Here is a 115343-nt window from a genome sequence, read left to right as displayed (position 1 = left end):
ATAGAGCTAAAAAAAACCTATGATTATTTTATTGTAAAGAGAGTTATAGATATACTAGGGGCTCTAGTTGGAATTATATTATTATCACCAATTATGATATTAACAGTTATTGCTATAAAGTTTAATTCTAAAGGAAACATTGTTTTCGCCCAAGATAGAGTTGGACTAAATGGAAAGATGTTTAAAATGTATAAGTTCAGATCCATGGTCAGTAATGCTGAAGAACTTAAAAAAGAGCTGATGACTGAAAATGAAATGTCTGGACCTATGTTCAAGATTAAACGAGATCCAAGGGTTACTAGTGTTGGTAGGTTCATAAGGAAAACCAGTCTGGATGAACTACCGCAGTTATTTAATGTACTTAAAGGAAATATGTCATTAGTTGGTCCTAGACCTAATTTGCCGCAGGAGGTAAGTTGCTTTAGCATGTATCATAAACAAAAACTACTTGCTAAGCCAGGATTAACATGTTATTGGCAGGTAATGGGTATAAATAATATTGGGTTTGAAGAGTGGATGGATCTAGACATAAAATATATTTATGAAAGAAGTACCTGGGTTGACATAAAGCTTATAATAAAAACGTTTTTTGTATTGTTTGGCGATGAAAATGCTGCTTAGGAGATATTACATTGAAAAAAGCTTGTAAGATTATATGTTGTTAACAAATTAAAGACAAGAGACATATTATACATGTATAATATGTCTCTTGTCTTTAATTTGTTAAAAGTTTTAATATCATCTTATAAAAATATTATAGAAGTCAAAGGTGTAAAATAAGAGAAAAATAAAGTAATTTAGATTTTGTCTTGATATTATGGTGAATGATTGTATAATTATGGAGAATAAAGGTTATGGTTTATATAGGAAACCACAATATTAAGTATATAATAGTATTAATAAGTAAAAATTAACATTTAGTTAATTAATTGGAAGCAATGAAACATATTCTAACTTGGTCACTTTGGATATGATGAGCTAATAGTGAACCCACTCCATTTTTATAGAAGAATCTATGAAAATGGATTTTTTTATGTAATTATAAAGATTTATTTGCTTAAAATTAAATGTATTGCAAGGGGGAGATTACTTGTTAGCTAACAAGTTAAATTATGCTGAAAATGCTGAAAATGCTGATAAAGATTGTATAAAGATATATACACTAGGTAGTTTTGAAGTGAAATCAGCTGGAAACGTGCTTTCAAATGATTGCAAGCGGTCTCAACAGCTGTGGAATTTGTTTAAATATATTCTGACATATAGAAATAAAAGAATTGTACAAGAAAATTTTTCGGAAATTTTATGGAGTGATAAGGAATGTGCTAATCCTGTAAAGGCTTTGCAAAATCTTGTTTATAGACTAAGAATGCTCTTAGATTATAAAGGAGTAAATAAAGATGGAGAGTCAATTATAAATTATTCACAAGGCTGCTATAGCTGGAATAAGCAATCCAATTACTGGACAGATGTTGATGAGTTCGAGGATTTATATAAAAAGGCAAAAGTTGCTGAGAATAATGATGATTCCATTAATGCAATAGAGCTCTATCAAAAGGCATTAAAGCTGTATAAAGGAGATTATTTATCTGAAGACTCATATAATGAGTGGATAATGCCAGTTAGAAACTATTATCATCGAATATACATAGATATAATAGCTAAGTTAACAAAATTATTAAAGCATTATGGAAGGTCCAAGGATATTCTAAAAATATGTGAAGAGGCATTAATGATTCAACCATTTGAGGAAAGTCTGCACTTATTTTATATTGAAGCACTTATTGAAGTTGGTAATATGAAGCAAGCACAAAAACAATATGAATACGTAACTTCTATGCTATATGAGCAGATGGGAGTAAAACCATCAACTTCTTTGCGTAACTTATACCAGCAAATTAAATGTAATGATAATAAGGTTTTATTAGATTTTAGTTCTATTGAACAAATAATGACGGACAGGCGTGACTCTGATGGAGCTTTCTTTTGTGATGCAGATACTTTTATCTCTGTTTATAAGTTAGAATCCCGTAGAGCGGCGAGGACAGAAAAAGTTGTATTTATGGGAATGCTGACAATATCGAGGTCGAAGGATAGAAATCAGGATAACAGGATATTAACAAAAGAAATTGGACCACTGCTTGATATGTTAATACAAAATCTTCGTGAGGGCGATGTTGTGTCAGAATGGAGTAAGTCTCAAATACTTGTTCTACTTTCAGGAACAACTTTTGATCAAGCAAATAAGGCATTAGCACGCATTTTAAATAAATATGAAAAGGCTTATACTTCAAATGATATAAAAGTAGAAATATTATTGAAGTCAATTAATTGTGCTGACTGATAAAATCAAAGATTATTAAGTGCCCATTAAGGAATTAGAAAAAATAACGTTTTAGGACGTTATATTTTTTTGCGCTATTTTTATATTGTCTGTGACTGGGCTGTGACTTTTATAAGTTTCATTTATGAATAGACTTAGATTTAAATGAGAGTAAGGAAGGACTAAGTTGTGACTGTCAAATGTTACTATTAATTCATATTTAAGTGTTTAGCAGAAAGGAGATATCCACATGAATATATTAGTAACTGGTGGTGCGGGTTATATAGGCTCACACACTTGTGTGGCTTTGATTCAAAAAGGTCACACTGTCATTGTTGCCGATAATCTTTGCAACAGTAAGATTGAGACTATAGATAAAATAAAACAGATAACAAATAAAGAAGTAACTTTTTATCAGATAGATGTTACTGATGCGGTAGCAGTGGATACCATATTTTCCGATAACTCAATTGATGGAATTATTCACTTTGCTGGTCTTAAAGCAATAGGCGAATCTGTACAAAAACCTTTGGAATACTATTATATTAACTTAGTTTCTACCATGGTATTATCAAAGGCATGCTTAAAGTATGGTGTTAAAAAAATTGTATTTAGCTCATCGGCTACGGTATACGGTAATAATACAGTACCATTTGTTGAAAACATGAAACTTATGCCGTGTACTAACCCATATGGAGAGACCAAAGCTATGATTGAGAGGATTCTGACTGATATAGGAAAAGTAAATTCAGACTGGTCTGTTGCATTACTTCGTTATTTCAATCCTGTGGGAGCCCATGAGTGTGGATTAATTGGAGAAGAACCTAATGGTATACCTAACAATTTAATGCCTTATATCACTAAGGTAGCAAAAGGAGAACTTAATAAACTACGTATTTTCGGAAAAGACTATCCAACGGTTGATGGTACAGGTGTTAGAGATTATATTCATGTAATGGATCTTGCTGAGGGTCATGTGGCAGCACTTAATAATCTCACTGAAGGTGTGCATATTTATAACTTAGGTACTGGTCAAGGAACTTCAGTTCTACAACTTGTGAATGCTTTTGAAGAGGCGAATGATATTGAAGTACCCTATGAAATCGTAGAGAGGAGACCGGGTGATATTGCTGTCTGTTATGCGGGCACTTCTAAAGCTAAGACTGAGCTTGGTTGGACTGCTAAACGTGACATAGTAGATATGTGCAGGGATGCTTGGAGGTTTGAGAAGGGGTATGAAGACTAGAGGTAAGAAAAAAAAGATTTGTATGATTGTTCCTAACTCAATGGTCAAAGGCGGTATAGCATCAGTTGTAAATGGATATAGATGTTCGAGTTTAGTTGAAGATTACAATATAGTTTTTATTGAATCGTACATGGATGGTAGCAAATTTGAGAAATTGTTCAAAGGTATAAAGGGTTATATAAATTATTTTAAGGTTCTTATAACAGAAAAACCTAATATAATACATATACACTCAGCTTTTGGAGCAAGTTTTTATAGGAAGTTACCATTTATTTGGCTTAGTATAGCATTCAAAGTGCCTATAATTAATCATATCCACGGATCTGATTTTGATAATTTCTATATAAATAATAACTCTATATGCAAGAGGTTGATAACCGTAACTTATTGTAAGTGCGACAAAATAATTGTACTAGCAGATGAATGGAAAGAGAAATTAAAATTAATAGTTCCATCTGAAAAAATAGTTGTAATTGAAAATTACTGTGATGCTCCACAACCTGTTGTAAGAGAAAAATCAAACAAACGAGTGCTTTTTTTAGGGGTTATAGGAAAACATAAGGGTTGCTATGACATTCCTAAAGTTATTGAAAATGTAGTAGGTAAAGAACAAAATTGCCATTTTATAATTGCCGGAACTGGAGAGGTTGAAAGTATAAAAGAATTATTAAGACAAAAGAAAATAGAGAAATATGTTGAATTCCCAGGTTGGCTTCGGGGTGAGGATAAGGACAAGGCTTTAAGAGAAAGTGATGTTTTCTTTCTTCCTTCATATAATGAGTGCATGCCAATGTCGGTTTTGGAAGGAATGGGATACAGCCTTCCCATTGTATCAACCAATGTAGGTGGCATACCAAAACTCGTACATAATCTTGTTAATGGATTCTTGTGTGAGCCTGGTGATGTTGACGGATTTAGTGAAGCAATTATTAAGTTGTTGTCAGATGATAAACTGGCGCAGCAATATGGTAAAGCAAGTTATGCTCAGATTCAATCAAAGTACACTTTGGAGAAACATGTAGATGAGATTGAGAAACTATATAGCAATTTTGATATTGTAATTGATAGTAGAAAGGAGTTAGAACATGCGTAAATTCTTATCTCATATATATAAGATACAAGAATTTTCTAAAGGTGGCATAAATAAAATATTTATTGAACCATGCCTCAAAGCATCATTTTCAGAATGTGGTAAGGGAGTTAAAATTGGAAGATATTGCGATGTGCGATCACCTGAAAATATTTACCTGGGCAAAAAAGTTCAGATAGGACCGTATGCAACTTTATGGACTGCAAAGGCAAAAATAATAATGGGTAATAATATTATTTTCGGCCCTCATGTTTTTATAATAACTGGTGACCACAGATTTGATATTTTGGGAAGATATATGGTATCCATTAAAAATGAAGATAAGTTGGCCGAGAATGACCAAGACGTGATTATTCAAGATGATGTATGGATAGGGGCTAATGTCATTATTCTCAAAGGAGTTAGGGTTGGGGAAGGTAGCATAGTTGCTGCTGGTAGTGTAGTTAATAAAAATGTAGAACCATACAGCATTTATGCTGGCACGCCTGCTAAAAAGATTAGAAACAGATTTACGCAAGACGAAATTAAGAAACATAAATTTTTGATGGACAATTCCCTTAAAGCCATATAAAAATCTATAAATAAGGAGATGAGGCTATGAGCAGAGTAAATATAGGTGGAATATTGGTGGACAATGTAAAAATGCAAGAGGCTTGCATGATGGCTGCGGAATTTATTCAACAAAACAAAAAAAATAGATATCAAAATGGAGCTAAAATGATACAAGCGATTAATACTGATTTTATAGTAAAGGCTAATAAGGACAAAGAAGTTGCCTTAATATCAAATATCACTGATTTGGCATTGGCGGATGGTATGCCTGTGGTATGGGCTTCAAGGATTCTTAAGCAGCCGATTGCTGAAAGAGTAGGAGGACCTGATTTTTTTGAAAGCTTTAACAAAATAGCGAACACAAATAAATATAGTTATTATTTTTTAGGATCTACAGAAGAAACTGTAGAAAATTTAATTGCTGAACTTAATAGAAAATATCCGGATATCATTATTGCAGGGTATGAATGTCCGCCAATTAGCAAAATGAATGATGAACAAAAAAATTTAAATATATGTGAAAGAATTAACTATAAAAAACCTGATGTTGTGTGGGTAAGTTTTGGGTGCCCTAAACAGGAAACATGGATAGTGAAAAATAAAACAAATATTAATACATCTATCATCATGGGTATTGGTGCTGCTTTTCAGTTTTACTCGGGGAATCTAAAAAGAGCTCCTTTAATTATGCAGAAGATGGGGTTTGAATGGTTCTTCAGATTATTACAAGAGCCAAGAAGATTGTGGAAAAGATATTTAGTTCAAGGACCACTATTTATAAGTTATCTTTTAACTAATAAAGAAGTTATAAATTATTCTACTGAAAAAGATCATGAAAAAGTTGTGGGAGTATAGTAATGCAATACCTTAAATGCATAAACTTTATGAAAAATATATTTAAAATAAAAAACAAAGATATAAAGGTTGTTTTTAAAAATTTTGCTTCACTTTCTTTCTTACAGTTAGTAAATAGTGTACTTCCAATTGTTACTATGCCTTATCTTGTAAGAATACTTGGACCAGAAAAATATGGGCTAATTTATCTAGCACAGGCTGTTACGCAATATTTAGTTAATTTTACTGATTATGGATTCAATTTAACAGCTACAATGGATATATCCGTAAATAGAAACAATATGAATGAGATAAAAAAGATATTTAATGCCGTAATGTTTATAAAAACTATATTTATGTTATTAAGTTTTGTCATCTTATGCTCTCTAATTTTTTTGATACCTAGCATGAGAAGTGAGAGTGCTATTTATATTATTACTTTTGGAATGGTAGTAGGAAATGTTATGTTTCCTACTTGGTTTTTTCAGGGAATGGAAGATATGAATTATATTACAATAATTAATATTATAATAAAGGTTTCTTTTACTATAAGTGTATTTATTTTTGTAAAGAGCTCGGGAGATTATGTAGTTGTAGCGTTGTTATATACATTGGGATTTATTGTTTCAGGTGTTATGGCTTTGGTAGTTGTACATACAAAATACCGTATAAGCTTTCAAATTACTAAATATTCTGTAGTTATTGAGCAGTTGAAACAGGGGTGGCAGGTTTTTATATCTACCTTGCTTATCAGCTTTTACTCTAATTCTAGCATTATTATTTTGGGTATAGTGAGTAATAACACCTATGTAGGATATTTTACAGCAGGTGAAAAACTTATTAGAGCAATTCAAAGAATGATTTATCCTATTCAACAAGCTGTGTTCCCATTTTTAAGCAGGATCACAAGCAACGGTAAAGAGGATAGCATAAATTTTTTAAAAAAACTTACTTTAGTAGTGGGAACTTTCACATTGGTTATTTCTTTAAGTTTATTAATTTTTTCAGGCTTAATTACAAATATATTACTTGGATCAAGCTATGGTGGAGCAGTAGGTGTATTCAAAATTTTATGTTTTGTAATTTTCTTCAATGCTATAGGTAGTATTTTTGGAATGCAGACAATGCTTGCTTTTGATTATAAAAACGAATTCACAGTAATTATGTTCTTAGCAACTGTTACAAACATAATTTTATCTGTTGTTTTAGGTACGTATTACCATCATATTGGATGTGCGTGGGCAGTACTTATAACTGAAATTTTTATATGTATTAGTAGTTTTGTATTTATAAATTCAAGAGGGGTAAAGTTACTACCTAGACTTCACAGCAAAGTTGAAGTTGAAAATAGTTAGGAAGGGGCATCTATGAACAACATAGAAATAAAAAATAAAGATTGTGGTGTAAAAATTAACTTATTCGAAAAAATGTATATAATAACAATATTTCTTATGAGTACAAATGCTATTATACCTGCAATAAGAAGCCAAGGAGGAGTAGAATACGATACAGTAAATGGTGATATTTTTATGCAAATGATCTGGATCTGTATATATTTGATAACGGTTATCTTGATTATATTAAAATGGGAAAGAGTCAAGAATAAAATTTTTGGAAATAAGTGGATTGGGTTACTTATAATATTTGCATTCTTGTCTATAATTTGGTCTGCATCACCCGCAATGACCTTTCGGAGATGCATTGCTTTACTTTTCACTCAACTAATTGGCACCTATTTATATGCTGCGTATGGATTAGAAGGTATTCTTGATATGCTAAGATGGACGTTTGGATTAAGTATTTTTCTGTGTCTTATTTTCTCTATTTTCTTTCCTTTGTATGGAAGGCATTATGACGGTATATTTGATGGTGTATGGAAAGGAATATATACACATAAAAACTCTCTTGGTCAGTTCATGGTTTTTTCTACTACTGTATGGGTAATTTCAATCTTAGATTCATTGAAGACTAGTAAATTTAGAGTTTGTATATATTCAATTTTTACTTTATTATCTGTATTCCTTGTTTTAAAATCCGAATCTAAAACATCATTAGTATTAATACCTATTATTTTAAGTGTAATTCCGGTGTGTTTAATTATAAGAAGGAGTTTAAAACTTGTTATAGGAATTTCTATGACTTTAATACCTATTTCAGGATATATGTTTTATTTATACTTTAATAATATTCAAGATTTGATTGTAGATATGGGGAAGAATATGACTTTGTCCGGAAGAACATCAATATGGGAGATTGTAATTCAAGCCATAAAAATGAAACCATTGTTTGGGTATGGGTATGGCGCATTTTGGCAGGGATTTAAAGGCCCTTCTGAGTTTATTTGTAATACTATGGGTTTGAATGTACCAAGTGCTCACAACGGATATTTAAATCTCACGTTGGAACTTGGATGTATAGGTTTATTTATATTTATAATATCACTAATAACAAATCTAGTACAAATGCTTATAATTCAAAGATTTTATAACAATTATATAGTTATGTTTCCATTAATATGTTTAATGTTTATTGTCTTTTTCAACATAACTGAAAGTAGCATTACAATGCAAAATACTATTTATTGGATTATATATTCTATTGTTTGTACATCTAGTGATTGTGAGTTTAAAGATATGGATATTAGTATAAGAGATTTAATTTGGATAGGAGGTACAGAGAGTGTTGCAAAAACATAAAATATCATTTATTGTTATTGGAAAAAATCAAGAGAGAACTATCGTAAGTTGCATTCAGAGTATTTTAAGTACTACTTCTAATCTTAAGATTAAAAGCTATGAAATAATTTATGTTGATTCTATGTCTAGCGATAGATCAATTGAAGTAATAAAAGATAACTTTAAAGACAAAGTCTCTATTTATAGGCTTTATGTTTATATGAATGCGGCTATTGGGAGAAACATAGGTGCAAGTAAGTCTAGCGGAGATGTTTTATTTTTTATTGATGGAGATATGGAAATAGAAGCAGCATTTTTGCCTAAGGTATACAGTGAATCTGAGGGCTTGAAGTATGATTTTGTTTCAGGAGATCTGAGGGAACATTTATATGATCAGCATTGGATAAAAACAGGGGAACGTAAAAGTAGGTACAATGTAAACAAAAAAGTATACCAAAGTTCCGTAGGTGGTGTTTTTCTGATTAAAAGAGAATTATTCGATAAAGTTCAAGGATTCAGGAATTATATGCGTATAAATGAAGATATTGATTTTGCATTGAGATTATCAGAACATGGTGTGTTTTTATTAAGAATACCAGTAACAATAGCATTACATAAAACCTTTGAATTTAATAAAATGTCTAACGTATTTAAAAGGCTTATGAAGGGGGATTTACTATATTCAGGTTTATTATTAAGAGAACATTTTCTTAATAAATATTTTTATAGAGAGTTTATAGACCGAGAAAAGTTTACTTTACTATTACTGATAACAGTAGGGCTCAGCTTTTTAGTTAATATAGGCTTCATTTTGATCTATCCTATAGCTATATTAGTTAAACAAATTAAAACATCTTCAAATAATTATTTGGGAATTTTGGTAGGTAAATTTTTAGATAGTATTGTTTTTATTACAGGGATATTTTTCTTTTTTAAGAAACCAATACAGGAATCTCATATAAAATATGAGAAAATGGTATAAATTGTTAATATAATTATTAACAAACATTTTAAGGAAATGAAATACTTTTAGAAAGGATACTTTTTATGGGAGCGAAGAAATATTTAGATATCGTTTTGAAAAATTTAGTTATGGTCTTAATTTTGGCATTCATTTGCACAGCCATTACGGCCTATGTAAATTTATATTTAACTACACCTGTTTATCAGGCAAGTGCAACTATCTATGTTATGAAAGTTGTTGATACAAAAAATGCCGAACCATTACAATACAATGATATTCTGTTAATAAAACAACTTATTAAGGATTACAGTGCCTTACTTACAAGCAGGATGATGATGAGTTCAGTAGGTGAATCCTTGAAATTAAAAGATAGTGAAATAAACGAATTATCAAAAAATATTTCAGTTTCTCAGGTAACGGATACTAATCTAATAAAACTACTAGTTAGCGCTAAGGATCCTACAAGAGCTAAAGATATAGCTGATAAACTATCGAATCTATTTGTTACAAATGTTTCGCAGATCTCAAGTATAAAGAATATAAGTGTAACAATAATTGATAAACCTTATATTCCTACAGCTTCTGTTAATTCCAAAAGTCTGCTTAATATAATACTATCTTTTCTATTAAGTACTTGCGTAGCTATAGGTAGTATATTTATTAAAGAATTTTTTGATACGAGAATAAAAATTACAGAGGATATTGAGAAATATCTCAAATTTAAAGTTATTGGGGTAATCCCGGATGAAAATTTAAAATAGGGGGTAGAGAAAACTATATGAAATCAAAAGGAATTAAGGATTATGATCTACTTAATATGCCTGTAAAAGAGGCATATAATGCATTGAGAGAGAACGTAAGGGCCTATAATAAGGAAGAAGATATAAAGACCATAACAGTTTTAAGTTGCAAACCTAGGGAAGGTAAAACAACAATGGCAATAAATTTATCAATTTCTCTCGCAAGAATTAACCTAAAGGTACTATTAATAGATGCGAATTTAAGAAACCCAGTTTCTGTAAGCCATTTTCATAATAATAATAATGATATAGGACTAACCGATTATCTTACAGAAAATGTTTCAACTGAGGATATAATATATAAATCTACAATTGAAAATCTATATTGTATTTCAGCAGGAACAAAGTATCCAAATCCCTCCGAACAGTTAACTTCAATAAAGTTAACTGAATTGTTGAATGTTGTTAGAAAAAGGTTCGACTTTGTAATAATTGATACACCTCCACTTGGAAGTGCAATTGATGGAATTACAATAGCGGCGCAGACAGATGGTTCTATACTAATGATAAAATCAGGAAATGTACAAATACAAACATTACGGGAGGTAAGAACTCAGTTACTCAATTTTAAAATCAGAGTGCTTGGAACTGTTTTAAATAGAGTGGATAAAAGAGAGTTTAAAAGGCATTACAGTGACTATAGTTATTTTAATAATAAAAAGAACTTCAAAAGGAATTTAGCGGAGAGTAAGAAATCTAATAAAGTAAAATTACATGGTTAAATAAAACACCATTCTCATCAAGAGAATGGTTATTTTTTTAGTCTTTGTGACGAAATTTAAAAATAAGAATTGGGTTAATATGATTGAAACCCATTATAGCAAAACTGAGGATGGAATAGGATTTATTTCAAATAGTATCTTTCTACCCAAAAGAGACCTCGATTCAAGAAAAAGTGAAATATGTTAACAATAGTATGTTCAAAAATTAAGGTTTAGACCAACATTGTTTTGGAAGATTGTGGAGTATAATTTAAAAAGTTATTCTTTTCTATGTTTTGCATCAATTGTGACTGAGCAATGACTGAGTTAAGTTAGAAAAAATAAAACCAGATGAAATATATAATCTAGGTGCGCAGAGCCATGTTCAGGTATATTTTGATGTTCCTGAATATACTGCAGATACAGATGGTATGGGAACTCTTAGGATGTTAGATGCAATAAAAGAAAGTGGAATAAACTGCAAATTTTATCAAGCATCAACATCAGAGCTTTTCGGTGGAATTTCAGGAACCGCTCCACAAAGTGAAAAAACCAAGTTGCGAATCAATTTCTGCCTCTAGTGTTTCCTGAAGAACGTCTCTAAACATACCCTTCATAGCTCATAAAACCTCATCTGGGCTTGTGAACTTCTGCTCGTTGATATAATCTCTTAAAATTTCTTTTGAAATGTTTGACATAAAAATACTCCTCCTTACAATCTTTGATAATCACTTATCTCAATTATTGCCAAGAAAGAGTATATTTTATTCTGTTTACACAAAATTATTTACAGGCCCAAGACTTGTAATTGTTTGAGTAAATTCTATGAATATACTGTGTCTTATTTCTTTGGCTTTATGTCTTCATAAATATAATTATGAAGCTGATCTACAGTAGTTTTCATATCAGCTACTAAATACCATACTCCATCTATCGTTTCATCATGAGAGTAGTCTTCCCTTGGAAATCTTTCTTGATCCAAGGTCTTAATATTTGAAGAAAACATTTTTGAGCCAAGTTTTATTATATCTAGACTATTCATGCTTGTCTCAGTCAAAGGTAAAAGTTTAGAAACAACAGATGGAAACTTCGTTGCCCCTAGCGACTGAATATTTGCGAAAATACCAGACAATATAGTTCTTTGCCTTTCAGTTCTCACAAAATCACCACCATCAGTATAACGTATTCGCGTATATGCAACAGACTGCATTCCGTTTAAAGTCTGTGATCCCGAATTTGAAATTCTCGATATTGATTTATTCTCAATAGTAGCAGTTTCACTCATATAGCTGTTTATTAAACTAACTTCATTCCCTTTAACATCTACAGTTACTCCACCAATAGCATCTATGATTTTCTCAAGATTGAAAAAATCAACAGTCGCATAATCTCTAATGTTTAAATCAAAATTCTCATTAAGAGTTCTTATTGCAAGCTCTGGACCACCATAAGCGTATGCATGGTTAATCTTTGTTTCACCATGACCTTTTACTTTTACATATGTGTCTCTCATAATAGAGGAAATTTTAATTTTTTTGTTCTTCTCATCTATAGAAAGTATCATTATAGAATCCGACCTAGCTGGTTCATTCTTATTTCTTCTATCTACACCGAATAAAGCAATGTTTGTTACTTTGATTTCCTCTTTTTTTTCTTGAATTTTTTTAGGATTAACACCTAAATCACTATCTGTTTTCGATATTGTTTTAGTTTCTATTTTGCTAAGTTGATAAAGTGTGGAACCAAATGCAGTCCCAGCAACCAATACAATTATAGAAAACAAACTTAAAATAAATTTCTTCCAAGGTTTCATTTTTTTCTTACTGTTCATGTTTTTTACCTTCCCATCATAAGTAATATTCATGCTACTAAATTATAATAATCTATGTATTTTGGTTCATCTTACATTCAGTAATTTTTTAGGCTCTCTATAACAAGCGAATGGCCACCTCCTATTAAGTTAGTATAATAGTATAACATAGTACAAGCTAAGTCCACTATTCATCAATGGGTATTGATATAAGCAAGCTCGTCACTGCGCTCCTCACAAAGCCGCCCGGGGGATGTAAACTTTTAGCAAACAGAAAAAAATGATGACTGAAAATGAAATGTTCGGACCTGGACATAAAATATATTTATGAAAAAGATTATTAAATAGCGGAACATAAGCAAGGCAAGAAACATATTATACATGTATAATATGTCTCTTGCCTTTTTTTTAATAGTTAACAAATATAGAAAATTAAGGAGATTTTATGATAAAAAATATTCCTTATAAATTTAGAAAAACTAATTTCCTGAAATTTATTATAGTAAAAGTAATAATAAGCATTATTATAATACTAGGTCTAATTATGTTATTTCCTCATTTTGTTAGAAGTACTTATGTAGTAACCATTGCAAATAAACGAATAGTAAGACGTGATAATACCGAAACATATTTAATTTATACACAAATGGAGGACGGTAGTTTAAAAGTATTTAAAAATACTAATAGTTTATTAGAATTTAAAATTAATTCTGAGGATGTGTACTGGGGACTCACAGTTAATAGAAAATATGAAATTATAACATATGGCTTTAACTTACCTTTAATATCATCTTATAAAAATATTATAAAAGTTTATGGGATAAAAACAGTTCAAAAATAGCCATTCTAATCAAGAGGATGGCTATTTTTGATATTTATTATAAGATGTATAGCTTTTTAACAAAATAATAAGTGTTAAAAAGAAGATGTTTTTAAATTAATAACAAAATTGTGTTCGTAAAATATCAAACTTGTTTTTTAAAAGTAGGAACGTTGATAATTATATTATCAACGTAAATGTATACTATTATAAATATAACAGGAAAACATAAAGTTCATTTAATACTTTTCGTATCTGGTGGAGCAGATGCAGCAGCACAAATTAAAACCGTTGAAGTACAGCATATGAAAAAGCTACAATAATATAGAATTACTAAATAGTAATTAAAAGAAAATTAAATGTAGGAGTGATAAAATGGGAATCAAGAGAGTGGTTATTTTTTAGGGTACATCTGAGTCAGATTTAAAAGAGAATAAGTAGACTTGAAAAGTTGCGAGATGGGAAAAGAATAGAAGAAAAAAATTACGACATTTTCTAATATCTAAAAAGTAGTGTAAATAAAAAGTCAATATGATATAATAAAACAATCTGGTAATGTGAACTTTACGTGAATGATTATCGTATAGACAAGTCGACCCGGAGGGTGTGACCTCTAAAGATGTTGGTGTATGCTAGAAATTTATTTCGGATGTTAAAATACAAATGATAAGTTTATAGTAATTAAGTTATAGCTTTGTTACTGAAAGGAAATAATTTATGAAACAGAAATCATTATTAGTAAATGTAGTATACAACTTTATATATACAGGATTAAATTTATTATTTCCACTAATAACAGCGCCGTATGTTTCAAGAATATTGGGTGCGTCAAATTTGGGGAAAGTTAATTTTGCGGCGGTTATTGTTAATTGGTTTGTTTTATTTGCTATTTTCGGTACAAGTACATATGGGGTTCGGGAAGTTGCGAAAGTACGTGATAATAAAGAGAAGCTTAACAAACTATTTTCAGAAATTGTTTTAATTAATGGAGCATTGTCATTGATTGTTGCTGTTGTCTATTATGTTTTTATTTTTAATGTTCCTCAATTTAGTTCTGAAATATCGCTATTTGTAATTATGTCATTAAGCATCATTTTAAATATGTTTGATATTGATTGGTTTTATCAAGGTATTGAAGAGTATCGGTATATTACAATAAGAAGTGCTTTTTTTAAGATAATTTCTTTAATATGTATTTTTATATTTATTAATAAAGCGGAACACTATATTATATATGGACTAATCAGTGTATTAGCGACCGGCTTAAGTTGGATTTTAAATTATATTTATAGTAGAAAATTTGTGAAACTCAATTTTAGAAACATCAATCCTTTAAGGCATATTAAGACTCTAAGCATTTTTTTTATGCATACATTTGTAGTTAGCATTTACACAAATATAGACCAAGCTCTTTTAGGGTTTTTAGTTAATACAAAATCAGTGGCCTTTATGAATAGAAGTAAAACCGTTGTTGGTATGGCTATTTCTGTATCTACGGCAATATCAAATGTGACTTTACCACGTGCTTCATATTACTTGAGAAATGATAAAAAGAAATTTAGGCAGCTTTTGAGCGAGGTTCCTAACTTTATTTCGTGGATAACTATACCGATTTCATTTGCATGTATATGCTTAGCACCTAATATTATGTACATACTTGGAGGTAAGGAGTTTTTGCAGGCAACGTTTCTATTGCAGGTTTTATCACTTACGATAATATTTTCACCTTTATCTTCATTTCTACAAAATCAGGTTCTTATTGCTTCAGGAAAAGAAAAGATTGGGTTACATTGTGCTATTATAACGAGCTTTTTGAGTTTGATTTTTAACAGTATATTAATCCCTAAAATTGGTTTTTTAGGGGCCGGTATTACTCAAGTAATTGCGGAAATAAGCGCTGTAAGTATGAGATACTATGTAGCTAAAAAGAAATTAGATTATAAAGAAATTAAATTTATAAATAAATCTTCGATTAGCTATGTTTTTTCAGCATTTATGATGAGTGCCATAGTTATTTATATTTGCAGTTCAATTGATAATCTAATCATTTCGTTTGCAGTTAGTGCAATAGTTGGTGCTATGGTTTATTTTATAGTACTTTTATTGATGAAGGAGAAAGTAATGATGTTTGTTATTGGGAAAGTTAAGCAGAAGTTTGTAAGATAGCTATTGATGAATAGCAGAAAAGAAATATAGAGTAATTGAAATAAGAGATGGTATAACATTAAAGTGACTCCCAAAGTAAATAATATTTTGGGGGTTACTTTTCTTCATTAACTTTATCCTCATTACCTTTAATATCAGGCATTATAGGTCTATTCTTCCCTGCGGCTTTCATTAGGCTAAGTAATAGAATATATACAATGGGTATTATAATTATAAATTTTATCATAAGAACTACATCCTTTCTTATTTAATATAGTATTCCTTTTGAATTATATCCAAATAAGTTTATATTAAACAAAAGCTACCTAGTTGCATTACTATGCAACTAGGTAGCCAGGAGAAGTTTTTAGATATATATTACCTTGCAATTTCAATTATATCTTTAGTTACTAAGTCGATCCATACACTATAGTTTTGACTTCCACGACTAGGATGACATGACACCCAGTTTATTTGATATCAGTTTATTTGAATGTCTGTGATATGCAAATATTCCTTTAGAATGTGTAGTCTTCTTCCATTGGGTATTATCATCAAATCCGTTTACTTTGCAATATTCGGAAAGTAAATCTACCCCTTTTTTTATGGATATCTTTTTTGTGAATAGTCCTTTAAAATACATTTTAGACTTCCTCCCTTTATTTTACACTCAATATATTATTACAGTTTTATTTAATAAAGTTTCAAAAAAAACATAAAAAAAACCAATCTGCTTAAACAGATCGGGTGGGTTGCACCATAAACTCCATACGCTCCAGGTGCCCAGATAAAGAACGCATTTCTTCGTTTCCCATAATATACTTATACATATATATATTCTCTATAATTATAAATAATACCTTTTAATTTATGAAGTTATCGTATTCTAATTATTGACAAAATAAGACATTAAAATAGGAAGTCAGTTAAAAACTTACATTACTTTGTAGAAAAACAAAATATAGCGCCTCATAAGAGGCGCTATATTACTAACTAAGCTACATCAACTATGCTAGTATCTGTAGTAACTATTTTAGCATCTTTCTTGCCAGTTAAGTTACCATTTGCTGATGCGAAAATGTTGTTTGTTATGACTAAGTCCATTAGAGCGTTAACCTCAGCTTTTGTTACAGTTGGTAGTCCTGACTCATCCGCTTTGATATCATCCACTGTTAAAGTGAAATACTTACCTTCTATAGATGTTAAAAATCTCAAAACTAAATTATGCATATTACTTGTCCCCCTTTAAATTAATAAACTTTAAAATTTTGATTTTGTTATTTAGATCTTAAGCTGCAAACTATTCCGTTACTAGGCTGTACTGATCTTGTCTGTCAAGGCCGAATAGTGGATAAGTTTTGATGTTAGAGATAGCTTGTCCTATTGCAAATATGTCCTCGTCTGTTGCAGTAACTTTTAAGTTACCCATTGTCTTTGTTACAAATTTGTCTTTGCCATTAACATCAATTCCTACCTTCATTGTAAGTTTTAATGCACTGGCTACCTTTGTGGATACAACTGCCATATTAAATCACTCCTTTTAATTTGTGTTCACTGAATATATATGTTGCTGCAAAAGTTTGTGCGCGAGTTTTTAATATATATCTACATAAGTGCTTTTAATTTTTTTAGTGCTTTTTTCTTGATCCTTGCAAAGTAGTAGTAGCTTTTTTCGCTATCACAAGCAATTTCTCCGAGTGATTGTCCTAAAATATAATACCTTTCTAATATTCTGCGTTCAAAGGGTTCAAGGGTTTCTAAAGAGATATACAGTTTTTCTACTTCTGCATAGGCTATTACCTCATCCTCTAAGGTGAATTCATAATTACTTGATAGATCAAAATCTAACATATCGTTATTTGGAACTTCACGAAAATGTTTTATTTCTCCTTTTAATAAGGCTTTGTAGTTGGTTCTTATAGAGTTTATGCAGTAGGCATTGAAAGTGTTGCTACCTAGTTTATACAATGCTATAGCTTTTATCACGGAAAGGTAGCCATGTTGAATTAAATCCTCAGTAGTATAGCCAGGAATATGGTATCTTGCTGACTCTTTGAATATAAGATAGTTAAATTTTTCTATTATATTCTCCATAGCAAACTTATCTTTAGATTTTGCCTTTTCAACTAGAGTTTCCATAAAATACACCGCCTTACAATTTTTTATAAAGTTAATATTTAAAAATAACAAACTAGAGAGGTAGACCTAATAGCTTTTTTTCTAGGAGGTCAAAGTCATAAGTTCGTTGTTCATAGTCACAAAAACCATTGGGTTTAAAACTTTTGATTGGCACAATCGTCTTTTTATTAGCCCACTGTATTTGATAGGCTATTACCTGTTGAACTGTCTTTATTCCATTTTTTATCCAACTATTTAATATTTTAGAAATATAGTTAATAGTTTTAACCTGATGACTTACAGCCTCATCTATTGCCATAATTATGACATTGTTACTTACGTGTTTTGTAAATTCTAATATTTTTTTATATACCAAAGGTGTGATAGCATGTACATTTTCTTCAAATACTTTAATTACACCTTTTAAACCATCAGAGCTATCTGCAAAATTATTTTCAGGTTTAAGAACTACTGCTACTTCTTCTTTATTTTTTAATTTTTGTTTTTTATTCATTACTTTTTCTTTATTACTTCTTATTCTATTACTAGTGACGGGCTTGCAAGGGGCTTGTAAATTATTTGTAGAAGGGCTATGGAGCTCGTAATCATTAGATTCCTCTATCACAATGTTTTGAAAAATACTAGTTACATCTAATTGATCAAATTCGCATTTCTTATATAAAATTTTAAGGAATTCTTTGTTTTTTACCCTGGCGATTTCGCGGTTAACACATTTGATACTATTTATATTGTTAGGTACATTGTATTTCATCCAATTTATCACCATGATTTCCTTTGTAGCTGGGCAATATAAAATTTTATTACTTTCACAAAATTTATGAAGAAGCTTTTCTACGGTTTCTTTGTTGAGACCTGTTTCTATTTCTATTATTCTACTACTTAGTTCGTAAATTCCGCACTGAGTAGTTTTTGGATTTGATATAAGGTATACATAGAAAAGTTTTTCATCAGGAGTTAGCTCAAGAATAAAGCTATCACTCCAGAATTCTGTAAAAAGCTGTCTGTATTTTGCCATTATATTTATTCCCCCTTAATATCAATGAAACTAACGTTCCATTGTCTTGAAAACAACTTGGTGGTTAAAAATATTCACTGCATTTACAGTGAAGGTTTATTTTGTATAAACAATGCATATAATTAATCTTATCTAAAGTATTATACATATAAATTACTTATATGGTTTATTTATACACAACATATTAAATTTAGTTTAATGTTTTAAAAGTAACTTGTCAATAGAAATATTAGATTTATTTATTTTAGCGCAACATAATCGCAATTGATTTATTTTAAATAAATCAATTGCGATTATGTTGAGAAGTAGAGCTACAAAGTAAGGCATGATAAAATTATATTTACATAAATTGATAATTATAATACAATAATATTAATTGAATTAGTAACATAAATTGTATTATTGACCAAATTATAATACTTATCTATCAGGGGGGCGGACTAGTTGAAAAAAACATTAATAACGATATCTCTAATGCTATTGTTTATAAATATTCCTGCGATTGCAAATGCAGCATCGAACACAATAGCACCAACAGTAGTAAATAATGCTGAGAAAGGTACAACCATTAGTCATGCTAACGTAAGCTTCAATTCAAACGGAGGTTCAGCTAGAACAAGTCTGTCAGTTGAATACAATGGAAAAGCCATTACGCCAGCAGTTCCTACAAAAACTGGCTACACATTTGGAGGCTGGTATAAAGATAATACTACCTTTGCAAATCTGTTTAATTTTACGAATACAGCAATAACTGAAAACGTAACACTATTTGCAAAATGGAAAATAAATAGCTATGTTGTTACATTTAATAACAAGGGTGGAAGTGCAGTAACAAGTAAGATAACAAATTATAACAGTCTAATTACAGTTCCGGTTACACCAACAAAAGCGGGTTATACCTTTGGTGGTTGGTACAAGGATGCTAGATGTCTTAATGTATGGGGTTTTGCAACTAATAAAGTAACATCGAATATAACACTATATTCGAAGTGGATAGTTACAGCTCCAGCTGTTCCAACAGGAATTACTGCGAAAACGAATGGATTTAATAGTATTAAGGTTAGTTTTAAAGGGGTAAATGGAGCAAGTGGTTATGAGATTTACAGTGCAGCATTGAGTAAAGGAACATACACTTTATTAACAAGGGGCACAGCAACGAGTTATAATAATAATGGTCTTACAACAAGCAAGGCTTATTACTATAAAGTTAGAGCATATAGGGTGGTTGGTAGTGTTAAAGTGTATGGTGGTTATTCAAATACAGTTAGCTCGAGACCATTATTAGTGGCGCCTTTAAATGTAATGGCTAGTAGAATTAATACTAAATCAATTAAAGTTACCTGGGGCACCTCGCCGGGAGCAAATGGTTATGAAGTATATAGAGCTACTTCAAGTTCAGGAACTTATAGTTTAGTATCAAAAACAACAAGTTCATATTTTGTAAATTCGGGGTTAATAACAGGGAAAGCATATTACTATAAAGTGAGGTCATACCGAACTGTTGGGAAAATAAGAGCATATAGTGGGTTTATGATAGCTGTTTCTAAAATAAACACAACAATTGTTTATGTTAATTTAGTACAACCCAATCCGGTATATGGAAAGTATGCTGGGTTAAAAGTAGAAATAAAAGATGAGAGTAATAATCGCTTTTTAATTAGAAAACCTAATGGGACTCAAATTTGGGTGGCCTGTAAAAAAGTTTCTGTACCAACAAACCCAGCTACTAATAAGAAATACATGAGTAAAAATCAACTTGAAATTTATGCAAATACTACAAGTAATTTCGTTAGTAATACAAATTATTTTACTTGGGTGGATCTAAATAGGCAAAGAGTTAATATCTTTACTGGAAGCGCGGGGCATTGGGTTTTAGTGAAGTCATATTCCTGTGCATCGGGTAACAATAAAACACCATCAAAGAGAGGATTGTTCACAATTCAAGATAAAGGATATTCTTTTGTTGCAGGATCTCGAACAATAGTAAAATATTGGACAAGGTATAGTGGAAATTACATGCTACATTCAATAATTTTAACTAACTCTGGGAGAGTAGTTGATGGAACGATAGGTAAAAGAGTTTCTCATGGATGCATTCGTATGCCGGTGGATATGGCGAAATGGGTCTATGACAAAATGCCTAGAGGCTCATTAATATGGGTCAATTAACAAAAGTAAGTATAATTAGCTAAGGATTATAGATAACATTGGGGGATAACAAATATGAAAAAAAAGATAGCTTTTATAGTAATGATATTACTATTATTAAGTTCGCAGATAGTATTAGCAGCTAGTGGGGTAGTAAACACATCTGCGTTACGTGTAAGGCAGAGGGCATCGGTTTCGTCTTCTGTTCTAGGATCACTTTCAAGGAATGAGAAGGTAAACACACTTGGAAAAGTAGGCAATTTTTATAAAGTAAGTTATAAGGGCAAAACGGGTTATGTAGACAGTCATTACATTAAATTAGTGAATAGTACACAAATAGTAACGAGTGTGAAAATTCCAGTGTTAATGTACCATAATTTGACTATAGCCAGTAAAAGCTCAAATCCACTAATAATACCACAAAAGACGTTTAGGGCACATATGAGCTACCTGAAAAAAAATGGCTACAATACAATCTCAATGGATCAGTTAAATAATTATTTAAAAAATAAAGCATCACTACCTTCAAAGCCAGTAGTAATAACATTCGATGATGGTTATGTAAGTAATTATACATTAGCCTATCCAATATTAAAAGCAAATAAACAGAAGGCAACTGTATTTATGATAGCAGCCTATATAGACACAAATAAACGATTTTTAACTTCTAAGCAGATAAAAGCTATGGATGCAAATGGTATTAGGATAGAGAATCATACTAATAAGCATGAAAAATTAGCAACTTTAACTTATGCAAATCAATTAACAACGATAACTAAAACAAAGCAAGTGTTAGAGAAACTATTGGGAAGAAAAGTAAACTATATAGCGTACCCATATGGTTCATATAATTCTAACACAATAAAAGCTGCAAAGGTTGCAGGTTGTACTCTGGGATTAAGTACAGAAGCAGGTTTAACTTCGAGAGCAGACAATGTATATTCAGTTAACAGAATATTTGTAAATGTATCAGATACAACATCTACCCTAGCAAGAAAATTAAAATAAGAAAATAATCATAAATAAAGATTTCTGTATTCAGTAATCTTTTTTTTTTACGATTATTATAATAGATAGTGAATATAATATTTAATCTCAAATTTAATGAAATTAAATTAATATAAATTAATATAAATAATAAGGGGGCGAATATGGTGAGAAATAGATTTAGAATATTTACAGTGGCATTGCTGGCTTGTGTTTTTATTTTAGCACGTAATGTACACGCTTTTACAAGTTCGGATTATTATAGCAATCAGAATATTAATGTTGGCCTGGAGAGTATGGCGAGTAGAACTCAATTAAATATAACTTTTAATGGTGATTATACATTAAATGGAGTTATTTACGAAAGTGGTACAAGTTATATTTTAAAAGTTAGTGGAGCAAAAATAGATTTAAATGGAGTTTTGTATGATAATATAAGTTTTATTCCAAAAAATGCTTCGAATACTATAAAGATAGTTTCTAGTTATTCTAGAAGTTATTTGGGAGTAATGACTTTTAAAACCATTCCCAGTAATAAAATTTCAAAGATTTCAAATATCCTACCAATTTATACATTGGTGATACCTGTCAATACCGTATATATAGAAGATTATTTAAAAGGTGTAGTAGGCCTAGAAATGTCCGATTATTTTCCTATCGAAGCACTTAAAGCTCAAGCGGTAGCCGCTAGAAACTATGCTTTGGCTAATGTAAGCAAGCATATAAACAAAACAGGATATAGTATTTGCGATACAATTGATTGCCAAGTTTATGGAGGTTATGAAAAACCGTTAATATATGTGAATTTAAATGTAAATGCAGCTGTAGATTCTACTAAAGGCAAGGTATTGCTAAGTGGAGGTAACCTTATTACGGCCTTTTATTCCGCAAGTGATGGAGGATATACAGAGGATTCTGGAAATGTATGGACTAATTCATTAAGTTATTTAAAAGCAAAACAGGATAGTTATGATGGTTACGATGTAAATTATCTATGGAAAAAAACATTTACTAATGAGGAAATAAATAGTTTATTCAAAATGAGTTTAAAAGTTCAACCAACCGACACCTTTGTAAAAATAGATACTAATACAATTACAAAATTCGATAGTGGAAGGATTAAAAACATTAGCTTGATTTTTAAAAATTCAGTAGGAACTCAATATATCTTGAATTACAGTAAAGAGGCTGCAAGAACTTTTTTAAATTTAAAAAGTGCCCTTTATAATGTGGTATATTATCCTGCTACGTCTACGACCACTGAAACTTATAGCTTTGATGGCAAAGGTATTGGTCATGGGGTAGGTATGAGTCAAATTGGGGCAAGAAACAGGGCTACTGCAGGACAAAGTTTTGAGGATATTCTCAAATTTTATTACGATGGCACAACGTTATTAAATGTTGTTATAACTAACAGCACAGTTACATTTAATAGCCAAGGTGGAAGTGTAGCAAGTAGTAAAATTACGAATAATTATAGTGCGATAACAGCTCCGGCTGCACCAACAAAGACAGGTTATACATTTGGTGGTTGGTACAAAGAAGCTGGATGTTTAAATGCATGGAACTTTACAACTGATAAAGTGACTACAAATACAATATTATATGCAAAATGGACAATAAATAAATACTTTGTTACATTGAACAGTCAAGGTGGAAACGTGATAAGTAATATAAACGTAAATTATAACAGTGCAATAATAACTCCGGCTGCACCAACAAAGACAGGCTATACATTTGGTGGTTGGTACAAGGAAACTGGATGTTTAAACTTATGGAACTTTACAACTGATAAAGTGACTACAAATACAACACTATATGCAAAATGGACAATAAATAAATATACAGTTACATTAAATAGTCAAGGTGGAAACCTGATAAGTAATATAAGTGCAAATTATAACAGTGTAATAATAGCTCCAGGTGCACCAACAAAGACCGGTTATACATTTAGTGGTTGGTACAAAGAAGTCGGATATTTAAATGCATGGAACTTTGCAACTGATAAAGTTATTGCAAATACAACACTACATGCAAAGTGGATAACTGCTGCAACTCAACTACCAACAAATTTAAAAGCTATAGCATCTTCATACAATAATATTAATGTTAGTTGGAGCTCTGTAACTGGAGTAAGTGGGTATGAAGTTTACAGATCAACATCCAGTTCAGGAACATACACATTAATATCAACGACTGCGCAAGCGAGTTATAACAACACTGCACTTGCAACGAATACTACGTATTACTATAAAGTAAAGGCATATAAATTGGTTGTGGCTACCAAAGTGTACAGTGGATTTTCATCTGTGGTGAATGCAAAACCAATACTAACTACACCGATAAGTTACAAAGTAACATCATATTCATATAATAGTACTAATACTAGTTGGGGAATAGTAAATGGAGCAAGTGCATATGAAGTTTATAGAGCAACAGCTAGTGCAGGCCCATACACTTTAATATCAACTACTTCGCAAGCAAGTTATAACTATACTGGACTTACAACAAATAGCACATATTACTATAAAGTTAGAGCATATAGGATGGTTGGTACTGTTAAAGTATATAGTGGATATTCTACTACAATAAGCTTAAAATCAATACCTTCTATGCCTGGATCACTAAAAGCAATATCATCATCATATAATAGTATTAATATTAGTTGGAGTGCAGTAAATGGAGCAACTGGATATGAAGTTTATAGATCAATAGCCAGTAATGGAGCTTATACTTTAGTGACTACGACTACCAGTACGAGCTATAATAATACTGGACTTACAACAAATATGACCTATTACTATAAAGTTAGAGCATACAGGATGGTTGGTACTGTTAAAGTTTACAGTTATTTTTTAACTATTGTAAATTCAAAACCAATTCCATCTGTCCCTATAAGTGTTAAAGCTACTCGAATTAGTTCTAAAAGTATTCAGCTTGCTTGGAGCAGCGTATCCGGAGCAAATGGGTATGAGGTGTATAGAGCTGATTCAAGCTCTGGAACTTATAGCTTATTAACGAAACCTACAAGTTTAAATTATACAAATTCAGGTCTAATAACAGGAAAGACATATTACTATAAAATGAGAACATACAGAATTGTTGGAACATTAAGGGTATATAGCAATTGGAGCGTTTTGGTATATGTAAAACCATAAATTGTAAAAATATATTTTGTGCTTATTGCATATTTAAGGTGAAAAAGTGTGAAATGAATGCTTTTGGGGGGATAAAATTGAAGAATATTAAGATTCTAGAAGGATTTAAGCGAGGTTTATTAAAAACAAAGGTTGTTATATTGACCGCTATTATGTGTTTTGCATTGGTAGCTGTAGTAAGTATGGACAGTGTCAATAATAATAGAAGTACAAGTAGAATGGATAAAAATATACAAGTATTTGGTAGTGTATACAAAACACAGTATGGAGTAACAACGGCTAGTAGTTTAAATGTAAGAAGTGGGGCAGGAGCAAAATATTCTTCGGTGGCAAACATGAAAAAAGGAACTAAGGTTATTATGATCGGAAAGATAAATAATTTTTACAAAATAACTTATGGTGGTAAAACAAGATATATAAGTGCTCAGTACGTTAAAATAACAGCTAAGCCATCAACTATTGTTGTGGCACCAAAACCTAAATTATTAATAGAAAAGATAAAGAACAAGGGAAATGCTAAGCAAGCTATAGTTGTAACTACTAGCGGTTATAGTAGCATAAATGCTACTATAACTACATTTGAAAATGCCAATGGGAAGTGGAGACAAGTTGCCTCTTTTATTGGTAGCGTAGGATATAAAGGTTTTATATATAATAAAGTTGAAGGTGATGGGCATTCTCCGATAGGTATTTTTTCATTGGGTACGGCATTTGGTAGATATTCAAATCCAGGTACTTCAATGACCTATAGGAAAAGCACTACTAATGATTTTTGGGTAGATGATATTAAATCACCATTGTACAATACATGGCAAAAGGGACCTGTGAATGGCAGATGGAAGTCTGCGGAGAAAATGTATATACCTCCATATAATTATGGCTTTGTAATAAATTATAACACTGCCAAGAGAGTGCCAAGGAAAGGTTCTGGTATATTCTTTCACGTATGGACAGGGGCAGGACATGGAACAGCAGGATGTACTGCAACGGCTCAGGCTAATGTAATAAATATTTTAAAATGGTTAAAGCCATCTAAAAGTCCAATAATTATTGAAGGACCTATGTCTGAAGTGCTAAAGATGTAAATAGACTTTACATTTAAGTTTTAAAAAAAATCTACCTTAACTTATAAGTTAAGGTAGATTTTTTAGTGAATGCTAGTACCTTTCTATTGGGATGCGACTTTTATATTATAATTGTGTTAAACTTTTGTTGAAGTTGGGTTTGCTTTTTAACTAGATATAAAAAAGAATAGGAAAAGAACCATTTTTTTACTAAATTAAGAATAAAAAACTTCAAGTAACTCGGTTTAAGTCGATAGGCGCATAATGACGAACCATTGATAGACAAGGCTTTAATGACATTATATTTTATTGAAAACTTTAAAGTAATTAAGAAATTGATGTATTTTAAAGTATAGGAATATTAAAGGAGTAAATTGGAGAATTTATAAATTGACATTAAATTGGCAAGGTTATATAATTAAATAAGTGAATTTTGTAGAAATTGGGAGAAATTTAATTAACAAACTATTTACAATTTAGTGAGAGTTAGAATATTTTAGAAACATGTAATGGCTAAATAAATATATAGGAATGGTGACAATCAAAAATGGGGATATTTAAAAGCGTTATTAGAGCTTTGTATATGAATATTGATAGGTATTTTTTGAGAAAAAAACATGTATTTATAGATAAAAGTGTTAGATATAATAGAAAAAGCGAATTTATGGGTAATAATAAAGTTTATAGAATGGCTGTCCTAGAAAATGTAGTAGTTGGAGAAGGAACTTATATTGCAGAAAAATCAGTTATTAATAATACAAAAATAGGGAGATATTGCTCTATTGGGCCAGACATACGAATTGTATGTGGAAGACATCCAACGGACAAATTTGTGTCTACACATCCAACTTTTTTTTCGGCTAGTGAACAAGCAGGATTTACATTTAGTAAACAAAACATATATGATGAATTTAAATATGTAGATAATGATAATCGGTTCTATGTAGATATTGGAAATGATGTATGGGTAGGTTACGGAGTGAAAATATTGGATGGTATAAGAATTGGTGACGGAGCTGTAATTGCAGCTGGAGCACTTGTAGTTAGGGATGTTGAACCATATACAATTGTGGGAGGTGTTCCAGCAAAAATAATTAAAAAAAGGCATACTCAGAAGCAAATTAATTTCTTAATGGAGTTCAAGTGGTGGAATAAAGATTTTGAATGGATAGAAAAAAATGCATATCTCTTTAATGATATAGAAAAGTTTTGTAAAGTAAATTCAAATAATGAATTTGAACAATAAAATTTGGTATTAGATTTAAATAATTTAGATGAGCGAGGTTATGTGGAAATGAATGAAAAGAGAATGTTAGCGAAATATAATAAACTTGTTAATTTTGGAAATGAAACGCTAGGTATGTTAAGATATAAAATTATTAAAAAGAAAGAATATAAATTAATTACACTAAATGAGAAGTATCATAATATACATAAAGGAGAGCGCTGTTTTGTACTTGGTAATGGGCCTTCATTAAACGATCAGGATTTAGCTTTGTTGGAGAATGAATATGTAATTACTGTTAATCAAGCTGTTAGAAATACTAATTTTAAAAATATAAAAACTAATTACCATTTTTGGGCAGATCCTGTTTTTTTTAATCTTTCACCTGATAAACCAGAAGATATGGAATTGCTTGAAGTATTTAAGAGTTTAAATACAGAAGACAATATTCCTAAATGCTTTTTACCGGTACAAGCTAAGGAGTTTGTACGAAAATTTGAGTTAGATAAATATATGGATATTAATTATTATAACTCCAAGTTGTATTTTCATGATGAGTATAATAAAGATATAGATTTCACAAAATTTATTCCTAGGTTCCAAACTGTTGTACAATGGGGCATTGCTTTTGCTATTTATATGGGGTTTTCTGAAATATATTTACTAGGGTGCGATTCTACGGGGATAATTACTGGTATAAATACAGCATTAGGTAAAGATAGTACTGATACATATGGATATAAGGTTTCTCAAAATGAAATTGAGAGGCTTAAGAGTGTGCGTAAAACATCTGAAATTGAAACGGAATTTGCTGGTTGGACAGGGATTTTTCATTTGTATAAAGTATTTAATGAATATTGCAAAAAAAGAAACATTAAGCTTGTTAATTGTTCCGGTAAAACGATTATTGATTCTATACCAAGAGAAAATTATGAAGCTGTAATTGCTCATAGAGTAACAAAGTCCGAATAAGCTATAAGATATATAGCAATGCCTTATGATATACAGGAATGCAACAAAGTAGATTAATAAACAACTAGTTAATGAGAAATAATCATAAATAAATATGAGGGAGGCGTAAGAGATTAAATTTTCATTTATATCAAATGGATACACGAATATAAGAAATACAATTAAAAATGCTTCAGCTCCTGTCAAAGCATCAATTTTCTTTATGATAGGAAGTACATTACAACAATCAATAAGTATAATTACTACACCAATATTTACAAGAATATTATCACAAAATGATTATGGAATTACAAATGTATATTTGTCGTGGTATGGAATATTAAGCGTAATTATAACATTATCTCTTACTGCTGGCGTATATTATAATGCTATGCTAGATTTTAAAGATGAGATTGATGAGTTTACTTCATCAATGTTAATTTTAACAACACTATCAACATGTATATTTTTTACTATATATATAATATTTCAATCACGGATAACAAGGTTACTGAATTTACCTACTGTTTTAATATACATTATGTTTTTAGCTATATTGCTTAACTCAGCTATGGGATTTTGGATGGCGCAACAAAGGTTTAATTATAAATATAAACTATCTGTAACGATAAGTGTATTTATAACTATATTTGGAGCAGTTTTTTCATACTTAATTGTTACAAATATGGCCGGGGATAAGGCTGTAGGTAAGATTATAGGCGGTTTTATTTTTACAGCAATTGTAAGCGTGATAATGTATATAAGTATAATACTAAAAGGGAAAACTGCATTTAATTATAAATATTGGAAATATGCGTTGTCTTTTAATCTTCCTTTAATACCACATTACTTATCTAATATTGTTTTAGCACAATCAGATAAGATATTAATTTCAAAAATGGTTGGTAATGCTGAAGCTGGTTTGTATGGAGTAGCATATTCAGCGGCGTCGGTGATTACTATAGTTTGGACGTCTATAAATGCGTCATGGATTCCTTGGACGTTTAAAAAAATGAGAGATAAACAATATGAAGATATAAAAAGGCTAACAAATTATATAGTTATATTCTGCCAGATAGCATGTGTTGGTTTTGTTTCTTTAGCACCAGAAATAATTAGAATTCTCGCAGCTCCGAGTTATTATGAAGCAATATGGGTTGTACCACCTGTAGTACTAGGGGTGTATTTTACTTTTCTATATACTCTTTTTGCAAATATAGAGTTTTATTATAAGAAGACAAAACTTATTATGGTCGCTAGTATAATCGCTGCAGTAGCTAATGTTATATTGAATATTATATTTATACCCATATTCGGGTATATTGCAGCGGCGTATACTACGTTAATTTCTTATATTATATTTAGTTTCATGCATTACTTTTTTATGATTAGGATTACTAATAAGAAAATATATGATATAAGGTTTATTTTTCTGAGTTCACTTATATTAATTTTAGCATCTTTTGGAATAATGTGTTTATATGATTACTTTATTATTAGGTATATCATAATCGTAATTGTATTAGTAATTATGATTATAAAAAGAAAAGATATTTTAACCACAATTAAACAAATAAAGGAATAAAGGAGCCCATTCTACAATGATGCTATTAATACAATGATCAAGTGGGCAACTAAAAATAAATAAATGGAGGGATTACAAATGAAAACAACAGTTTTATTGACAGGGAGAGGAAATAGTACATTACGTGATAAGAATATTTTGGATGTATTAGGAAAGCCTATTTTGTATTATCCAGCAAAAGCAGGTCACGTTTCTAAGGAAGTAACGGATTGGTATTGTAGCAGTGATGATGAGAAAATTTTAAATGCTGCACTGGAAATGGGATATAAGTCAATCGTAAGACCCGCTGAATTAGCTTTACCTACATCCCAACATGTGGATAGTATTTTACATGCTCTTGGAATTATGAAACAAGAGAATAATTTACCTGATATATTAGTTGTTTTACTTGCAAATAACGTAACTGTTAAATCTGAATGGGTTACGGAGTGTGTTAAAATGATGAAAAATGACATGACTGTGTCTGCAGTAGTACCCGTTTACCAAGATAACGATCACCATCCGCTTAGAGCCAAAAGTTTAAATAACGATGGGACTTTATCTATGTATGAGAAAAATATAACTGGGGAGATATCTACCAATAGACAGGATCTGCCTATATGTTATTTCTTGTCACATAATTTTTGGGTGCTGAATGTTAAAACATTACTATCTGATGGAACTGGTCAAGCGCCTTGGAGCTTTATGGGAAATAAAATATTGCCATATGAGATCGCCGAGTCTATAGATATTCATAGCAGAATTGATTTACACTTAGCCAAAGAATGGATAATGGAGAATTATACGGATTAGCAAAAGAGGCTGTTCTTAACCAATAAAAGGATTAACGATGTCAGTCTGAGTATTGGAATTAGCTTGTTTTAAAAAATGAATACAGTCGGAAATGCGGACCACTAAAATTTTAATTTTAGTAGTTCTTTGACTTGGTGTAATATTCGATAGGTATAAAGAGTAATTCTTTATACCTATCGTCAATTTAAGTTCAAATTCTATAGGATACTTTAAAAAAACACACCATTACAAATTTACAAAAGCACAAGATAATAGTATAACATCTTTGTGTTATAAGCATTTTATAGGGGGATTACTATAATGATTACTGACAAAAAAATAAGTTGGATTGATATTTCAAAAGGTATTGCAATGCTATTAGTTATATTAGGGCATACAGGTGTTCCTGTAAAAATTAACAACTATATTTACTCATTTCATATGCCATTGTTTTTCTTTTTATCTGGTTACTTATTTAAAATAAACAAGTACCATAGTTTTATAAAATTTCTCATTGCTAAAATAAAAAGCTTAGTGGTACCCTATTTCGCATTTGCAATTTTTGATTATATAATTAATATTTTCACTAACAATTATCATGCTCCAGCAAATTTTTTCAACGCATTAAAATTGATTTCTTATGGAAATATAAATTATATGCCCACTGCACTTTGGTTCTTGCCGTGTTTATTTGTAGTTGAAATTGCTTTCTATCTAATATCAAAATTTATTAAGAAACCTCAGTTAATAATACTTATATTAATAATATTTTCAATAGTAGGTTATAGAAGTCAATACGATACAACCCGCTTATATTGGGGAGCCGATATAGCGCTTACTGGTATTGTTTTTTATGGAGCTGGTTTTTTAATAAAGTGTTCTAATATCTCAGTTGATAAACTTAAACACCTATCAAAAACAGACATTGTGATGGCATTTTTTATTATTAGTTTAGTCGCAAGTCATAAATTAGTTCCAAGAGTAGATATGTTGGGGAATGCTTATAGAAACTATTATTATTTCTACTGTGCAGCCTTTGCGGGTATCACAACTGTTTGTTTAGCTTCTCAAATAATGCAAAAATCATTTGTTTTATCATATATTGGAAGAAATACTCTTATAATTCTCGCCTTGCAAATTCAAGTAATACAATGTTTATCTAAACTTTTGGTATTTTTTCATAATGAGCAACTTCCGCCATTGGTACATACTGGTATATTTACTATTATTACCTTGATTACCCTTATACCCGCAATATATGTTATAACTAATTTTTTACCTTTTATGTTGGGTAGAAAGTATAAGATAAAACTTAATACTCTAAACAAAGATTTATTATAAACAATCCTTATTCCGATTTTTCAAAGTCAAAATAAAAAGACTAAAGATGTAAACAGGAAATACGGAATTAGTATAGATTTAAGCTTTAAAAAATCTACCTTAATTTCTAGTTAAGGTAGATTTTTGTTTAGTGAATGTTATCTGTATAAAGTAAAACTTTTGATAAGAACTTATTATTGTTGTAGGTGATTCTAGATACATGGATACTATTGCCAACTCTTTCATTAAGAATATCATAAGTTTTACTATTAAGACTTTCATTTGAGTAGATACTAAACGTTACATTTTTATTGTATACGCTGGATTCTAAATATATAGGATAAAAATAGGTATTTTTAAACCTATAATCCAGAAGTCCGTAGGCAACTGTAGCATCAAGGCCAGCACCTATATAGCTAGATTTTAATGAATGCTGGTACCTTTCCACAGAATTTAGATTAGTTCTAAGCACTGCATTATAGAGTGTAGTAGAAACTTGGCACACCCCACCACCTATGCCGTCTACAACTTTGTTACCTATAATTTCCTTTGCTGTTTTAAATCCTCTGTCAATAGTTCTAGCACCTACAATGTCATTAAAGCTGAAAACTTCACCTGGCATAAGTGTTTTTCCATTAATTGCAGCGGCAGCAACTCTAATGTTTTCAGAACGGTTCAGATTGGAATATCTAAAATTAGTAGTAACGCTAGATATCCTCGTATTTACACCTAGTAAGTCGCTTGTTTTAATTTTAGGGTCTATTTTCTTTAATTCAGAAATGATTACTAAATCTTTTTCATTATCTATATTATTAATTTTACTTTTTATAGCTTGTACTATACTTTCAGAATCAACACTGAGACCATATTTATCTTTAGTTACTACAAGGTTACCTGAATTATTTTTAATAATAGCGGCATTTGTTATCTTTTTACTATTTTCTTTAACAATATTTTCAATCACACTATCTATAATTGAAAAATTATATGTATAAGTGAGTTTCAGTTTATTTTCATCAGGGGATGTTATAGCAAAATATTTTTTTATTACATTGTTATTTCTGCCAAGATTATAAGCAGTATTAATGGTAGTATCGTAATTATATTTCATATCAAGTTTAGAGATAATAATAGTATATTGTTTGTCACTTATTTTTATAATGATGTTTTTTTAGCAATAACATCACTATGGTTTTTAACCAAAGCCTTCTTGGCTTCCTCCTTTGTTTTTCCACCTATATTTATATCGTTAGCCCACACTTCTGGGTATATTTTAGGTTCATATTTTGATATGGCGTTATGCATAATAACGCTTTGTAACACAACTAGTGAACCGAGTATCCTGACTATAAGTAATACTGATTTTCTTCTATTATTCTTCTTCTTCTTATTATTATTTTTGTTAATAGTGTTTAAAGCCATGATGATCGCACCTCTTTTTATAGTAATAAATATATTCCACATATAATAGTAGAACTTTTAAATATATTTTACAACAGTTTGGATATAGATTAAATTTAATATTTAATGCATGAAACTACATTATCTACTGGGGTGATGTTGAATTATTATTCGAATTTAGGAATGGTTAAATTAAAGGAATATGAATAATAAACCAATAGGTAGAGAGTGCACATTATAAAATTAATATTAGGACATGCTGTTTTCATCTATCTATAGTATATCTCATTATTATAAAAAAAATGTTACAAAATAGTTACACTTAATACTAAGTATTTGCTTTACAAGTAATGATTGGGCAGGGATAGAGTAGCTAAAGTAGAAGCAGACAGATTAGCTAACCTAGAAGCAGATAGATCAGCTAAAATAAAATCAGATAGACTTGCAAAAATACAAGCTGATAAAATTGCCGCAGCAAATGGCTTAAATCAAACAAAATCCAGGTAAAGCTAGCAGCTTATTTAACCCCTGCAGTTAATGTCAGAAGTGTACTTAGTAGAGATTATTCTAATAACTGCGTTTATTTTTCAAGTGAAGCAATGAGAAGAATAGGAATAGCGGTTCCAATATGGACATGCAATACAAGGCAGTATTTAGGTTATTTAAGTTCACACGGATGGTCATCTAATTATAATATCAAAAAGCTTACACGAGGAAGTATTTGCTTTACAGTTTCAGGTGGATCTGGATACTCAACTCATACTTTTGCATTTATGGGATGGGTTAATAGTGGAAGCTATACTTTGGCATATGTTGCAGATAATCAAGGGAACACTGTTCATGTACGAAACATGGGGCAAACTGCCTCCACAGATGCTTTTGCTTTCTTTATGAATAAATAATTAATGAATAAAAAAATAATATGTTTATATAAAGGCTCTGTGTTTTTGTCAGAGCTTTTTTCGTGTAGGTGTAATATTTGACTAATACATAACTATTATCCAAAAGTAATTAAAATTTAAGTACAACTAGTTTTACGATATCATGGAAAAAGAAAACTTTTTGTAAATGTTATGATGTGATATACTATGAAATATAGTGAGGAAGAATTAAATTACATAATGAGTCGAATTTTAGTTATAGAAAGTATGTTGAATAAGATGAACAGTTTTATTTCAAGTATAACAATAAAGTTTAAATTTAATTTTAAATTATTGGTGGCAGAAGGTCATACTAATTTGAATATTACTAAAGAGGGGGAGGATGTAAATGCAGGAATTGGATAGGGAATTAAGGACTACACAGGTGAAAATTGTAGGGCAGTATGAGAAAAATGCAGGATATGTAAGAATTAAAAGATTAACTGATATTGTAGGAGCTTTATGTGGAATTTTATTATTAAGTCCTGTAATGATTCTTGTTGGTATTTGCATTAAGTTAGACTCAAGTGGACCTGTCTTTTTTGGACATAAAAGGTTAGGTAAGTACGGCCAATTTATAAAAGTTTATAAATTTAGAACCATGCTGCCAAATGCAGAAGAATTGCTTAAGCAATTAACACCAAAACAAAAGATAGAGTTTGATGAAAGTTTTAAACTTGAAAATGACCCAAGAGTAACTAAACTTGGACATTTTTTAAGAAAATCAAGCCTAGATGAACTACCTCAATTATTAAATATTTTAAAGGGTAATATGTCTATTGTTGGACCTAGACCAATAATAGAAAGAGAAATTGAGAATTATGGAATATATGGGGACAAGCTATTAAGTGTAAAACCAGGCCTTACAGGGAATTGGCAAGCAAGTGGTAGAAGTGATACAACCTATGATGAAAGAGTGCGACTAGATATGGAGTATATAGATAATAGGAGTATTTGCATGGATTTGAAGATTATTTTGAAGACTTTTGGAGCTGTGATTAGGAAACAAGGGGCTAGATAGGAGAGGATGCTAAAATGTTATGTGCTTTAATTATGGCAGGTGGAAAAGGAACTAGGTTCTGGCCCTTATCTACGGAGGAAAAACCAAAACAGTTTTTGAATCTTGTTGGTGAAGATACGATGATTCAAATGAGTGTGAAAAGATTAGAAAAACTTATCCCGATAGAAAGAATATTTATAGTAACAGGTATGCAGTATACGGACTTAGTTAAAGAACAGTTACCTAACTTGTCACAAAGAAACATCATAATAGAACCAGTAGGGAAGAATACAGCACCATGCATAGCGCTTTCTGCTTTTTATATTAACAAAATATATGATGATGCTACAATAGTCGTATTACCATCAGATCATATTATAAAACATGAGGCAAATTTCTTGGAAGTATTAAATTGTGCTGATGATTTTGTGGATAAAAATATTGAGGCAATAGTTACAATAGGTATGAAACCGGATAGGCCTGAAACAGGTTATGGATATATAAATTACGGCTATAAGCAATGCGAAATAAATAGATGTGAAATACGTCAAGTTAAAAATTTTGTTGAAAAACCAGACTTAGATACGGCAAAAGAGTATTTAAAAGATGGAAATTACCTTTGGAATGGTGGGATGTTTATTTGGAAGGCTGCCAATATCTTAAGACTTACAAGGAAACATCTGTTAAATACTTTTGAAGTTCTAAGTGAAATAGCAGCCACCTGTGATGAAGATTATAATAGAGTATTAGAAGAAAAGTATAATAATGTTGAAAGTATATCAGTAGATTTTGGAATTATGGAGAAGGCAAAAGACATATACGTTATTCAGGGAGATTTTGGATGGGATGATGTGGGTAGCTGGGAAGCTGTTGAGAGGTATAGGGAGAAAGACAACAATAATAATGTTTGTGTGGGGAACGTACGTAAATTTGATTGCAGTAATAACATGATTATTAGTAATGGTAAAACTATAGTTATCTCAGGGCTTGAGGATATATTTGTGGTTGAAAGTGATGATATGATATTTGTTGGGAAGAAAGAAGATATGGAAAATATAAGATCATTTAAGTCGAAAATTTAAATGTATTTTACAGTTATAAATAAGCAAAAGAGGAGAATGATTATGAAGGTATTAATAACAGGAGCTAATGGTCAGCTTGGAAGAGAACTAGCTAATCAATATAAAGAGAAAAAAGGCGTTGATTTAATACTTACGGATGTATCTGATTTAGATATAACAAATGTAAATCAAGTAAATAGTTTTGTAAATGAAAACAAACCAGATGTGATTATCAACTGTGCTGCACTTACAGCTGTTGATAAATGTGAGACTGAAATAGATTTGGCGTATAAGATAAATACAATAGGACCTAAAAACTTAGCAGCGGCAGCAAATCAAATTGGTGCAGAAATTGTTCAAGTTTCAACAGACTATGTTTTTGATGGCAGTGTTAATAAATCATTAACAGAATTTGACGTCGTGGCTCCACAAACTATTTATGGTAAAACAAAGCTTGAGGGAGAAATATTAGTTCAAAATCTTAATTCTAAACATTACATAGTTAGAACGGCATGGCTTTATGGTGACGGAAATAATTTTGTAAAAACTATGATTAAATTAAGTGAAACTAATAAAACCTTAAAGGTAGTTAATGACCAAAGAGGAACACCTACAAGTGCAGTTGATTTAGCTAGAGTTATAGTAAAACTTGTAGAAGATAAGAATTATGGACTTTTTCATTGTACATGTAAAGGGGAATGTACTTGGTATGAATTTACTAAAGAAATATTTAGACTTAAGGGTATAGATACAGTAGTTTTACCATGCACAACCGATGAATTTCCAAGACCGGCAAAAAGACCAGAATATTCAGTTCTTAGAAATTCTATGCTGGAATTAACTACCGGGGATATAACTAGAACTTGGCAAGAAGCAATTAATGAATATTTAAAGTAAATGGGTCAGGGGGACTACCGGCGATATATTTCGGTAGTTTTTGACGTTGAAGCTAGGTGAAATGCATTATGTTATATAAATGAAAAATTTGTAGTTTTTTATTAATAAAATATCTTATTTTGGTAATAATTATATGAATATATATATTATAATACAAAAATATATATTAATTAACGGAAACTATCTTTTTGGCCTATATTATTTAAAAATACTTTGTATATATGTATAAAAATGTTTGAACTTTTATTTTAAAGATGATATTATATGATAGGATATCATATAATGGAAATGGTAATTACATAATTGGGGTGTAAGTAGTTTAAAATAGTTAGTTTTTAAAATTGATTAGGGGGAAAAGTAAATGGAGCAATTAAACATAGAAAATATTGAAATAGTATCTAATGATATATTAACAGAAAAATCAACGTATAAAGTTCGGAAAAGGTGTTTTGATTTTATAAGTTCATTAATTGCTATTGTAATATTTTCACCATTGTTTTTGATCCTTGGAATTATGGTAAAGCTAGATTCACCAGGACCAGTTTTCTTTGGACATACAAGACTAGGTAAAAGGGGTAAGAAGATAAAAGTTTATAAATTTAGAACTATGGTAACTAATGCAGAAGATATATTGAAAAATATGACAGAGGATATGAAACGAGAATTCGAGGAAAACTTTAAATTTGAGAATGATGCGAGAATAACAAAGTTAGGTAAGTTCTTAAGAAAGTCAAGTTTAGATGAGCTTCCGCAGCTTTTAAATATTTTAATCGGAAATATGTCTGTAGTTGGACCTAGACCAATTGTAGAAAAAGAAATTGAGAAATATGGAATATATGGAGACAAGCTATTAACTATTAAACCAGGTTTAACAGGCAATTGGCAAGCTGGTGGCAGAAGTGATACTACCTACGACGAAAGGGTACAATTAGACATGCAATACATAGATAAAAGAAATTTTTGGATGGATATAAAAATTATTTTTAAAACGGTTTTTGTAGTATTTAAAAAAGAAGGAGCAATGTAAAACACTATTGTTTAATTAAAATACGGAAAGAAAAAGAGGGACAGCATATGGACTTATCAATAGTCATAGTGAGTTATAATACGGTGGACCTATTAAGAGATTGTTTAACTTCTGTAATTAAAAATACTGAAAACATAGAATATGAAATATGGGTAGTGGATAATCAATCAAAAGATAAGAGCGCTGAGATGGTAGAAAATGAATTTCCGAAGGTAAGGCTCATACGCAATAGCATTAATGGTGGGTTCTCACAGGCAAATAATTTAGCTATAAGACAATGCAAGGAAAGTAAATATGTTTTAATTTTAAACCCTGATACTATTGTACCAGAAGGCACATTAGAGCAGTGTGTTTATTTTATGGAGAAGAATAAAGAGATTGGATGTCTTGGATGTAAAGTTGTGAAAATAGATGGTACTTTAGACAAAGCATGTAAAAGGGGATTTCCGTCTCCGTGGAACTCTTTCTGCTATCTTACAAAGCTAGACAAGCTATTTCCTAATAATAAAAAATTCGGAGGGTATAATGCTACTTTTATACACGAGGATGAGGAAAGCGAAGTTGATGCTTTAGTTGGTGCGTTTATGATGCTTCCGAAGGAAACAATCGAAAAAGTTGGACTTCTTGATGAAACCTTTTTTATGTATGGAGAGGATATTGATTGGTGTTATAGGGTAAAACAAGCAGGTTGGAAAAATTATTATTACCCTAAGGTAAGTATTGTACATTATAAAGGGGAAAGTAGTAAAAAACAAAGCACAAAAATGATAGGCGTATTTCATAAAGCAATGTTTATATTTTATAACAAACATTACAAAAACCAATATAATATTTTTATTAATTTATTGACTTATTTGGGAATCTACTCAAAATGGGGTTTAAGTTTAACAATAAACACTTTTAAAAAGGGAAAAAGAGTATTTTAGGATTTTAATAATAGAAATAATAATAATTCAGGAGGAACAAATATGAAAGGAATTATATTAGCTGGAGGATCTGGAACTAGGCTTCACCCAGTAACAAAAGCTGTATCTAAGCAAATATTACCAATATATGATAAACCGATGATATACTACCCGCTATCAGTACTAATGTTAACAGGAATTAAGGATATACTACTTATATCAACACCTAGAGACATAAGTACTTTTGAATGTTTATTCGGGGATGGAAGTCAATTAGGACTTAATATACAATATGCTGTTCAAGAGGAACCAAGAGGACTTGCTGACGCCTTTATAATCGGAGAAGAATTTATTGGTGATGATAGAGTAGCGTTAGTACTTGGAGATAATATTTTTCACGGATATGGATTTAGTGAAAGACTTGCAAGAGCTGCATCAAGAGAAGTAGGTTCAACTATATTTGGATATCATGTTAGTAATCCAACAGAATTTGGTGTAGTAGAATTTGATGAAAATAACAATGTTGTATCTATAGAAGAGAAACCTAAAAACCCTAAATCAAATTATGCAGTTCCAGGGCTTTATTTTTATGATAATGATGTAGTGGAAATTGCTAAAAATGTTAAACCATCTGATAGAGGCGAAATAGAAATTACTGCAGTAAATAATGAATACTTAAGACGTGGAAAACTAAAGGTTGAACTGTTTGGACGTGGAATGGCATGGCTTGATACAGGTACTCATAGAGGATTGCTTGATGCTGCCAATTTTGTTGAGGCTATTCAAACAAGACAAGGATTATATGTTGCTTGTTTAGAAGAGATTGCTTATAGAAAAGGGTTTATAAACAGGGAGCAATTAATAAAACTTGCAGAACCATTAGTTAAAGTGGAATATGGAAAATATTTATTGAGTATAGCTGACGAATCTAAGGAAACTAATAAATAAATTAATTGTTATTTTGGAGGTAAAATTATGAAAACTTATTTAGTGACAGGTGGAGCAGGATTTATTGGGTCTAATTTTGTTATATATATGTTAGGTAAATATTCAGATATAAAGATAGTTAATTTCGATAAATTAACTTATGCAGGAAATCTTGAGAACTTAAAGGCTATAGAAAATAATAAAAACCACATTTTTGTGCAAGGTGATATATGCGATAAAGAGGTTGTAGAAAACTTATTCAAAGTATATGACATTGATTATGTAGTGAATTTTGCTGCAGAGTCACATGTTGATAGAAGCATAAAAGAACCTGAAATATTTGCAAAAACTAATGTATTAGGTACAGTTAATCTTTTAAATGTAGCAAAAAATGCTTGGGAAACAGAGACTGGATTTAAAGCTGGAGTGAAGTATTTACAAGTTTCTACAGATGAAGTATATGGTTCACTTGGCGAAACAGGATATTTCGTTGAAGAGACTCCACTAGATTCTCATAGTCCTTATTCATCAAGTAAGGCTGGAGCAGATTTAATGGTTAAAGCTTATGCTGACACTTTTAAAATGCCAGTAAATATTACAAGATGTTCAAATAACTATGGTCCATTCCAATTTCCAGAAAAATTAATACCATTACTTATAAATAACTGTTTAAATCACAAAGACTTACCAGTATATGGTGATGGCTTGAACATAAGAGATTGGCTTTATGTTGAAGATCATTGTAAAGCTATTGATATGGTTATAAATAATGGTAGATTAGGTGAAGTTTATAACGTTGGTGGACATAATGAAAGAACAAATATGCAAATAGTTAAAACTGTTATTGAGTATTTACATGAAAGTGTTGATAAAGAAATATCAGAAACCTTAATTAAATATGTAGAAGATAGAAAAGGGCATGACAAGAGATATGGTATAGATCCAGTTAAAATTAAAGAAGAATTAGGATGGTATCCTGAAACAACTTTTGAAGTGGGGATTAAGAAAACAATCCAATGGAATTTAGATAATAAAGATTGGATGAATAATGTAACTTCAGGACAATATCAAAAATACTACGATAAAATGTATGAAGGAAAGTAGGGATTATTAATGGCATTTACATTTACTAAAACAGGAATAAAAGATCTATATGTTATAGAACCAAAGGTCTTTGGTGATAACCGCGGATACTTTATGGAAACTTATAATTATGAGGAATTTAAAGCAGCAGGCCTTGATATGCTGTTTGTACAAGACAATCAATCAATGTCTACTAAAGGAGTGCTTAGAGGGCTTCATTTTCAAACTAAACACACTCAAGGTAAACTTGTTCGAGTAATAAGAGGCGCAGTTTTTGATGTTGCTGTTGATTTGAGAAAGGGGTCAGAAACTTATGGTAAGTGGTACGGAGTACTCTTAACTGAACAAAACAAAAAACAATTTTATGTGCCAGAAGGTTTTGCACATGGATTTTTAGTTACATCTGATGAAGCAGAGTTTGTATATAAATGTACTGATTTTTATCATCCAGAGTTTGATTGTGGATTGTTATGGAATGATCCAGAAATCAATATAGAATGGCCAACAGATGGAATAGATGAAATACTTCTATCTGAAAAAGATAAAGTTCAAAAGAAACTTAGTGAATTAGAAATACCATTTATATAATATATAAATGGTATTTCCATTGAGAATAAAGGGTTCATAGAGAATTATAAGTAGCATATATTATTAGTTTGAAAGGTGATGATTTTTTGAAAAAAGCATTAATAACAGGAATAACGGGACAAGACGGATCTTATTTAACGGAATTATTATTAGAAAAAGGGTATGAAGTTCACGGCATAATTAGAAGAGCTAGTTCTTTTAATACAAAGAGGATAGATTATTTATTTAATGACCCTGAAATAGGGAATAAAAGTCTTTTTCTTCATCATGGAGATTTAACGGATTCAAGTAATTTAAATAGATTAATAGAAAAAATTAGGCCGGATGAAATATATAATTTAGGTGCTCAAAGTCACGTGCAAGTTTCCTTTGATGTTCCTGAATATACTGCAGATACAGATGGTATGGGAACTCTTAGAATACTAGATGCTATAAAAGAAAGCGGATTAAAATGCAAATTTTATCAAGCATCAACTTCGGAGCTATTTGGTGGATTACCTGGCACTGCACCACAAAGTGAAAAAACGCCATTTTACCCTAAGAGTCCCTATGGAGTAGCAAAATTATACTCTTATTGGATTACTATAAACTACAGAGAATCGTATGATTTATTTGCATGTAATGGGATACTATTTAATCATGAATCCCCAAGACGTGGAGAAACTTTTGTTACAAGAAAAGTAACAAGAGCAGTAGCTAGCATTATAGCAGGAAAACAAGAAAAATTGTCGCTTGGTAATATGGATGCAAAAAGAGACTGGGGATATGCTGGAGATTACGTTGAAGCTATGTGGTTATTATTACAACAAGATGAGCCTCGTGATTATGTTATAGCAACAAATGAAACTCATACTGTTAGAGAGTTTGTAGAATTATCATTTAAAGAAGTTGGGATAGATATAGAGTGGGAAGGTACTGGATCTGAGGAAAAGGGATACAATAAATTAACTAGGAAACTTCTAGTGGATATAAATCCTAGATATTTTAGACCGGCAGAAGTTGAACTACTTTGGGGAGATTCGACTAAGGCTGAAACAGAGCTTGGATGGGAAAGAAAAGTTAGTTTTAAACAGTTAGTTAAAATGATGGTCGATTCTGATATGAGAGAGATAGCTGGTATTGGTTCAGATGAATTTATACATCAAGAAGAAGTAGCTACAACTAATTAGAAGAAGAAATGTTAAGTAAAGGAGTGAACATATGAATAAGGGTGGTAAAATTTACGTAGCCGGTCATAGAGGACTAGTTGGATCAGCTATAGTTAGGAATCTTAGGGAAAAAGGATATACAAATATAATAGGAAAAACTCATAAGGAATTAGATTTAATGAATCAAGCGGATGTTAGAAGTTTTTTTGAAATAGAAAAACCAGAGTATGTCTTTTTAGCAGCAGCTAAAGTTGGTGGAATATATGCTAATAGTACAACTCCAGCGGACTTTATATATGAAAATATGGAGATGCAAAATAATGTTATTAAGGCATCACATGATTTTAAAGTTACAAAGCTTTTGTTTTTAGGAAGTTCTTGTATATATCCTAAAAATTGTCCTCAACCAATTAAAGAAGAATATTTACTCTCAGGTTATTTAGAACCAACAAATGAAGGTTATGCAATAGCTAAAATTGCAGGACTTAAGATGTGTCAGTTTTTCAAAAAACAGTATGGGGATAATTTTATAAGCTGTATGCCAACTAATCTTTATGGACCTAATGATAATTTTGACTTAAATAATTCACATGTTATGCCTGCACTTATTAGGAAATTTCATGAGGCTAAAATTAATAATGAATCAGTTGTTGAAGTTTGGGGTTCGGGTAAGCCACTAAGAGAGTTTTTGTATGTAGATGATATGGCTGATGCCTGCGTGTTTCTAATGGAAAATTATGATGGTGAAGAACATGTTAATGTCGGTACTGGTAAAGAACTTACTATACGACAATTGGCAGAGATGATTAAGGAAGTTGTTGGATTTACTGGGGAGCTTAAGTTTAATAGTGAAAAGCCAGATGGAACTATGAGGAAACTACTAGATGTAAGTAAGCTTGAAGATACTGGATGGAAATATAAAGTTGAAATGGAAGATGGGATAAAGATAGCATATAAATGGTATTGTGAAAATTTATAATATTATTTGTATAGGTTAAAGTGTAAAAATCCTATATAGGATTTTGCATTTTAATATAAAGGTGGGATGAAGTTTGATAAAGATAAGTGTAATAATTGTGACTTTAAATTGTAAACAGTACATTCAAAAGTGTTTAGATAGCATTATTAGTTTAAAGAGTAAAGCAAATATTGAGTTGATTGTAGTTGATGGTGTGTCAACCGATGGAACAATTGATATTTTGGAGAGAAATACTTCCATTGATAAATTAGTTATAGAAAAAGATAAAGGCATTTATGACGCTATGAACAAAGGAATACAACAAGTTAGTGGAGATTATTTCATTTTTATAGGTGCCGATGATGAAATGTTAGAGTTACCAATAAAAGAACTAGAACTAGCACACAAAGAAAACTATATGCTGGTGGCTGGTGCAGTTCAACTTAATGACTATATTTTTAAAAGCTTTTATTCATGGAGAATACATATATCTAATACGGTTCACCATCAGAGTCTATTTTACAGTAATAATTTGAATGTTAAATTTAATACTGAGTATAGAGTGTTTGCTGATTTCGATTTGAATCAAAGGTATTATAAAGATGGTGTTAAAATTAAATTTATAGATAATGTAATATCTAAGTATAACGAAGATGGTATATCAAGTAGTGGGAAATATGATATGGAATTTATAAATATTGTTCGTAGGAATTTTGGATTTAATTGGTCAGTTTTGGCAAAAGCGTATCAGAAATATCAAACATACAAATTTAGAAGGTAACTACATATGCGGAGGAAAGGAGGTTCTATATGGAATTTGTTAACACTTTTTTATCATTGATTTTTAGCAATATGAGTACATATATAATTATATTATTATTAGTATTTTTAGTGTATGGACTAATACTTAAAAAACATATATATTCCCTTTTTGATCCATTTACAATTATGATTTTCTCGAATGTAATTAGTACTTCAGTAGTTATATTTATGAAGTATTTTAATTTATGTAGTAATTATCAATTTGCAGGTTATGTTCTAACTGAGAGTGCCTTATTATTTGGGTTAATTACTTTTAAACCCATAAAATTAGGAGTTAGTGAAACTATAGAAATAGAATTTAAGTTGATCGAAAAGTATTTTGATGAGAATTTTTATAAGATGTTTTTTATTATTATATCTTTTTCTTTTATTATCCTTTATATAATTTTTTACTATAAATATGGTATTCCACTATTTCAGAGGGGTTCAAGATTGGATAATATAAAAAATGCAGGTTATGTAAGTTCGTTAAGTACAGGTATTAAAATATTTATAACGATAATGATTATACGTAATATTTCACGGTTTAAATTGGAAACAATGCGATTCAATTTGTTTAATATTATGATGGCGATAGTTTTAGTACTTACTATTTTTTTAAGTGGTTCAAGGTCCTCTATAATTGGAATTATACAATTTGCTACATTATATTTTATTTTTTCGAGCAAAAAGAGCTTTAACCTGAGTACCTGGAGACGTATTAATAAAGTACTGTTAATATTGGCAGTAGTTGCGGTTGTTACAGCTATGGTCCTTACTACTGTAAGAATAAATATAGACTACGCAGGTCAAGTTGATAAACCTAGTCTTCTAAGGTATGTAACGATAAGAATAATATCTTTTGGAGATGTGTATATTTATAATTATTTACCACATGTTAAATATGCTGGAGGAACTGTAGCGAATGGATTGTTATTAATATTTTCTCCGATTATTTTGATTATTAAAAGCTTTCTTGGGATATTTGGATTGCACATCATAAACAATTTCCCGCAGCCGATTGGGTTAACAATGTATCAAGTTGTTAATAAAACTCTGGTTATTGGCGGTCCTAATTCTAGACATAATGTTTTCGGAATATTCTATTTTGGAATGTTCGGAGGTGTTGTACTGTCATATATTATTGGTTTAACAATTAGTCTGTGCAGAAATCACCTATTTAGAAAGTTGAAGTATACATACTCTAATTTATTATTATATACTACACTTTCATATATAACGATAAATATGATCTCAGATATTAGTTTGGCGATGGCATATTTAAAGTATGCTTTTTTAGTAGCAATAATTTTTGGTACTGTAACATATCTTGTATTGAGAATTATTGAAGTAGTAAAAAAAGGCGTAAATTCATCGGTGCATTAGAATATGATTAGGGAAGAGGAACGATTTTATGGGAGATACTGTAAGCGTAATTATTATAAATTGGAATAATAAATCGTATATAGAAAAATGTATAAATTCAATTATTCAGCAGACATTTAAAAATATTGAATTGATTTTTATAGATAATAACTCAAAAGATAACTCATATGAATATTTTTGTGAAAAATATCCAAAACAAAACTTTATCAAAATTAAAAATGATAATAATCTGGGTTATTCAGGGGCTGCTAATCAAGGTATTGACATTGCAAATGGAGAATATGTAATGATAATTAATCCTGATATAGTTATGGAACCTGATTTTGTTGATAAACTTTATGAATATACAATAAGTGATGAGAGTATTGCGGCAGTGTCAGGAAAGTTGTTGAAGTACGATTTTACAAATGATAAAAAATTAAATTATATAGACAGTGCTGGAATAGTAATGTTCCGGAGTAGAAGATGCATAGATCGGGGACAAAACGAAGAAGATTTGGGTCAATATGATAGTACAGAACAAGTTTTTGGAGTTTGTGGTGCGGCACCATTTTATAGAAAATCAGCATTAGAGAAAGTTAAGATAGAAAAAGAATATTTTGATGAGGACTTTTTTGCTTATAAGGAAGATATAGATTTGTCATGGAGATTTAATTTAGCAGGGTTAAAGTGCATGTATTACCCAGAAGCTGTAGCTTATCATGGGAGAGGGTTAGGTTCATCTCATGGTGGGGTGTTTGGGTTTATTAAACATAGAAAAACGCAATCTAAGTTTTTAAGAGGGATTTCCTATAGAAATGATATGCTGATGTTATATAAAAATGAGACAGAGTTGTCTTATAAAAGAGATAAGTGGAAAATATTAAAAAGAAAGTTTTTATTTATATGTTACATGACCATTTTTGAACAATTTAATTACAAATTTTTATTACAGGCTATGAAATTAAAGAATAAAATGTTATATAAAAAAAGAATATTTGAGAGCGAAGGTCATGATATTAATGATATAAGCCAAATTATTAAATGATTTATAGTAATAGGTATACTAATAGTATGCCTATTACTATTTTTGACTCGATTAATTTGTGGAATAAGTATACAATATAACATTTATAGTGCAAAACTTGGTAAAATTGGTATAATAGTATTAATTAGAATACGGGCAACGCTAAAATTGTTAATTTATTATTAGATTTACAAAAGAATATAATACTTACCTTCAGCTATTTAATTTTATAACGATAATATAGAAGCGGAGTAAAGAAATGTAAAAGAAATTTGGCGATTATGAGTTATTTTAATTACAATAAATTAAAGGAGGTAGATTTTTGAATAAAAAACGAGAATTATTTAAATCAAAGAAAATGAAACTTGTAACTGTATTTATACTTATTACCATGGTTGTTGCCGTGATTATATCATATAGTCAATATCAAAGTGATAAAAGAGAACAGGTGGTTATTGCACAGCAGAAAATAGGCAACGAAAAGATCGAGAAGAAAAAACAAGAAGAATTGAATAATCAGGCTGAACTGAAGAAGTTAGAAAAAGAGAAGGCATCAAAAGAACAAGATGCGCTAGCAAAGCAGAAGAAAATAGAAGGACAGAAAGTTCTAGAAAATGAGAAAAAACTAGCTGAACAAAAAAAAATTGACGATGAAAAAGCCGAAAAAGAAGATAATAATGAAAAAGTAATAAACCAAAATACTGAGTTAACTAAAGAAAAAGCAATTGCATTAGTTAGTAAGATTATAATAAGTGATAACCAAAAAATAAAGGTAGGGTATGATCATACTCAAAAGAGAGATGGTAAGAATTACTATGTTCTTAGAGCGTACGATGATATGGCTGATCACATAAGTACTCTAGCGTGGTATTATGTTGATGTTACCACTGGAGAAGCATTCGAATGGAATCTGATGGAAGATACATTAGTACCAATAAATTAAATTGAATTTAACGTTTAATCAAATCTTAGTTTGAATTATTTTATAAGGAAGAGGTGTAATAAAGTTGAAACAAAATATTCAAAAAATGTTATTGTTTATAACTATGATTTTGATAGTATTGTATACATATAAAATCAGTACAGTAAATGCAGCTACCATTTTACCACCACAAATGAAAATTGATACACCTAGTATGTCTCAAGTAATTAGTGGGACAAGTTTTGATATAAGAGGGTGGTCATTGAATGCCACTGGTGTTAAAGAAATAAAAATATATATAGATAGTGTCTATACTGGTAATGCTACTTCTGGATTAGACAGGAGTGATGTAAATGTTGCATTCCCAGGTTATATTAATGGAAATAAAAGTGGTTTTACATATCACGTTGATATTAATAAGATAATGGCGGGATCCCGTAATATAAAAATTTATAGTTATGGTAATAATGGTACTAGTCAAATGATTAGTATAAATGTAACAATTAAAAAGAAACCTCCTATTATGAGTATAGAGTCACCAACAAATAATGAAATCATAAGAGGTTATAATTTCAATGTTTCAGGTTGGAGTTTAAATCCATCTGGTATAGTTACAGTTGCAATTTATATTGACAATAAATTTCTTAAGAATGCAAGTTATGGTAGTGTTAGAGGAGATGTAAATACTGCATACCCTGGGTATCCAAATGGGACTCTAGGCGGATATAATAGTAATGTAGATGTAAAGGAAATAGCACCAGGTATACATAAACTTTCAGTTGTATCGATTGGTCGAGATGGAAGTAAGATACAAAATGACAAAGCTATAATTATCAATAAAAAGCAACCTAAATTAAATATAGATACTCCTATTAATAATTTTACAACTACTAAAAAGGATATATATATTAGCGGATGGGCGTTAAATGACTCAGGTATTAAAGAAATACAGTATTACTTAAATGGTAAATTGGTCGGATTATCTACTACAGGGCTTCAAAGAAACGATGTTAATGCTGCATTTCCTGGATATTTAAATGGAATAAACAGTGGATTTAATTTTACATTTAATGCATTAAAATATGTACCTATAGGAAGAAATAATGCGACACTTAAAATTGTAGCTATTGGTAAAGATAGTACTACATCAACGGTAAATAGAAATTTAATTTTAAACAAATTACCTGAAATATTATCTATAGACACGCCTTCTAATAATGCCACCATTAAAAGTAATATTAATATAAGTGGTTGGGCTTTAAATGCTTCAGGTGTGACTGCTGTAAATGTATATTTAGATAATGTTCTTAGAGGCAAAGCGTCATATGGAATTTCCAGACCTGATGTAAATGCAGCGTTCCAAGGATACACAGATGGAGATAAATCAGGGCTAAACTTCAATCTTGATATATCAAAAACTACACCAGGTAATCATTCTATAAAAGTAGAGATGGTAGGAAATGATGGGAGAATAATTAGTAAAATAATCGCTATAAAAATATATGGTATTGTTGAATATCACAGTTACAATAGTACTTTAGATAAAATGGTTAGCATCCAACTTACTGCTAAAGCAGTTTATCAAAACACAAAAACTTGGACATGGGATCCAGCAAGTGCCAGTATGATAAGGGAATATGTTGATCCAACAAATATTACTAATGACGCTTACAGAAAGTATGAGTTTTTAGAGTTGAGTTACAATAATGGTTCTTCAGTTGTTGACTTAAACAATGTTTTGAAGGGAAAAGGAATATTGGACAATTTGGGACAAACGTTTATAGCTTCAGCAAAAGCTAATAATATTAATCCGATTTATCTAATATCACATGCTATATTAGAAACGGGAAATGGAACTTCAGCTTTAGCAAAAGGTATATTAGTAACTTCTGTTGATGGGAAAGCTGTTACTCCCAAAATAGTATATAACCTATTTGGAATTGGTGCATATGATTCAAATGCAAATAAGTACGGCTCAGAATATGCTTATAAGCAAGGATGGTTTAGTATAGCCCAAGCTATAAACGGAGGAGCTTATTTTATATCAAGTGGGTATATAAATAATGCAAATACAAATCAAGACACTTTATATAAAATGAGATGGAATCCTGCAAGTCCTGGAACACATCAGTATGCTACAGATATTAGGTGGGCATATAATCAAATATTGAATATAAAAATTTTAATAGAGAAGTGCCCAAATACTATATTGTATTTTGACATACCAATTTTAAAATAGAGAAATTATATCAGAGAAAAATACCATTGTTAAAGATTTATTAACGATGGTATTTTGAATTTTAACTTATGGATTTTACTTTATTAGATTAATGGTTTAGAGTTTATTTTTGGAATACTATGTAAAAATATAAATAATAATGATATAATAAATGATTATTATATGGTATAAATTAGTCGATTTAGTTTTTTAGATTTATAAATTTTTTTATTATATAATAGTAGTACTAAAAAAATTATCAAGCTAGGAAATAAAAAAATATATAGGGGCGTGAAGTATGGTTAAAATTAAATTTAAAATAGTATTAAGTATATTATTTCTATTATTATTTGTAAATATTACTGCCGTTTATGCAGAAGGTGGCAGGACTACACCATATAGGGCATGGACAAATCACCAGTTTTCATTACAGGAATATGACTTTCAAACACCAAAAAAAGTTCAACTTCAATTGTTGGAATTTTATAAAGGTACTCAAGCTAATTCAATAGTGGCCAATGAAAACATGTTTAACGAAGTTCCTGCTTATGATGAAGAATGGCTTATTATGAAATTTAAGATGAAGTATGTTTCTGGTCCTGAAGTAGAATTAACTGCTTCTGATATAATATCGAGTGGGTCAACCTTTTATACAAATTATGGGACGAATATTTCGCCTTTAGCGATAGCCGCATTTTCATCTAATTTAGAAGGGCTGGGTGAATATGATGTTTCATTTTATCCTGGAGGAGAATCAGTAGTATGGTATGGTATATTGGTCAAAAAAACTGTAGGATATCCTTTAATTAGAATTGGAACTGGATTTAACAGTTCTAATTACGAAAGTATATATTCATGGTTCTCAACAGATCCTAAAATGAACTACATAGTAACATTTAATTCAAACGGAGGCTCAGCAGTAGCAAGCAAGTCAGTTGAATATAATACTAAATCGATTAAACCATTAAATCCAACTAAATCAGGATACACTTTTGGAGGGTGGTATAAATCAAATACCTTTACAAATCTATTTGACTTTGCAAATACCCAAATAACTGACAATATAACACTTTATGCAAAATGGGTACCGGCAACACCTACTTCAGTTAAATCTGTAGCGACTTCGTACAATAGTATAAAGCTTACATGGCAAGCGGTTGCAGGAGCAAGAGGGTATGATGTATATAGAGCAAGCTCAAGTACAGGAATTTACTCATTGGTCTCAACTACAACTTCTATAAGCTATAGCAATGCCAGCCTTATAACTGGAAACACTTACTATTATAAAGTAAGGGCATACACAACAATCGGAACAACAAAAGTATACAGCAATTGTTCTGCTGCGACAAGTTCAAAAACAACACTATCAGCACCAACATCAGTAAAAGCATCATCATCCTCATATAATAGCAATAATGTTAGTTGGAATGCAGTAACTGGAACGAGTAAATACGAGATTTACAGAGCGGGATCAAGTGCGGGAATATATAAATTAATATCAACTACTACCGCAACAAGCTATAAGAACACTGGTCTTGTAACAAATAGTAATTATTACTATAAGGTTAGAGGATATAGGATGGTTGGTAATGTTAAAGTATGCAGTGTGCTCTCAGCTGTCGTAAGTGCAAAACCAATACCAGCTACACCGACAAATTTTAAAGCTGCACGAATAAATTCTGCTAGCATTAAACTTTCATGGAATACAGTAACTGGGGCAAGTGGGTATGAAATATATAAAGCCACTTCTAAATTAGGAGCCTATAACTTATTAACAGGAACGACAAATTTTTATTATACAAATTCTCATCTAACAAGATCGAAAACTTATTACTATAAAATGAGGTCATACAGGACTGTTGGAAAAATAAGAGTATATGGTAAGTGGACATCGATAGTATATGCAAAATTATAGTAAAAAAATGAAATTAAATATATGACTGTATTAAAAATACCATCGTTAAATATTATTTAATGATGGTATTTTAGATTGTGACGTTTTAGAAATTATTGCTAGAATAACCTTAGATAAAATATCTTTGGAATACTATGTAAAAATCATATTATAAATGATATAATAAATCGTTATTATATGGGATAAATTAGTCAAGGGGGATTTTTTATGAAAAGGTTTATTTGTATTTTTATAAGTTTAGCATTACTTAGCTCTATGCCCGTTTCTATATCTGCTAAGGAATTAAATCCAAAACAAAATTCAGGAAAGGTACAGACTATTCAAAAGCTTAATAGCTTAAGCAAAGGTAAGTTGAAATTAAACGAAAAAGGTGGACAAGTATTTATATCAGGAAATCTTGCCAATAAACAGATTACAGGTGAGAAATCAGCAAGAAAGTTTTTGGAAGAAAACAAGCCTTTATTTGGAATCGATAATGTAACAGATGACTTGAAGGCTGTTGAAGTAAAAAAAGATGATATTGGACATACATATGTAAAATTTGCACAAGTTATTAAGGGAATTAAAGTGAAGGGCAATTTGATAAATGTAAACTTTGATAAAAGTGGAACTATAGTAAGTGTTAACGGTAAATTCGAAAAAAACAAGAGTGTGACAACCCTTGGGAATAGGGATGTTTCTGAAAGTGATGCTGTTGAAATAGCTAAAAAACAGTATACTTATAAAATCTTAAGAAATACTCCAAAAGTAGATAAGTTAATATTAACTAAAGATAAAAAAAATTATGAAGTATTTAAAGTTAATATATCTTATACAGACCCTACAATAGGAAATTATGATGTTTTTGTTGAGGTACATTCAGGAAAAGTAATTAAGACTGAAAATAATATAAGATTTGATGGAGCAATAAGTGGTTCGGGTATTGATGTTCTTGGAAAAAATAAAAATTTGAATTTATATAAATATGGGACTTCATATCAAATGATGGATTTAACCAAATCAGCAACAAGCAGCATAGATACTTATACGTTAAATCATGGAACGTACCCGTCTGGACCCCTGGTTTCAAATATTAGTGATTTTTTTAATACTGTAGACTATAAAGCTTCTGTCAGTGCACATTATAATGCCGGTAAAGTAACTGACTTCTATAAAAATTTATTTAATAGAAACAGCTTGGATGGCAATGGTATGGCTATTAAATCTTATACTCACTATGGCAATAGCTACAATAATGCTTTCTGGGATGGATATGAAATGATATATGGAGACGGTGATGGATACAACTTTACCTATCTTAGTGGCGATTTAGATGTTGTTGGGCATGAAATGACTCATGGAGTAATAAGTAATACTGCAAATCTTCAATATCATAATCAATCAGGTGCTCTAAATGAATCAATGGCGGATGTATTTGGAGTATTTATTTCCACCTATGACAAATACAATGTTGCTTCTGGAGGGAATTGGGCATTTAACACAGCAGACTGGGTAATAGGTGATGATATATATACGCCATATACTCCAGGAGATGCACTAAGAAGTCTATCAAACCCTACACTATATGATCAACCGGATAATATGAGTAATTATGAAAATTCTTCTGACAATGATTCTGGTGATTGGGGTGGTGTTCACACAAATTCTGGTATTCCCAATAAAGCTGCATATCTTACGGTTAAGAATATAGGTGTAGAAAAGACTGCTAAAATATATTACAGGGCTTTAGTTACCTATATGAATGAAAATACAGATTTTGAACAAGCAAAAGTTGGTCTTGAACAAGCAGCTACTGATTTATATGGAGCGAATTCTGTTGAAGTGACAGCTGTAAATAATTCATTTTATTCAGTTGGAGTGGGGGAAGCGCCAGTAAATGATCTATATGAACCAAACGATACTATGGAAACATCATATCCAATAAATTTAGGAACAAGATATCAGTCATATATATCGTCCAATACAGATGTAGATTATTATAAGCTGAATGTTAATAAAACAGGGGATATGTGTATAGCACTTTCAGACTTACCATTCGATTATGACTTAGATTTATACAATCCATCTGGTCAAGTAATTGGAAGTTCAGCTTCAGGTAGTACCTCATCTGAATTCATAAATTTTAATGCAGGTGAAATAGGAAATTATTATATAAAGGTATATCCTTATTCTGGATTTAGTACAACACAAAAATATTCTTTAATTGTAACAAAACCATTAACTGGAGTAACAGGAGTAAGCTTAGACAAAACTACGGCAAATTTAAAAGTAGGAGAAGTAGTTAATCTCATATCAACAGTAAATCCAACTGATGCAACAAATAAAAATGTAATATGGTCAAGTGGCGATGCTTCAGTTGCAACTGTTAATAATGCAGGGAAAGTAACCGCAGTAAGAAATGGAACAACAACATTAACTGTAACTACAGCTGATGGAGGATATACAGCTACTTGTGATGTAACTGTACAGAGTGTGCAAGTAACTGGAATAAGCTTAAATAGATCAGATGCTGAATTAAAAACAAGTGAATCAATAACTCTTGTAGCAACTATAAATCCAACAGTTGCAACGAATAAAAATGTAACATGGTTAAGTAGTAATGATTCCATTGCAACTGTTAATAGTATAGGTAAAGTAACTGCAGTAGGAAAAGGAACAGCAACTATAACGGTAAGAACTGTAGATGGAGGATACACTGATAGTTGCAGCGTATCTGTAACACAATCAGTAACAGGAGTAATTTTAGATAAAACAACAGCGGGATTAAAAGTAGGGGAATCAACGAGTCTTAGAGCAACAGTAAGACCTGCGGATGCATTCAATAATAACGCAACATGGTCAAGTACTAATTCATCAGTTGCTTCAGTCGATGGTGCAGGGAAAGTTACAGCATTAGGAATTGGAACAGCAACAATAAAAATAACGACAGCTGATGGAGGGTATACATCAAGCTGTAATATTATAGTATTTCAAGCGCCAGCAGTACCTATAGGGTTACAGGCAATATCAGCAGGCTATAACAATATAAAGATAAGCTGGGGTGCAGTAACTGGGGCTAGTGGATATGAGATATACAGATCGACTTCAAGCAGTGGAACCTACAGTAAAGTAGGGGAAATAGCTTCTTTGAATTATATAAATAGTAGCTTGATTACAGGTACAAATTATTATTATAAAGTGAGGGCCTATAAAACAGTATGGGCAACTAAGTATTATGGAAATTATTCATCAATAATTAGTGCAAAACCAGTTTTACCAGTACCTGCAAGTGCTGTAGCTGTATCAGCAGGTTATAACAGTATAAAAATAAGCTGGGGTGTAGTAAGCGGATCCAGTGGCAATGAAATATACAGATCGACTTCAAACAGTGGAACATATAGCAAAGTAGGGGAGGTTACAGCCTCAACGTATATAGATACAGGACTTACAATAGCTACAACTTATTACTACAAAGTTAGATCATACAGAGCAGTTGGAACAACAAGAATATATGGAGGTTATTCTTCTATAGTAAGTGCGAAACCTATACCATTAGCACCGATTTCGGTTAATGCTGTTTCTGCATCTTACAACAGCAACAAGATAACTTGGGGAGCAGTAAGCGGTGCATCTGCTTATCAAGTATATAGAGCAATATCAAGTACGGGAATATACAGTTTAATAAACACAACAACATCCTTGTCATATACAAATACAGGATTATCAACAGGAAAAACTTACTACTATAAAATAATGGTTTATAGAACAATTGGAACTACAAAAGTATATAGTTTATATAGTACGGTTGTATCATCGAAACCAGTTCCCGCAACGCCAGCAAGTCCAAAAGCAGTTTCATCATCTTATAACAGTATAAAGGTAAACTGGGGTATTGTAAGGGAAGCAAGTGGATACGAAGTTTACAGATCTACATCAAGTGCAGGAACATACGGTTTAGTAAATTCAACGAATACACTTGCGTTTAGTAATGCAGGACTTAAAACAGGAATAGCTTATTTCTATAAAATAAGATCTTTTAAAATAGTAGGGAGCACAAAGGTACTTGGCAACTGCAGCGCAGTAGTATCAGCAAAACCAATACCATCAGTACCAACAAACGCTTATGCAATATCAACATCATATAACGCTATTAAGATAAGCTGGGTTGCTTCTGGTGGAGCTAACGGATATGAGGTTTACAAATCAACATCAAGTACTGGTGCATACTCGCTTGTAACATCTACTACGGCAACAAGTTACATTAATACTGGACTTGCAACAAATACTAATTATTATTATAGAATTAGATCATATAATACAAATGGAACTTCTAAACTTTACGGTGGTTTTTCATCAACAGTAAGTTCAAAACCTATACCTGCTATACCGACTTCTGTGAAAGCAGTGTCAAGTTCTTATAACAGCAACAATATCTCATGGATTAAAATCAGTGGAGCTAGTGGTTATGAAGTTTATACAGCATCATCAAGTGCAGGGCCTTATAGAGTATTAGGCACAACATCTGCATTATCATATAATAATACAGGTCTTACAACAGGAAGGACGTATTATTATAAGGTAAGAGCATATACTACAGTAGGAAATACTAGAGTATATAGTAGCTATAGTGCAGTTGTATTATCAAAAGTTGTTCTCTCAGTGCCTGCATCCGTGAAAGCCATTCTTTCCTCTTATAATAGTATTAAGACTTCATGGAGTGCAGTAAGTGGTGCTAGTGGATATATGATTTATAGGTCAACATCAAGTGCAGGTGCCTATAATTTACTATCAACCACTACATCTACAAGTTATAATAATACAGGACTAACCACTAATAAAACGTATTACTATAAAGTCATAGCATATAGAACTGTTGGAACTACTAAATTATATAGTGGTTATTCTATGGCAGTAAGTGCTGTGTCTAGAGCGCAATATACTCCAAATTACTCAGTATTGTCATTGTCTGAAACAAATGCATATACATCTGTTGTTATATTTTATATTACAAATTATGGACCAACACCGCTTAAAATATATAGCGCAGGAAGCAATCTTTTGGATAATGATTCTACGGTTTTTAATAGAAACTTACAGATGGTAGATTCTACAACTGCTAAAGATATAACTTCTATTGAATTTCCGACTGGCAGTTCAGGGTGGGTTTGCTTTAGAGTTAAAGGCAATCCTACTTGGTATGATGCAAAGTCAAGAATTAACTATGAATTTACTTATGATAATGTTTGGTATAATGGCAGTGCAAGTTATTATTATGGACCTTGGTACTCAAAAAAATAACATTGAATTGTGAAAGTATGTGAAGAAAGCTACTAAAATAGATATTTTGGTAGCTTTTTTCGCGGGTATATTTCACACATAGATATTTAAAAAGATTTTTTTCGCTTTTCATAAAAACATTATGCGTTTTTAGGATAATTATAGTAAAATATTAAATAAAATAGTATAATTGCTTGTAGGTATTTTATATTTAAGGGGAGATATGACATGAAAAAGATTTTAATTGGGTTATCTATACTTTTAATTATAGTGGGAATTTATGGTATTGGAGTAGGTGCTATTCGCGAAAATAAGAATGAAAAAGAACTAATTGTTTTAGCACAACAGCGTAGAGAGAAAAGTAGCGCAGATGATGTTAAAATTTTAAAATTAAATTTTTATGAGAACCTTTCTGAAAGCAAGGATATAAATGCTTTGATAATAGGGGACAGTATAAGCCAAAGTGCTGGTTCATCTAATAATGACAAAAGATGGTCTAACTTAGTAATAAACGATGTTAAAGATAAATATAAATCCACTATGACAACTGATTTAATTACTGGTGGTAGTACAACAGGAATACGAGCTTGGGTTGAACTTAACAGTGCTAAATTGACTAAAAAATATGATGTAGCATTTATGTGTTTTGGACAAAAAGATCAGTATAGCATGACCCCAAAGCAGTTCGGAGTATTTTATGAGTCGATTATAATTAAACTTAAAAAAATTAATCCTAGTATAGAAATAATACCAATTATAGAAAGCTCATTTAGGGAGCGCAATAGTTATTCAGATATTATAACAGAACTTTCAAAACAATATAACCTTCAACAGGCTGATACAATGCTTTCATTTAATAGTTCAGTGGATAAATATGAGAGTCTATCGAAAGATTTAGAACTACCAAATGATAAAGGATACAAATTGTATGCAGAGACAATTTTAAAGGTTATTAATTCTAATGTTGAATCTAAGAAAAAAACAAATATTAAATACAATGTGTTATACGATAATACTAATAAATTAAACAACTTTGTTTTTGATAATTCTCCAGATTTAAATAATGGATTTATTTTGGAAGGAATATTATCTTCAAGTAAAGCTCTTGACAGTTTAACATTTAATACAACTAAGGAAGTTGCCATTATTCATTACTTAAGCCAAGTAAATGGTGGTAAATTCAAAGTATATATTGACGGTAAGTTTGCACGTGAGATAGATACTAAGTCGACGTCTGAGGGTAGTAATTCAAGTTTAATATCTGACAATTTAGATGGAGAACATAAGATTATGATTAGAACATCAGCTATAAATAAAAGAGAAACAGTAAAAATTGTAGGATTAGCTACAAATTAACATTGTTTAACTCATAATAGTAGTGTATTGTAGTTTAAGTACTAAAATTAATTAAATTATTTAGTTAGATAGTGCATAAGATGAAAAGAAATGATAAAATATGATGGGGATACAGATAGGATAGAAGTGAGATAATATTTTAGCTTTAAGCTATTCGATATGGAAAGGGGAAAAATATGACTAAAAATAGGAATAAAAATAAACCATTGAAAAAGATTGTTATAAGTCTATTTGTTGCTGCGCTACTAATTTTTGGAGGAGCTTTTGCTTTTACATTTTGGCAGCTGAGTAAAATAAACACTGTGAAAATTTCAGATACAAATGAGGATTTGGGTATTAGTGATAAAGCAACTACGGAAGCAGAAGATTCTAGTGGTATTACAAACATTGCATTCTTTGGAATTGATGCAAGAAACACAGAGGAACCTAGTCGTTCGGATTCTATAATAATACTTTCCGTAGATACAAAAGATAAGAAAATAAAAATGTCTTCTATTATGAGAGATACCTACGTAACTATAAAAGGGCATGGTAAAACAAAAATTAATAGTGCATATGCTTACGGTGGTCCGCAACTTGCAATAAGAACTCTAAATGAAAATTTTAATTTAAATGTTAGAAATTACGTAACAGTTGATTTTTTTAACCTTGAAAAAATAATAAATAGTATTGGTGGAGTAACTGTTGATGTTGATCAGAATGAGGTTGATAAAATTAATGGTTATATGCAAGAAACCGCTAAAATCGAGAAAAAATTAGTGACTACAGTTAAGCGTTCGGGATCTCAGACTTTAAATGGAATGCAAGCTGTTGCATATACAAGAATACGTTATTTAAAAGGTGATGATTTTAAGAGAACAGAGAGGCAAAGAACAGTGCTCACAAGTATGCTCACAAAGATTCAGTCTACAGGGGCAACTAAGTTCCCATCTGTTGTATCAGAGCTTCTACCGCTTACAGAGACAAGCATGGGTAGTATGGACATAGTTAAGCTTGGAACAAAAGTAATAGCATCAAAATCAACCACCTTAGAGCAGGGAAGATTCCCAGCAGATGGTGACTGGTCAGCACAAACAATATCTGGCGCATCAGTTTTGGTTGCTGACATGGAGGCAACTATAGATAAACTTCATAAATTTATTTATCAAGATATAAAACCTGAGAATAAATAACAAATGATTTAGTGCAAGGAAACTACTGGAATATATTCCAGTAGTTTTTGTACGTTAATAGGAAATTGTAAAAGCTTAAGCATGAATCTGTTTTGTATAAAACTCCAGGTATTATTAGTTCAAACAAAATATAACACATATGGATTTATTATCTTTATAGCGTATTGTAAATATATTAACTTCTTGATATAATTAGTATACTGTTCTAGCAATTGGTGCATTTTAGGGGAATATAAATACTTAGTTAAGATTTGGAGGTGGAAACATATGGTTGAAATATTAAAACTTCTTGTTGCAATTATTAATGAATTACATGATTTTCTTACTAGTTTTTTTGATAGCTTTGGTGTGACATTTACAGACAAAGAGCTTCATTTTATTATAATAGGTATTATTGGTATGGTTATTTATTTAGTAGTTAACTCTGTATTCAAGGCCTTAGCAAAATATAGTATTTCGTTATTATCTTTTATATATACAGCAACTGTGCTTTTAGTTATTGTTTTCGGAATTGAGATAATGCAAAAAATTACAAACCGTGGGCACATGGAATTTGCGGATATAATTGCAGGGTTATGGGGATTTACTGCATTTTTCGCTACTTATCTTGTCCTTTATGGTTTGTTTACTATTATTAAAAAAGGTATTAAGAAATTATATGCAAAGGACATTGAAAATGATATAGATTAATACTAAAAATATATAGGAAGGTGATTTTATGGCAACCTTTGGTGAACGTTTTAAGCAATTAAGACTCCAAAGAGGCTTAACTCAAGATAAACTTGCGAGTAGCTTTAGCCTAAATAAAAGTTCAATATCTAGATATGAAAAAGATAGTCAAGTTCCAGAAAATCCAGCACTTCAAGGATTTGCAGATCTCTTTGAAGTTTCCATGGACTATTTATTAGGCAGATCTGATGTACGTAATGTTGGACCTGAAAATCAATACGAGCCTATTTTAACTCAGAAGAATGAAAGAGACATTGGTAAATTACTAAATAAAACATTAGAGATGATTAAATCTCAAGATGCAATTATGCTAGATGGGGATATATTAGATGAAGAAGATCTAGAAATTTTAGCAAAATCTATAAAAGCAGGGCTCGAATATGCTAAAATTTCAAATAAGAAGAAATATACGCCAAAGAAATATAGAAATAGTAAATAACAATTTGGGGGTGTTTTATTTGGATTATGTACGCGATATAGCACAACATATGATGAAAAAATATAAAACAAATGATCCGTTTGAATTAGCAGAGTATCTAAACATAAAAATTATGTATGAGGACTTAGGAAAACATATTAATGGATTTTATCAGTCATGTCCTAAGGTTAAAATTATTCATATTAATAATAAACTTGGAAGTGAAGCTAGGAGAATAGTTTGTGCTCATGAACTTGGACATGCTGTGCTACACAGTAAGGTGAATATAATATTTGTTCAAAAACATACATTTTGCGATAAGGGTAAATTTGAACGCCAAGCTATTATCTTTGCAGCAGAACTACTTATACCTAATGGATTATTGCTAGAACATCCGGATTATAGCATTGACCAAATTGCAGCACTTCATAATATATCATTAGAACTACTTAAGCATAAATATAATATATGAGGTCATTTTAAAAAAAATGGAAAAATGAAAAAATACACATAATTAGTTATTAATTTGCATATTATCAGTAAAGCAATCAGTTTTGTGATATGATGTAGAGTATGAAATGTTTTAATATACAAGGAGGAATTTTTAATGGAACCAGACCCCGCGCCCAATAATATTATGGTGCAATTTATAATAATTGCGATTTTGACACTGGTGAATGCTTTTTTTGCATCAGCACAGATGGCTATAATATCACTAAATAAAAATAAAATTAAACATCTTGCCGAAGAGGGCAATAAAAAAGCTATGCTACTTGTGAAGCTCATTGGAGAGCCAACAAAATTTTTATCGACTATTCAAATAGGAATTACACTTACTGGTTTTTTCTCTATTGCAATTGCAACTTCGGGAATATCAGATGATTTTGCAGCTTACTTAAACAATTTGAATGTACCTTATAGCTCACAAATTGCTTTCGCTAGCATAATAATTGGATTATCGTATATTACACTTGTGTTTGGTGAATTATTTCCAAAGCGAATAGCAATACAAAACTCACAAGCGGTTGCAATGTTTAGCGTAAGACCGATTCTCTATATATCTAAAATGGTTGTTCCTTTTGCAATGGTGTTATCAGCTTCCACTAATCTTTTAGTTAAGATTACTGGTCTTAATAATAAGAAAATAGTTGAGAAACTATCAAAAGAGGAAATAAAATCAATTATACAAATAGGTCAAGAACGCGGCGCTCTAAATGAGACTGCGAAAAAAATGATAAATAATATTATCGAGTTTGATGATAAATCAGCTAGAGAAATTATGACTCCAAGAACTGAAGTGTTTTTAATTGATATAAATGATCCTACTTCTGAATTCTTAGATGAGTTATTAGAAGAAAAATATTCAAGAGTGCCAGTATTTGACGGTGATGTTGATAATATTGTAGGAATACTTCACATGAAAGATTTTATATCAGAGGCGCGTTTACATGGCTTTGAAAATGTAGAGATTAAGAATATATTACAATCACCTTATCTTGTTTATCAAAGTAAAAATATAGATGTATTGTTTAAAGAGTTAAAAAGATCTAAAAATCATATGGCTGTGCTTATAGACGAATATGGTGGATTTTCAGGTGTAGTTACTATTAAAGACCTCATAGAAGAAGTTATGGGGAATATTGAAGATGAATATGATGATGACGAACCTGAAATAAGGAAAGTTGATAATAATACTTATATAGTTGACGGATTACTTTCAATAGATGAATTAAATGATCATTTAGATTTAAACTTAGTATCAGAGCAATATAACACAATAGGAGGGTTTTTAATTAGTCTTTTGGGACGTATTCCAAAGAAAAATGAAAACAAAACTATAGAATATGGGAATGTAATATTTAAAATAGAGGAAGTTAAAGAAAGAAGAATAGCAAAAATCAGAATTTGTATTTAATAGATTTTTCCCGTAGAGGATAAAACAAAAGTATATATTACTACAGATGCGTTCGCTGCGCTAAGTAATTCTAAAATTTATTTTATTTCCAGTTGCTAAAGAACCCAAACTCGCTAACGCTCAGACATGGGTTCTTTTTAACGCATCTGGAAATAAAATAAATTAAGAATTACTAAGGCTTGCTCAAACGCATATTACGTAATATATACTTTTGTTAGCATCCTATAAGAATATTCTATTATTATATAGTTGGAGACTGTATGGGAAAATGATTTATTGCTATAGAGTTGGATGCGATATTGGAAAGTGATTAGCATCATGTTGGATACTAAGAAAAAGGCACTCAGAAGAGTGCTTTTTTAGGTTGGGAATTACAAAAATTGATGTATGATTATTTGGTATTATAAATAATTGATAAATATGGTATTATATATAATAGCAATAGGTGTGGGTAATTAATGTGAGAGTAAAAGGATAAGTAATTTTGATTATAAAAGAAAGTAGTGAATAATTATACTATTGGGGGATGGCTTTAATGAAAAAAACACAGTTTAGTTATTTTTTATGTTTTACTTTTACTTTTTTATTGTTGTTTATAAATATCGAGGTATTTGCAGGCACAATAATTCGGGTAAATAAGGTGAGCATAAATAAAACTACAGATATTTTAATAGTAGGACAAGCAGATACTATAAGGGCAACGATGACACCATCCAATGCAACGAATAGAGCAGTAAAATGGACGTCATCTAATGCTGCGATAGCTAAAATAGATATTTGGGGCAAAGTAACATCATTAAAAGCAGGAACTGTAACTATCACAGGAGTAACAGTTGATAAAAGATTAAAGGTTTCTTGTAGAATCACTATTAAGCCTAAGCCAGTAATTCGGGTAAATAAAGTGAGCATAAATAAAACTACAGATATTTTAATAGTAGGACAGGCATATACTATAAGGGCAACTATGACACCAGCCAATGCAACGAATAGAGCAGTAAAATGGACGTCATCTAATACTGCAATAGCTAAAATAGATATTTGGGGCAAAGTAACATCATTAAAAGCAGGAACTGTAACTATCACAGGAATAACTAGTGATAAAGGATTAAAGATTTCTTGTAGAATCACTGTCAAACCAATTTTATCAGCACCTAATTATAAGTTACTATTCAATCTTAATGATACTCTTAATTTCCAATCAATCACATTTTTTAATCAATATTTATATTGCGGATTTGATATTGGGAATGGAAAAGGGAAAATATCTAAATATAGTATGTCAGGTAAAAAAATATCAGAAACGAAATCTATGGCAGTAGGACATTCTGCTGACCTTGCGTATAGAGCAAAAACTGGAAATATATATATTGCTAATGGTGGCGGAAATTCAAAGACACATGTTTATGTTGTTAAATATGAAAGCAGCCAAATATTAAGTAATTTGAATTTTGAAAAATTAGGGACATCTGCTTTAATTGCGATAGATAATGTTCACGACTATTTAATATTGCATACTGTTTTAAGTAGTGGGGATAGTGGAAGTCCTAAATTTACTATTATAAATTTGGCTAACATGAAGGTTATAAATACTTTTAATGTGCCTAATCAGGGTGTTCCACAAGGTCTCGAAGTACATGGTAATCAGATTTATTTATATACAAATAATAAAATTACGACGTTTGATTACAATGGTAAAAAAATTTCTACTCGGTATATTAGTAATACAGGTGAAAGTGAAGGAATAGCAATGACCTTGGATAATAATTTTCAGCGTTTAGTCATAGGGTATACTGGTGAAAATAGAATTTACAGATTTAATTAAGTTAGAAAACAAGTAGAATTAGCTATTGGATAAAGGATTTGATTATAGGATAGAGAAAATTATGTATAGCATTATATCTGAATAACAATATATATATATTTAGTATTATAAATATTAGATAAATATGGTATGCTATATAATAGCAATAGGTATGGATAACACTAGACATAAAACCTATGTGTTGAGTTGGAAGGGGCTATTAAAAGTGACTATTTTTATTAATATTGTTATTGTGTTTTTACTTGTGTTTATGAATGCTTTTTTCGTTGCTACAGAGTTTGCAATGGTTAAGGTTAGGAGATCAAGGCTGGAAACATTAGTAGCAGAGGGAACTAGTAGTGCTAAAAATACTTTAAAGGTCGCTAAAAATTTGAATTCATATTTATCTGCGTGTCAGCTAGGAATAACTCTAGCATCACTAGGTCTTGGATGGATAGGAGAGCCTGCGGTTGCAGATATGTTAAAACCGATATTTCATTTATTTAATCTTCAAGAAAGTCTCGTACATTCAATTTCATTTATACTAGGATTTTCACTTATAACGGCATTCCACATTGTACTGGGAGAATTAGTTCCTAAGTCCCTAGCTATTATAAGCGCTGAAAAGATAGCAATGTACACTGCATTACCACTCATAGTGTTTTATAACGTAACATTCCCTATAATGTGGGCGTTTAATCATAGTACTAGTTTAGTATTAAAAGCCTTTGGTGTGTCCCTTGTAGATGAGCATGAAGCAGCTCATACCGATGAGGAAATAAAGTTATTAGTTGAAGAAAGTTATAATCATGGGTTAATAGATCAAACTGAATTAACTTTTATAGATAATATATTTGATTTTTCAGAGAAAACAGTAAAAGAAATAATGATACCTCGAACTGATATGGCCTGTATTTACCTAGAGGATTCTTTTGATGATATTATAGCATTTACTTTAGATGAGCAGCTTACAAGGTACCCAGTATGCAAAGATAATAAAGATAATGTTATTGGGTTCATACATATTAAAGATTTATACAAGCAGAAAATTCAAGGTACTAGTCAAAAAATAGAAGATATTATTCGCGAGATTAAATTTGTTCCAGAGTCTCTTTCCATAGGTGAATTACTAAAAATATTTAAAATAGACAAAGTTCAAATGGCTATAATTATTGATGAATATGGTGGAACGTTTGGTCTTGTAACTATTGAGGATATATTAGAAGAAATTGTTGGTGAAATCCAGGATGAGTTTGATGAAGAAGCTAATGAGATTATTAAAAATGAAGATGGCACTTACCTCGTAGAAGGGAAAGTCCTTATTGAAGATGCTATTGAACTTTTAGATATAGAAATGGAAGTTGAAAACATTGATACTATAGGTGGATGGATTTATTCACAATTGGATTCATACCCAAAAGTTAATGATATTATTGTATATGAGAATTATGAATTTATAGTTTTGGAATGTGATAGTAAAAGAATAAGTAAGGTGTTAATTAGGAAAGTAGTGCAACAATAGTATTAACATGTTTGCTTTGGTCTAATATTAATAAATGCTCTACCTAAAATAGGTAGAGCATTTATTTTGCCAATTTTCTTTATAGGTTGAACGTTAAAGGATATTTAGATTTAATTAAAAGAGAGTTATTTATTTTTAATTAAATCAGCGGACACGATATAGCGGTCAGGAGCATTTCCAATAAAATTAAATGGGTAGCAGGTGGTAAGCGTTAGGACCGCGTTCTTGGTAGGTACAATAACCGTTTTATCATCTTTATGGACGATTCGTGTGCCATTCACCTTATATGTGAATATACCAGCTGATGTTTGAACAATCAATTGATCACCTATCTTCAAATTCCCCATTTTACTGAAGACGGTATCACGGTGTCCAGATAAAACACAATTATCTTTTTCGCCAGGAAGTACGCTTTGAGTAAAGTGCCCAACACCCTTCTTAAGATCATTCACTCCAGTCCCTTGGATAAGTGGCAGTTTCAGTTTTAATGCTGGAATCGTTAAACTTCCAATATTGTCACCATCCACAGGATATACAGGGTAAAGTGGTTTATTAGGCGAAGTTTCAGGGGCAGAATAGTGAGTGGGTGTGGCTTTCACAATGTTATTAGACTGTGACCATATATTAAATGTTGCCCAAAAAATAAATCCTATCCCAAAGACCATAAATGTCGCAGACAGAACAGTAACCAACGAAACCTTGTCCCACGATAGTTTTACTTTATTCATAATTCTTTCTTAGTCTCCAACCTAAGGCTCCCATAATCGTTAAAATAGCGCCAATAAGGAGTAAATCATACAAATGTGTGGAGGTATTCGGAAGCTGACCGCCTGTAACCGTATGTGTGATAATTACTGGTTTTACTACTCCTTTACCATTGATCGTAGACTTAACACTCTTTACAACTGAAGGAATTACTTTTATTGGTTGTGAGTTTGGTTCGTCAAATAAGCTCATAATATTAAAAGAATTTGATGAAGTCAAAATTGGTAAATCAATATTTACCTTGCCATTAATATTACTGTTATTTAATTCGAAATTTATACCCATTGTATATATACCTGTTGGAATAACTTCACTTGCACTCGCGCCAAAGGCTTTACTTAGTTTTGCCATATCTGCAGCAAATTCTATGTTTCCTTTCGTACTTGTAACATATCCATTTTCATCTATTGTATAAGTAATATCAATTCCTTTATTTCCAAGAAGATTTACATCCTTAAGCTTGTCCATCATTTGGTTAAACTTATCTAAAAATTCTTGTGATTCAAGTGTAGTAAACATCTGATTCATATCAACTTTCGCAGCATTAATTTCATCGGTTGATGATCCACTACTTATCATTTCTGTAATTATCAAATCTCTTATAAGACCTTGAAGCTCTTTATCTTTAGAGGTTAAATTAACTACTTTGATTATAATGTCTTTAAATTGAGCATCATCAATTTTAACTTTATACACATTTTTAATATTAGAAACCAAGGTATAGTTTAAGTGTAATTTTGATGAGTATTTTTCAAAGATAGTTAAAATCAATTGTTGTAGTTCTTTGTTTTCATTCATAATTTTTCCGAAATCTATATTGCCTAACTGGGATTGCATTTCTGGCATCTTTTTTATCTGCTCAAAATCCACCAGCATATATTTATTCATATATTCAGGTGGCAACATCATTTCGAATAGTTGAGGAGATTTTACAATTCCTTTAACTATAGGGGTTTTACCTGTAAGGTTTATATCACTCCATAACTCTCCACTATAAGGACTCCCCCCTATATTTGCTGACATTTTAACATATTGCCTTGAAACAGTTCCATCACTATTTCCAGATGATTTAGAACTGTAACTTATTTGTAAGTTGTTTAAAAGTTCACTTATAAAGGAAAAGTCTTGTTGATCTTGCTCCGAAAGTCCTTCAGCTATAAAAGTAAGATTTAATTTACCATTACTTTCGACTGATGTTGCCATATTTGTCTTCAAAATGGCATCTGTAAGTGTTTTTGTTTGCGCATTTACTACAGAAGTTGGTAATACAAAAACCAACATAGATATAGCAACTATAAAGGAAAAACCCCTTAATTTTAATTTTGACATGCCATCTACCCCCAAATGATATTTTTTTACATTTTATTAAACTATATCATATTGTAAATAAATTGTAAACAACATAAATCTGGTAAAATTGGAATTACAGTCTAGTTTCTAGTTAGGAGTTAATTATTACATTTATAAATAGAAATGTAGATAATGTACTATGATGTAAAAAAAGGAATTAATGTTAAAGATTTAAAACCTACTACCGATAATCACTATGATAAAGCAAATTTAAAACAGCTTAAATAGTTTAGATAGTATTGAATTTACATGGAGGGGGGCAAATTAAATGGGTAAATTAACAAATTGTAAAGCGTGTAAGAAAGAAATATCAAGGGGTGCTAAGAGATGCCCAAGTTGTAGTCATGACCAAAGGAATTTCTTTATGCGGTATAAAATAATAACTGGAGTTACAGTCTTGTTAGTGATTGCATTCATTAAAAATGGAGGGGATTTTACAACTCCACCAGTGGTAACTAATGATAAAGTTATAGAATCGGCACCAGTTATATCATCAACTAAAACTGTGTCGCCAAAAATAAAGACATATTCAGATGGTACATATTTAGTAAACAAAGATATGGGAAGTGGTTTATATAGGGTAACATTAAACAATTCTGCATTGAAAATGGGATATGTAGAAAGAGCAAAAGATGCAACTATGGAAGCAAATAGTATTATTGCAAATATTATTTTAACTGGAAATGGGTATGTTGAAATTGCTAAAACTGATGTAGCGGTTAAATTGAAAGGAGTTACAATTGAACCTATAAAAATTAAAGAATTGAAGCCTTCAATTAAAACAGAAGCAGCTGATGGAATATACTTAGTAGGTTATGACTTAGCTATAGGGGTATATAAGGTAGCTCTAACAGATACTACAACAAAAATGGGGTATGTAGAACGGTCAAGAAGTGTCTCTATGGGCGTGGAGGATACTATTGCAAATGAAATTGTAAAAGGTCCAGGCTATGTAAAAATTATAAAAGGCGATTTTGCAGTTAGACTACAAGGCGTAAAAATAACTATACAAAAATAAATTTTAGATATAGATAAAGTTCACTCTAACAGTATTGTAAATTACAGGCTAATTATTATCAAGTGTATTTTTTATAAATATTATAAAAATAAATGCACTAATTAGTGCATAAATATTGAATAGTAGCATATAATATAGTACAATGACATTATAAAGATTGGAGTTAATATAATGAGTGAACACTATAACCAGAATTATACCAAAGAAGAATGTGATGTTATTTTGCAAAAAATTAAAAGCTGTGTCAATCATAATAAATTTACAATTGAGCAAAACAGAAACAGGTGTGAAAATATTAAGTTTATTCAGGATTATAATTTAAATAATTCTAAACAAAAGGAAATATTACTAAGCATTGAAACGACAGACTTTTGCCATTCGTTAAAAAATACTAATATTGGTTATGAGTACGAAGTGCTTTATGTTTTTTGTCCACGAAGGACTGTTTTTGATGCATTTGGCGAAGAAGAATACGTGGATATCTATATAAAATTCAACATTATTGAATATGTAGAAAATAATCTAATAGTCACGATCTCATTTCATAAAAGGAACAAGCCGATTGATTATGTTTTTAGGTAGACGATTGGAACTTTGAAAGGAGGATTATATTATGGATAACAAAAATGTATTTTGTGAATACTGCAGAAAAGATGTGGGTTATACTCAGAAAGAAGAATATATGAGTGCAGAGCTAAAAGGAGAAACTTATTCTTATTCTGGGAAAACAGCAACTTGTGATGAATGCTCTAATGAAATATATGTTAGTGAGGTTAACGACTACAATCTGATACAACTTTATAATGAGTTTAGGAAACAGCATGATATTATTTCTTTAGAAAAAATACTAGAAATTCCTCGAAGATATAGCATTGGTAAGAGACCTTTATCGTTACTAATGGGGTGGGGTGAGCAAACATTTACTCGCTATTGTGATGGAGATATGCCAACAAAGCAATATTCAGAGATTTTGAAAAAAATCTATGAAGACCCTAATTTTTACTTGTCAATTTTGGAAGTAAATAAGGGAAAGTTAAAATCACAATCTGCTTATGAAAAAAGTAGGGTTGCTACATTATCGATTTTGAAAATAGATGAGATTTCGGAAACTTCAAAGATTGATATTACTATTAATTATCTTTTGTGTAAGTGTGACGATATTACACCATTGGCTTTGCAAAAATTGTTATATTACGTTCAGGGATTTTATTATGCTTTTATGAATCGTTTTATATTTGAAGAAAACTGTGAAGCTTGGGTTCATGGCCCTGTTTACAAAAATGTGTATATTAAGTACAGGGAATATTGTTTCGACCGAATAGAATGTGACGATTTAACAGATGATATTACTCTTTCTGGTTCAGAAAAAACTATAATTGACAGTGTAATAAAAAATTTAAGCGGTTATAGCGGTAAAACATTAGAGGCTTTTACTCATTTAGAAACACCTTGGTTAGTAACTAGGGGTGATTTACCCACATCGGTAAATACAGATAGAGAGATTGATAGGGAGTTAATTGGCAGCTATTTCACAGATGTTAAACACAAATACAATATGTTAAATCCATCGGATATTGCAGCATACAGTAAAGTGATGTTTGAACAAATATCATTGTAAGAAAATAATAAATGATCTACCTTTAATTAGGTAGATCATTTATTTCTTCAATCTTCTCTATAAGTTGAACGTTAAAGGTCTCTATACTATCAATTTCACTTTCGTCGGTTGCATCTGGGTGATACCAACTTTTAGATTCAAAATAAGTTTGTATATCTTCAGTATTAAAAATCAAGCCATGCCTTGCATAAATTTCATTTCTAGCGAGTATTAGTTGTTGTTTTGTTAAATTAACTAAATCTGATTCTTCTAATTTAACTGTGCTACTACTTGGCAAAATAAAGTCAGCATCTACATCATTGGGTACTTCCTCTTGCTGTGGAGGAATGGCTGGACTCTCAGGGGCATTATCATCGTCTGATGTTACTTCTTGATCGGGAATAATAACTGGTGCCTCGAGAGCTTCATCATTAGGTTTTACTACCACATCTTCGTCAGGAATAATAGAAGGAGTCTCAGGAACCTGATCATTATCTTTAACTACAACTTCTTGCTGCGGAGTAGGGTCTGGACTCACAGGGGCCTTATTAGTATCTTTTGCTACTACTTCCTGTTCAGGAGCAATAACAGGAGTCTCAGGGACCTTATCAGTATCTTTCACTATTACTTCTTGTTGAGAGGTAACAACTCGACTTTCAGGGACCTTATCAGTATCCTTCACTACAACTTCTTGCTGCGGAGTAATAACTGGACTCTCGGGGGCTTTATCATCATCTTCTACTACTACGTCCTGTTTGGAAATAGTATCTGTACTCATAACGAATTGATCTTTAGTATTTATTTCTTCTTCTTCTTTTTCTTCCATAGGAGTAACATCTGCAATCGCAACATCCGTTCTTTCTAAATTTTTATAATAACCGCTAATTGGAGAGTAATCTTTGATTTTATTATTATCTAATTCTAAACTATTTAAGTTAGCTAATTCTTTTAAAGGTTCTATGTTAGTTATCTTATTATTAACCAAAGCTAAATCAGTTAATTTAGTAAGCCCTATTAGAGGTTCTATGTTTGTTATTTGATTATTGCTTAAATTTAACAAAGTCAAATTAGTCAGATTTTCTATCCCTGAAAGATTTGTGATATGTTTTCCTATAGTATTTTGAAGGCTTGATATTTTATCAACATCATCCTTTATGATAGCACCAGTAGGGCATTGTATTATATCTCTTACCATTTGTTCTAAATTCTTATCTGGAAATGTAATAATTGTACTTTCCGTAATTTGGACGCATATTGATTCTTCATTCGTTGATGCATTTTCTAAAGTACTACATCCTACAAGACTAAGACTAAATAATGAAATAATTAAAATATTTACCCAATTTAATTTATTGTATGAGATGTTTCTCATGTTCATAATCTCCTCATTTGCACTAATATATATCTGAAAGTTCTATATGTATACTCTCAGCGTTACTTCTTGATTTATTACCTTTTATCATATTCTCCTGAGTTACAATGCCTGATGGAAGCGTAATTATAAACTTGCTTCCTTTTCCATATTCGCTTTGTGCATATATACCACCACCATGCAACTTTACAAGCGACTTAACTAAACTTAAGCCAATGCCTGTCCCTTCTGTGTTTCTTGACAATGATTTGTCTACCTGTTTAAATCTATCAAATATAGTATTCAAGTTATCTTTTTCAATACCAATGCCATTGTCTTTGACAGATATCTCAACATATTCGTTTTTATCATTAACGGTTACCAATATTTCATCGCCGACATTGGAGAATTTTATCGCGTTTGATATAAGATTTAATACTACTCTTTGTATTATTTCTGGGTCACAAGCAATGATTTTTTCTTCAACATCAGTATCAAAAATAATATCTAAGCCTTTAATATCAGTAAAATTAGTTATAGACATCACTATTTCTTCTACAATGGCAACTATATTATTATTTGATAGGTGCAATTGAAAAAAGCCCGCTTGAATTTTTGATGAATCAACTATATTGTTAATAAGTTTAGACAACCTATATGAATTTAGTTTCATAGAATCAAGGTATTTAATAATTGTTTGACGCCTGTCATCGAGTGATCCGTTATAGCAATACATTTGAAATAATTGTATAGCTGCATAAATTACATTCAATGGCGTTTTAAGTTCATGAGAAACATTTGCAATAAACTCTTCATGTGAAATAAGTAATTTTTGTAATTGGTTGTTAGTTTCATTTTCCTTTTTTATTTCTCTATACATGAAATTCCATATATGATTAATAAACATAAGGTTAACTAATGTAAGTAGAATACCTAGGAAAAGTATTATATATTTATGAGTTTTTTGAGAATTTAAAACGCTGTTACGTGATCTATTTACCTCAATATTAATTTCGTTTATTAGTATATTGTCGGTTTTTTTAAATTTTTCAATTAGATCGTTGCCTTGACGTAAATTCAATTTTGCCTGAGATGGGTTGCCGCTTTCTACCAATTCGATTTGCTCAATAAAGAAAGTTTGAATAGATTGCATCTGCAGGCTAAGTTGATTAGTAGTATCTACTCCTAATTTGGTATCTTTCAAGTTGCCTATGGCATTGTAATATCCTTTTAGTTGTTTGTTTCCTAAATAGTATGGGTCCAAATAACTTTTGTCTTCCGATATAACATAAGATAAAACAGCTGCCTCTTGGTTAATTAATGATGATAAAATTTCTGTTGAGAATGTTTTTGCAGGAAGTATTTTTTTGATAATGAAATTAGATTCGTTACATACTTTATTCATACTATAAATACTAAATAATATTATAACTAATGATAAAAAAGCAATTGAAAAATACCCAATTACCATAGTTTGTCTACTTTTATTTTTACTATTACTTTCACTCAAAATTATTATCATCTCATCTCAAAATAAGTTTACTGCGATTGTAATCTCTTACAATATTTTACCATAATATGTAGTATTATGGTATAGTTTTATTTCCCCATAACATGACATTATTTTTTTACTATTCTTTTTTTAATCTATTTCAAAAAAATTTGTTTACAAAAATAATTAAATAGAGTAAAATGATAACAGGTCTCAAGTGAATATCAATATTACATAGAAATAATGTATACATAAGATATTTTTTTACATAGCGGTTGATAATGAAAATCAATATTAATATAAATTTTAGGGGAGTGGGAATATGGAGAATCAAATACCATTAATTGATGTTGAAATGAAAGTTAAGGTTAAGGTTACAGAAATAGCATTAGAAAGTAAGGTACGCAGAAGAATTATGGATATGGGTATAGTTAAAGGGACCACGCTTGTAGTAACAGGTAAAGCGCCAATGGGAGATCCTATAGAACTTCAAGTTAGAGGGTATACTTTAAGCCTTAGAAAAAGTGAAGCAAAAGACATAATCGTGCAATACTTTAGTTCTGAATTGATATAGCTTTGATTTTATATAAAAAAAATATGGAGGTAGAAATTATGGATATGCCATTAAATTTTGTTGGAATAGGTAAGTTTGCAAAAATTAATAGTGTGCAAGGTGGCGAAAATATGTGCAAGAAGATCATGGAAATGGGCATAAGTACTGGTGCTGTAATAAAAATGATGAAGAATGATAGCGGTGCTTTAATTGTCAAGGTTGGAGAAACTAGGTTGGTACTTGGTCGAAGTATGGCACAAAAAGTTATGGTTCGAGAAATTTAAAAAAATATATAGGGGGGGATATACATGAGTAAGGATTTAGTAATAGCTTTAGCTGGTAATCCGAATTGTGGAAAAACTAGTTTGTTTAACTCATTAACTGGTTCAAAGCAACATGTGGGCAATTGGCCAGGTGTTACAGTTGAAAAAAAAGAAGGGCATTTTAAGTTTGAGGGTAGAAATGTAATTGTTGTAGATTTACCAGGAACTTATAGCCTTGGAGCATATTCAGAGGATGAAGTTGTAGCTCGTGACTTTATATTAAAAAGCAAGCCAGATGTAGTTATTAACGTAATTGATTCTAGCAACATAGAAAGAAACTTATATTTAAGTATGCAAATTTTAGAAACTGGTGCAAAGATGGTTTTAGCACTTAATATGATGGATGAAGCAAGAAACAAAAACATTGAGATAAATGTTGCTAAAATATCAAAAGCCTTAAACATACCTGTAATTCCAACTGTAGCTACTAAGAATGAGGGTATACAGGACCTTATAAAAGCAGCTATAAAAGTAGGAGACTCAGAGCAACATAATTTCTTTAGAATAAATTATGGTAAAGACATAGAAAAAGAAATTGGAATACTTACAGAAACTTTTTCACAAATTGCGGTAACAACAGAATATCCAGCACAATGGGCATCACTTAAGCTTTTAGAAGGCGATGAATACATAAAGAAGTATATTGATGAAGAAGAAAGCTTTGAGAAGATAAATGCTGTACTAGAAAAAAGCACAGAACATTTAATAACTAAAATAGGATACGAACCAGATGCATTTATAATAGATAAAAGATATGAACTTATAAGTAAAATAGTAGAAGATAGTGTCAAAAAAGAAGTATCAAACGTAGAGAGTACTTCTGATAAAATAGATAAATGGACCACTCATAAGTATCTAGGAATACCAATATTTGCAGTAATAATGTTTCTTATGTATCAACTAGCAATGACTTTTGGAAATGGATTTTTAGGAGGGCTTGTGGATAGTGGATTTGTTGCTCTTGGAGGATTTGTTGGCAGTATTTTAGCTAACATGGGTACACCATTGCTCCTACAATCGTTTATAACTGATGGAATAATAGGCGGGCTTGGATCGGTATTTGTGTTCACTCCTATGATTTTTACTATGTATTTCCTTATAGCTATACTTGAAGATAGTGGATATATGGCAAGAGCAGCTTATATAATGGACAAGTTTATGAATTCAATAGGGCTTCATGGTAAAACTGCAGTATCCCTTATAATATCTAGTGGCTGCAACGTGGCAGGAATAATGTCTACAAGGACACTTGATAGTAGAAAAGATAGAATGATAGCTATACTTATAAATCCTTTTGTATCATGTAGTGCAAGGCTTCCGGTGTATGCGTTATTTGCAGGTGCTTTCTTTACAGGCAGAAAGATTTGGCTGTTTGATGCTGGCGGAGTTATAGTATTTGGTCTATACGTTCTAGGAATTGCGGTTGCAATATTAATGGGTAAATTTTTAAGTGCGAAAGTATTTAAAGGAGAAGAATCTTATTTTGTAATGGAACTTCCACCTTATCGTGTGCCTACAGCTAAAAGTGTATTTATACATATGTGGGAAAAATCATCTCATTTCTTAAAGAAGATGAGTACTATTATATTAGGATTAGTTATACTTGTTTGGATCCTTTCAAACTTACCAATGGGAGTAGAACCTGGAACTCGCGAAAGTTTAATTGGATCAGTTGGTTCAGTTATTGCACCAATATTTAACCTAGCAGGTTTTGGAACTTGGCAAGCAGGAGTGTCACTTATAACAGGTCTTGCGGCTAAAGAGGCAGTAGTTAGTACTTTGGGGACTGTTTATGCAGCATCAAATGATGTATCGCTTACAGCGGCTATTCAACAAGCATTTACACCTCTAACATCACTTGCGTTTATGGTAATGACATTATTATATTGTCCATGTGCTGCGACTATCGGAGCAATAAAAAGAGAAACAAACTCAACAAAATGGGCGATTACAGCAGTAGTATATACATGCGTTATAGGATGGGTAGGCGGAGTTTTAGTTTACCAAATAGGAAAACTTTTAGGATTTAGTTAAGATCAAGATACATTAGAAGAGATAATAATAAGAAAATATTTTTTTAATGTTTTGGTGAGATTGAATGTCAATATCAAAAATAATAAAATATATAACGGGAGGTGGTCCTATGTGTATATTACTCATAGGTGGAGATAATCTTGGTAATATTACTCAAAAATTAATGAAGAGTGGTTTTAATGACATTGAGCATATAAGTGGTAGGAAAAAAGACGCTAAAAACTTTAGAATACCTAGAAATATAGATTTAGTAATGGTTTTGGTGGATTTTGTAGGTCATCAGCTAACAAAAGTTGTTAAAGAAGAATCACGGAGAACAAATGTTAAGGTTGTATATTCTAAACGTTCATGGATACACATGGAGCAGAAAATACAGGAATGCGCAAAAGAACTTGCACTTGCAGCTAATTAGATAAATAGATAGAGATAGGAGGGCATATTATGTTAATGAAAGTTTTGAAAAGATTAGCTCAAGGTGATAGATATTCAAATAAGATAATGGCCAAGGAACTAGGAATAGATGAAGGTATGGTTGAGCAAATGCTAGTGCAACTTCAGAGAATGGGATACATTGAAAAGGAAGATATGTCATCCTGCTCTGGTGGGTGTGATTGCGGTAGTACTAAAAAGGCGAGCTGTTGTAATAGCTCAAATATAGAAATAGTAATGTGGAAAATTACAAGTAAGGGAAAGGAAACTGCATTAAAGGTAACATAATGGAGAAACCAGAATAATATATATGGTGAATATTATTTTGGAGGTACTTATGTATTACGACCGCTGTAAAGAATGTCAAAATTATGACAAGTGCAAGTATATGATGAACATGCCAATGATGAACATGCCAATGATGAACATGCCTATGATGAATATGCCTATGGAAAATATGATGCCTATGGAAAATATGATGCCAATGGAGAATATGATGCCAATGATGGATATGCCTATGGATAATATGATGCCTAATATGGATATGTCAATGAAGGATATGCCAATGATGAACATGCCAATGTGGAATATGCCTATGGGTAACATGAACATGATGAATATGCCTATGGGCAATATGGATATGATGAATATGCCAATGTGTAACATGAACATGATGAACATGCCTATGGACAATATGAATATGATGAATATGCCTATGGATAACATGAACATGATGGATATGTCTATGGCAAATATGCCAATGATGAACATGCCTATGATGCCAATGATGAATATGGAAATGTGCAAGGAAGAAGATTTAGAAAAAATGCATCCTAAAATTTACTTTTCAATACACCCTATGGTAGAACAGCATTGTGATATGATGGAGTCTAAACACGGGAAAATGCATTGCCCTACTAAAGATGAAATGGATCGTATGTGTAAAGAAATATGTGACAAGCACGAGGAACATCATAAACACGATGATGACGACGATGATTGCATGGATAATGATATGAGACAAAGAAGACGATACGGCAGAAGACGTGGAATTCAGGACATAGCAAGAATTTTAATTATAGGAAATTTAATTGGACGACGAAGAAGACACCGTAGAGAACATTGGGGATACTAGGATCTTAATAAACTTTTGCTAAAGACATAGATGGGCTACTGGAAATATGTATATTTCCAGTGGCTTTTTTTGAGTTATGGAGGGACCGTGATACATAGGTTCAATATGTCGAAATTTAAGGTAATATGTTATAATGACTATTAAAGTACAAAGTATTTATTTTAGGAGGAATTATATGGAAACTAAAAAGGAGCCAGTATATCTAAATAATATAGCTCTACTAAGAACATTTGCAATTTTAATAGTTGTCTTAGGACATAGTATGATTGTTTATCAATACAGCTGGGGGATTTATACGCCATTTGTTAAATCTAGTTTTTTTAATAGTATAAAAACTTATATTGACACTTTTCAAATGCCGTTATTTATTTTTATCTCAGGATATATGTATTATTATTGCAAGAAGGAGTGCGGCAAATATAATATATTTAGTGTATTTACATTGGATAAAGTAAAAAGGCTATTGATTCCATATATTTGTGTTGCATTCATATATGTATTACCAATTAGAATGATGACTGATTATAGCGGTTATAGAGGTTATAATATACTAGAGATAATCTATAAATACATTATACCTGGGGTAGATGTAGGTCATCTATGGTACTTACTTGCCATATTTGAAATATTTATAGTTTTTTATTTGTTTGAATCTATAATCAACAAGATAGGGTTGCCCGCTAGTTTTATTATAATAGCAGGTGCAAATATAATTAGTTATAAATTTACAGATATATTTCAAATTTCAAGTTCAATACATTATTTTATGTTTTTTTATTTGGGTTACATAGTTAGAAAATACGAGAATACTTTTGTTAAGGGATTTAAGGGGAAAAATAACACTGTTTTAATTGTGGGCACATTTGTTTTGCAGTTCTTATTTTTAATAGTATCTATTAAAATTTCTAATATCAATTTAATCCATACTCTACTAAAAAATTCAATATATTTAATGTGTTGTATTTCGGTTACTATTTTTTATTTCTTAGTCCTTTCTTCGATAAGTGCTAAGTATAAAGGCCTTAATAGCAACAAAGTTTTAAAGTATTTAGATAAAGAAAGTTTTTCGATTTATCTTTTTCATTCTCCGATAATCTACATAGTGCTAAAATATATTTCAGATAAAAATGTTTCTCCTTTTTTAGTGGTTCCAGCAATGTTTATTATTATTTTGTGTGGTTCACTAGGGATTTCATATGTAATTAAAAAAACGAAAATATTAAAGTTTGTAATAGGTAGTTCAAATACTAAAAAAAGTGTCGTAGTAGCAAAGAACTCCCACTTCTAAAGAAGTGGGAGTTCTTTCATGAACAAACATCTGAAAGTTCTACTCGAATACTTTGAGCTGAATTTTTAACTTTTTTTGTATATAGAGTATCTTCGGTAGTAACTTTTTTAGATGGAATGATAAACGTAAACTTGCTTCCTTTTCCATATTCACTTTCAACATATATACTACCACCATGTAATTCTACAATAGACTTAACTAAACTCAGTCCAATACCTGTACCTTCTGCATTTCTTGATATTGATTTATTTACCTGTTTAAATCTATCAAATATCATATTTAAGTATTTTTGCTCGATGCCAATTCCATTGTCTGCCACTGAGATTTCAATAAATTTACCTTTATCTTTAATCGCTACAAAGATCTCATCACCTTTATCCGTAAATTTTATTGAATTTGATATAAGATTTAATAGGACTCTTTCCAGCTTTTCGGGATCACAAGCGATAGTTTTTTCTTCTATATCTGTATCAAAAATAATATTCAGACCTTTACTATCAGTAAAGTCAGTTACAGACATTACTATGTCTTCTACAAGTGCTACTATATTATTATTTGATAAATACAGATTGAAGAATCCTGCCTCAATCTTTGATAAATCAACTATGTTATTAATCATTTTAGATAGCCTATAAGAGTTTTGTTTTATAGATTCTATATATTTAACTATTGAATCCTTCTTGTCGTCCAGGGAGCCACTAGTGCAGTATTTATTAAATAGCTGGGCAGTTGCAAATATAACATTAAGTGGAGTTTTAAGTTCATGAGATATGTTAACAAGAAACTCTCCCTGTAATTTTAATGCATTTTCCATAGATAGATTAGATTTTATTTCAGCGGTAACATCTATAATCAAGATTAATATTTCTTGGATTTCACCACTAGATTCAAGAACAGGTTCGAAGATAATATTCCAATATATATCTTGTCCATTTAGTAAATACTTTCTTTTATTCAAATATTGAGTTTTTCTCTCTTTTATTAAATCGTTAATACACTGAAAATATTCATTTGTTTCCGGACCTCCAAATAAAGATTTAAATGTAGTAGCTTTTATATCTTCAATTGATATGAAATTTGGACTTACAAATTTAAGGATGTTAAATGCCTTTTTATTAGCGCCAATAATATTTAATTTTGGGCATGACAATCTAATAACAGGCAAATCAAATGTATCTATTACTCTGTTCAAGAGCTTATATTGTTTTGTGATAACTTCTTCGTTCCTAGAATAGTTCTTAATTAGCTTATTATGGTTCTTAATAAGCTTGTCCTGTATTATTATATTATTGTTTTTATTAACGTTTTGTGTAACGCTTTGAGTAACGTCGATAGCAACATGGTATATATATTTCATTTTTTTATTTTCAAAAATGGGTGTTTGAGTAGAGTCCCAATAGGTTATACCTCTTTGAGAATGGTTGAATTCAAAGGCTTTTACAGAACTTGATTTTTCAGTTTCTAAAAGTGTGTTACCAATGATTTCAGCCTTGCTTCCAGGATACCCTGGCATAAATTCACTAATAGATTTGCCTATACTATTTTTAGCAATAGTAAAAGGAGCATATGCGAAATCAAGGTACTTTTGGTTTGTTTTAAGTAATATTAAATCCGGTAAACTATAAATAGCAGCTCCTGATTTGTTATCAATAAATACTTGTTTAACGAAATTGAGCTTGTCATCAAGTCTAGAATTTGCTATTTCACTGAAAGTATATTTTGTTTCATTCGTTTTTGTGTTGAGAAAAATAGATATAGTAACTTCTCTTGGTTCAAGAGACTTCGCAAATATATACCCGCTGTATTCACTATCTATCTTATCCAAAGAAATTTGTGAGTTAATTCTTATAATTTCCTCCATATTCGAAAGTGACTGACCTAATAAATCCTCCATAACATATCCTGTAAAATCAAGAAACTCTTTATTGATCTCGGTAATAATGTTATCACACGAATAAAAGCATGGTTCTGTTATTTTGTTGTTATGAGTAGTGTCCACTGTATTACCCCCGTTCTTAGTTGTCAACCTATATTTTACATATTACCATATTTTATACTGAATTACTATATTTATATTGTATCCATACGTTTTAAGGGTATTATGTACTTTTTACTATAACTTTACTATATAAGTTTATTTTACTTATAATTTATTAAATAACCTTTGCTAAAATAAATATTGGAATATTATTACAAAAGTGGTATAATAATAATAATTTCACATACTCAACAATTTATAGGATAACGGGGGGTAAAATTGTATGAAGCAGTATAAACAGGATGAAGAATCTATGGGCGTAAAAGGTAAAATATTTCCCTTGCGTGGGAAGTGGCTTGCGGTATGTAGCGTATTACTTGTACTTGTAATAATAGGAACAGGCAGTTATTTTATTACAGAGAAGAAATTAAGTGCAGTGGAAAGCACGACAGTGGTGGAAGCAAGTCCTTTAAAAAAAGCAGTAGTTAATAAAGCAGTAGTTAATTCAGCCGTTGTGATAAAACAATATGATTCTAGCAAAAAAATCAGTAAGGAAGAGTTGGCAGTTTATAATAAAATGCATAAAATGATTAATACTAAAATTGTTGCCGAAGATGGTAAGATATGGGGAGAAGTAGCTATAACACCAGAAAAGTGCCAGGCTTTAATTAAGGATATTACTAAAAGTGGTTATTCAGATAAAGATACATTGATCCAATTTCTAGCACGTTGGAAGGATAATAATTTTAGTAGTGGAGTTGACGAGCACAATTATTTATGGGATGGACTTGATGGGACAATAGGTAAAGCAGAATCCTTAAGGCCATAGGGATGATGGCTATTATTAATAATAGCTTAAATGAATAACCTTATAAAAGTCTTTTCCAAATAGGAAAACAAAAGTTTTAGGCACATATATGAATACTAATTTTTCATCATTTATTACTCTGGCGGTTACAACTACGGACCATTTCTGCGCAGGACCATGCTCTGAAACATCTGTATTAACGCCTTTATCAGCATAAGGAGTAAAATGCGAAGCGTTGATTGGGACCCAATAGAATACACGATAATGAGGCCAGTTATCATTTCCTATAATATAGTCAAAACGAGGAACTCCTCGATTCTCATTTAAAATGTAGTTATCTATTGATACATCCGCCTTAGCAACCTTAGGGATGTTAATTACATTTATAAAACTATTAAATAAGAATACTAAAAGGGATACTATAATAATTCGTAATGATACTTTTTTATAATTCATAAGAACATCTCCATAATTTCTCAAATTTACTATAGTTTTAGTATGTGAGAAACATGGATTTTATATTCACAAACAATAAAAAAGCGTGATATATTTAAATATATCACGCTTTTTATATGAAAATAGAATTATTATGCTCTACAATGTATCTTTTAATCTATTAGATTTATAGATTTTAAGTAGTCTTCAGCAACTTTTCTAGATTGTTCACCATTATCTACTTTATAGTTTAATTTACGCATAGTATCATCGTTAATTTTTCCATCTAAAAGTTCCAAAATACCTTTTAACTCAGGATATTTCTTCAATGTAGATTGGTTTACTATAGGAACTGCATAATATGGTGGGAAAAATTGTTTATCATCTTTTAAAAGTTTTAAATCGAATTTTTGAATTAATCCATCAGTGGAGAATGCATCTAAAATTTGTGTTTCATTTTTTTGGATGGATGTATATCTAAGACCACCATCTATACCTTTCATGCTTTTAAACTTCATATTATAAGCTTTTTGAAGTCCCAAATAACCGTCTGGTCTATTTGCAAAATCCATAGTAAATCCAGCAGTTGCTTCTGAACTAATCTTTGCTAAATCAGAAATATTTTCCAATTTATTCTTTTTAGCAAAATCTTTTTTTACTGCAATTACATAAGTATTATTGAAACCTATTGGGTTTAATATATCTATTCCGAATTTTGAGGCAAACTCTTTTTTAGATACATCATATACTTTAGTTGGGTCAGTCATTGTAGGTTTCTTAAGTATATTAACAAGACATGTTCCAGTGTATTCCACATATAAATCCACATCTTTTGATTTTAAAGCAGTAAATACTACGTTAGTTCCACCTAAATTTAATTTTCTTTCAACTTTATAATCTGTTTTAGCCTCTATTAAAGAAGACATCATATCTCCAAGTATTATTGATTCGTTAAAGTTCTTAGAACCTACGACTATTTTGTTTTTATTACCAATAAAACTTGTAATTAATGTGGACATTATAATCAACAGAACTAGTCCTGAAGTTATTAGTTTGAATTTTTTACTTCCGAAAAATGAATTATTTTTAGTTGCGTTTTTACTGTGGTTAACTTTTATACCTTCGGGAACTACAATATTTTCTACCTTACCTATTATAAAGTCTAGAAGAATAGCAAGGATACAAGCAGGAATAGCTCCAGCAAGAATCATGTTATTATTAACAGTCTGGACTCCAGAGAATACTAGATATCCTAAACCACCAGCCCCAATAAAGGCAGCTATTGTCATAAGACCAACAGCCGTAACTGAAGATATTCTAATACCTGACATAATAATTGGCATAGCTAATGGAAAACGAACTTTGAGTAATACCTGAGTATTGGTAAGTCCCATACCATCAGCAGCTTCAACAAGTGCAGGATTTATATTAGTAAGTCCTGTAAATGTATTTTTTACAATTGGCAGAAGTGAATACATAACTACCATTATTATTGCAGGTTTACTTCCAATACCAAGCAATGGTATTAAAAATCCAAGCAGTGCAAGACTGGGTATGGATTGAACTATATTTGTAAAACCAATTACAGGAACTGAAAGTTTTCTATACCTAACTATAAGTATACCAAGAGGTATAGCAATTGCTATAGCAATTACGATTGCGAATAAAGTTAGCTGTATATGTTCTAATGTTAAATCTATTATTTCAGATTTTCGTTCTACTAAGAAACTCATAAATGAGTTGAAACTATTCATTAACGTCTACCTCCATGTCTATAAATTGATTACTCAATATAGATAAAAGGCTGCTCTTGGTGAGAAGGCCTGATAGCTTATTGTTATCATCAACTACAGGAACAAAATTTATATCTTCTTTTTTTATAACTTCTAATATATCTATTATTGAATCTTCTTGATTTACGGTTATAAGTTTAGTCTCCATTAGGTCCTTAACTTTTCTCGTTTTGTCCGGATCTTTTCTAAGCGCTGTTCGAATTTGTTTTAATGTAATAAGACCAGTTAAAATGTTCGTTTTATCTACGATAAGTAAACTATCAACATTTTTAGATTTCATTATTTCAATTGCTTGAAGAATTGAACGCTCTCCAACTGATTTAACTGGAGTTGATATCATAATATCTTTTGCTTTGATGAGTTCTGGCTGATTCCATATTCTGTTTTTACCTACAAAGTCACGTACAAAGTCATTAATGGGATTTTTTAGTATTTCCTCTGGAGTGTCGAATTGAACAACATCTCCATCATGCATAATACAAATTTTATCTCCAAGTTTTAATGCTTCATCCATATCGTGAGTTACAAAAATTATAGTTTTCTTTACATTTTGTTGTATATTAAATATCTCATCTTGTAGTTGAGTTTTAGTTATTGGGTCTAGTGCACTAAAAGGCTCATCCATGAGTATTACATCAGGATCCATTACAAGAGCCCTTGCAACACCTACTCTTTGTTGCTCTCCACCACTTAATTGGTTAGGGTATTTATCTGTATATATCTCAGGATCAAGACCTACTAGATTTAATAATTCAATTACTTTAGCGGCTAATATATCCTTTGGCATTTTTTCAATAGATGGAATTAATCCAATATTGTCTCCGATTGTTAAATGAGGAAGAAGGCCTGCTTGTTGTATAACGTAACCCATATTGCGTCTAAGCTTTATAGTGTTTCTTTCTGCAAGTTTCTTACCGTCAATTAGTATTTCTCCCGTTGATGGAGTTATCAATTTATTAATCATTTTAAGAGTTGTTGTTTTTCCACAACCACTAGGTCCAATAAAAACAACTAATTCTTTATCTTGTATAGTTATATTTATGTCTTTCAAAATCTTTCTACCATTAAAACTTTTACTTACATTTTTAAATTCAATCAAAATATAGCCTCCTAATTTGTCACAAAGTAACAACCTACATTATACCACTAAGTTGGTACTTCGTAAAGTTTGTATAAATATATACTATTTGTAATTTGATTTTTATATAGTATGCCACTATCTTTTGGAAGTTAATCTATCAATTTTTTAGATTTTAAAAAGTCTTCTGCTACAGTTTTTGGGTCTTCACCTTGATCTACTTTATAATTTAGTTTTTGCATGTCCTCGGCAGTAACTTTTCCCGCAAGAGTTAGCAATACAGGCTTTATATCAGGATATTTCTCTAGTATTTCTGCGCGTACTATAGGAACTGCATAATAAGGTGGAAATAATTTTTTATCGTCGACTAGACGTTTTAACTTAAATTTTTGAAGTAGTCCATCTGTAGAAAATGCGTCTACTACTTGTGTTTCTTCGTTTTGAAGTGCAGTGTATCTAAGACCTCCATCTATACCTTTTACATTTTTGAATTTAAGGTTGTACACTTTTTGTAGTCCTAGATATCCATCCATTCTATTTGCAAATTCCATTGTACATCCTAAATCTAATAAACTACTTACCTTTGCTAAATCTGAAATAGTATTTAAATTATACTTTTTAGCAAGATCTTGTTTCATTGCGAGTTCATAGGTATTATTAAAACCTAGTGGTTTAAGCCATTCTACGTTATAATCCTTTTTAAAACCTTCTTTAACTATATTGTAAACAGTATCTGGATCACTTATAGATTCTTTTTTCATTATATTTACAAGTGCTACACCTGTGTATTCTACATACATATCTATAGCATCTGCTTTTATAGCATTAAGAATTACAAGAGAGCCGCCTAAATTCATTTTTCTTTCTACTTTGTATTTAGTTTTATTTTCTATTAAAGAGGCAACCATGTTTCCAAGGACTAATTGCTCGTTATAGTTTTTAGAGCCTACAATTATTGTGTCTTTGCTTTTAACAAAGGTTGTAGATACTGAGAATACAATGCATATAAGAACTATCAAAGACACGGCAAGTTTGAATTTTTTGCTGTTAAAGAATTTATTAGTTGTTTTTGTTTTATTACTTGTAGTTCTTATACCATCAGGAATTACTATGTATTCTATCTTTCCTATTACAAAGTCTAAAACAATAGCAAGAAGACAAGCAGGAATGGCTCCGGCTAAAATCATATTATTATTAACAGTTTGGACACCTGAAAAGACTAGGTAGCCTAAACCGCCAGCACCTATAAAAGCTGCTATTGTCATAAGGCCTACTGCAGTAACTGAGGATATTCTAATGCCTGACATAATAATTGGCATAGCTAGGGGGAAACGAACTTTGAGAAGTACCTGAGTTTGAGTAAGGCCCATACCGTTTGCAGCCTCAATAAGTGAAGGATCTATATTAGTTAGTCCGGTAAATGTATTTTTTAGAATTGGTAGAAGAGAATACATAACTACCATAATTATTGCTGGTTTGCTACCAATGCCAAGTACAGGTATTAAAAAACCGAGTAATGCGAGACTTGGAATTGACTGAACTACATTCGTAAAACCAATGACAGGAACAGAAAGTTTTCTATATCTAACTATAAGTATTCCTAAAGGCACTGCTATTAACACAGCGAGTAAAATTGAAAATATAGTTAGCTGTATATGTTGAACTAGTAAATTTAATATCTCAGACTTTCGACCTATTACAAAATCCACGAAAGAATTGAAACTATTCATTTATATCTACCTCCATATTCATTACAAGTAACAACTTGATTATACCATTGGGTTGTTTCCTTGTAAATATTGTGTGAAGGTAAATAAGTAATTATTTGTATAAAAAGGCATGATATATATTAATAATATATATCATGCCTTTTTAGCCTTATTTCATTAATTTTTTTGATTTTAAAAAGTCTTCAGCAACTTTTCTTGATTGCTCTCCATTATCAACTTTATAGTTCATATTTCGCATATCCTCGTCGCTAACCTTATTCTCAAGTAGTGACAATACAGTCTTAAGCTCTGGATATTTTTTTAATGTTTCTGCGCGAACTACAGGAACTGCGTAGTAAGGCGGGAAAAAACTCTTATCATCTTTTAAAAGTTTTAGATTAAACTTCTTAATTAATCCATCAGTGGAGAAGGCGTCTAGAACCTGTGTCTCGTTTTTTTCAAGAGCAGTATATCTAAGCCCTCCATCTATGCCTTTTACACTTTTAAAATTTAGATTATATTTTTTTTGTAGCCCAAGATAACCATCTTCTCTATTTACAAACTCCATTGTAACTCCAGCATCTAATTTAGAACTTATTTTTGCTAAATCAGAAATAGTTTCTATCTTATTTTTGCTTGCAAAATCTGGTTTAACCGCCATTACATAGGTGTTATTAAATCCTAAGGGTTTAAGTAGCTCTAAACCATAATTTTTTGAGAAATCATTTTTAACTATATCATAAACTTTAGTTGGATCACTTATAGAAGGTTTTTTTAATATATTAACAAGACCGGTTCCGGTATATTCTACATATACATCTAGGTCTTTTGATTTCATAGCGTTAAATACTACAGTAGCACCGCCTAGATTTAATTTTCTTTCAACTTTATATTTGGTTTTACTTTCTATTAAGGATGCAACCATGTCTCCAAGTATTATTTGTTCATTGAAATTTTTCGATCCTACTACTATTGTGTCTTTACTTTTAACAAAACTTGTTGCGACTGTTGAGATAATTACTAAGAGAACTAATACTGATGTCCAAATTTTAAATTTTTTAGATTTGAAAAATGAATTAGTTTTACTAGGTGTTGCATGAGTATCTTTTATACCCTCAGGAACTACTATATTTTCTACCTTGCCGATTATAAAGTCTAGAAAAATAGCAAGTATACATGCAGGAATAGCTCCGGCCAAAATCATGTTATTATTAACAGTTTGAACACCTGAAAAAACTAGATATCCTAAACCACCAGCTCCAATAAAGGCTGCTATTGTCATAAGTCCTACAGCTGTAACTGAAGATATTCTAATACCTGACATAATTATTGGCATTGCCAGTGGAAAACGTACTTTGAGTAGTACTTGGGTATTTGTAAGTCCCATACCATCTGCTGCCTCAACTAGAGCAGGAGTTATGTTAGTTAAACCTGTAAATGTGTTTTTTACTATTGGAAGGAGTGAATACATTACTACCATAACTATTGATGGTTTACTTCCAATTCCAAGCACCGGTATTAAAAATCCTAGTAGTGCAAGACTCGGTACTGATTGAACGACATTTGCAAAACCGATAACAGGGACTGACAGTTTTCTGTACCTAACTATAAGTATTGCCAGGGGTACTGCTATTAGCACAGCAATTAAAATAGATAATACGGTTAATTGTATATGTTGCATAAATAATTTTAATATTTCATCTTTTCTATCTATTACGAAACTAATAAAAGAACTTAAACTCTTCATTTGTGTATACCTCCATAAAATTGTTAAATATCTTTAGCTAATTTAAAAACCCTTATGCCGCGATTTTTATATTAATCGTGGTATAAGGGTTAATGGTACACTATTAGTTCCCATAAAGAAAGGTTTTAATTCTGCAATAACTACTTTCGTCACAAATGACTACAAAAATATCTTTATCCTTAAAGGTAGTTTGTGGTCCGGGAGAAAGTATTAATTTATCATCTCGCCTTATACCAATTATGGTTGCACCAGTATTTTGCCAAAATTTTGTATCGAATATAGTTTTATCTATGACACTCATATCAGTATGTATCCCAAATTCATAGGGAATAAAAGGGTTACTATTTTTAAATCTACTAGAATAATCTATTAGTTCATCAATAGATTGGTCTATATATTTATCTAATTCCTTTTTCTTTTCCAGTAAATCAACAATATTTTTTTTGATTGAACTTATAGAATCTATATCTTTATAGTTATCAATAAATTTTATACAATTATCCACTGAATGTATAACTATACCACTGCCTTTTGTTACTTTGACTATGTCCATGTCACTTAAAAGAGTTACAGATCTTCTTATAGTCTCTGGTGACACGTTATATTCGCTAGCAAGAGAAGACCTTCCATACAGTTTATCACCTATAGAATAATCACCGGATAGTATTCTATTAGCAAGGTCTATAGCTATTTTTTTATAAATGGGTTTTGGAATAGACTCATTTGGAATAGAGTTATTTTGCATTTTTGATTTTATCAAAAGTTTATTTTACTTCTGATAAACTTCCCCCCTCTAAGGTAGAATAGTTTTAAAAAAACAATGTGATTATAGTATATTATTGTTTTTCATATCAATTATAAATTATTATTATAATATTGTAAATAGAGAAGACTGATTAGGAAAATTGGCGGTATGAATATTATTTCCTTAATACAGTAACAATAAGTAGGTATAAAAACAATTTATGGAGGTAGAAAAATGAAAAATACATCTTTAAGAATAAAGATAGTAAGTGGAATGTTATGTACAGCATTAGCATTTTCAGGAGCAAATCTTACTTTTGCTGCTACAAAAAATAATTCTAGCGTAAGTAAAGTAACTACGGCTACTAGCATGGATTTCAAAGATTCCGCTAATAAGAAAAAAGAAGCAAAGGCACATCGCGCGCAGATGAAAGTTACACTAGAAATAGTAGTTAAGGAGAGCGTGGCCTCAAAAACTATCACAAAAGCTGAAGGTGACAAGGTATTAAAATATGCTAATGAAAAAGGCCTTAAAAGAGGAGAGGAACATAAAAAAAGTAAAAAAGAAAAAGGTACTAAGGGCGGATTATTTAGTGACTTGGTAGCTGATGGTATTTTGACACAGAAAAAGTCTGATGTTCTTAAAAAAAACATGTATGTTAAAAAAACAGAGTTAAGAACTATTGAGATGAAAAAAGGTTTGAATACCCTAGTAGTTAAGAAAGTGATAACCATAGATCAAAGTAACAAAGTTGAAAAAGCAATAACAATAAAAGATGCCAAAAGAAAAGATAACTATAAAAAAATGCAAGACATGACCGAGGCTGAAAGAAAAGCTTATATGAAAAAGATGAAAATTACTATTGTAAGCCCAACAAAGGAGCTAGTTGATAATGGTACTATAACAAAAGAGCAAGATGTAGAAATACAAAAGGTGTTACCACATTATAACTGTTGTCATCACGGACATAAATAGAAATTTAATAAAACTACCGAAGTGCATAAATGGTGCACTTTGGTAGTTTTTTATTTGTTTAAATAAGGATATATATTGATGCAATGATAATATATATAGGTGTAAATAATCAGTAAATTTGGTATAATACTATTATTAGAGTAGTTTTTTAATTAATGAGAGAGGAGTGATTTTGATGTTGCCTGAAATGAAATATATAAGCTATGATGAATTTGTAAATATAGATAAGAATAACGAAAAATTATTAGAATATATTGATGGAGTAGTATATAATCAAGCATCACCATCCAAAACACATCAAATAGTAGCACTTAACATAGCAACTGAATTTAATATTTTCTTTAGGAATAAATCATGTAAGCCTTTTATTGCTCCATTTGATATTATATTAAAGAATGAAAAAGAAGAATATGCAAAAAAGGTTATTCCAGATATAAGTATTATTTGTGATAAAACAGGTCTAAATGATGGAAACTATACTGGGGTGCCCACTTTAATTGTAGAAATATTAAGTCCATCAAATGAGTCTCATGATTTAGTTACAAAGATGAATTTATATCAACGCTTTGGAGTAAATGAATATTGGATAGTAAATCCTAAAATTAAAACAGTATCAATATATAAAATTAACGATAAAGGTTTCTATGAGCAATATGGAGTTTTTAAAAATGGAGAAGAATTTGAATCAGCTACTTTCAAGGAACTTAAAATAAATTTGCAGGAGATATTCGAGCTTTAGATATAGGGGAACACTTGGAGATTGTGGGTATAAATCTAGGTGGTAACGAGAATTTATTCCACCAGTTTACTTCTGGGATGGCGATGCCAAATGATCGAATCCATGATTTTTTAGAAGAATGGAAAAATTAAATTTTGGTTAGCATTAATTAAAAAACTACCTATGTGTATATAGCACTTTGGTAGTTTTATTTATTTAATTTCACTAATAAATCATAAACTTTATACTAAGTAAGGTAAAAATAATGTTGCAAGTCCTAGGAAGAAGAAGAATCCTAAAACATCAGTTACCGTAGTAACAAATACAGCAGAAGCAAGTGCTGGGTCAATATTGAATTTTTTTAGTATAACTGGTACTGCGAAACCTGATATGGTTGCGGCCATCATGTTAAGCACCATAGAAAGACCAATAACTACGCCGAAAATAATATTCTTTTCCCAAAAGTAACCTATTAAAGCTACTGCAGCGCCAACAGAAACTCCAGTACATAAACCTACACCAAATTCCTTTAATAATATCTTCCTGGAATTTTTAGAGTCAATTTCCCCAAGAGCTATGCTTCGGATAATTATAGTTAGAGTTTGCGTGCCTGCATTACCACCCATACCAGCAACTATTGGCATGAAAACTGCCAAGGCTACAACTTTTTGTATGGTGCCCTGGAATATACTAACGGTTGCAGCTGCAAGGATTGCAGTTATTAGATTCACAAATAACCAAGGTAATCTACTACTGACTGAATCTTTAAGAGAACCAGTAACCTTTTCATTTTCTTTTAATCCAGCAAGACGATATAAATCCTCAGTATGTTCATCGCTAAGAATTTCCATTATATCATCTGCAGTGATTATTCCTAAAATATGCATACTATCATCGACTACGGGCATAGTTAAAAACCCATATTTTTCGAATATGTGTCCAACCTCTTCTTGATCCATATCAACAGGTACACTCATGGCAGTACTATTCATAATATCTGAAACTTTCACGTCAAAGTTACTAAGGACTATATCCTTTAAAGATATAACGCCTTTTAAAAGAGCATTGTCGCCAACTACGTATATATAATAAGAAGTTTCTGCTTCTGTAGCTTCCTTTTGAAGATAGTTTAAGGTTTGACCTATGGTCATATTTTCTTTTACCATGATAAATTCAGTGGCCATAATTCCACCCGCACTATCTGGAGGGTAAAATAACAATGCGTTTACTTCGTCAGTATCTTCTTTATTCATTTTTCTCATAATGTTTTTAGCTTCATCTTCTGTTACAGCTTCTAATAAATCTACTAATTCATCTGATGACATCTCGTGAATAATTTTCTTTTGTATGATATTTGAATGAATTGTTAAGAGATCATATTTTTCATCATCCTCTGCATCATCAATAATGTCTGCAATCACATTTGGGGATAGTTTGTGAAGTAAATTTATCTTAGCTCCATCATATTGCCTAATAGCTACTAAAATATCGGTAGGATGAATGAACTGAATAAGTTTATTTATTTCTTCTATATTTTCATTTATTAAGAAATCAATTAGTTCTTTTTCGTTTAATCTATGTGACATAATATTCCCCCTTATTTTTATTTAGAGGAAGAAGTTTTTCAAAAAAACACATAGTTAGTTCAAGGCCATGGCATAAATGAACTCTTCCTCAATAATAATATTAAATTTTAAACAGTAACTACTCAGTATGGGGCCAGAATCCATTAATAACACACCTCCAATAGAAATATAATCTAGAAAATTAAAAACAACTTAAATATTTGTTCAATATATTGTATGCTCATAAGTCTTAATTGTCAACTATATAGAAACAATTTCAGTAATAAGTAATTTATGAATAATACATAAGATGTGTTAAAATAAGAATATATTTAATAATAAGGTTTTATGAGAGGAGAATTTAGATAATGGCTATATTAGTATGTGGTGGAGCAGGTTATATAGGGAGTCATATGGTAGCAGAGCTTTTAGAACAAGGAGAAGAGGTAGTTGTTTTAGATAATTTCCAAAAGGGACATCATGATGCATTAATGGGTGGAAAACTTTACTCTGGAGATCTACGAGACGATGAAATTCTTAATAAGGTTTTCACAGAGAATACTATAGATGCAGTTATAGATTTTGCAGCAGATTCACTTGTAGGGGAAAGTGTTACAGAACCCCTAAAGTATTTTGAAAATAACATTGGTTCTACTATAAATTTGCTTAAGGCAATGAGAGATCATAATGTTAAATATATTGTTTTCTCTTCAACTGCAGCAACTTACGGAGAACCTGATAATATACCTATACTTGAAGAAGATAAGACTTTTCCTACTAATCCATATGGTGAGTCCAAGCTTTGCGTAGAGAAAATTTTAAAATGGTGTGATAATGCGTATGGCATCAAATATACTGCTTTAAGATATTTTAATGCAGCAGGTGCACACATAAGCTCAAATATAGGAGAAGATCATAGACCAGAATCTCATTTAATTCCACTTATTCTCCAAGTTGCACTTGGACAAAGAGAAAAAATTATGGTATTTGGGGATGATTACAAAACAGAGGATGGTACTTGTGTAAGAGATTACGTTCATGTAACTGATCTTGCTAGTGCTCATTTATTAGCAGTTAAAAGGCTTAGACGAGGTGAAGATAGTGTAACTTGTAATCTTGGAAATGGACTAGGTTTTTCTGTTCAACAAGTAATTGATGTAACTAGAAAAATTACTGGACGCGAAATAAAGGCTGAAATGGCTCCTAGACGAGCAGGAGATCCAGCAGTACTTATAGCTTCTAGTGATAAGGCTAAGAAACTTCTTGGATGGGAACCTAAATATGCATCACTTGAAACTATTATAGAAACTGCATGGAAATGGCATGAAAGTCATCCAGAAGGATATAGCAAATAAGAGGGTGCAATCCATATGAACTTTCTCCTGCGTGCCTTGCATTCGAGCTCGAAACGTGAAATTTCATTAAGAAATTCTAATCTTTTGCCCATGAAAAAGAAGAATTTCTAAATGCAACTTCAATGTTTTTTCGCTTCTTATTGCAAGTCACTATGGAGAAAGTTCATATTATTATGCAACAGTTATATTAATATGTTGGATAATTCCATGATCAAAAGGTTTTAGCCGGTAGGCGGCGGGGTTGAAAACAAATAATTTTTGATTATAAGATTTAAAAAGAAGAATCTCTAAATAGAGCAATAATTTTCTAATCTAAAGGATTTTAGCCGTCAGGCTATCGGGTTTAATATATAATAGATAATTTTTAAAATAAAACTTCTGAAAGAAGAGTGAATAATCCACACCCTAAAGTCTTTTAGACGATAGGGTGTGGATATTTAACGTAAAAGATAGTTTGTTAATTTTATATTTTTATAAGAAGAATCCCATGATCAAAAGGTTTTAGCCGGTAGGCCATCGGGTTTAATATATAATAGATAATTTTATGCAGAAAACTTCTGAAAGAAGAGTAAATAGTCCACACCCTAAAGTTTATTAGACGATAGGGTGTGGATATTTAACGTAAAAGCTAGTTTCTTAATTTTATATTTTTATAAGAAGAATTTCTAAATGGGATTTCAATGTTTTCTCGCTTCTTATTGCAAGTCACTAAGGAGAAGGTTCATATTATTATGCAGCAGTTATATTAATATGTTGGATAATTCCATGATCAAAAGGTTTTAGCCGGTAGGCTATAGGGTTTAATACCACGTATGTCGGCTGTACCTGTATTTTATGCAGTAATTTTATACATAAAAATAACCTAACTAATTTAATGGCTAGGTTTCATTTATTATTTTAAACTAATTGCTTTGCCTTCTCCACCACCGAGTTTTTCCCAAATGTAGTTATGTTCTGCAACTGCATTCGAAAAGTCTTTCTTTATCCAACTATTTATATATGAAGTTAATATATCACCATCATTATAATTATTATCTTTTATGATTTGTAAAACATCATCACAAGTCCCATTATTTATTGATATTAAACCAATATACCGTTCATCTATTGATACTATTTTTGTGTTTATCATTGCATGCATCCTAATATAAACTCGTCGTTCATCCATAATATGTGAGTCTTTTATTGCTTGTTTGGCTACTCTTTCATCATTTGCTTTCTTCTCTTCAGCCTTTTGTATAATTTGTAGTGCTTTTTGTTTTTTTATATTGTTTACTATATTAAAATATGCACCAAATCCCAACCCTACTATTAATACAGTTATAATTCCACCTATTATTAATCCTTTTTTCATACCCATTTACCTCCTAAATAATATACTTTGCTCACAGGAAATTTACCGTAATTTTTGTGGTTCCTGACGAACTTGGCGGAGCAACTACCACCCAACGTTTATCTTGTTCTTGTTGGTATGTATCTTCTATTAATGTAAAATGAAGTTTCTTTGTGTAAAATTTAATGGCTTCATCATAATCTTTAAATTTAATTATACTCGTATTTTTCGAATTATGGATAAATATAGAATAAAGTTATATAAAATAATTAGCAAACATAAACTGGATATTGACAAAGAAAATGGTAAAGAGTATCATGTAAACAATAAATATTATTAGGAAGTAATAAGTAAATGGAGATGGAGATATGAATGAAATAATAAAGTTATTAAATAATCATAGATCAATTAGAGATTATAAAGCTGATGTAGTAAGTGATGAAGATTTATATTTAATAATAGGGGCTAGTCAAGCGGCACCTTCTTCTATAAATGGGCAACAAGTTACTATAATTAGCGTGAAGAATAAAGAAAAAAAGAAGAAACTTTCTGAGCTTGTGGGAGATCAAGTGTATGTAGATAAGGCACCAGTTTTTCTAGTGTTTTGTGCGGATTTCTATAGAGCTAAATTGGCTGCAGAAATAAATGGTGAGAAGCTAGTAATTACTGATAGTGAAGAAGCAAGGCTAGTAGGTGCAGTAGATGTAGGATTGGCACTTAGTAATTCTATTGCAGCAGCAGAGTCTTTAGGACTTGGAATTGTACCTATTGGAGGAGTAAGAAAAGAGGCAGAAGCAGTAGCGGAACTTTTAGAGCTACCTGAATTTGTATTTCCAATGGTGGGACTTGTAATTGGACATCCAGCTGAGGAGTCAGAATTAAAACCAAGGTTTCCTAAAGAAGTAGTTTATCATAGTGAAGTTTATAATAAGGATTTGAAATCAAAAATTTTAGAATATGATAAAGAACTTAAAGAGCATATGATAAAGGTAACAAATGGTAGACTTAATAAAAGTTGGAGCGAAGAAATATCAGGTATATATAAATATGTATATTATCCAAAAGTTAAGGCTGCTATTGAAAAACAAGGATTTAAAGGCGAAAAATAATAAAAATAAAAAAATGTATAAGTCTTCTTTAGGAAGTTGACTTATACAATTTTTTTAAAAAATTAAATGTATTTTTTTGAATCATTCAGATAATACTAGATAAACACCATATTTATCTTTATGGTCTTTGTTTTTGCTAACAAAGTCTGATAAGAAAAAACCTTTTAAAATTGTTATGAGCGAAATCATTATAATTAAATTTTTAAATTTTAAAATATTTTTCATAAGGTTTCTCCTTTCACCATATTCCTATGTTATTATTTTGCTCTAAAACGAGATAAAAAACCTATTGAAACATAGGGAAAATGCTAAAATATATACATGGATGAACTGCTAATTAAATTTTTTAGATGTAACCTTGGGAATAAGTTTTTGTTAATAATCTAATTGAAGATTCAAAATTGCATTAAATATGATAACATAGAAGTATTAGGCAAAAGGGGGTAATATGGTTAAAATTCATAAATTGAAAACAAAACTTATATGGACAATAATTATTTTATCAGTATTAATATCAGCTTTTGCAGCAACTATCTTATACAATGGTGACGTTACTTTTAAGAAAACTGAGTCAATGCTTATTATTAAAAAACTTAAAGGTATACAGGCAAAAGGTGGGATATTCGAGTTAACTCAAAAGGATATAGATGAGGTTTGTAGTTTATATTTTGCGAATCCTAAAAATAAGGGTAATATAACTCTTAAGGGAGTTAATGTTGAAATGTTAAATGATGAGATTTTAATTAAAGCACCTATAAGTTACAAAAAAATTGATTTACTTTTGACCTCCAGAGGAAGACTAAAATTTTTGAATGGAAATATTACATATGTTATGGAGAACTTTAAAATTGGGAATTTGACCTTACCAAAAAAGCTAGTGATTAGCCAGATTTTAAAGATTAGTAATAAAAATCTTTATGTTGAGGATGATTTAATAAAAATTAGTTCAAGTAGATTTCCTTTTAAAATTAATAATTTTAAGATTATGGATAATAAGATATTAGGAACAGCCCAGAAGTTCGACATCAAAATGTTATTTGACAACCTTGGCAACAAAACTGGGGCAGCGGTAGGTAGAGAAATAACAAAACATCAAGAGACACAAAGTGTCACTGAAGAGATGAATAAATCAGAAAAAAATCAAAGTATCGAGGGTTATAGTTATCCCACAAACAAAAATAGAGAATTAGAAGAAAAGAAAAAATTAGAGAAAATTAGAGCAGAAGTTGAAAAATCCAGACAGGTTACGCAAGAAAAAGAGGGAAACACTTTAGATGTCCAGGTACAGGCAGCAAATAAGCGTCTTGCATTAAGCAAGGTAGATGGTGAGTTAAAGGATGCATATTCTAAGGTAGAATCTCCTGATGAAAAAAAAGTATTGTCAGTAATGATTTTAGCAGTGGGTAAACTTCAATCTAATCCATCTTATAATTCAATAGCGGACCAAGTTACTGTTAAAAATATGTATAGCAATCTTGATCCTAAGAGTAAGGATAGACTTAAGATTGCATTATTTACAAGTATTAATGGGAAAAGTGTTGAAGAATTAAGGCAGTCTTTTGGACTCTAGTATAAAAATAAAAAAACTATCAAAATACAAAGTGTATTTTGATAGTTTTTATTTTTAGATATATTTTAGTTTATCTAGATTTACTTTTATTTAGGAAGTTCAATATCAGGTGGAATTTCAAGGCCTGCCATTTTCATTAAGTATAATGCATTTCTAGTTGTTGACACACCAGTTCTTAGTTTATAGTCAAAGTAGAGTTTATCATCTTTATAATATTCTTTAAGGTGATAATTTTTAACTCTTCTATTTGTTTTTTCAATGTCGCCAAGTTCTAAGTCATGGGTAGATACAAAACCTAATGCATTCTCAGTACTTAATTTAGCAACTAATATCTTAGCGCCAGTATGTCTATCTATTGAGTTTGTTCCTTTAAAGATCTCATCTAATAAGAAGAAAATTGGGGTTTTGGTTTCAGTAGCAGTTACAAGTTTTTTTATCCTTAAAAGTTCTGCATAAAAAGATGAAATATTTTTTTCTAAATTATCACTTGTTCTCATACAGGTATAAATATCCATTATAGAACAACTAAAATTTTGAGCACATACGGGAGCACCAGCATAAGCTAAAACCAAATTAATACCTGTGGTCCGAAGCAGTGTACTTTTACCAGACATATTCGATCCTGTTATTAGAAGAACGTTTTGTGACTTTTCAATATAGATATTGTTATATACTCTTGTATCTCCAAGTAGCGGATGCCCCATTTCCGTAGCATTAAATATAGGGGTGCCTTCCTGGAATTTTGGCATAGCCCAATCGCTATGATCATAAGATATTATCGATAAACTGTTTAGTGCTTCTATTTCACCTATAACATCTAGCCATGGTTTTAAATCAGAGCCACTGGCCTTTTTAAAGCGTTGAAGATTAATTAAACATTGATAATCCCATAATAGTAGGATATTTATTGGTAAATAATAAATATTTTTTCTATCAGATATTAAGTTTACTAGATTAACTAATTTTTTAATTTGAAAAGAGGCTTTCATGCCTTCTTTATTTATAAGTTTTTCTTTTAATTTTATAAAATAATCTGATTTGAAATTTTTCTTTTCAATATGCTTAATAAGGTTATTATAAATAAGAATAGTATCCTTATATTGAAATATAGTATCTAAATTTTTACTTACTTCTTTATAGCCGATTACAAGAAGTATTATGTGAAGGACAATTGCTATGAGGAATATTCTATATGATATATTTGAGAAAACAAAAGATAATACCAAAAGAGATAGAGTAAATACTGGTATTAACCTTATTAGGAGTATTACTATTGGTTTCAAGAAAAAATCATTTTTGTCTTTTACCCAATCAAATAAGGCTTCTGGATCATGATTTTTATTTTCACTAAGTATTGATTCTGCAGCAAACCTTTGCGTCCACCCAACATTATTTGCAAGTTCTTTTATAGCATCTTGTCTTTTATGTATTTCTTCAATGTTATATTTAGGTTTTGAGAGGGCACCTTTTAGTTTTTGTCTTCCAAGATAAGTTACGCAGGTATTTATCCATTGAAAAAGGGAGTTCTCGCCAAATATATCTAGGTCCCTAGAGTAGCTATGATCCTCATCAATGAAATCATCACCATTATCAGCAAAATCTTTCCAATTGTTATTGAGACGTTTTAAACTATCTTCATTAATTTTACATAAAATTAAACACCTTATCTTGTTGTGTTTTATCTTATTATGTTTAATTGCCAAAGTTACAAACGTTATAATTGTAATAATTAATATAAAAATGCTTAAATAGTATGAGGTTTTCATAAAAAAGAAAATGGTAAATCCGATTCCAGATACAAAGACTATTAATCTTAATAATCCTATAAAACCGATGGCTTCATTTTGTTTTTTTAATAGAGTGTCATAATGTTTTTTTCGATTAGCATAAGGTGCTTTTTTAGTTCCCATAATATCCTCCTAGGTGTTAATTCATTAGATATATAATACCATATTAAGAGCTTGGACCGCAATTTTCTATATTAGTATAATATGACCAATTTTACTTAAACATTGTTTAATTATATGATTTGTATTTTAAAAAGATGTTACATGTGTTAATATATTTATATTAGTGCAAATAGGAGGATAATATGTCGAAAAGTAAAAATGCAAAAAAACATATACTAATAGGGTCACTAATTATTATATTAGGGGCATTATCGGTTTTTTCATATAGAATATTATATAATGGCGGAATGGTGCTTAAAGAGACAAATACAATAGAGGTTATGAATAAACTTAAAGATATCCACGGAAAAGGTGGTAAGTTCGAATTAACTCAAAAGGATATAGATGAGTTAAGCAACTTATTAAAACCTAAAACAGAGGGGAATTTAGCCTTTTCGGGAGTTAATATAGAAATAGTAGATGACGAGATTTTAATAGAAGCGCCTATAACTTATAATAGGTACAAGAAGGTTAGGGTATTATTTTCAACAAGAGGAAGATTAAATATTTCTGAAGGGAAAATTACATATGTTCCAGTTAATTTTAAAATTGGCAAGATAACATTACCTAAAAATTTAGTTATGGCTCAAGTTACAAAGTTTAATAATGAAAATATTTATGCGAAGGACAATATAATAAAAATAGATCAAAGTGTCACTCCTTTTAAGATAGATAGTTTTAAGATTGAAGATGATAAAATAGTAGGGACATCGACTGCAAAAGTCACAGGAACATCCTCAGAAAATATTATGAATGAGGAAAATCAGAAATTAGTAGCTATTTCAGAAGGTTCTACAAAAGGTACATCAGTAAGTCCTTCAAGAGGGACCGTGGAAGTAACGGAGACTAGGAAAGATTCATTGCAAAAGGTTCAAGAGGACTTAGGTGATGCATATCAGCAGGTAGATACTTTAAAAGAGCAGAAAGTAATATCACAAATTATATCAACTGTGAGCAAAATGGAGGATAATCCTTCCTATAATGCAATGGTAGATAAAAGTGCTGTTAAGTCTAGCTATGATAAATTAGATGTTGCTAGCAAAGATAGACTTAAGGCAGCATTAATTGTAAATGTTGATCAAGATAACTTGGGAGATCTAATAAAGGCGTTCGGACTATAATTTATTATATGATTAAAAAAACTATCAAATACATAAAAGGTATTTGATAGTTTTTGATTTTATAAAATATGTGATAAAATGTAAGTGCGGAAATTAAGGAGGGGAACATGTCTAAAACTAAGAAAGTAAAGAAAAATAAATTAAAGATTATGCCGATTATCATATTCGTGGCATTCGCGATTTTAGTATATATGTCATTATATAATGGCCAACAAGTCACTCAGAAAACAGCATCGCCAAATGTATTGCAGAAACTTACAAAGGATATTTTGAAAAATGGTGGCGAATTTGAAATAACTCAGGAGGACATGAATGGGTTAATTGGGTTATATTTTAAAAACCCTATAAGTAAGGGAGAGATAACTATTAAGGAGATTAATACGAAAATGCTTGATGGTGAATTTCTAATTGAAGCTCCCATCACTTATAAAAAAATCAATTTAGTATTCTCAACTACGGGAAAGATAGGTGTTCTAGACGGGGAAATTACATACGCTGCCGACGATTTTAAGATTGGGAAGCTAACATTACCTAAAAAAACTATAATGTCACAAATTTCAAAGCATAGTAAAGAAGATGTATTTTATGTTGAGGACAATATAGTAAAAATCAATACAGATAAATTTCCTTTAAATATAAATAGTCTTGAAATTAAAGATGATAAATTAACAGGAACACTTGGATTTAAGGGTATAAAAAGTCCATTTTAAGATGATAAGCAATAATAGCTGTTAACTATTATTGCTTATTGCGAGTTAATTGTGGATTATTTCCTTTTTGAACTGTTTAATGTGAATAAGTAATTGTATTTTGCGCTGTGTTTAATTTCATCAGTTATAATATTGAATAGTATGTCTCTATACATTGTAGATGGAAGACCTCTTCTAATTTCCCTATATTTTTCAACGGCACTTAGTTCTCCAAATAATGCCCTCTTAATACCTTCAAGGTAAGAAGTTGGTTTTATAAATTCTTCATCATCATCAGTAATTAATACATCAATTCCTGTGATATTATTGTATATTTGTCTAAAAATTTTGTTGTGGTGACGTTCATCATCTCGTATAGATTCAATAATTTTTTTATCGTCGTTTGATTTTGCAATGTTTATTAAGTAATCATAGAATAACTCATCTTCTTTTTCACCTTGAACTGCTGCTTTAATCCCTTCTAAGGATTTTTGTAACAAATTCGGATCATACACAAGATACGGATTTTCGTACATTTTAAACCTCCTTTTAGTAATCTATGGTAATAATAGTTATCTTATATAATATGAATAACGCACCCTAGTTGTTACTGCGTAGGTCTGTTTAATATTATAGTTTTAAGGTATAATTTTAATATGAATTATTTAATAATTAATTTGAATGTTCCTTAAAGAAAGGAGATGAGCTAGAATTGAAAATAACTATAACTGGAGACTTATATTCTGGTAAAAGCTGTGCTGGCAAGGCTATAAGTGAGAAATTTGATTATACTTATTATAGTGTGGGTGTATTACAAAGGAAATTAGCGGTAGAAAAGGGTATGTCTATAACAGAGTACAATACCTACGTGTTTAACAATAAATTAGATAAAGATATTGACGATAAAACTATTGAAATTGGAAAAGAAAAAGATAACTTTATTTTTGATGCTAGGCTTGCATGGAATTTTATACCGGATTCATTTAAAATATATCTAAAAGTAGATATAGATATTGCAGTAGATAGGTCTATGACAAGTGAGAGAGGGAAGTCAGAAAATTATTCTTCAAGGGCTGATGCTAAGGAGCATATCTCACAAAGAAGGGGACTTGAGGTTTCAAGGTTTAGATCTCTTTATAATGTTGATATAGAGGAAGAGGAAAACTATGATTTAGTTATTGATACATCGTGTATTACTGCAGAGGATGTAATAGAAAAAATAAGTATGGTTATTCGCGATAGAAAAGTTTAGTGATTTTCTTTGATTATGCTATAACGAAAAGTATATATTGCTGGAGATGCGTTCGCTTCGCTAAGTAATTCTAAAATTTATTTTATTAACAGCTGCTAAAAAATGTAAACTCGCTAACGCTCAAACATACATTTTTTTTACGCATCTGCAAATAAAATAAATTAAGAATTACTAAGGCTTGCTCAAACGCATTCTGCGCAATATATACTTTTGTTAGCATAATCTAAGAAAAATTAATAGTTATTGTAGTACTAATAATTGTTGGATTTCTAACTTGATAAGGAAACTAAGTGTTTACTTTATTAACAAATTTACTATTTATGTATACAGCCAATACATGTTATAATATTGTAATAGAAACTTTTATAATAATGTTTTTATTATCGATATAGATGGAATTAATATTTTGTAGAATAAACTAAAAAACATGTGAAATAATATATATAGGAAGGGTGAGTTTATGGTTAAAATGAGTAAAGAAGAGAAACTAATAGAATTCATTTCATTTTGTATAGAAAATTTTAAAATTGAACATAGCATGGAGGGAAAAGATGTAGCTAATTTATTCAATGAGAGTAAGGTCATTGATTTTTTGACTGATGGATATGAAATTATTCATACTCAAGGAAAAGAGTATATTATTGAAGAAATAGAAATATTTTTAAAAAATAGGGGGTATAAGCTTTGATTTTGTATCATGGGAGTAATGTGTCAGTTGAGAAACCTACAATTATTAAAGCTAACAGAACTTTAGATTTTGGTAATGGATTTTATACTACCACTAGTAAAGAACAGGCATATAAATGGGCTAAAATTAAGCAAAGAAGAGAAGAAACAGTTAATGGATTTATAACTATTTATGAAATTCCAGATGAGATAATTGTTAGTAAAGATTTAAATATTAAAGTATTTAGGGGGGCAAGCAAAAATTGGTTAAATTTTGTTGTGAATAATAGAATGGTAATAAACTATTCTCATAGCTTTGATATTGTAAAAGGTTCGGTAGCAGATGATAGGGTTTATGCATGTTTAAATGCTTTTGAAAATAGATTTATGGATTTTGATACTGCGATAAAAGAACTTAGAACATATAAATTAGATGATCAAATATCCTTTCACTCATTAAAGGCAATTAACCTATTAAGATTTATTAAATGCGAGGTGATATAGTATGACATTAGCTAAGGTGACACAGGAAAATGTCCACATTTTCATTCCATTAAAAGTAGCTATGGTAACGGAATTATTATCTAAAAATAATAATATAAGTTGGCAAGCGGCATTAATAGAGGTTTATAACTCTAGAACTTATAGTGTTTTGGAGAAAGAAGACACTAAGCTATGGTATGAAGGGGTAAGTTATCTTTACATGGGGATTGAGAGCGAAAAAAATGGGGAAAAATTTGATATTTAAGTAAATACTTTTATAATATTAGTTAAAAAGTGATGAATAAAAAAAATCTTGATTGTTTAATAATCAAGATTTTTTTTAGTTGAAATTAAAGTAGCAGGTGTGTTTATTCAGATTTAGTACATTTACTGTCTAGGTGCGAATAATAGCTTATAGACCATTCTTCGATTTCTTTAATTATTTTAGTGAGTTTTTGACCTTTATCTGTAAGGAAATATTCTACTTTAGGTGGGATTTCTGCGTAGATTATCTTATCTATTAATTCATCATTTATTAATTCTTTTAGATTTTCATTTAATACTTTTTGACTTATTCCTGAGGTTATTCTTTGTAGTTCTAGGAATCTTTTAGGTTCATCGTATAAATGACATAATAGGATAGCTTTCCATTTACCACGTATAAAGTCCATTGCAAAATCTAATAAGCATATATAAGTTTTACCATTATGGTTTATCATTGCATACCTACTTTCTGTTATTCCAAGATAAGAATAGTTTAATTAAATTACATTAGAGTTATATTATATACTTAGCTATTTCGTAATAGCAAATTAATACATGGCAGGAGCTAAGCATAGAGATGACAGTAAGGCTTATTTTAAGGCAATTACTTACCTAGAGGTAAGTATTCTAACTACAAAGTGCGTACTTGTTAGTTGGAATATGCAGCCTTATAATGAGCGCATGGGTAAATAAGTATAGTAAAAAAATATATGGAGGTAAGGATTATGAAGGTATTGGCATTTAACGGAAGTCCTAATAAAAATGGAAACACTTATGAGGCAATAAGAGCAGTAGCTGTTGAGCTTGAAAAAGAGAATATAGAGGTAGAGATTATTCATGTAGGAAATAAGGTAGTACGCGGATGCTTGGCCTGTGGTGGATGCAGTAGAAATATGAATGAAGAATGTGTTATTAAAAATGATGAGGTTAATGAGTGGATTCAAAAAATGAAGGAAGCCGATGGAATTATTTTAGGGTCACCTGTACATTACGCAGCTATAGCTGGAACAATGAAATCATTTTTGGATCGAGCATTTCTTGTAACATCTGTTAATGGAAGTATGCTTCGTCATAAAGTGGGGGCTAGTGTTGTTGCAGTAAGAAGAGCAGGTGGTGTGCCAGTATTTGATCAATTGAATAATTTTATTAATTATTCTGAAATGGCAATGCCTACTTCGAATTATTGGAATGTAATCTTTGGGAATGCACCAGGGGAAGCAGTTAAAGATGAAGAGGGAATGCAAATTATGAGAATTTTAGGTAAGAATATGGCTTGGTTAATGAATCTTGTCGAACTAGGAAAAGAACACATAAAAGAGAGCACGGGCGAAGAAAAAGTATTTATGAATTTTATAAGATAAGCATTTCACCGAAGTTACTCATGGTAAGAAACTTCGGTGAAATCACATATATCTTTTATGTCTATACAGTCTAAATCTACTGACTCAACTCTATTTTTGCCTAGATGTTTTGCCTGATACATAGCTTTATCCGCTGATATAAACAGGAAATCCAATTCTTGAAGAGTAGGGGTAAGTGACGAAACTCCAAGGCTTGAGGTAATTGGTATTGCATCTGATTTTCTAATAACTAGAGGGTTATTTTCTATAGCTTGCCTAAGACTTTCTGCAAGTATTTCGGCCTCTTTAAAGGAGGTGTCCGGTAATAATACAATAAATTCTTCACCACCAAAACGACCTAAAATATGATTTTTGCTTAAATTTTCAGAGCAAACTTTAGCAATTCGTTTTAATACTAAGTCACCGATATGGTGACCTAGTCTATCGTTGATTTTTTTAAAGTCATCAATGTCAATCATAATAGATGAAATAGTTTTTGAGGATATTTTTGCTTTATTAAAGCTTATATTTGAAAGCTCAAAGAAACTTCGCCTATTATATAAATTTGTTAGAGGGTCAATACGCGCAAGGCGGCTAGTTTCAGCATGTAATTTAGCATTTTCTACAGCAATTCCAGCATGGTATGCAAAAGATAAGGCTACGTCAGTGTGGTAACTATTATAAATATCCTTTTCAATAGAGTCCAGTGTTAATATACCAATAATTTTATTCTTAAATATTATTGGTATTCCCATCCAACTTTCAATAGTGGTAAGGCTTGTGTAATGCGTAAAACGTGGGTCGTTTTTAACATTAGAAACTAGTAAGGTAGTATTAGTTTCGTATATTTCTTTAAATAATTTATCTTCATCCTTATCAATACAAATCTTATACACTTCATCTTTGTTTTTGAAACCATATGCTGCAGTAACAGTAAAGTGATTGTTTTTCTCCATGAAAAATGATGCGCTATCATAAGGTACTAATTCTTTAAGCCCCTTTAATAATCCATCCAAGACATCATCTAAATTCAAAGAGGAATTTAGAAGGAAGGTAGCTTCACGAAGTTTCTCAGCTAAAAGGAACTGATCATTTACTTTTAATAAATTTTCAATTCGTTTATATGATGACGATTGATTCATTGCCATTATAAAAGAATGTAAAAGTATGAAAATGAAAAATCCTAATAATGAGTAGTCATTAATATTATTTAAACCAATATAATGGAGTACGGACATGGCGATTATTATAATAGCAGCTAAGGAAGCAATTAAAAAAAATAATGATCCTTTTGTTTTATTACGGTATGATGTTAATATAACAAAAGTGCCATACCCAATCATTAGCAATGAGGATAGTTGAAATACTATAAGGATTTTAGAAGCATTTAATGGAGAAATGAAAATTGTAGCAATTATAAAAAACATACAAATATATTTACAAATTTTATTGATAATTTTTGACGATGTATTTTTAAAAATTATAAATACATAGGAAAGCATAAAATAAGATGCAGCATAAAAGGTTAAATATTGTAGTTTTATATCGAGGCTATAACTCAATCCATTGTGCAAAGATAAAAAGTATTTGTTGCCAATAACTAATGACCTTAAAGATATAGTTATACAAAGCGCACCAAAATAAAGCTTGGATGCATCATCAGTTTTAAAGATATATAAAAGAAGGTGATATAATCCCATTATTAGTAGTACAGAAAAATAAAAGAATTCAACCGCAATTAATGCCTCACGTCGGTTCGTAATTTGAGATTGTGTTCCTAAATGTATTTTATCCCAGGTACCACCGTCTCTAAAGTTATAATTGGATACTTGAAGAACTAAATTAACTTTAGTGCTGTTATTCATAAAATAACTAGATATTGGTAAAGATTTGGGGAGATTATAAGAACTACTAGTCCCAACAGTTCCGTTTGAAGAAAAGAGCTTGTCATTTACCCATAATTTGTATGAGGATAACATTGAAGGAACGCTTATGCCTAAGGGAGCATTTTTATATTTTGAATTTAAATTTATAGTTAAACTATATGTAGCATATCCACTAGAACTATAATTTTTATTGGATTTATTCCAAGCCATTGGAACTTGCACATAAGAAGGTATATAAGATTGTGAAATTAAATCTTGTGGGGATAATAACTGTTTCCAGTAAAATTCCCATTCACCATCAAGTGCAGTAAATCCATCTTTTTCAAAATCCCAATTAGAAAGCTCTAAAACACCTTTTTGCGAATTAACGTTTGATGTTGTATTTGGCAAAGTCAATTTATTTAAGGAGAAGATAACATAAAAAAATGATGCTAAAATAATGATAGTTAGGATTATACTTAACGATTTTTTTTTCTTTAGCATTATATTTTTAGTCCCCCTTGTTAAAAGAAAATGGATAATTTTACATAATGTGTTTAGAACATTATATCATATAATATTACATTAGTTTAGTAAAAATGTCATTATTTATTTATACAATAACATTGATATGATGTTAAAAGCACAATTTTCAATAAAAATTTAAACATTCTCAAAGGGGAGGTGTAGGTTGCTAATAAAAGCAAATTACTAGCTGAAGATATAATCAATATCTTCTGTAATTTTACTGTCAATAAAACTATCATTCTTCATATCGGTTAGGATTCGCATTGCAACTTTATGGTTTAGGGAGGCCCTATAAGGTCGGTCTTCAGTTAAAGCTTGGTATATATCAAGGCATCCCAGTAGTCTAGAGTTAAAATCTAGTTCACTACGATCTTTTCCGTATGGATAGCCCTCACCATTTAATTTTTCATGATGATTTGATGCCCATTCTACTATATTATCAAAGCCTTTAATTCCTTGAAGTGCAATTCTAGTGTAATAGCTATGTTCTTTTATTACCTCATATTCATCTATGGTTAGTTTTCTTTTGGCCTCTAATATAGAACTTGGCATAGCTAATTTACCTATATCATGTAAGTCTGCAGCTATAATGAGTTCATAGGTATCTTCTTCACTATATCCATAATGTACAGCTAATTTTGCAGCTTTTTCTGCGAGTCCACTTGAATGAAGCTGGGTATAGGGAGATTTGGAATCTATTATTCTTGACAAGTTTTTTGTAATATCTCGTATTTCTTTAAATGTACATTCTATTGAGAACTCTGGAATTAGATTTTTTAAAGCAGTTGCAATAAACATTCTTTTTAAATCTAGCCAGAAACTTTTATGAGTAGACACATCTAGGAATGCATTAGCTATTTTATCAAAGAATATAATATTACGATTAACTAACATAAAAGTTAAAAGCTTATCATGTTCCTCATTATTAAAATTTTCAAAATCAAAAGTAATATCGAGAATATCTGCAAGATGAATTATTTGAGACATTAATGGGATATCATTTCCTAGTATATTAAAAAAGCCTGTACCATCACAATTTTCATGATGGTACAAAAGCACATCTTTAACATTAGAATAAAATGGAAATTTATTAATGTTGTTTTCTCCTGCGGTGCAATGTTCCTTTTTACGCTCTATTATAGTAAAGTTTTGTAACTCAGATCCTAATAATGTGTCGTGTAGGCTTTTTTCACTAATGCCATTATCATGTAGAATTGCTAGTGCTGTTAAATCATACAATTCTTTTTTAGTTAGGCCTAAGTTTTCTCCTAATTTATAACAGATGTAAGATACTCTTTTGCTGTGATTAGATGTTGCGCCAGTAAGGTCCAACTCAACGAAATCCAAAGCAAAGGATATCGACATTAAAAATTCATTTAAGTTAAATAACATTTGTGTTCCTCCAGTTAATTTTAATAATAAGCATTAGGTAATAATATTTACAAAGTAATTATAAAACATATTTTGCTTAAATAAAAGTACTATATTAACTTTTATAATGTAATCCATTACTTATAAATTTCTATGATATACTTAAATTGTTTCTAAGAAATGTGGTTACACGGAGGTAATTAATGTATAAATTAATAGCAATAGATATGGATGGGACATTATTAAATGATGAAAAGAAAATTTCGTTAGCAAATTTTCAGGCAATACAACAAGCCAGGGAAAATGGAGTGAAAGTTGTACTAGCATCAGGAAGACCATTAGTTGGATTTAAAAGATATTTAGAAGAACTTAATTTAACTTCAGAGAATGACTATGCAGTAGCTTTTAATGGAGCGCTTGTTCAAAGTGCTGAAGGTAGCAAAGTTATATCTAAATTGCCATTAACTCTTGGAGATTATAAAGATCTGTACAAGCTAAGCAAAGAGCTTAATGTGAATATACATGCGTTAACGGAGGATTCAGTAATTTCTCCTAAAGACAGTGAGTATACAAGGCAAGAGGCAAGTTGGAATGGTATTCCAAGTGAAATAATCGCTGTGGATGATGTGGATGTAAATACTACTATAGTTAAGGTTATGTTTGTAGATAAGGAAGAAATTATAGAAGAAATAATTAAAATGATTCCAGAAGAAGTGAGTTGTAAATATACAGTAGTTAGAAGTGCACCTTTCTACTTAGAGTTTCTTAATAAAGCAGTTAATAAAGGTGCGGGAGTAGCGGCTCTTGCAGAAAAATTAAATATTAAGCAAGAAGAAGTTATATGTATAGGAGATGCAGGCAATGATATTCATATGATAGAATATGCAGGACTAGGCGTTGCTATGGGAAATGCGTTTCCAGAAGTTAAAAAAGTTGCAAATTTTATAACTAAAACTAATGAGCAAGATGGGGTAGCACACATTATTAATAAGTTCATTTTACAAGGTGAAGAACAATTTGAGGAATTTGCTGTATAAAATATATTAATTAATAATAGTTATTGACAAATAACTTAAACGGATATATAATAAGTATATAGAAAATATTAATTGTCTTTATCCCCCAAGAGAAAGAAAAATTAATATTGAAGCACAATCCCTCTCCCTTAGAATAGATATGGAAAAGCTAGTAAAATTTTATTTTACTAGCTTTTATTTTTTTTGTGGTATTAATGTGAGCATTTTAAATATAATATCAAAGTAACTAATTTAAAACTAAAAGGTGTATTTTTTAGTTTTAAATGGTATACTTTATAGTGATAGAACGATAATACTGGATAAAATGTTTTATAAAAGGAGATTTCAAAATGAAAAAACCATATTTACCATTTGAGTTGCCCAATGATAAATTAATTGATAAAGAAAGATTATTTAATAAAGTAATAAAAGCAAATAAAGAAATCGCTATATATAATGAAAAATTAAAAAATTCAAAAGTAAGACCTGATCTCCTAATGGATTTATTTTCATTAAAAGAAGCTCTAGAATCTTCTAAAATTGAAGGTACCCAAGTAACTATTGATGAGATGTTAGAATATAGATCAGATGAAAAAAATGCTACAGATGATATTAAAGAAGTAACAAACTATTATATTGCTCTACAAGAAGGGGTATATGGATTGAAGATATTGCCTCTAAGCAGTAGAATAATAAAAGATTTACATAAAACATTACTTGGTGGTGGAGTTAGAGGTGGAAGTAAAACTCCAGGAGAATTTAGATCTGTTCAAAATTATATAGGAATGCAAGGTAGTAAGATAGAAAATGCTTCATATATTCCACCGGAGCCACAGCTTGTAGATAGTTACATGAGTAACTTAGATGAATTTATAAATGAAAATGATGATATTAACGATTTAATTAAAATAGCAATAATTCATGCACAGTTTGAGACAATACATCCTTTCTTAGATGGTAATGGTAGAATAGGAAGAATATTAATTCCTCTATATTTGTATAGTAAAGGGTTTATAAGTAGCGCTAACCTATTTGTAAGTGAAAGCTTAGAAAAAGATAAATATAAATACTATGACCTTTTAAATGCAACTAGATTTAGTATGACGAATAAAGAAGATGATGAAGAGCAATATGAAAAAGATATTGTTCTAGTAAGAAATATTTATTCGGATTGGATAGACTTTTTTTTATCCGCATGTATAAATGAATCAAATAAATTGATTGATAAAATTGAAAAAATTAATGAACTATATAATATAGTTATAAATAAAAGTATAAAAGTAATAAATAGTAACAAAATGACGGAGATTATAGATGTTATATTTGAATTTCCTATTCTAACAAAAAATAAGATACAGAGCAGAATGACAATCCCAACAACAACCTTAGATGGCTATTTAAGAAAATTAGTAGAAGCAAAAATAATTTATTCAGATGGAAAACCTAGAAATAGAAAATATTATTTTTACGATTTAATTAACATTTTGAGATAAATAATATTAATATACACTCTATATATTTCAAGTTATGTATAATATTTAAAATATCAGAAGGTACAGGAACGAATTTATTACTCGTTCTGTACCTTCTAATAAGTATATGTTATTACATATAAATTTATTGTTTCAATTGATGATGCATTATTATTGTACTAGTTATTTCGTCACTCTCGTCTAATATGCCTTTTTCTATACTTTTAAGTTCATCTCTTCTATTAGCTTTTTCAATTTTATTGCGGTCTTCATCATAATAGTTATTTTTATTGTCTATCATTAATATCCCTCCTTTTTAAAAAATTCAATACTACTATTTTAGCTTTTTTATCATGTTGCAATACTATGAAATGTTTGGAATTTAATACTTCTACATTTTTTTTATTTTGACGTATCTGATATAATTGGATTTATAAGTATATAAAAATAAGCAATATTATGTTCTAATATAAGAAGAGAAAGGCTAGGAGGCAAAAATATGTCAAATAAGAAAAAAAGTTTGTTAGTGCTCATATGTCTATTTATTATAGGTGGGGCTTTATATAGTACAAACTATGCAATAAAAAAACATGAAAAATCTGTACAAGCTATAAAAATCAAAGAAGAAGAAGTTTCACAGGCTAAGGTAGTAGCGCTTGCAAAAGTTTCGGCAGATAAAAAGGCTTTGGCGGCAGCGTTAAAAGCTAAGGAAGATGAAAAGTTGAAGGCTGATGCATTGATAAAAGAAAAAGAATTAGCGGAGAAAGCTAAGAAGGATGCTGCTACAGCAAATGCATTGGCTGAAACTAAGCAAAAAAAGAGTTCAAGTTCTAAAAAGGTTATTGTTATAGATCCAGGTCATGCTAGTGTCACTAGCTCAGTGAAAGAACAACAAGCTCCAGGTTCAACCATAATGAAAGTAAAAGAGCCAGGTGGTACTCAGGGCATTAATACAAAAACTCCTGAGTATGTTGTTAATATGGCAGTAGCGGTTAGGTTAAGGAGTGTGTTACAGGAAAAAGGATATACTGTGATAATGACTAAAACTCAAAATAGCCAAATGCTTGGAAATATTGCGAGAGCTGAGGTTGGGAATAAAGCTAATGCAGATTTAGTTATAAGAATTCATGCTGATGGAGATAATAACCACTCTGTTAATGGAGCATCAATGCTTGTACCTACAAATACTAAAAATACGAGTGGTATATATAAGTTAAGTAAAGAATATGGTGAGATAGTTTTTAATAGTTTAATTAAGACTGTTGGTATGAAAAATAGAGGAGTTAATGAACGGAGCGATATGACGGGATTTAATTGGTCTAAGGTTCCTGTTATTTTAGTGGAAACTGGTTTTTTATCCAATGCTTCTGAGGAGAAATTGTTAATGAGTGATTCTTACTTAGATAAGATAGCAAAGGGATTGGGAGATGGAATTGAGCAGGCGATGAAGTAATAGCGCATTCTCCTACGTGCCTTGCAAAACGAGCTCGAAACGTGAAATTCTATTAAGAAATTCTAATCTTTTGCGTATATAAAATGCCCTAGCGCTCACACTCGACGTCCTGTCTCGGGTTCGCTAGCCTGCCTTCCTGGCAGGCTTACGGGAATTTTATAGGCGCAAAAGAAGAATTTCTAAATGGAATTACAATGTTTTTTCGCCTCTTATTGCAAGTCACTCTGGAGAAAGGTTATATTATTGTGTAGTTGCGTTGGAAGGTATGTAACGGGGGGGAGTAGGTATAAAAAAATCTGAATAATCCTAGCCCTAAAGTGTTTTGGCCGTAGGCTGCAGGTTTGTTACATAACTAATAATATTTTAATGTATAATTTGTTATATATGGTTTTTAAATGGAATTCCAATTGTTTTTTCGTTTCTTGTTGCAAGTCACTCTGGAGAAAGTTTATATAATTATGTGGTTGCGTTGGAAGGTATGTAATAGGGGTAGTAGGTATAAAAAATAAAAATCTGAATAATCCTAGCTCTAAAGTGTTTTGGCCGTAGGCTGTCGAATTGTTGCATTACTAATAATATTTCAATGTATAATTTGTTATATAAGGTTTTTAAATGGAATTACAATGTTTTTTCGTTTCTTATTGTAAGTCACTCTGGAGAAAGGTAGTGAGGTTTAGAATATGAACAGTATAATAATTTTAATTAGTATGGCTTTTGTTGGTTATTTTACATTTACAATAATAGAAACTAAAATAATAAAGTATATTGTTACTCCTCTTATTATCCTATTATATTCTTTTTATCCTCAAATATTGTCTAAAATAACCTAATATAAAACAAAAGAAGGACATACCATGGTGATATGCTCCCCTTATGGTAGACAGTTAAATAATAAAACTGTTTGCTATAAGGAGGGCTATTTTTTATGGGAAGAAAATCAATTATCTCAGATCAACAAAAAATTAAGGC

Annotated in this window: 105 protein-coding genes, 3 pseudogenes and 1 riboswitch (1 of these 109 running past the window's edge); of the genes and pseudogenes, 78 read left to right on the top strand and 30 right to left on the bottom strand. The window is 30.5% G+C overall.

The window, feature by feature from the left end; translation table 11 throughout:
• The 12 genes and pseudogenes from KPL55_RS05905 to KPL55_RS05850 form a co-directional block, all read left to right on the top strand.
• A protein-coding gene (locus KPL55_RS05905; RefSeq protein ID WP_216305774.1) for a sugar transferase crosses the window boundary here: on the top strand, positions 1-621 show its 3' portion. 42 nt of this gene lie to the left of the window's left edge; 621 of the gene's 663 nt are visible here — the last part of the coding sequence; its start codon lies beyond the left edge, outside the window; the stop codon is at positions 619-621.
• A gap of 469 nt (positions 622-1090) precedes the next feature.
• Positions 1091-2341: a bacterial transcriptional activator domain-containing protein gene (locus tag KPL55_RS05900; protein WP_216305773.1), complete on the top strand. Its 1251-nt coding sequence runs from the start codon at positions 1091-1093 to the stop codon at positions 2339-2341.
• Positions 2342-2570: 229 nt separating this feature from the next.
• Positions 2571-3566, top strand: a complete 996-nt coding sequence (galE, locus tag KPL55_RS05895; protein ID WP_216305772.1) for a UDP-glucose 4-epimerase GalE — start codon at positions 2571-2573, stop codon at positions 3564-3566.
• Positions 3556-4659 carry a glycosyltransferase family 4 protein gene (locus KPL55_RS05890; protein ID WP_216305771.1) on the top strand — a complete coding sequence of 368 codons (1104 nt, stop codon included), beginning with the start codon at positions 3556-3558 and terminating at the stop codon, positions 4657-4659. Before galE (KPL55_RS05895) ends, KPL55_RS05890 begins: the two co-directional genes overlap by 11 nt.
• The gene (locus tag KPL55_RS05885; RefSeq protein ID WP_216305770.1) at positions 4652-5227 is read left to right on the top strand and encodes an acyltransferase; all 576 of its coding nucleotides are present in this window, start codon (positions 4652-4654) and stop codon (positions 5225-5227) included. The genes KPL55_RS05890 and KPL55_RS05885 overlap by 8 nt, the downstream gene beginning before the upstream one ends.
• 26 nt (positions 5228-5253) lie before the next feature.
• Positions 5254-6063 carry a WecB/TagA/CpsF family glycosyltransferase gene (locus KPL55_RS05880; RefSeq protein ID WP_216305769.1) on the top strand — a complete coding sequence of 270 codons (810 nt, stop codon included), beginning with the start codon at positions 5254-5256 and terminating at the stop codon, positions 6061-6063.
• A 29-nt stretch (positions 6064-6092) separates the two neighbouring features.
• On the top strand, positions 6093-7397 hold the full coding sequence (locus KPL55_RS05875) for a flippase (RefSeq protein WP_216305768.1): 1305 nt from the start codon (positions 6093-6095) through the stop codon (positions 7395-7397).
• A 12-nt stretch (positions 7398-7409) separates the two neighbouring features.
• The gene (locus KPL55_RS05870) at positions 7410-8738 is read left to right on the top strand and encodes an O-antigen ligase family protein (protein WP_216305767.1); all 1329 of its coding nucleotides are present in this window, start codon (positions 7410-7412) and stop codon (positions 8736-8738) included.
• The gene (locus tag KPL55_RS05865; RefSeq protein ID WP_216305766.1) at positions 8722-9699 is read left to right on the top strand and encodes a glycosyltransferase family 2 protein; all 978 of its coding nucleotides are present in this window, start codon (positions 8722-8724) and stop codon (positions 9697-9699) included. Before KPL55_RS05870 ends, KPL55_RS05865 begins: the two co-directional genes overlap by 17 nt.
• Positions 9700-9764: 65 nt before the next feature.
• Positions 9765-10442, top strand: coding sequence for a YveK family protein (locus KPL55_RS05860; RefSeq protein WP_216305765.1), 678 nt, complete (start codon positions 9765-9767; stop codon positions 10440-10442).
• A 17-nt stretch (positions 10443-10459) separates the two neighbouring features.
• The gene (locus KPL55_RS05855) at positions 10460-11203 is read left to right on the top strand and encodes a tyrosine-protein kinase family protein (protein WP_216305764.1); all 744 of its coding nucleotides are present in this window, start codon (positions 10460-10462) and stop codon (positions 11201-11203) included.
• 311 nt (positions 11204-11514) lie between these two features.
• Positions 11515-11736 (top strand): annotated as a pseudogene (locus KPL55_RS05850) (GDP-mannose 4,6-dehydratase); the annotation flags it as partial.
• Here the strand turns inward: KPL55_RS05850 and KPL55_RS26925 are convergent.
• Both KPL55_RS26925 and KPL55_RS05845 read right to left on the bottom strand, forming a co-directional pair.
• A pseudogene (locus KPL55_RS26925) lies at positions 11731-11880 on the bottom strand (IS256 family transposase); the annotation flags it as partial. The pseudogenes KPL55_RS05850 and KPL55_RS26925 overlap by 6 nt on opposite strands.
• Before the next feature lie 143 nt (positions 11881-12023).
• Positions 12024-13013 (bottom strand): LCP family protein, encoded by a 990-nt coding sequence (locus KPL55_RS05845; protein ID WP_216305763.1) that lies wholly within the window; start codon positions 13011-13013, stop codon positions 12024-12026.
• A gap of 424 nt (positions 13014-13437) precedes the next feature.
• On the opposite strand from KPL55_RS05845, the gene KPL55_RS05840 reads away from it, so the two are divergent.
• From KPL55_RS05840 to KPL55_RS05835, 3 genes are all read left to right on the top strand, one after another.
• Positions 13438-13833 (top strand): DUF1523 domain-containing protein, encoded by a 396-nt coding sequence (locus KPL55_RS05840; protein ID WP_216305762.1) that lies wholly within the window; start codon positions 13438-13440, stop codon positions 13831-13833.
• 176 nt (positions 13834-14009) lie between these two features.
• The gene (locus KPL55_RS26290) at positions 14010-14135 is read left to right on the top strand and encodes a hypothetical protein (protein ID WP_281418806.1); all 126 of its coding nucleotides are present in this window, start codon (positions 14010-14012) and stop codon (positions 14133-14135) included.
• A gap of 394 nt (positions 14136-14529) precedes the next feature.
• Complete coding sequence (locus KPL55_RS05835) at positions 14530-15978, top strand: flippase (RefSeq protein WP_216305761.1); 1449 nt, start codon at positions 14530-14532, stop codon at positions 15976-15978.
• A gap of 94 nt (positions 15979-16072) precedes the next feature.
• Here the strand turns inward: KPL55_RS05835 and KPL55_RS26285 are convergent, their stop codons facing one another.
• The 6 genes from KPL55_RS26285 to KPL55_RS05810 all read right to left on the bottom strand — a co-directional run bounded on the left by KPL55_RS26285 (position 16073) and on the right by KPL55_RS05810 (position 19111).
• Positions 16073-16204 carry a hypothetical protein gene (locus KPL55_RS26285; protein WP_281418805.1) on the bottom strand — a complete coding sequence of 44 codons (132 nt, stop codon included), beginning with the start codon at positions 16202-16204 and terminating at the stop codon, positions 16073-16075.
• A 201-nt stretch (positions 16205-16405) separates the two neighbouring features.
• Positions 16406-16600, bottom strand: coding sequence for a hypothetical protein (locus tag KPL55_RS05830; protein WP_216305760.1), 195 nt, complete (start codon positions 16598-16600; stop codon positions 16406-16408).
• Between the two features lie 94 nt (positions 16601-16694).
• A riboswitch (cyclic di-GMP riboswitch) is annotated at positions 16695-16778 on the bottom strand.
• Positions 16779-16950: 172 nt separating this feature from the next.
• The gene (locus KPL55_RS05825) at positions 16951-17187 is read right to left on the bottom strand and encodes a DUF2922 domain-containing protein (RefSeq protein WP_216305759.1); all 237 of its coding nucleotides are present in this window, start codon (positions 17185-17187) and stop codon (positions 16951-16953) included.
• Positions 17188-17257: 70 nt separating this feature from the next.
• Positions 17258-17482 carry a DUF1659 domain-containing protein gene (locus KPL55_RS05820; protein ID WP_216305758.1) on the bottom strand — a complete coding sequence of 75 codons (225 nt, stop codon included), beginning with the start codon at positions 17480-17482 and terminating at the stop codon, positions 17258-17260.
• An 80-nt stretch (positions 17483-17562) separates the two neighbouring features.
• Complete coding sequence (locus tag KPL55_RS05815) at positions 17563-18096, bottom strand: sigma-70 family RNA polymerase sigma factor (protein WP_216305757.1); 534 nt, start codon at positions 18094-18096, stop codon at positions 17563-17565.
• Positions 18097-18148: 52 nt separating this feature from the next.
• Positions 18149-19111 carry a DnaD domain-containing protein gene (locus tag KPL55_RS05810; protein ID WP_216305756.1) on the bottom strand — a complete coding sequence of 321 codons (963 nt, stop codon included), beginning with the start codon at positions 19109-19111 and terminating at the stop codon, positions 18149-18151.
• Positions 19112-19555: 444 nt separating this feature from the next.
• Between KPL55_RS05810 and KPL55_RS05805 the strand changes: the two genes are divergently transcribed.
• From KPL55_RS05805 to KPL55_RS05765, 9 genes are all read left to right on the top strand, one after another.
• Complete coding sequence (locus KPL55_RS05805; RefSeq protein WP_216305755.1) at positions 19556-21280, top strand: InlB B-repeat-containing protein; 1725 nt, start codon at positions 19556-19558, stop codon at positions 21278-21280.
• A gap of 54 nt (positions 21281-21334) precedes the next feature.
• Positions 21335-22267 carry a polysaccharide deacetylase family protein gene (locus tag KPL55_RS05800; RefSeq protein WP_216305754.1) on the top strand — a complete coding sequence of 311 codons (933 nt, stop codon included), beginning with the start codon at positions 21335-21337 and terminating at the stop codon, positions 22265-22267.
• Positions 22268-22410: 143 nt separating this feature from the next.
• Positions 22411-25404, top strand: coding sequence for a SpoIID/LytB domain-containing protein (locus KPL55_RS05795; protein WP_216305753.1), 2994 nt, complete (start codon positions 22411-22413; stop codon positions 25402-25404).
• A gap of 77 nt (positions 25405-25481) precedes the next feature.
• Complete coding sequence (locus KPL55_RS05790; RefSeq protein ID WP_216305752.1) at positions 25482-26489, top strand: SH3 domain-containing protein; 1008 nt, start codon at positions 25482-25484, stop codon at positions 26487-26489.
• A 526-nt stretch (positions 26490-27015) separates the two neighbouring features.
• Positions 27016-27714: a CatB-related O-acetyltransferase gene (locus KPL55_RS05785; RefSeq protein ID WP_216305751.1), complete on the top strand. Its 699-nt coding sequence runs from the start codon at positions 27016-27018 to the stop codon at positions 27712-27714.
• 3 nt (positions 27715-27717) lie between these two features.
• Positions 27718-28665 (top strand): 6-hydroxymethylpterin diphosphokinase MptE-like protein, encoded by a 948-nt coding sequence (locus tag KPL55_RS05780; RefSeq protein ID WP_216305750.1) that lies wholly within the window; start codon positions 27718-27720, stop codon positions 28663-28665.
• Positions 28666-28777: 112 nt separating this feature from the next.
• Positions 28778-30229, top strand: a complete 1452-nt coding sequence (locus tag KPL55_RS05775) for a lipopolysaccharide biosynthesis protein (RefSeq protein WP_376770427.1) — start codon at positions 28778-28780, stop codon at positions 30227-30229.
• 78 nt (positions 30230-30307) lie between these two features.
• On the top strand, positions 30308-31021 hold the full coding sequence (locus tag KPL55_RS05770) for an acylneuraminate cytidylyltransferase family protein (RefSeq protein WP_216305748.1): 714 nt from the start codon (positions 30308-30310) through the stop codon (positions 31019-31021).
• Positions 31022-31321: 300 nt separating this feature from the next.
• A complete protein-coding gene (locus tag KPL55_RS05765; RefSeq protein ID WP_216305747.1) occupies positions 31322-32341 on the top strand; it encodes an acyltransferase family protein in 1020 nt (339 codons plus the stop codon).
• Positions 32342-32468: 127 nt separating this feature from the next.
• Here the strand turns inward: KPL55_RS05765 and KPL55_RS26520 are convergent, their stop codons facing one another.
• A complete protein-coding gene (locus tag KPL55_RS26520; RefSeq protein WP_312887231.1) occupies positions 32469-33446 on the bottom strand; it encodes a VanW family protein in 978 nt (325 codons plus the stop codon).
• A gap of 29 nt (positions 33447-33475) precedes the next feature.
• Entirely contained in the window at positions 33476-33742 is a 267-nt protein-coding gene (locus KPL55_RS05755; protein ID WP_216305745.1) for a hypothetical protein, read from the bottom strand.
• Positions 33743-34075: 333 nt separating this feature from the next.
• Between KPL55_RS05755 and KPL55_RS05750 the strand changes: the two genes are divergently transcribed.
• From KPL55_RS05750 to KPL55_RS05615, 28 genes are all read left to right on the top strand, one after another.
• Positions 34076-34228, top strand: coding sequence for a hypothetical protein (locus KPL55_RS05750; protein WP_216305744.1), 153 nt, complete (start codon positions 34076-34078; stop codon positions 34226-34228).
• A 92-nt stretch (positions 34229-34320) separates the two neighbouring features.
• Positions 34321-34623, top strand: a complete 303-nt coding sequence (locus KPL55_RS05745; protein ID WP_216305743.1) for a hypothetical protein — start codon at positions 34321-34323, stop codon at positions 34621-34623.
• 186 nt (positions 34624-34809) lie between these two features.
• A complete protein-coding gene (locus KPL55_RS05740; RefSeq protein WP_216305742.1) occupies positions 34810-35007 on the top strand; it encodes a hypothetical protein in 198 nt (65 codons plus the stop codon).
• Entirely contained in the window at positions 34991-35662 is a 672-nt protein-coding gene (locus KPL55_RS05735; RefSeq protein WP_216305741.1) for a sugar transferase, read from the top strand. The genes KPL55_RS05740 and KPL55_RS05735 overlap by 17 nt, the downstream gene beginning before the upstream one ends.
• Before the next feature lie 14 nt (positions 35663-35676).
• Positions 35677-36723 carry a mannose-1-phosphate guanylyltransferase gene (locus KPL55_RS05730; protein WP_216305740.1) on the top strand — a complete coding sequence of 349 codons (1047 nt, stop codon included), beginning with the start codon at positions 35677-35679 and terminating at the stop codon, positions 36721-36723.
• Positions 36724-36765: 42 nt separating this feature from the next.
• Positions 36766-37599, top strand: a complete 834-nt coding sequence (gene rfbD / locus KPL55_RS05725; RefSeq protein ID WP_216305739.1) for a dTDP-4-dehydrorhamnose reductase — start codon at positions 36766-36768, stop codon at positions 37597-37599.
• Between the two features lie 361 nt (positions 37600-37960).
• Positions 37961-38626, top strand: coding sequence for a sugar transferase (locus KPL55_RS05720; protein ID WP_216305738.1), 666 nt, complete (start codon positions 37961-37963; stop codon positions 38624-38626).
• A gap of 47 nt (positions 38627-38673) precedes the next feature.
• Positions 38674-39552, top strand: a complete 879-nt coding sequence (locus KPL55_RS05715; protein WP_216305737.1) for a glycosyltransferase family 2 protein — start codon at positions 38674-38676, stop codon at positions 39550-39552.
• A 42-nt stretch (positions 39553-39594) separates the two neighbouring features.
• Positions 39595-40479: a glucose-1-phosphate thymidylyltransferase RfbA gene (gene rfbA / locus KPL55_RS05710; RefSeq protein ID WP_216305736.1), complete on the top strand. Its 885-nt coding sequence runs from the start codon at positions 39595-39597 to the stop codon at positions 40477-40479.
• 27 nt (positions 40480-40506) lie between these two features.
• Positions 40507-41562, top strand: a complete 1056-nt coding sequence (gene rfbB / locus KPL55_RS05705; RefSeq protein WP_216305735.1) for a dTDP-glucose 4,6-dehydratase — start codon at positions 40507-40509, stop codon at positions 41560-41562.
• A 9-nt stretch (positions 41563-41571) separates the two neighbouring features.
• Positions 41572-42129, top strand: a complete 558-nt coding sequence (gene rfbC / locus KPL55_RS05700; RefSeq protein WP_216305734.1) for a dTDP-4-dehydrorhamnose 3,5-epimerase — start codon at positions 41572-41574, stop codon at positions 42127-42129.
• Positions 42130-42215: 86 nt separating this feature from the next.
• Complete coding sequence (gene gmd / locus KPL55_RS05695) at positions 42216-43298, top strand: GDP-mannose 4,6-dehydratase (RefSeq protein WP_216305733.1); 1083 nt, start codon at positions 42216-42218, stop codon at positions 43296-43298.
• 31 nt (positions 43299-43329) lie between these two features.
• A complete protein-coding gene (locus KPL55_RS05690; protein ID WP_216305732.1) occupies positions 43330-44256 on the top strand; it encodes a GDP-L-fucose synthase family protein in 927 nt (308 codons plus the stop codon).
• 73 nt (positions 44257-44329) lie between these two features.
• Entirely contained in the window at positions 44330-45016 is a 687-nt protein-coding gene (locus tag KPL55_RS05685; RefSeq protein ID WP_216305731.1) for a glycosyltransferase, read from the top strand.
• A gap of 29 nt (positions 45017-45045) precedes the next feature.
• Positions 45046-46422 (top strand): hypothetical protein, encoded by a 1377-nt coding sequence (locus KPL55_RS05680; protein ID WP_216305730.1) that lies wholly within the window; start codon positions 45046-45048, stop codon positions 46420-46422.
• Positions 46423-46450: 28 nt separating this feature from the next.
• Positions 46451-47449, top strand: a complete 999-nt coding sequence (locus KPL55_RS05675) for a glycosyltransferase family 2 protein (RefSeq protein ID WP_216305729.1) — start codon at positions 46451-46453, stop codon at positions 47447-47449.
• Positions 47450-47750: 301 nt separating this feature from the next.
• A complete protein-coding gene (locus KPL55_RS05670; RefSeq protein ID WP_216305728.1) occupies positions 47751-48371 on the top strand; it encodes a hypothetical protein in 621 nt (206 codons plus the stop codon).
• 85 nt (positions 48372-48456) lie between these two features.
• Positions 48457-50589, top strand: a complete 2133-nt coding sequence (locus tag KPL55_RS05665; protein ID WP_216305727.1) for an Ig-like domain-containing protein — start codon at positions 48457-48459, stop codon at positions 50587-50589.
• Positions 50590-50866: 277 nt separating this feature from the next.
• Positions 50867-52483: a fibronectin type III domain-containing protein gene (locus KPL55_RS05660; RefSeq protein ID WP_216305726.1), complete on the top strand. Its 1617-nt coding sequence runs from the start codon at positions 50867-50869 to the stop codon at positions 52481-52483.
• A gap of 207 nt (positions 52484-52690) precedes the next feature.
• Positions 52691-57760, top strand: coding sequence for a M4 family metallopeptidase (locus KPL55_RS05655; RefSeq protein WP_216305725.1), 5070 nt, complete (start codon positions 52691-52693; stop codon positions 57758-57760).
• A gap of 207 nt (positions 57761-57967) precedes the next feature.
• Positions 57968-59095 carry an SGNH/GDSL hydrolase family protein gene (locus KPL55_RS05650; protein ID WP_216305724.1) on the top strand — a complete coding sequence of 376 codons (1128 nt, stop codon included), beginning with the start codon at positions 57968-57970 and terminating at the stop codon, positions 59093-59095.
• Positions 59096-59271: 176 nt separating this feature from the next.
• Positions 59272-60267, top strand: a complete 996-nt coding sequence (locus tag KPL55_RS05645; RefSeq protein ID WP_216305723.1) for an LCP family protein — start codon at positions 59272-59274, stop codon at positions 60265-60267.
• Between the two features lie 267 nt (positions 60268-60534).
• Positions 60535-60957: a hypothetical protein gene (locus KPL55_RS05640; RefSeq protein ID WP_216305722.1), complete on the top strand. Its 423-nt coding sequence runs from the start codon at positions 60535-60537 to the stop codon at positions 60955-60957.
• 28 nt (positions 60958-60985) lie between these two features.
• Positions 60986-61435: a helix-turn-helix domain-containing protein gene (locus KPL55_RS05635; protein WP_216305721.1), complete on the top strand. Its 450-nt coding sequence runs from the start codon at positions 60986-60988 to the stop codon at positions 61433-61435.
• A 19-nt stretch (positions 61436-61454) separates the two neighbouring features.
• Positions 61455-61886, top strand: a complete 432-nt coding sequence (locus KPL55_RS05630) for an ImmA/IrrE family metallo-endopeptidase (protein ID WP_216305720.1) — start codon at positions 61455-61457, stop codon at positions 61884-61886.
• A 135-nt stretch (positions 61887-62021) separates the two neighbouring features.
• Complete coding sequence (locus KPL55_RS05625; RefSeq protein WP_216305719.1) at positions 62022-63329, top strand: hemolysin family protein; 1308 nt, start codon at positions 62022-62024, stop codon at positions 63327-63329.
• Positions 63330-63864: 535 nt separating this feature from the next.
• Complete coding sequence (locus KPL55_RS05620; protein ID WP_216305718.1) at positions 63865-65151, top strand: Ig-like domain-containing protein; 1287 nt, start codon at positions 63865-63867, stop codon at positions 65149-65151.
• A 205-nt stretch (positions 65152-65356) separates the two neighbouring features.
• Entirely contained in the window at positions 65357-66652 is a 1296-nt protein-coding gene (locus tag KPL55_RS05615) for a hemolysin family protein (protein ID WP_216305717.1), read from the top strand.
• Positions 66653-66777: 125 nt separating this feature from the next.
• On the opposite strand, the gene srtD is transcribed toward KPL55_RS05615, so the two are convergent.
• Positions 66778-67380 carry a class D sortase, LPxTATN-specific gene (srtD, locus tag KPL55_RS05610; protein ID WP_216305716.1) on the bottom strand — a complete coding sequence of 201 codons (603 nt, stop codon included), beginning with the start codon at positions 67378-67380 and terminating at the stop codon, positions 66778-66780.
• On the bottom strand, positions 67373-68746 hold the full coding sequence (locus tag KPL55_RS05605) for a hypothetical protein (protein WP_216305715.1): 1374 nt from the start codon (positions 68744-68746) through the stop codon (positions 67373-67375). The genes srtD and KPL55_RS05605 overlap by 8 nt, the downstream gene beginning before the upstream one ends.
• 289 nt (positions 68747-69035) lie before the next feature.
• Between KPL55_RS05605 and KPL55_RS05600 the strand changes: the two genes are divergently transcribed.
• The 3 genes from KPL55_RS05600 (at position 69036) to KPL55_RS05590 (ending at position 71403) form a co-directional block, all read left to right on the top strand.
• Positions 69036-69785 (top strand): Rv1352/Rv1906c domain-containing protein, encoded by a 750-nt coding sequence (locus KPL55_RS05600; RefSeq protein WP_216305714.1) that lies wholly within the window; start codon positions 69036-69038, stop codon positions 69783-69785.
• Between the two features lie 171 nt (positions 69786-69956).
• The gene (locus KPL55_RS05595) at positions 69957-70367 is read left to right on the top strand and encodes a hypothetical protein (protein ID WP_216305713.1); all 411 of its coding nucleotides are present in this window, start codon (positions 69957-69959) and stop codon (positions 70365-70367) included.
• A gap of 31 nt (positions 70368-70398) precedes the next feature.
• Complete coding sequence (locus KPL55_RS05590) at positions 70399-71403, top strand: type II toxin-antitoxin system antitoxin SocA domain-containing protein (protein WP_216305712.1); 1005 nt, start codon at positions 70399-70401, stop codon at positions 71401-71403.
• 22 nt (positions 71404-71425) lie between these two features.
• On the opposite strand, the gene KPL55_RS05585 is transcribed toward KPL55_RS05590, so the two are convergent.
• Positions 71426-72754, bottom strand: coding sequence for a YARHG domain-containing protein (locus KPL55_RS05585; RefSeq protein WP_216305711.1), 1329 nt, complete (start codon positions 72752-72754; stop codon positions 71426-71428).
• Positions 72755-72776: 22 nt separating this feature from the next.
• The gene (locus KPL55_RS05580; protein WP_246599314.1) at positions 72777-74255 is read right to left on the bottom strand and encodes a sensor histidine kinase; all 1479 of its coding nucleotides are present in this window, start codon (positions 74253-74255) and stop codon (positions 72777-72779) included.
• 292 nt (positions 74256-74547) lie between these two features.
• Between KPL55_RS05580 and KPL55_RS05575 the strand changes: the two genes are divergently transcribed.
• From KPL55_RS05575 to KPL55_RS05545, 7 genes are all read left to right on the top strand, one after another.
• Positions 74548-74799, top strand: coding sequence for a FeoA family protein (locus tag KPL55_RS05575; RefSeq protein ID WP_216305710.1), 252 nt, complete (start codon positions 74548-74550; stop codon positions 74797-74799).
• Between the two features lie 38 nt (positions 74800-74837).
• Positions 74838-75062, top strand: coding sequence for a FeoA family protein (locus tag KPL55_RS05570; RefSeq protein ID WP_246599313.1), 225 nt, complete (start codon positions 74838-74840; stop codon positions 75060-75062).
• A 24-nt stretch (positions 75063-75086) separates the two neighbouring features.
• A complete protein-coding gene (gene feoB, locus KPL55_RS05565) occupies positions 75087-77135 on the top strand; it encodes a ferrous iron transport protein B (protein ID WP_216305708.1) in 2049 nt (682 codons plus the stop codon).
• Between the two features lie 64 nt (positions 77136-77199).
• Positions 77200-77547, top strand: a complete 348-nt coding sequence (locus KPL55_RS05560) for a DUF2325 domain-containing protein (protein WP_246599312.1) — start codon at positions 77200-77202, stop codon at positions 77545-77547.
• A gap of 29 nt (positions 77548-77576) precedes the next feature.
• Entirely contained in the window at positions 77577-77852 is a 276-nt protein-coding gene (locus KPL55_RS05555; RefSeq protein ID WP_216305707.1) for a FeoC-like transcriptional regulator, read from the top strand.
• 49 nt (positions 77853-77901) lie between these two features.
• Positions 77902-78699: a hypothetical protein gene (locus KPL55_RS05550; RefSeq protein ID WP_216305706.1), complete on the top strand. Its 798-nt coding sequence runs from the start codon at positions 77902-77904 to the stop codon at positions 78697-78699.
• Positions 78700-78874: 175 nt separating this feature from the next.
• Positions 78875-79987, top strand: coding sequence for an acyltransferase family protein (locus KPL55_RS05545; protein WP_216305705.1), 1113 nt, complete (start codon positions 78875-78877; stop codon positions 79985-79987).
• Between the two features lie 16 nt (positions 79988-80003).
• On the opposite strand, the gene KPL55_RS05540 is transcribed toward KPL55_RS05545, so the two are convergent.
• Positions 80004-81986, bottom strand: a complete 1983-nt coding sequence (locus KPL55_RS05540; RefSeq protein WP_312887224.1) for a PAS domain-containing sensor histidine kinase — start codon at positions 81984-81986, stop codon at positions 80004-80006.
• A gap of 262 nt (positions 81987-82248) precedes the next feature.
• On the opposite strand from KPL55_RS05540, the gene KPL55_RS05535 reads away from it, so the two are divergent.
• Complete coding sequence (locus KPL55_RS05535; RefSeq protein WP_216305704.1) at positions 82249-82794, top strand: DUF6241 domain-containing protein; 546 nt, start codon at positions 82249-82251, stop codon at positions 82792-82794.
• Between the two features lie 15 nt (positions 82795-82809).
• Here the strand turns inward: KPL55_RS05535 and KPL55_RS05530 are convergent, their stop codons facing one another.
• The 6 genes from KPL55_RS05530 to KPL55_RS05505 form a co-directional block, all read right to left on the bottom strand.
• Entirely contained in the window at positions 82810-83229 is a 420-nt protein-coding gene (locus tag KPL55_RS05530; protein WP_216305703.1) for a hypothetical protein, read from the bottom strand.
• A 152-nt stretch (positions 83230-83381) separates the two neighbouring features.
• A complete protein-coding gene (locus KPL55_RS05525) occupies positions 83382-84962 on the bottom strand; it encodes an ABC transporter permease/substrate-binding protein (protein ID WP_216305702.1) in 1581 nt (526 codons plus the stop codon).
• Entirely contained in the window at positions 84955-86100 is a 1146-nt protein-coding gene (locus tag KPL55_RS05520) for an ABC transporter ATP-binding protein (RefSeq protein WP_216305701.1), read from the bottom strand. Before KPL55_RS05520 ends, KPL55_RS05525 begins: the two co-directional genes overlap by 8 nt.
• Positions 86101-86231: 131 nt before the next feature.
• Positions 86232-87809: an ABC transporter permease/substrate-binding protein gene (locus tag KPL55_RS05515; RefSeq protein WP_216305700.1), complete on the bottom strand. Its 1578-nt coding sequence runs from the start codon at positions 87807-87809 to the stop codon at positions 86232-86234.
• Between the two features lie 148 nt (positions 87810-87957).
• A complete protein-coding gene (locus KPL55_RS05510; RefSeq protein ID WP_216305699.1) occupies positions 87958-89535 on the bottom strand; it encodes an ABC transporter permease/substrate-binding protein in 1578 nt (525 codons plus the stop codon).
• A 103-nt stretch (positions 89536-89638) separates the two neighbouring features.
• Positions 89639-90265, bottom strand: coding sequence for a GntR family transcriptional regulator (locus KPL55_RS05505; RefSeq protein WP_216305793.1), 627 nt, complete (start codon positions 90263-90265; stop codon positions 89639-89641).
• Between the two features lie 249 nt (positions 90266-90514).
• On the opposite strand from KPL55_RS05505, the gene KPL55_RS05500 reads away from it, so the two are divergent.
• Both KPL55_RS05500 and KPL55_RS05495 read left to right on the top strand, forming a co-directional pair.
• Entirely contained in the window at positions 90515-91255 is a 741-nt protein-coding gene (locus KPL55_RS05500) for a hypothetical protein (RefSeq protein WP_216305698.1), read from the top strand.
• A 175-nt stretch (positions 91256-91430) separates the two neighbouring features.
• The gene (locus KPL55_RS05495; protein ID WP_216305697.1) at positions 91431-91994 is read left to right on the top strand and encodes a Uma2 family endonuclease; all 564 of its coding nucleotides are present in this window, start codon (positions 91431-91433) and stop codon (positions 91992-91994) included.
• A 221-nt stretch (positions 91995-92215) separates the two neighbouring features.
• Here the strand turns inward: KPL55_RS05495 and mgtE are convergent, their stop codons facing one another.
• Complete coding sequence (gene mgtE, locus KPL55_RS05490; RefSeq protein ID WP_216305696.1) at positions 92216-93559, bottom strand: magnesium transporter; 1344 nt, start codon at positions 93557-93559, stop codon at positions 92216-92218.
• Positions 93560-93906: 347 nt separating this feature from the next.
• Here mgtE and galE (KPL55_RS05485) point away from each other — a divergent pair, with 347 nt between their 5' ends.
• Entirely contained in the window at positions 93907-94893 is a 987-nt protein-coding gene (galE, locus tag KPL55_RS05485; protein ID WP_216305695.1) for a UDP-glucose 4-epimerase GalE, read from the top strand.
• 892 nt (positions 94894-95785) lie between these two features.
• Here the strand turns inward: galE (KPL55_RS05485) and KPL55_RS05480 are convergent.
• On the bottom strand, positions 95786-96247 hold the full coding sequence (locus KPL55_RS05480; protein WP_216305694.1) for a DUF6241 domain-containing protein: 462 nt from the start codon (positions 96245-96247) through the stop codon (positions 95786-95788).
• A gap of 55 nt (positions 96248-96302) precedes the next feature.
• Positions 96303-96467 (bottom strand): annotated as a pseudogene (locus tag KPL55_RS26700) (VOC family protein); the annotation flags it as partial.
• 127 nt (positions 96468-96594) lie between these two features.
• Here KPL55_RS26700 and KPL55_RS05475 point away from each other — a divergent pair.
• Both KPL55_RS05475 and KPL55_RS05470 read left to right on the top strand, forming a co-directional pair.
• The gene (locus KPL55_RS05475) at positions 96595-97335 is read left to right on the top strand and encodes an NADPH-dependent oxidoreductase (protein ID WP_216305693.1); all 741 of its coding nucleotides are present in this window, start codon (positions 96595-96597) and stop codon (positions 97333-97335) included.
• 448 nt (positions 97336-97783) lie between these two features.
• Positions 97784-98905 carry a hypothetical protein gene (locus tag KPL55_RS05470; RefSeq protein ID WP_216305692.1) on the top strand — a complete coding sequence of 374 codons (1122 nt, stop codon included), beginning with the start codon at positions 97784-97786 and terminating at the stop codon, positions 98903-98905.
• Between the two features lie 86 nt (positions 98906-98991).
• Here the strand turns inward: KPL55_RS05470 and KPL55_RS05465 are convergent, their stop codons facing one another.
• A complete protein-coding gene (locus tag KPL55_RS05465; RefSeq protein ID WP_216305691.1) occupies positions 98992-100815 on the bottom strand; it encodes a MutS-related protein in 1824 nt (607 codons plus the stop codon).
• Between the two features lie 182 nt (positions 100816-100997).
• Between KPL55_RS05465 and KPL55_RS05460 the strand changes: the two genes are divergently transcribed.
• Positions 100998-101975: a hypothetical protein gene (locus KPL55_RS05460; protein ID WP_216305690.1), complete on the top strand. Its 978-nt coding sequence runs from the start codon at positions 100998-101000 to the stop codon at positions 101973-101975.
• A gap of 107 nt (positions 101976-102082) precedes the next feature.
• Positions 102083-102685, top strand: a complete 603-nt coding sequence (locus KPL55_RS05455) for a hypothetical protein (RefSeq protein ID WP_216305689.1) — start codon at positions 102083-102085, stop codon at positions 102683-102685.
• 56 nt (positions 102686-102741) lie between these two features.
• Here the strand turns inward: KPL55_RS05455 and KPL55_RS05450 are convergent, their stop codons facing one another.
• Positions 102742-103200 carry a ferritin-like domain-containing protein gene (locus KPL55_RS05450; RefSeq protein ID WP_216305688.1) on the bottom strand — a complete coding sequence of 153 codons (459 nt, stop codon included), beginning with the start codon at positions 103198-103200 and terminating at the stop codon, positions 102742-102744.
• A 176-nt stretch (positions 103201-103376) separates the two neighbouring features.
• On the opposite strand from KPL55_RS05450, the gene KPL55_RS05445 reads away from it, so the two are divergent.
• The 4 genes from KPL55_RS05445 (at position 103377) to KPL55_RS05430 (ending at position 105330) form a co-directional block, all read left to right on the top strand.
• Positions 103377-103916, top strand: a complete 540-nt coding sequence (locus tag KPL55_RS05445) for a cytidylate kinase family protein (protein WP_216305687.1) — start codon at positions 103377-103379, stop codon at positions 103914-103916.
• A gap of 460 nt (positions 103917-104376) precedes the next feature.
• Positions 104377-104604: a DUF3791 domain-containing protein gene (locus KPL55_RS05440; protein WP_216305686.1), complete on the top strand. Its 228-nt coding sequence runs from the start codon at positions 104377-104379 to the stop codon at positions 104602-104604.
• A complete protein-coding gene (locus KPL55_RS05435) occupies positions 104601-105086 on the top strand; it encodes a DUF3990 domain-containing protein (protein WP_216305685.1) in 486 nt (161 codons plus the stop codon). The genes KPL55_RS05440 and KPL55_RS05435 overlap by 4 nt, the downstream gene beginning before the upstream one ends.
• Before the next feature lies 1 nt (position 105087).
• On the top strand, positions 105088-105330 hold the full coding sequence (locus KPL55_RS05430) for a hypothetical protein (protein ID WP_216305684.1): 243 nt from the start codon (positions 105088-105090) through the stop codon (positions 105328-105330).
• A 103-nt stretch (positions 105331-105433) separates the two neighbouring features.
• On the opposite strand, the gene KPL55_RS05425 is transcribed toward KPL55_RS05430, so the two are convergent.
• Positions 105434-105784: a winged helix-turn-helix transcriptional regulator gene (locus tag KPL55_RS05425; protein ID WP_216305683.1), complete on the bottom strand. Its 351-nt coding sequence runs from the start codon at positions 105782-105784 to the stop codon at positions 105434-105436.
• 270 nt (positions 105785-106054) lie between these two features.
• Here KPL55_RS05425 and KPL55_RS05420 point away from each other — a divergent pair, with 270 nt between their 5' ends.
• A complete protein-coding gene (locus KPL55_RS05420) occupies positions 106055-106690 on the top strand; it encodes a flavodoxin family protein (protein ID WP_216305682.1) in 636 nt (211 codons plus the stop codon).
• A 14-nt stretch (positions 106691-106704) separates the two neighbouring features.
• Here the strand turns inward: KPL55_RS05420 and KPL55_RS05415 are convergent, their stop codons facing one another.
• Together KPL55_RS05415 and KPL55_RS05410 are read right to left on the bottom strand one after the other, a co-directional pair.
• Complete coding sequence (locus tag KPL55_RS05415) at positions 106705-109038, bottom strand: diguanylate cyclase (protein ID WP_216305681.1); 2334 nt, start codon at positions 109036-109038, stop codon at positions 106705-106707.
• Between the two features lie 207 nt (positions 109039-109245).
• The gene (locus KPL55_RS05410) at positions 109246-110454 is read right to left on the bottom strand and encodes an HD-GYP domain-containing protein (RefSeq protein ID WP_216305680.1); all 1209 of its coding nucleotides are present in this window, start codon (positions 110452-110454) and stop codon (positions 109246-109248) included.
• Positions 110455-110636: 182 nt separating this feature from the next.
• Between KPL55_RS05410 and yidA the strand changes: the two genes are divergently transcribed.
• Positions 110637-111470 (top strand): sugar-phosphatase, encoded by an 834-nt coding sequence (yidA, locus tag KPL55_RS05405; RefSeq protein ID WP_216305679.1) that lies wholly within the window; start codon positions 110637-110639, stop codon positions 111468-111470.
• Positions 111471-111799: 329 nt separating this feature from the next.
• Positions 111800-112942 carry a Fic family protein gene (locus tag KPL55_RS05400; protein WP_216305678.1) on the top strand — a complete coding sequence of 381 codons (1143 nt, stop codon included), beginning with the start codon at positions 111800-111802 and terminating at the stop codon, positions 112940-112942.
• 124 nt (positions 112943-113066) lie between these two features.
• Here the strand turns inward: KPL55_RS05400 and KPL55_RS05395 are convergent, their stop codons facing one another.
• Positions 113067-113222 carry a hypothetical protein gene (locus KPL55_RS05395; RefSeq protein WP_216305677.1) on the bottom strand — a complete coding sequence of 52 codons (156 nt, stop codon included), beginning with the start codon at positions 113220-113222 and terminating at the stop codon, positions 113067-113069.
• Between the two features lie 198 nt (positions 113223-113420).
• On the opposite strand from KPL55_RS05395, the gene KPL55_RS05390 reads away from it, so the two are divergent.
• Entirely contained in the window at positions 113421-114374 is a 954-nt protein-coding gene (locus tag KPL55_RS05390; RefSeq protein WP_216305676.1) for an N-acetylmuramoyl-L-alanine amidase family protein, read from the top strand.
• The last annotated feature ends 969 nt before the right edge of the window (positions 114375-115343 follow it).

It is taken from the genome of Clostridium lacusfryxellense, from assembly GCF_018861735.1.
Lineage (GTDB): Bacteria > Bacillota > Clostridia > Clostridiales > Clostridiaceae > Clostridium_AD > Clostridium_AD lacusfryxellense.
This window is presented reverse-complemented; position numbering and strand designations above follow the sequence as displayed.

Bases quoted from the DNA above. Each gene is read 5' to 3' on its own strand.
- galE (WP_216305772.1), top strand. From the start codon at position 2,571: ATGAATATATTAGTAACTGGTGGTGCGGGTTATATAGGCTCACACACT.
- KPL55_RS05890 (WP_216305771.1), top strand. From the start codon at position 3,556: ATGAAGACTAGAGGTAAGAAAAAAAAGATTTGTATGATTGTTCCTAAC.
- KPL55_RS05885 (WP_216305770.1), top strand. From the start codon at position 4,652: ATGCGTAAATTCTTATCTCATATATATAAGATACAAGAATTTTCTAAA.
- KPL55_RS05880 (WP_216305769.1), top strand. From the start codon at position 5,254: ATGAGCAGAGTAAATATAGGTGGAATATTGGTGGACAATGTAAAAATG.
- KPL55_RS05875 (WP_216305768.1), top strand. From the start codon at position 6,093: ATGAAAAATATATTTAAAATAAAAAACAAAGATATAAAGGTTGTTTTT.
- KPL55_RS05870 (WP_216305767.1), top strand. From the start codon at position 7,410: ATGAACAACATAGAAATAAAAAATAAAGATTGTGGTGTAAAAATTAAC.
- KPL55_RS05860 (WP_216305765.1), top strand. From the start codon at position 9,765: ATGGGAGCGAAGAAATATTTAGATATCGTTTTGAAAAATTTAGTTATG.
- KPL55_RS05855 (WP_216305764.1), top strand. From the start codon at position 10,460: ATGAAATCAAAAGGAATTAAGGATTATGATCTACTTAATATGCCTGTA.
- KPL55_RS05845 (WP_216305763.1), bottom strand. From the start codon at position 13,013: ATGAACAGTAAGAAAAAAATGAAACCTTGGAAGAAATTTATTTTAAGT.
- KPL55_RS05840 (WP_216305762.1), top strand. From the start codon at position 13,438: ATGATAAAAAATATTCCTTATAAATTTAGAAAAACTAATTTCCTGAAA.
- KPL55_RS26290 (WP_281418806.1), top strand. From the start codon at position 14,010: ATGTATACTATTATAAATATAACAGGAAAACATAAAGTTCATTTAATA.
- KPL55_RS05835 (WP_216305761.1), top strand. From the start codon at position 14,530: ATGAAACAGAAATCATTATTAGTAAATGTAGTATACAACTTTATATAT.
- KPL55_RS26285 (WP_281418805.1), bottom strand. From the start codon at position 16,204: ATGATAAAATTTATAATTATAATACCCATTGTATATATTCTATTACTT.
- KPL55_RS05830 (WP_216305760.1), bottom strand. From the start codon at position 16,600: ATGTATTTTAAAGGACTATTCACAAAAAAGATATCCATAAAAAAAGGG.
- KPL55_RS05825 (WP_216305759.1), bottom strand. From the start codon at position 17,187: ATGCATAATTTAGTTTTGAGATTTTTAACATCTATAGAAGGTAAGTAT.
- KPL55_RS05820 (WP_216305758.1), bottom strand. From the start codon at position 17,482: ATGGCAGTTGTATCCACAAAGGTAGCCAGTGCATTAAAACTTACAATG.
- KPL55_RS05815 (WP_216305757.1), bottom strand. From the start codon at position 18,096: ATGGAAACTCTAGTTGAAAAGGCAAAATCTAAAGATAAGTTTGCTATG.
- KPL55_RS05810 (WP_216305756.1), bottom strand. From the start codon at position 19,111: ATGGCAAAATACAGACAGCTTTTTACAGAATTCTGGAGTGATAGCTTT.
- KPL55_RS05800 (WP_216305754.1), top strand. From the start codon at position 21,335: ATGAAAAAAAAGATAGCTTTTATAGTAATGATATTACTATTATTAAGT.
- KPL55_RS05795 (WP_216305753.1), top strand. From the start codon at position 22,411: ATGGTGAGAAATAGATTTAGAATATTTACAGTGGCATTGCTGGCTTGT.
- KPL55_RS05785 (WP_216305751.1), top strand. From the start codon at position 27,016: ATGGGGATATTTAAAAGCGTTATTAGAGCTTTGTATATGAATATTGAT.
- KPL55_RS05770 (WP_216305748.1), top strand. From the start codon at position 30,308: ATGAAAACAACAGTTTTATTGACAGGGAGAGGAAATAGTACATTACGT.
- KPL55_RS05765 (WP_216305747.1), top strand. From the start codon at position 31,322: ATGATTACTGACAAAAAAATAAGTTGGATTGATATTTCAAAAGGTATT.
- KPL55_RS05755 (WP_216305745.1), bottom strand. From the start codon at position 33,742: ATGGCTTTAAACACTATTAACAAAAATAATAATAAGAAGAAGAAGAAT.
- KPL55_RS05745 (WP_216305743.1), top strand. From the start codon at position 34,321: ATGAGAAGAATAGGAATAGCGGTTCCAATATGGACATGCAATACAAGG.
- KPL55_RS05740 (WP_216305742.1), top strand. From the start codon at position 34,810: ATGAAATATAGTGAGGAAGAATTAAATTACATAATGAGTCGAATTTTA.
- KPL55_RS05735 (WP_216305741.1), top strand. From the start codon at position 34,991: ATGCAGGAATTGGATAGGGAATTAAGGACTACACAGGTGAAAATTGTA.
- KPL55_RS05730 (WP_216305740.1), top strand. From the start codon at position 35,677: ATGTTATGTGCTTTAATTATGGCAGGTGGAAAAGGAACTAGGTTCTGG.
- rfbD (WP_216305739.1), top strand. From the start codon at position 36,766: ATGAAGGTATTAATAACAGGAGCTAATGGTCAGCTTGGAAGAGAACTA.
- KPL55_RS05720 (WP_216305738.1), top strand. From the start codon at position 37,961: ATGGAGCAATTAAACATAGAAAATATTGAAATAGTATCTAATGATATA.
- KPL55_RS05715 (WP_216305737.1), top strand. From the start codon at position 38,674: ATGGACTTATCAATAGTCATAGTGAGTTATAATACGGTGGACCTATTA.
- rfbA (WP_216305736.1), top strand. From the start codon at position 39,595: ATGAAAGGAATTATATTAGCTGGAGGATCTGGAACTAGGCTTCACCCA.
- rfbB (WP_216305735.1), top strand. From the start codon at position 40,507: ATGAAAACTTATTTAGTGACAGGTGGAGCAGGATTTATTGGGTCTAAT.
- rfbC (WP_216305734.1), top strand. From the start codon at position 41,572: ATGGCATTTACATTTACTAAAACAGGAATAAAAGATCTATATGTTATA.
- KPL55_RS05690 (WP_216305732.1), top strand. From the start codon at position 43,330: ATGAATAAGGGTGGTAAAATTTACGTAGCCGGTCATAGAGGACTAGTT.
- KPL55_RS05680 (WP_216305730.1), top strand. From the start codon at position 45,046: ATGGAATTTGTTAACACTTTTTTATCATTGATTTTTAGCAATATGAGT.
- KPL55_RS05675 (WP_216305729.1), top strand. From the start codon at position 46,451: ATGGGAGATACTGTAAGCGTAATTATTATAAATTGGAATAATAAATCG.
- KPL55_RS05665 (WP_216305727.1), top strand. From the start codon at position 48,457: ATGTTATTGTTTATAACTATGATTTTGATAGTATTGTATACATATAAA.
- KPL55_RS05660 (WP_216305726.1), top strand. From the start codon at position 50,867: ATGGTTAAAATTAAATTTAAAATAGTATTAAGTATATTATTTCTATTA.
- KPL55_RS05655 (WP_216305725.1), top strand. From the start codon at position 52,691: ATGAAAAGGTTTATTTGTATTTTTATAAGTTTAGCATTACTTAGCTCT.
- KPL55_RS05650 (WP_216305724.1), top strand. From the start codon at position 57,968: ATGAAAAAGATTTTAATTGGGTTATCTATACTTTTAATTATAGTGGGA.
- KPL55_RS05645 (WP_216305723.1), top strand. From the start codon at position 59,272: ATGACTAAAAATAGGAATAAAAATAAACCATTGAAAAAGATTGTTATA.
- KPL55_RS05640 (WP_216305722.1), top strand. From the start codon at position 60,535: ATGGTTGAAATATTAAAACTTCTTGTTGCAATTATTAATGAATTACAT.
- KPL55_RS05635 (WP_216305721.1), top strand. From the start codon at position 60,986: ATGGCAACCTTTGGTGAACGTTTTAAGCAATTAAGACTCCAAAGAGGC.
- KPL55_RS05625 (WP_216305719.1), top strand. From the start codon at position 62,022: ATGGAACCAGACCCCGCGCCCAATAATATTATGGTGCAATTTATAATA.
- KPL55_RS05620 (WP_216305718.1), top strand. From the start codon at position 63,865: ATGAAAAAAACACAGTTTAGTTATTTTTTATGTTTTACTTTTACTTTT.
- srtD (WP_216305716.1), bottom strand. From the start codon at position 67,380: ATGAATAAAGTAAAACTATCGTGGGACAAGGTTTCGTTGGTTACTGTT.
- KPL55_RS05605 (WP_216305715.1), bottom strand. From the start codon at position 68,746: ATGTCAAAATTAAAATTAAGGGGTTTTTCCTTTATAGTTGCTATATCT.
- KPL55_RS05600 (WP_216305714.1), top strand. From the start codon at position 69,036: ATGGGTAAATTAACAAATTGTAAAGCGTGTAAGAAAGAAATATCAAGG.
- KPL55_RS05595 (WP_216305713.1), top strand. From the start codon at position 69,957: ATGAGTGAACACTATAACCAGAATTATACCAAAGAAGAATGTGATGTT.
- KPL55_RS05590 (WP_216305712.1), top strand. From the start codon at position 70,399: ATGGATAACAAAAATGTATTTTGTGAATACTGCAGAAAAGATGTGGGT.
- KPL55_RS05585 (WP_216305711.1), bottom strand. From the start codon at position 72,754: ATGAGAAACATCTCATACAATAAATTAAATTGGGTAAATATTTTAATT.
- KPL55_RS05580 (WP_246599314.1), bottom strand. From the start codon at position 74,255: ATGATAATAATTTTGAGTGAAAGTAATAGTAAAAATAAAAGTAGACAA.
- KPL55_RS05575 (WP_216305710.1), top strand. From the start codon at position 74,548: ATGGAGAATCAAATACCATTAATTGATGTTGAAATGAAAGTTAAGGTT.
- KPL55_RS05570 (WP_246599313.1), top strand. From the start codon at position 74,838: ATGGATATGCCATTAAATTTTGTTGGAATAGGTAAGTTTGCAAAAATT.
- feoB (WP_216305708.1), top strand. From the start codon at position 75,087: ATGAGTAAGGATTTAGTAATAGCTTTAGCTGGTAATCCGAATTGTGGA.
- KPL55_RS05560 (WP_246599312.1), top strand. From the start codon at position 77,200: ATGTCAATATCAAAAATAATAAAATATATAACGGGAGGTGGTCCTATG.
- KPL55_RS05555 (WP_216305707.1), top strand. From the start codon at position 77,577: ATGTTAATGAAAGTTTTGAAAAGATTAGCTCAAGGTGATAGATATTCA.
- KPL55_RS05550 (WP_216305706.1), top strand. From the start codon at position 77,902: ATGTATTACGACCGCTGTAAAGAATGTCAAAATTATGACAAGTGCAAG.
- KPL55_RS05545 (WP_216305705.1), top strand. From the start codon at position 78,875: ATGGAAACTAAAAAGGAGCCAGTATATCTAAATAATATAGCTCTACTA.
- KPL55_RS05535 (WP_216305704.1), top strand. From the start codon at position 82,249: ATGAAGCAGTATAAACAGGATGAAGAATCTATGGGCGTAAAAGGTAAA.
- KPL55_RS05530 (WP_216305703.1), bottom strand. From the start codon at position 83,229: ATGAATTATAAAAAAGTATCATTACGAATTATTATAGTATCCCTTTTA.
- KPL55_RS05525 (WP_216305702.1), bottom strand. From the start codon at position 84,962: ATGAATAGTTTCAACTCATTTATGAGTTTCTTAGTAGAACGAAAATCT.
- KPL55_RS05515 (WP_216305700.1), bottom strand. From the start codon at position 87,809: ATGAATAGTTTCAATTCTTTCGTGGATTTTGTAATAGGTCGAAAGTCT.
- KPL55_RS05510 (WP_216305699.1), bottom strand. From the start codon at position 89,535: ATGAAGAGTTTAAGTTCTTTTATTAGTTTCGTAATAGATAGAAAAGAT.
- KPL55_RS05500 (WP_216305698.1), top strand. From the start codon at position 90,515: ATGAAAAATACATCTTTAAGAATAAAGATAGTAAGTGGAATGTTATGT.
- KPL55_RS05495 (WP_216305697.1), top strand. From the start codon at position 91,431: ATGTTGCCTGAAATGAAATATATAAGCTATGATGAATTTGTAAATATA.
- mgtE (WP_216305696.1), bottom strand. From the start codon at position 93,559: ATGTCACATAGATTAAACGAAAAAGAACTAATTGATTTCTTAATAAAT.
- galE (WP_216305695.1), top strand. From the start codon at position 93,907: ATGGCTATATTAGTATGTGGTGGAGCAGGTTATATAGGGAGTCATATG.
- KPL55_RS05480 (WP_216305694.1), bottom strand. From the start codon at position 96,247: ATGAAAAAAGGATTAATAATAGGTGGAATTATAACTGTATTAATAGTA.
- KPL55_RS05475 (WP_216305693.1), top strand. From the start codon at position 96,595: ATGAATGAAATAATAAAGTTATTAAATAATCATAGATCAATTAGAGAT.
- KPL55_RS05470 (WP_216305692.1), top strand. From the start codon at position 97,784: ATGGTTAAAATTCATAAATTGAAAACAAAACTTATATGGACAATAATT.
- KPL55_RS05465 (WP_216305691.1), bottom strand. From the start codon at position 100,815: ATGGGAACTAAAAAAGCACCTTATGCTAATCGAAAAAAACATTATGAC.
- KPL55_RS05460 (WP_216305690.1), top strand. From the start codon at position 100,998: ATGTCGAAAAGTAAAAATGCAAAAAAACATATACTAATAGGGTCACTA.
- KPL55_RS05455 (WP_216305689.1), top strand. From the start codon at position 102,083: ATGTCTAAAACTAAGAAAGTAAAGAAAAATAAATTAAAGATTATGCCG.
- KPL55_RS05450 (WP_216305688.1), bottom strand. From the start codon at position 103,200: ATGTACGAAAATCCGTATCTTGTGTATGATCCGAATTTGTTACAAAAA.
- KPL55_RS05440 (WP_216305686.1), top strand. From the start codon at position 104,377: ATGGTTAAAATGAGTAAAGAAGAGAAACTAATAGAATTCATTTCATTT.
- KPL55_RS05430 (WP_216305684.1), top strand. From the start codon at position 105,088: ATGACATTAGCTAAGGTGACACAGGAAAATGTCCACATTTTCATTCCA.
- KPL55_RS05425 (WP_216305683.1), bottom strand. From the start codon at position 105,784: ATGATAAACCATAATGGTAAAACTTATATATGCTTATTAGATTTTGCA.
- KPL55_RS05420 (WP_216305682.1), top strand. From the start codon at position 106,055: ATGAAGGTATTGGCATTTAACGGAAGTCCTAATAAAAATGGAAACACT.
- KPL55_RS05415 (WP_216305681.1), bottom strand. From the start codon at position 109,038: ATGCTAAAGAAAAAAAAATCGTTAAGTATAATCCTAACTATCATTATT.
- KPL55_RS05410 (WP_216305680.1), bottom strand. From the start codon at position 110,454: ATGTTATTTAACTTAAATGAATTTTTAATGTCGATATCCTTTGCTTTG.
- yidA (WP_216305679.1), top strand. From the start codon at position 110,637: ATGTATAAATTAATAGCAATAGATATGGATGGGACATTATTAAATGAT.
- KPL55_RS05400 (WP_216305678.1), top strand. From the start codon at position 111,800: ATGAAAAAACCATATTTACCATTTGAGTTGCCCAATGATAAATTAATT.
- KPL55_RS05395 (WP_216305677.1), bottom strand. From the start codon at position 113,222: ATGATAGACAATAAAAATAACTATTATGATGAAGACCGCAATAAAATT.
- KPL55_RS05390 (WP_216305676.1), top strand. From the start codon at position 113,421: ATGTCAAATAAGAAAAAAAGTTTGTTAGTGCTCATATGTCTATTTATT.